The organism is Aliiglaciecola litoralis (assembly GCF_039523355.1).
GTDB classification, from domain to species: Bacteria; Pseudomonadota; Gammaproteobacteria; order Enterobacterales; family Alteromonadaceae; genus Aliiglaciecola; species Aliiglaciecola litoralis.
The window spans coordinates 57,672-173,014 of sequence record NZ_BAAAFD010000010.1; the positions used below are offsets into that span (position 1 = coordinate 57,672).

General features: G+C 44.3%; 100 protein-coding genes and 1 other RNA gene (2 of these 101 cut by a window edge). 54 read left to right on the top strand and 47 right to left on the bottom strand.

All coding sequences use genetic code 11. From position 1 onward, the window contains the following. From ABD036_RS15405 to ABD036_RS15425, 5 genes are all read right to left on the bottom strand, one after another. A protein-coding gene (locus ABD036_RS15405) for an ABC transporter transmembrane domain-containing protein (RefSeq protein WP_343861497.1) crosses the window boundary here: on the bottom strand, positions 1–1,422 show its 5' portion. It extends 336 nt beyond the left edge of the window; only the first 1,422 of its 1,758 coding nucleotides appear in the window; the start codon lies at positions 1,420–1,422; its stop codon lies beyond the left edge, outside the window. Between the two features lie 271 nt (positions 1,423–1,693). Then, on the bottom strand, positions 1,694–2,527 hold the full coding sequence (locus tag ABD036_RS15410; RefSeq protein WP_343861499.1) for a hypothetical protein: 834 nt from the start codon (positions 2,525–2,527) through the stop codon (positions 1,694–1,696). Positions 2,528–2,941: 414 nt separating this feature from the next. Continuing rightward, positions 2,942–4,117, bottom strand: coding sequence for a thiolase family protein (locus tag ABD036_RS15415; RefSeq protein WP_343861501.1), 1,176 nt, complete (start codon positions 4,115–4,117; stop codon positions 2,942–2,944). Between the two features lie 175 nt (positions 4,118–4,292). Further along, positions 4,293–4,763 (bottom strand): CreA family protein, encoded by a 471-nt coding sequence (locus ABD036_RS15420; protein ID WP_343861503.1) that lies wholly within the window; start codon positions 4,761–4,763, stop codon positions 4,293–4,295. An 11-nt stretch (positions 4,764–4,774) separates the two neighbouring features. After that, positions 4,775–5,449 carry a nitroreductase family protein gene (locus tag ABD036_RS15425; RefSeq protein WP_343861505.1) on the bottom strand — a complete coding sequence of 225 codons (675 nt, stop codon included), beginning with the start codon at positions 5,447–5,449 and terminating at the stop codon, positions 4,775–4,777. 426 nt (positions 5,450–5,875) lie between these two features. Here ABD036_RS15425 and ABD036_RS15430 point away from each other — a divergent pair, with 426 nt between their 5' ends. The 5 genes from ABD036_RS15430 to ABD036_RS15450 all read left to right on the top strand — a co-directional run bounded on the left by ABD036_RS15430 (position 5,876) and on the right by ABD036_RS15450 (position 9,747). Continuing rightward, the gene (locus tag ABD036_RS15430) at positions 5,876–6,163 is read left to right on the top strand and encodes a hypothetical protein (protein WP_343861507.1); all 288 of its coding nucleotides are present in this window, start codon (positions 5,876–5,878) and stop codon (positions 6,161–6,163) included. Positions 6,164–6,185: 22 nt separating this feature from the next. Continuing rightward, a complete protein-coding gene (locus ABD036_RS15435) occupies positions 6,186–6,479 on the top strand; it encodes a M14 family metallopeptidase (protein WP_343861509.1) in 294 nt (97 codons plus the stop codon). A 357-nt stretch (positions 6,480–6,836) separates the two neighbouring features. Further along, positions 6,837–7,571 carry an MBL fold metallo-hydrolase gene (locus ABD036_RS15440; protein WP_343861510.1) on the top strand — a complete coding sequence of 245 codons (735 nt, stop codon included), beginning with the start codon at positions 6,837–6,839 and terminating at the stop codon, positions 7,569–7,571. Then, positions 7,568–9,229, top strand: a complete 1,662-nt coding sequence (locus tag ABD036_RS15445) for a hypothetical protein (protein ID WP_343861511.1) — start codon at positions 7,568–7,570, stop codon at positions 9,227–9,229. Before ABD036_RS15440 ends, ABD036_RS15445 begins: the two co-directional genes overlap by 4 nt. After that, complete coding sequence (locus ABD036_RS15450) at positions 9,229–9,747, top strand: 2-amino-4-hydroxy-6-hydroxymethyldihydropteridine diphosphokinase (protein ID WP_343861512.1); 519 nt, start codon at positions 9,229–9,231, stop codon at positions 9,745–9,747. Before ABD036_RS15445 ends, ABD036_RS15450 begins: the two co-directional genes overlap by 1 nt. Here the strand turns inward: ABD036_RS15450 and ABD036_RS15455 are convergent. The 4 genes from ABD036_RS15455 to ABD036_RS15470 all read right to left on the bottom strand — a co-directional run bounded on the left by ABD036_RS15455 (position 9,634) and on the right by ABD036_RS15470 (position 12,967). Then, on the bottom strand, positions 9,634–10,356 hold the full coding sequence (locus tag ABD036_RS15455) for an SDR family NAD(P)-dependent oxidoreductase (protein WP_343861514.1): 723 nt from the start codon (positions 10,354–10,356) through the stop codon (positions 9,634–9,636). The genes ABD036_RS15450 and ABD036_RS15455 overlap by 114 nt on opposite strands. 197 nt (positions 10,357–10,553) lie before the next feature. Then, positions 10,554–11,537: a catalase family peroxidase gene (locus ABD036_RS15460; protein WP_343861516.1), complete on the bottom strand. Its 984-nt coding sequence runs from the start codon at positions 11,535–11,537 to the stop codon at positions 10,554–10,556. Positions 11,538–11,631: 94 nt separating this feature from the next. Then, positions 11,632–12,210 (bottom strand): DUF3750 domain-containing protein, encoded by a 579-nt coding sequence (locus ABD036_RS15465; protein WP_343861518.1) that lies wholly within the window; start codon positions 12,208–12,210, stop codon positions 11,632–11,634. A gap of 205 nt (positions 12,211–12,415) precedes the next feature. Continuing rightward, positions 12,416–12,967 carry a CC0125/CC1285 family lipoprotein gene (locus ABD036_RS15470; protein WP_343861520.1) on the bottom strand — a complete coding sequence of 184 codons (552 nt, stop codon included), beginning with the start codon at positions 12,965–12,967 and terminating at the stop codon, positions 12,416–12,418. Between the two features lie 260 nt (positions 12,968–13,227). Between ABD036_RS15470 and ABD036_RS15475 the strand changes: the two genes are divergently transcribed. Continuing rightward, on the top strand, positions 13,228–13,713 hold the full coding sequence (locus ABD036_RS15475; RefSeq protein ID WP_343861522.1) for a nuclear transport factor 2 family protein: 486 nt from the start codon (positions 13,228–13,230) through the stop codon (positions 13,711–13,713). Positions 13,714–13,815: 102 nt separating this feature from the next. On the opposite strand, the gene ABD036_RS15480 is transcribed toward ABD036_RS15475, so the two are convergent. The 3 genes from ABD036_RS15480 to ABD036_RS15490 all read right to left on the bottom strand — a co-directional run bounded on the left by ABD036_RS15480 (position 13,816) and on the right by ABD036_RS15490 (position 18,383). After that, positions 13,816–15,465 (bottom strand): amidase, encoded by a 1,650-nt coding sequence (locus tag ABD036_RS15480; protein ID WP_343861524.1) that lies wholly within the window; start codon positions 15,463–15,465, stop codon positions 13,816–13,818. 102 nt (positions 15,466–15,567) lie between these two features. Beyond that, positions 15,568–17,085 carry an Hsp70 family protein gene (locus ABD036_RS15485; RefSeq protein ID WP_343861526.1) on the bottom strand — a complete coding sequence of 506 codons (1,518 nt, stop codon included), beginning with the start codon at positions 17,083–17,085 and terminating at the stop codon, positions 15,568–15,570. A 317-nt stretch (positions 17,086–17,402) separates the two neighbouring features. Continuing rightward, the gene (locus tag ABD036_RS15490) at positions 17,403–18,383 is read right to left on the bottom strand and encodes a transposase (RefSeq protein ID WP_343861528.1); all 981 of its coding nucleotides are present in this window, start codon (positions 18,381–18,383) and stop codon (positions 17,403–17,405) included. 313 nt (positions 18,384–18,696) lie between these two features. Here ABD036_RS15490 and ABD036_RS15495 point away from each other — a divergent pair, with 313 nt between their 5' ends. Both ABD036_RS15495 and ABD036_RS15500 read left to right on the top strand, forming a co-directional pair. Further along, positions 18,697–19,446 (top strand): hypothetical protein, encoded by a 750-nt coding sequence (locus tag ABD036_RS15495; RefSeq protein ID WP_343861530.1) that lies wholly within the window; start codon positions 18,697–18,699, stop codon positions 19,444–19,446. 297 nt (positions 19,447–19,743) lie between these two features. After that, positions 19,744–20,022: a superinfection immunity protein gene (locus tag ABD036_RS15500; protein WP_343861532.1), complete on the top strand. Its 279-nt coding sequence runs from the start codon at positions 19,744–19,746 to the stop codon at positions 20,020–20,022. Between the two features lie 71 nt (positions 20,023–20,093). On the opposite strand, the gene ABD036_RS15505 is transcribed toward ABD036_RS15500, so the two are convergent. Further along, entirely contained in the window at positions 20,094–21,896 is a 1,803-nt protein-coding gene (locus ABD036_RS15505; RefSeq protein WP_343861533.1) for a DUF885 domain-containing protein, read from the bottom strand. A gap of 288 nt (positions 21,897–22,184) precedes the next feature. On the opposite strand from ABD036_RS15505, the gene ABD036_RS15510 reads away from it, so the two are divergent. The 8 genes from ABD036_RS15510 (at position 22,185) to mscL (ending at position 32,143) form a co-directional block, all read left to right on the top strand. Beyond that, positions 22,185–23,522 carry an NAD(P)-dependent oxidoreductase gene (locus ABD036_RS15510; protein ID WP_343861534.1) on the top strand — a complete coding sequence of 446 codons (1,338 nt, stop codon included), beginning with the start codon at positions 22,185–22,187 and terminating at the stop codon, positions 23,520–23,522. 1 nt (position 23,523) lies between these two features. Continuing rightward, a complete protein-coding gene (preA, locus tag ABD036_RS15515; protein WP_343861536.1) occupies positions 23,524–24,804 on the top strand; it encodes an NAD-dependent dihydropyrimidine dehydrogenase subunit PreA in 1,281 nt (426 codons plus the stop codon). Between the two features lie 18 nt (positions 24,805–24,822). Then, positions 24,823–26,151: an omega-aminotransferase AptA gene (gene aptA, locus ABD036_RS15520; protein WP_343861538.1), complete on the top strand. Its 1,329-nt coding sequence runs from the start codon at positions 24,823–24,825 to the stop codon at positions 26,149–26,151. 9 nt (positions 26,152–26,160) lie between these two features. Then, the gene (locus ABD036_RS15525) at positions 26,161–27,657 is read left to right on the top strand and encodes a CoA-acylating methylmalonate-semialdehyde dehydrogenase (protein ID WP_343861540.1); all 1,497 of its coding nucleotides are present in this window, start codon (positions 26,161–26,163) and stop codon (positions 27,655–27,657) included. 26 nt (positions 27,658–27,683) lie between these two features. Continuing rightward, a complete protein-coding gene (locus ABD036_RS15530) occupies positions 27,684–28,553 on the top strand; it encodes a nitrilase-related carbon-nitrogen hydrolase (protein WP_343861542.1) in 870 nt (289 codons plus the stop codon). 28 nt (positions 28,554–28,581) lie between these two features. Then, positions 28,582–30,063 (top strand): NCS1 family nucleobase:cation symporter-1, encoded by a 1,482-nt coding sequence (locus ABD036_RS15535; RefSeq protein WP_343861544.1) that lies wholly within the window; start codon positions 28,582–28,584, stop codon positions 30,061–30,063. Between the two features lies 1 nt (position 30,064). Further along, entirely contained in the window at positions 30,065–31,504 is a 1,440-nt protein-coding gene (gene hydA / locus ABD036_RS15540; RefSeq protein ID WP_343861546.1) for a dihydropyrimidinase, read from the top strand. A 222-nt stretch (positions 31,505–31,726) separates the two neighbouring features. Beyond that, positions 31,727–32,143: a large conductance mechanosensitive channel protein MscL gene (mscL, locus tag ABD036_RS15545; protein WP_343861548.1), complete on the top strand. Its 417-nt coding sequence runs from the start codon at positions 31,727–31,729 to the stop codon at positions 32,141–32,143. A 96-nt stretch (positions 32,144–32,239) separates the two neighbouring features. Here mscL and ABD036_RS15550 read toward each other — a convergent pair whose 3' ends face one another. From ABD036_RS15550 to ABD036_RS15585, 8 genes are all read right to left on the bottom strand, one after another. After that, positions 32,240–32,980 (bottom strand): MbnP family protein, encoded by a 741-nt coding sequence (locus tag ABD036_RS15550; RefSeq protein ID WP_343861550.1) that lies wholly within the window; start codon positions 32,978–32,980, stop codon positions 32,240–32,242. After that, entirely contained in the window at positions 32,977–34,086 is a 1,110-nt protein-coding gene (locus tag ABD036_RS15555) for a cytochrome-c peroxidase (protein ID WP_343861552.1), read from the bottom strand. The genes ABD036_RS15550 and ABD036_RS15555 overlap by 4 nt, the downstream gene beginning before the upstream one ends. A gap of 24 nt (positions 34,087–34,110) precedes the next feature. Further along, positions 34,111–35,460: a hypothetical protein gene (locus tag ABD036_RS15560; RefSeq protein WP_343861553.1), complete on the bottom strand. Its 1,350-nt coding sequence runs from the start codon at positions 35,458–35,460 to the stop codon at positions 34,111–34,113. 247 nt (positions 35,461–35,707) lie between these two features. Continuing rightward, positions 35,708–36,907, bottom strand: a complete 1,200-nt coding sequence (locus ABD036_RS15565; RefSeq protein ID WP_343861555.1) for a LamG domain-containing protein — start codon at positions 36,905–36,907, stop codon at positions 35,708–35,710. Positions 36,908–37,102: 195 nt separating this feature from the next. Beyond that, positions 37,103–39,073 (bottom strand): PAS domain-containing hybrid sensor histidine kinase/response regulator, encoded by a 1,971-nt coding sequence (locus tag ABD036_RS15570; protein WP_343861557.1) that lies wholly within the window; start codon positions 39,071–39,073, stop codon positions 37,103–37,105. Between the two features lie 13 nt (positions 39,074–39,086). Continuing rightward, on the bottom strand, positions 39,087–39,611 hold the full coding sequence (locus ABD036_RS15575) for a methanogen output domain 1-containing protein (protein ID WP_343861559.1): 525 nt from the start codon (positions 39,609–39,611) through the stop codon (positions 39,087–39,089). 480 nt (positions 39,612–40,091) lie between these two features. Continuing rightward, on the bottom strand, positions 40,092–40,892 hold the full coding sequence (locus ABD036_RS15580; protein ID WP_343861561.1) for a PEP-CTERM sorting domain-containing protein: 801 nt from the start codon (positions 40,890–40,892) through the stop codon (positions 40,092–40,094). A 258-nt stretch (positions 40,893–41,150) separates the two neighbouring features. After that, complete coding sequence (locus tag ABD036_RS15585; RefSeq protein WP_343861563.1) at positions 41,151–42,098, bottom strand: response regulator; 948 nt, start codon at positions 42,096–42,098, stop codon at positions 41,151–41,153. A gap of 360 nt (positions 42,099–42,458) precedes the next feature. Between ABD036_RS15585 and ABD036_RS15590 the strand changes: the two genes are divergently transcribed. Beyond that, complete coding sequence (locus ABD036_RS15590; RefSeq protein ID WP_343861565.1) at positions 42,459–43,004, top strand: GNAT family N-acetyltransferase; 546 nt, start codon at positions 42,459–42,461, stop codon at positions 43,002–43,004. A 13-nt stretch (positions 43,005–43,017) separates the two neighbouring features. On the opposite strand, the gene ABD036_RS15595 is transcribed toward ABD036_RS15590, so the two are convergent. After that, positions 43,018–44,388: an APC family permease gene (locus tag ABD036_RS15595; protein WP_343861567.1), complete on the bottom strand. Its 1,371-nt coding sequence runs from the start codon at positions 44,386–44,388 to the stop codon at positions 43,018–43,020. A 626-nt stretch (positions 44,389–45,014) separates the two neighbouring features. Between ABD036_RS15595 and ABD036_RS15600 the strand changes: the two genes are divergently transcribed. From ABD036_RS15600 to ABD036_RS15635, 8 genes are all read left to right on the top strand, one after another. After that, complete coding sequence (locus tag ABD036_RS15600; protein ID WP_343861569.1) at positions 45,015–45,377, top strand: hypothetical protein; 363 nt, start codon at positions 45,015–45,017, stop codon at positions 45,375–45,377. 135 nt (positions 45,378–45,512) lie between these two features. Continuing rightward, positions 45,513–46,226: a substrate-binding periplasmic protein gene (locus ABD036_RS15605; RefSeq protein WP_343861724.1), complete on the top strand. Its 714-nt coding sequence runs from the start codon at positions 45,513–45,515 to the stop codon at positions 46,224–46,226. 68 nt (positions 46,227–46,294) lie between these two features. Further along, a complete protein-coding gene (locus ABD036_RS15610) occupies positions 46,295–46,501 on the top strand; it encodes a lipopolysaccharide assembly protein LapA domain-containing protein (RefSeq protein ID WP_343861571.1) in 207 nt (68 codons plus the stop codon). 139 nt (positions 46,502–46,640) lie between these two features. Continuing rightward, positions 46,641–48,017, top strand: coding sequence for an alpha/beta fold hydrolase (locus ABD036_RS15615; RefSeq protein WP_343861573.1), 1,377 nt, complete (start codon positions 46,641–46,643; stop codon positions 48,015–48,017). 95 nt (positions 48,018–48,112) lie between these two features. Further along, the gene (locus ABD036_RS15620) at positions 48,113–48,691 is read left to right on the top strand and encodes an OsmC family protein (RefSeq protein ID WP_343861575.1); all 579 of its coding nucleotides are present in this window, start codon (positions 48,113–48,115) and stop codon (positions 48,689–48,691) included. A 40-nt stretch (positions 48,692–48,731) separates the two neighbouring features. Further along, positions 48,732–49,490 carry a methyltransferase family protein gene (locus ABD036_RS15625; RefSeq protein ID WP_343861577.1) on the top strand — a complete coding sequence of 253 codons (759 nt, stop codon included), beginning with the start codon at positions 48,732–48,734 and terminating at the stop codon, positions 49,488–49,490. 245 nt (positions 49,491–49,735) lie between these two features. After that, the gene (locus ABD036_RS15630; RefSeq protein ID WP_343861579.1) at positions 49,736–51,820 is read left to right on the top strand and encodes a S8 family serine peptidase; all 2,085 of its coding nucleotides are present in this window, start codon (positions 49,736–49,738) and stop codon (positions 51,818–51,820) included. A 752-nt stretch (positions 51,821–52,572) separates the two neighbouring features. Further along, complete coding sequence (locus ABD036_RS15635) at positions 52,573–53,253, top strand: hypothetical protein (RefSeq protein WP_343861581.1); 681 nt, start codon at positions 52,573–52,575, stop codon at positions 53,251–53,253. A 160-nt stretch (positions 53,254–53,413) separates the two neighbouring features. Here ABD036_RS15635 and ABD036_RS15640 read toward each other — a convergent pair whose 3' ends face one another. Then, on the bottom strand, positions 53,414–54,751 hold the full coding sequence (locus tag ABD036_RS15640; protein WP_343861583.1) for an extracellular catalytic domain type 2 short-chain-length polyhydroxyalkanoate depolymerase: 1,338 nt from the start codon (positions 54,749–54,751) through the stop codon (positions 53,414–53,416). Between the two features lie 252 nt (positions 54,752–55,003). Between ABD036_RS15640 and ABD036_RS15645 the strand changes: the two genes are divergently transcribed. After that, entirely contained in the window at positions 55,004–55,693 is a 690-nt protein-coding gene (locus tag ABD036_RS15645; protein ID WP_343861585.1) for an alpha/beta fold hydrolase, read from the top strand. Between the two features lie 239 nt (positions 55,694–55,932). Here ABD036_RS15645 and ABD036_RS15650 read toward each other — a convergent pair whose 3' ends face one another. Together ABD036_RS15650 and ABD036_RS15655 are read right to left on the bottom strand one after the other, a co-directional pair. After that, entirely contained in the window at positions 55,933–56,574 is a 642-nt protein-coding gene (locus tag ABD036_RS15650; RefSeq protein WP_343861587.1) for a hypothetical protein, read from the bottom strand. 452 nt (positions 56,575–57,026) lie between these two features. Then, entirely contained in the window at positions 57,027–57,923 is an 897-nt protein-coding gene (locus ABD036_RS15655; protein ID WP_343861589.1) for a LysR family transcriptional regulator ArgP, read from the bottom strand. Between the two features lie 187 nt (positions 57,924–58,110). On the opposite strand from ABD036_RS15655, the gene ABD036_RS15660 reads away from it, so the two are divergent. Further along, positions 58,111–58,743, top strand: coding sequence for a LysE/ArgO family amino acid transporter (locus tag ABD036_RS15660; protein ID WP_343861591.1), 633 nt, complete (start codon positions 58,111–58,113; stop codon positions 58,741–58,743). A 257-nt stretch (positions 58,744–59,000) separates the two neighbouring features. On the opposite strand, the gene gcvP is transcribed toward ABD036_RS15660, so the two are convergent. The 3 genes from gcvP to gcvT all read right to left on the bottom strand — a co-directional run bounded on the left by gcvP (position 59,001) and on the right by gcvT (position 63,626). Beyond that, positions 59,001–61,898 carry an aminomethyl-transferring glycine dehydrogenase gene (gene gcvP, locus ABD036_RS15665; RefSeq protein WP_343861592.1) on the bottom strand — a complete coding sequence of 966 codons (2,898 nt, stop codon included), beginning with the start codon at positions 61,896–61,898 and terminating at the stop codon, positions 59,001–59,003. 143 nt (positions 61,899–62,041) lie between these two features. Next, the gene (gcvH, locus tag ABD036_RS15670) at positions 62,042–62,431 is read right to left on the bottom strand and encodes a glycine cleavage system protein GcvH (RefSeq protein ID WP_343861594.1); all 390 of its coding nucleotides are present in this window, start codon (positions 62,429–62,431) and stop codon (positions 62,042–62,044) included. 115 nt (positions 62,432–62,546) lie between these two features. Then, positions 62,547–63,626: a glycine cleavage system aminomethyltransferase GcvT gene (gene gcvT, locus ABD036_RS15675; RefSeq protein WP_343861596.1), complete on the bottom strand. Its 1,080-nt coding sequence runs from the start codon at positions 63,624–63,626 to the stop codon at positions 62,547–62,549. 172 nt (positions 63,627–63,798) lie between these two features. Here gcvT and ABD036_RS15680 point away from each other — a divergent pair, with 172 nt between their 5' ends. The 4 genes from ABD036_RS15680 (at position 63,799) to ABD036_RS15695 (ending at position 70,486) form a co-directional block, all read left to right on the top strand. Further along, positions 63,799–64,653 carry a LysR family transcriptional regulator gene (locus ABD036_RS15680; protein ID WP_343861598.1) on the top strand — a complete coding sequence of 285 codons (855 nt, stop codon included), beginning with the start codon at positions 63,799–63,801 and terminating at the stop codon, positions 64,651–64,653. Between the two features lie 628 nt (positions 64,654–65,281). Continuing rightward, entirely contained in the window at positions 65,282–65,833 is a 552-nt protein-coding gene (locus tag ABD036_RS15685; RefSeq protein WP_343861601.1) for a hypothetical protein, read from the top strand. After that, a complete protein-coding gene (locus ABD036_RS15690; RefSeq protein ID WP_343861603.1) occupies positions 65,830–68,712 on the top strand; it encodes a prolyl oligopeptidase family serine peptidase in 2,883 nt (960 codons plus the stop codon). The genes ABD036_RS15685 and ABD036_RS15690 overlap by 4 nt, the downstream gene beginning before the upstream one ends. Before the next feature lie 208 nt (positions 68,713–68,920). Further along, positions 68,921–70,486 (top strand): amidohydrolase family protein, encoded by a 1,566-nt coding sequence (locus ABD036_RS15695; RefSeq protein WP_343861604.1) that lies wholly within the window; start codon positions 68,921–68,923, stop codon positions 70,484–70,486. Between the two features lie 48 nt (positions 70,487–70,534). On the opposite strand, the gene ABD036_RS15700 is transcribed toward ABD036_RS15695, so the two are convergent. From ABD036_RS15700 to ABD036_RS15715, 4 genes are read right to left on the bottom strand one after another with little or no spacing between them, the layout of a single operon-like run. Next, the gene (locus tag ABD036_RS15700; RefSeq protein WP_343861605.1) at positions 70,535–71,767 is read right to left on the bottom strand and encodes an FAD-dependent oxidoreductase; all 1,233 of its coding nucleotides are present in this window, start codon (positions 71,765–71,767) and stop codon (positions 70,535–70,537) included. Continuing rightward, positions 71,754–72,998 carry a 2-octaprenyl-6-methoxyphenyl hydroxylase gene (ubiH, locus tag ABD036_RS15705; RefSeq protein ID WP_343861607.1) on the bottom strand — a complete coding sequence of 415 codons (1,245 nt, stop codon included), beginning with the start codon at positions 72,996–72,998 and terminating at the stop codon, positions 71,754–71,756. The genes ABD036_RS15700 and ubiH overlap by 14 nt, the downstream gene beginning before the upstream one ends. Further along, a complete protein-coding gene (gene pepP, locus ABD036_RS15710; protein WP_343861609.1) occupies positions 72,998–74,317 on the bottom strand; it encodes a Xaa-Pro aminopeptidase in 1,320 nt (439 codons plus the stop codon). Before pepP ends, ubiH begins: the two co-directional genes overlap by 1 nt. After that, complete coding sequence (locus ABD036_RS15715) at positions 74,317–74,886, bottom strand: UPF0149 family protein (protein ID WP_343861611.1); 570 nt, start codon at positions 74,884–74,886, stop codon at positions 74,317–74,319. Before ABD036_RS15715 ends, pepP begins: the two co-directional genes overlap by 1 nt. 328 nt (positions 74,887–75,214) lie before the next feature. Between ABD036_RS15715 and ssrS the strand changes: the two genes are divergently transcribed. From ssrS to serA, 9 genes are all read left to right on the top strand, one after another. Continuing rightward, a non-coding RNA gene (gene ssrS / locus ABD036_RS15720) (6S RNA) lies at positions 75,215–75,396 on the top strand. Between the two features lie 154 nt (positions 75,397–75,550). Continuing rightward, on the top strand, positions 75,551–76,378 hold the full coding sequence (locus ABD036_RS15725) for a PEP-CTERM sorting domain-containing protein (protein WP_343861613.1): 828 nt from the start codon (positions 75,551–75,553) through the stop codon (positions 76,376–76,378). 88 nt (positions 76,379–76,466) lie between these two features. After that, positions 76,467–76,907, top strand: coding sequence for a hypothetical protein (locus ABD036_RS15730; protein ID WP_343861615.1), 441 nt, complete (start codon positions 76,467–76,469; stop codon positions 76,905–76,907). 156 nt (positions 76,908–77,063) lie between these two features. Then, complete coding sequence (locus ABD036_RS15735; protein ID WP_343861617.1) at positions 77,064–77,960, top strand: ribokinase; 897 nt, start codon at positions 77,064–77,066, stop codon at positions 77,958–77,960. A 27-nt stretch (positions 77,961–77,987) separates the two neighbouring features. After that, on the top strand, positions 77,988–78,929 hold the full coding sequence (locus ABD036_RS15740; RefSeq protein ID WP_343861619.1) for a nucleoside hydrolase: 942 nt from the start codon (positions 77,988–77,990) through the stop codon (positions 78,927–78,929). A gap of 62 nt (positions 78,930–78,991) precedes the next feature. Then, positions 78,992–80,614: a GAF domain-containing hybrid sensor histidine kinase/response regulator gene (locus ABD036_RS15745; RefSeq protein WP_343861621.1), complete on the top strand. Its 1,623-nt coding sequence runs from the start codon at positions 78,992–78,994 to the stop codon at positions 80,612–80,614. A gap of 8 nt (positions 80,615–80,622) precedes the next feature. Then, a complete protein-coding gene (locus ABD036_RS15750) occupies positions 80,623–81,237 on the top strand; it encodes a 5-formyltetrahydrofolate cyclo-ligase (RefSeq protein ID WP_343861623.1) in 615 nt (204 codons plus the stop codon). A 43-nt stretch (positions 81,238–81,280) separates the two neighbouring features. Further along, on the top strand, positions 81,281–81,937 hold the full coding sequence (gene rpiA, locus ABD036_RS15755) for a ribose-5-phosphate isomerase RpiA (RefSeq protein ID WP_343861625.1): 657 nt from the start codon (positions 81,281–81,283) through the stop codon (positions 81,935–81,937). A 120-nt stretch (positions 81,938–82,057) separates the two neighbouring features. Then, entirely contained in the window at positions 82,058–83,287 is a 1,230-nt protein-coding gene (gene serA, locus ABD036_RS15760; protein ID WP_343861627.1) for a phosphoglycerate dehydrogenase, read from the top strand. A gap of 83 nt (positions 83,288–83,370) precedes the next feature. Here the strand turns inward: serA and ABD036_RS15765 are convergent, their stop codons facing one another. The 3 genes from ABD036_RS15765 to ABD036_RS15775 form a co-directional block, all read right to left on the bottom strand. Continuing rightward, a complete protein-coding gene (locus ABD036_RS15765) occupies positions 83,371–84,108 on the bottom strand; it encodes a DUF481 domain-containing protein (protein ID WP_343861629.1) in 738 nt (245 codons plus the stop codon). Positions 84,109–84,300: 192 nt separating this feature from the next. Further along, positions 84,301–85,044, bottom strand: a complete 744-nt coding sequence (locus tag ABD036_RS15770) for a DUF481 domain-containing protein (RefSeq protein WP_343861631.1) — start codon at positions 85,042–85,044, stop codon at positions 84,301–84,303. A gap of 300 nt (positions 85,045–85,344) precedes the next feature. Then, positions 85,345–86,184, bottom strand: coding sequence for an HDOD domain-containing protein (locus ABD036_RS15775; protein ID WP_343861633.1), 840 nt, complete (start codon positions 86,182–86,184; stop codon positions 85,345–85,347). 267 nt (positions 86,185–86,451) lie between these two features. Here ABD036_RS15775 and ABD036_RS15780 point away from each other — a divergent pair, with 267 nt between their 5' ends. The 5 genes from ABD036_RS15780 (at position 86,452) to ABD036_RS15800 (ending at position 91,779) form a co-directional block, all read left to right on the top strand. Beyond that, entirely contained in the window at positions 86,452–87,906 is a 1,455-nt protein-coding gene (locus ABD036_RS15780; protein WP_343861635.1) for a WS/DGAT/MGAT family O-acyltransferase, read from the top strand. A 13-nt stretch (positions 87,907–87,919) separates the two neighbouring features. Beyond that, complete coding sequence (locus ABD036_RS15785; protein WP_343861637.1) at positions 87,920–88,723, top strand: hypothetical protein; 804 nt, start codon at positions 87,920–87,922, stop codon at positions 88,721–88,723. Positions 88,724–88,729: 6 nt separating this feature from the next. Beyond that, positions 88,730–89,650 carry an alpha/beta fold hydrolase gene (locus ABD036_RS15790; RefSeq protein WP_343861639.1) on the top strand — a complete coding sequence of 307 codons (921 nt, stop codon included), beginning with the start codon at positions 88,730–88,732 and terminating at the stop codon, positions 89,648–89,650. A 209-nt stretch (positions 89,651–89,859) separates the two neighbouring features. Continuing rightward, positions 89,860–90,687, top strand: a complete 828-nt coding sequence (locus ABD036_RS15795; protein WP_343861641.1) for a hypothetical protein — start codon at positions 89,860–89,862, stop codon at positions 90,685–90,687. Between the two features lie 531 nt (positions 90,688–91,218). Further along, positions 91,219–91,779: a PEP-CTERM sorting domain-containing protein gene (locus ABD036_RS15800; protein ID WP_343861643.1), complete on the top strand. Its 561-nt coding sequence runs from the start codon at positions 91,219–91,221 to the stop codon at positions 91,777–91,779. A 353-nt stretch (positions 91,780–92,132) separates the two neighbouring features. On the opposite strand, the gene ABD036_RS15805 is transcribed toward ABD036_RS15800, so the two are convergent. Continuing rightward, on the bottom strand, positions 92,133–92,384 hold the full coding sequence (locus tag ABD036_RS15805) for a DUF1289 domain-containing protein (protein ID WP_343861645.1): 252 nt from the start codon (positions 92,382–92,384) through the stop codon (positions 92,133–92,135). Between the two features lie 215 nt (positions 92,385–92,599). Between ABD036_RS15805 and ABD036_RS15810 the strand changes: the two genes are divergently transcribed. Continuing rightward, positions 92,600–93,307: a 2OG-Fe(II) oxygenase family protein gene (locus ABD036_RS15810; RefSeq protein WP_343861647.1), complete on the top strand. Its 708-nt coding sequence runs from the start codon at positions 92,600–92,602 to the stop codon at positions 93,305–93,307. A gap of 88 nt (positions 93,308–93,395) precedes the next feature. Here ABD036_RS15810 and lpdA read toward each other — a convergent pair whose 3' ends face one another. The 6 genes from lpdA to ampD all read right to left on the bottom strand — a co-directional run bounded on the left by lpdA (position 93,396) and on the right by ampD (position 102,243). Beyond that, positions 93,396–94,820, bottom strand: a complete 1,425-nt coding sequence (lpdA, locus tag ABD036_RS15815; RefSeq protein ID WP_343861649.1) for a dihydrolipoyl dehydrogenase — start codon at positions 94,818–94,820, stop codon at positions 93,396–93,398. Positions 94,821–94,969: 149 nt separating this feature from the next. After that, on the bottom strand, positions 94,970–96,997 hold the full coding sequence (aceF, locus tag ABD036_RS15820; protein ID WP_343861650.1) for a dihydrolipoyllysine-residue acetyltransferase: 2,028 nt from the start codon (positions 96,995–96,997) through the stop codon (positions 94,970–94,972). 15 nt (positions 96,998–97,012) lie between these two features. Then, positions 97,013–99,685: a pyruvate dehydrogenase (acetyl-transferring), homodimeric type gene (aceE, locus tag ABD036_RS15825; RefSeq protein ID WP_343861652.1), complete on the bottom strand. Its 2,673-nt coding sequence runs from the start codon at positions 99,683–99,685 to the stop codon at positions 97,013–97,015. Between the two features lie 129 nt (positions 99,686–99,814). Next, entirely contained in the window at positions 99,815–100,570 is a 756-nt protein-coding gene (pdhR, locus tag ABD036_RS15830; RefSeq protein WP_343861654.1) for a pyruvate dehydrogenase complex transcriptional repressor PdhR, read from the bottom strand. A 256-nt stretch (positions 100,571–100,826) separates the two neighbouring features. Continuing rightward, a complete protein-coding gene (gene ampE / locus ABD036_RS15835; RefSeq protein ID WP_343861656.1) occupies positions 100,827–101,651 on the bottom strand; it encodes a beta-lactamase regulator AmpE in 825 nt (274 codons plus the stop codon). A 49-nt stretch (positions 101,652–101,700) separates the two neighbouring features. Beyond that, positions 101,701–102,243, bottom strand: coding sequence for a 1,6-anhydro-N-acetylmuramyl-L-alanine amidase AmpD (gene ampD, locus ABD036_RS15840; RefSeq protein ID WP_343861658.1), 543 nt, complete (start codon positions 102,241–102,243; stop codon positions 101,701–101,703). Positions 102,244–102,337: 94 nt separating this feature from the next. On the opposite strand from ampD, the gene ABD036_RS15845 reads away from it, so the two are divergent. From ABD036_RS15845 to yacG, 8 genes are all read left to right on the top strand, one after another. After that, positions 102,338–102,862 carry a retropepsin-like aspartic protease family protein gene (locus ABD036_RS15845; RefSeq protein ID WP_343861660.1) on the top strand — a complete coding sequence of 175 codons (525 nt, stop codon included), beginning with the start codon at positions 102,338–102,340 and terminating at the stop codon, positions 102,860–102,862. A gap of 61 nt (positions 102,863–102,923) precedes the next feature. Then, a complete protein-coding gene (gene nadC, locus ABD036_RS15850; protein WP_343861726.1) occupies positions 102,924–103,766 on the top strand; it encodes a carboxylating nicotinate-nucleotide diphosphorylase in 843 nt (280 codons plus the stop codon). 218 nt (positions 103,767–103,984) lie between these two features. Next, entirely contained in the window at positions 103,985–104,383 is a 399-nt protein-coding gene (locus tag ABD036_RS15855) for a pilin (RefSeq protein WP_343861662.1), read from the top strand. 83 nt (positions 104,384–104,466) lie between these two features. Next, the gene (locus ABD036_RS15860) at positions 104,467–105,675 is read left to right on the top strand and encodes a type II secretion system F family protein (protein ID WP_343861664.1); all 1,209 of its coding nucleotides are present in this window, start codon (positions 104,467–104,469) and stop codon (positions 105,673–105,675) included. Positions 105,676–105,791: 116 nt separating this feature from the next. Next, positions 105,792–106,670 (top strand): prepilin peptidase, encoded by an 879-nt coding sequence (locus ABD036_RS15865; protein WP_343861666.1) that lies wholly within the window; start codon positions 105,792–105,794, stop codon positions 106,668–106,670. Then, the gene (gene coaE / locus ABD036_RS15870) at positions 106,667–107,275 is read left to right on the top strand and encodes a dephospho-CoA kinase (protein WP_343861668.1); all 609 of its coding nucleotides are present in this window, start codon (positions 106,667–106,669) and stop codon (positions 107,273–107,275) included. The genes ABD036_RS15865 and coaE overlap by 4 nt, the downstream gene beginning before the upstream one ends. Before the next feature lie 284 nt (positions 107,276–107,559). After that, positions 107,560–108,312 carry a cell division protein ZapD gene (zapD, locus tag ABD036_RS15875; RefSeq protein ID WP_343861670.1) on the top strand — a complete coding sequence of 251 codons (753 nt, stop codon included), beginning with the start codon at positions 107,560–107,562 and terminating at the stop codon, positions 108,310–108,312. A 56-nt stretch (positions 108,313–108,368) separates the two neighbouring features. Then, positions 108,369–108,599, top strand: coding sequence for a DNA gyrase inhibitor YacG (gene yacG / locus ABD036_RS15880; RefSeq protein ID WP_343861672.1), 231 nt, complete (start codon positions 108,369–108,371; stop codon positions 108,597–108,599). Positions 108,600–108,807: 208 nt separating this feature from the next. Here the strand turns inward: yacG and ABD036_RS15885 are convergent, their stop codons facing one another. The 5 genes from ABD036_RS15885 to xerD form a co-directional block, all read right to left on the bottom strand. Next, positions 108,808–110,760, bottom strand: coding sequence for a PAS domain-containing hybrid sensor histidine kinase/response regulator (locus ABD036_RS15885; protein WP_343861674.1), 1,953 nt, complete (start codon positions 110,758–110,760; stop codon positions 108,808–108,810). A gap of 12 nt (positions 110,761–110,772) precedes the next feature. Next, positions 110,773–111,573: an alpha/beta fold hydrolase gene (locus ABD036_RS15890; protein ID WP_343861676.1), complete on the bottom strand. Its 801-nt coding sequence runs from the start codon at positions 111,571–111,573 to the stop codon at positions 110,773–110,775. Between the two features lie 267 nt (positions 111,574–111,840). Continuing rightward, positions 111,841–113,577, bottom strand: coding sequence for a single-stranded-DNA-specific exonuclease RecJ (gene recJ, locus ABD036_RS15895; RefSeq protein WP_343861678.1), 1,737 nt, complete (start codon positions 113,575–113,577; stop codon positions 111,841–111,843). Between the two features lie 99 nt (positions 113,578–113,676). Continuing rightward, positions 113,677–114,402 carry a bifunctional protein-disulfide isomerase/oxidoreductase DsbC gene (gene dsbC / locus ABD036_RS15900; RefSeq protein WP_343861680.1) on the bottom strand — a complete coding sequence of 242 codons (726 nt, stop codon included), beginning with the start codon at positions 114,400–114,402 and terminating at the stop codon, positions 113,677–113,679. A 207-nt stretch (positions 114,403–114,609) separates the two neighbouring features. Continuing rightward, on the bottom strand, positions 114,610–115,343 hold the 3' portion of the coding sequence (xerD, locus tag ABD036_RS15905) for a site-specific tyrosine recombinase XerD (protein WP_343861682.1). Its footprint extends 169 nt past the window's final position; 734 of the gene's 903 nt are visible here — the last part of the coding sequence; its start codon lies off the right edge, out of view — the gene reads right to left on this strand; the stop codon is at positions 114,610–114,612.

The window sequence follows — 115,343 nt, forward strand, 5'->3', positions numbered from 1 at the left end:
TTGGTAACCATCGGGCAACAAGGCTAAAAACTCATCTGCCCGAGCAGCTTTAGCTGCTTGTTTTACATCGTCAAAACTGGCGTCAGGACGACCATAGCGAATATTTTCATACGCACTAGTGGCGAATATCACCGACTCTTGTGAGACCATTGCAAATTGCTGGCGCAAAGTATTGGTAGTGAGCTGTCGCGTATCGATGCCATCAATCAGTATTTGCCCTTGAGTACAGTCATAAAATCGCAGCAATAATTGAAACAAACTGGATTTCCCAGCGCCACTAGGCCCCACTAAAGCAATTCGCTCACCTGCCGTGATCTCAAGGTTAAAATCGGATAAGACCTTAGCCATTGGCGCACTGGGATAAGCAAACTCAACCCCTTGTAATGACAAGGCACCATCTACTTGAACAGGCATAGACATCGCAGATTCAGGCAATTTAACCAACGGTTTGGTGTTGAGAAGTTCAAGCAATCGTTCACTGGCACCGGCCGCTTTTTGGATTTCACCTATCACTTCGCTGATAGTGGCCACACTGCCCCCTGCCATGACGGCATAAAACATAAAAGCAGTGAGCTCTCCGGCGCTGATACCTGCGCTAAGAACTTCTCTGGCCCCGAGCCAAGCAACTATGGTGATCGCACTGATGCTGATCCCCATGATCAAAGCGATTAACATTGCCCGAAAGCGAATGCGGGAGCTCGCGGCAAGCATGACCGCCTCAATGCGTTGCGAGAATAAACGTCGGTCTACGTCCTCGTGGGTATAGGCCTGCACCGTTTGTATTTCGTGCAAACTTTCATCCACGTAAGCCCCCATATCCGCCACCCGATCCTGACTGTCTCTGGCATAACCACGTACTTTAGCGCCTAAAAATTTAATTGGCAGTAACACAACAGGCACCGCTATTAATACATAGATGGTTAGCATGGGACTGGTGATCAACATCAATACCAAGGCACCTACAAAGGTAATAGTGGCCCGTAGCGCCATCGATAACCCCATTCCCACCACCGTTTGCAGTACAGTGGTATCGGCAGTAAATCGGGAGATGACTTCTCCTGTTCGCGTGGCTTCAAAGAAACCAGGAGATAAAGTTAATAAGTGAGAGTAGACCTGCTTGCGAATATCGGCACTGACTCGCTCACCTAACCAAATCATCAAATAGAAACGCACAAACGCCGCTCCACTGCCAATCAAAGCTATCGCCAACACCACAAAAACCATTTGATTGAGCTTGTCGGCATTGTTGGCCACAAAACCATCATCGACGACAACTTTTACGCCTTGCCCCAATAGTAGCCAAGACAGCGCACCAACAATGAGTGCGGCAATAGCCAGAATAACCCGCCGTTTATAGGGTTTAAGTTGGCCGAAAATCCATCGCATCAGCGTTTGGGTAGTGACTTTTTGTTTATTTATCATAGGTTCCGACATGATTGGCGCGTTCATAATTTGACAAGGTAGGTGTTGTTGTTAGTCTACGCAGATGCTAACTTTTTGTATCATTAATTAACCTGAACTCTGGATAATTAGTGCCCCTCAATAACGCCCTTTTTACGATTATCTGCGACACCTAACATCTACTAAAAGCGCGGAATTGCATAGGAAGGACGTTTAAAGTTGACTAAATGACGTAAGTTTAGTCTGTTAATTTATCTCGTGTTCAGCCAATCTGTAACTGGGCTACAACGGATTAATTTTCAATCGCGCGTAAAAAATCTTCGAATCGACTACCTAGCGAGTTAGCCAAATCTTGAGATGCGACCACACCAAGCTCAGCAGTAGTAAAATCAAATCGAACGATCCACACTTTGCGATCCACTTTAGGGTAAAAGCTTTGTGAAATTGACACTTCAAGCTCAGGTGCAACAGGTAATTCCGCTAAATCTAATTCGACAGACTCAAACGCCTGTGTTGTGCGAAAGGCATCAAGCAAATCCACCACACCTTGGCGAGATAAAAAGGCAAACTGCTCTGAACTGAGCACGACATCATAAAATACGTGCCGACTTAATGATGCTGCGGGCACCCGATTTTCCCAGGAGCGTTCGATGACTTTCCAGGTCGTGGCTGCTAATAATGTTAAAGGCACTAACATAGCAGCAGCTAACAGCAATTTTCGTTTCTTCGAAAAATGGTTTAGACGCATGGCTCTCACGGCCAATAAAGACAGCGGTGGCATTAATGCAATGGCAATCCAAGCGCTAAACGTACTCAGCACTAAACACAACACCATTACGGCTAAGGGAACAAAAATAGCCAGCCTTGCTTTGGCGGAATGAACGGTGTTGAGGTTAAACTCTTCGCCATCTAAGTTCACACGGATAGCAGGATCTAGCCAAGGTAGCGAGATAGTAAGTTCTCGCTGCTTATCATTTGGATCATTAAAATGAAATGCATGTTTATTCGAAAACAACGGATGTACGGACTGCTCGTCGAGAAGCAGTCTAGGGGAAGTGAATAATCCAGGTATTTCAATCTGCAAAGCGTTTTCAGCAAATGCGTCATCTTGGATAGGATATTTCATTTTTGTTGCTATCTTTCCTTCATTGCGGTTAATTAACCATTGAAAGCAAAAAACGCTTCAAATAACGACCAAGCTAGGTGTTCTGTAATTATGCCGTTGAATATACTCAACCTAGGATAATACAGGTTTAGGTAAAATTCACATTTCGATACATAAGCACTATACGCTAACCCAACAAGAATCGAATCATTATATCGACAAGCAAGTTTGAATTATTAGTCCAGATAAGGCTTAGCACAGCTATCTATTGTTCTGATGTGATAACAAAAACCAGCAATGACAGGCGCTAGTGCTGCGCTAACGGATATTGAAATTGAGACACAATGCTTAGCTGACACCTGCTCACAATGATACCGCTAGTCACGATCAAACCGTTGCAGCAAGACCGTGACTAAGGTGTTCAAAAACTAAGATTTAAAGCATTTCCACAGCAATCGCAGTTGCTTCACCGCCACCAATACACAAAGAGGCGACACCTTTTTTACCATTACTTTGCTGCAGTGCGTGCAGTAAGGTCACCAAAATGCGGGCACCTGACGCACCAATGGGATGGCCTAATGCACAGGCGCCACCATTGACATTAACCTTAGCGCTGTCCAAGCCAAGCTTTTTAACCGCTAACATTGTTACCATTGCAAAGGCTTCGTTGATTTCAAATAAGTCTACATCTTGTGCGGTCCATCCGGCTTTGCTAAAGAGTTTTTCCATCGCGCCCACGGGCGCCACAGTGAAATCTTCAGGCTTGATAGAATTTGTGGTATGCGCAACTATTTTAGCTAAAGGTGCAAGTCCTAGCGCCTCTGCTTTACTTTGAGTCATGACCAATAAGGCTGCGGCACCATCAGAAATTGAACTGGAGTTAGCCGCGGTGACTGTACCGTCTTTTTTAAAAGCAGGACGTAAGCTAGGGATTTTTTCTGGCATTGCATTGCCAGGACCTTCGTCGGTATCGACAACCACATCACCTTTGCGAGTCGCAACGGTTACTGGCACAATTTCGTTATTAAAACGTCCTTTCTCAATAGCATTTTTAGCCCGAGTCAGAGACGTTAACGCGAACTCATCCATTTGTTCCCGGCCAATGCTTTCGCTATCGGCAGTGTCTTGAGCAAAACAACCCATCGCTTTTCCATCATAGGCGTTTTCAAGTCCATCTTGCATCATGTGGTCATTAACTTGGCCATGGCCCATACGATAACCACCACGAGCTTTTGGCAGCAAATATGGTGCATTGCTCATGCTTTCCATACCACCTGCCACAACCACATTTGCCGAGCCGGCCTTAATAAGGTCGTGTGCCATCATGACGGCTTTCATACCAGAGCCACAGACTTTATTGATTGTGGTGGCACCTGCGCTCAAAGGTAATCCTGCTTTGAGTGTTGCCTGGCGAGCAGGAGCTTGCCCTAATCCAGCAGGTAATACACAACCCATGATGACTTCATCGACCAGCGATGCATCAATACCGGCGGTGACAGATTGAATCGCGGTTGCACCTAAGTCGGTGGCAGGAACGGCAGCTAAACTGCCCATAAAGCCGCCCATTGGGGTGCGTTTTGCAGCGACAATGACGATAGTTTCGTTACTCATAATTTACTCCACATATATGCAAAGCGGTGATGTCAATCACGCTTGCCTTAATTTTCGATGGCAAGACGTTAGAGGATTGCGCTAAGCAAATCAACTTAGAAATGCACTTCATACGGGTGTTTGTGTAAAGTCCGCCACACAAAGTGATTTTTTGGCAAAATTTTAGACCTTGAAGCTAGTCAATTGGCTTTGCTTCTATCAAGTAGGCTTTGGTTCCCCAAAGCGGCACAGTGGATAAACTGTGTTTATAACTACCTGAGGTTTCTTTGGTCGAATAAGATAGGTACATCAAAGTTTGAGATTTAGGGTCATAAATACGGCGCACCTTCATATTTTTGAAAAAAATACTCTTCGATTTTTTAAATACCACTTCACCAGAGGCTGACTTGTCAATTTTTGCGATCATCTCAACCGTAATTTCGCCGGTCTGTCTGCACGCAATCGAACTGTCGGAAGGATCAGAAAAGTCCAAATTCGCTTCAATACTGGATATGTGACATGTGACGCCCGTCACTATAGGATCTTTTAGCGCATCCAGCTTAATGTCTTTGGTCGTAAATATGCCCAAAGATACATCTCCAACTTCATTATCACTACACGCACTAAGGCCTAAAGCGACAACCAGCGTAACTAGCACTTTTTTCATTAGATATATCCTCATAAAAAACTACAAATTTGATCGAATGGCTTTTTCGTTAATGCGTGTTTGGGAATACTCGCATCCTCTGCAGGATAGCCAGCAATTAGCAGCATATAAGGCCGCTCATCATCAGGACGATTGCATATTTTAGATAAGAACGACATAGGCTTAGGTGTGTGTGTCAAGGTCGCTAACCCGGCATTATGCAATGCCGTGATCAAAAAACCTGTGGCGATCCCAACAGACTCATGCACGTAATAGTTCGTTTGTTTTTCACCTTCTTTGATTCCGCCTTTTTTCTGGCTAAAAATAGCAATCAACCAAGGAGCATGCTCAAGGTAGGGTTTATCGGCATCGGTGCCAAGCGGCTTCAAAGCGTCTAACCACTCTTCACCTGCCCTGCCAGCGTAAAAACCTTGCTCATGCAATTCCGCTTGTTCTCGTACTTGTTTTTTTACTTCAGGAGAATGGATTGCGACAAAATGCCACGGCTGATGATTAGCACCGTTTGGAGCTGTACCGGCGGCTTTGATACAGTTTTCGATGATTTCCTTGGCAACCGGTCGATCGCTAAACTGGCGAATACTGTGACGGCGCTTGATATCTGCATAGAAGGCTTCTGATCTAGATAGCATGTCAGCTTCAGGATATTCAATGTAATCGGTTAATGCTACCGCGTCATGCTGTTTCATTCGTTACCTTGTCAATAAAAGCACAATACCGCCAGTATATCTTGATGGACAAGCATCGCAAATGTTCTGCCGTACCAAACAAAAATAGTGTGGACACCCACTCTTAAGAAAGAACTAACGTGAACACCCACTCTTAACCGAAAGTCCAAAATAATGTGGACACCCACTCTAAGCAAAGAAAAATAATGTGGACACCCACTCTAAGCAAAGAAAAAGGGAGTAATGAGGACATCCACTCTAAGCAAAATAACGGAAATAACGTGAACTAACGTGGACACCCACTCTTAACAGATTAAGCAACGGAACTAACGTGGACACCCACCCATAAGGAAAAAAACTGTACCTTTGCGACCTTGCTGATTTTTCTATTAGGTCAATAATTACTATTCAAGGGATTAACCTTGAATTATCAAAAGAAACTTAACTATGCAAAATGGAAATGCTTTAACGGTGCTAAATGCAGCACAATTGGGATTGGTTTCAGCCGGTCATGATGGAATCGCTAGTTTCGCCAGTGAAGGAGCTGGATGGGGAGCCTTAGGTGGTGCCATTCTGGGTGGTGGGCTAAACGGTTCAATTCGAGGTGGTGCACTTGGGGCTGTCGTTGGCGCTACATTTGGCGCATCCTATTCGATTGCGCGAGCGCTTGGTGCCGCTTCTTTAGGAACGGCAATAGGTAAAGAGCTTTATGATCAATTACATAAAGCAGATTAACAATTGAGACCAAGGGGAGCATATGACTCCTCTATTTAACGAACAAAAGGAAACTCGTATGCTTAGTTTTTACTCTCGTATTTACCAATCGTTATGTCTGCTGTCGATGGTGTTTTGCATTTATCAGCTTGCAAACGGTGAGATCCGCCAGGCTGTTGGCGCGTTAATTGGAACCCTTTTGATCCTTTGGTTTTGTCTAAATCCAGATATGCACAGAGTGTCAAAATGGCAGAATTTTGAATTCAAGAATACCCGATACAATGGTCTTTTGATTTTTAGCATAGCCGCTTTAGTCGCGTTTAATCTTTATCTTTAATAATACGTGCAACACTTATCACCTTGCTATTGATTGCACTAGCAACAGTATTAACGGCACTCACAACGCATTTTTACAGCGAGACAATCTAGGCTCGCTTATTCGCTCACCATACCCATAGTCGAATATCCTTTTTCGACCTTTCTATTTTTAGGTTTACTAAGTTCGCTTGAAATTTCAAACCTTAAATGACTATCAACTGTTCTAGGGTGATGCTAACTTTTCTACACTTTGTTATTGTTGGTTCCCACATTGACTGATGCGACAAACCTGAGATTAACCTGTTACGTTAGACCAATGGGCAATTTCAAGTTACACGATCGCATTTGACAGATTAACTTAGAGAGGTTTTTACAGATGTCAGACGTATCCTTTACAGTATTGGGTTGTGGCCACTCTGAGTCGCTTGAACACTTTAATAATAACGCCATGATCCGCAGTACGAACCACACCATGCTTATTGATTGTGGACACACGATTAAGCACGCATTAGCAGCGCAGAAATTGACGTTTGCAGACATTGATTCAGTATTTATTACGCATGTTCACGGAGACCATGTGTTTGGCCTTGAGCGTCTTGCTTATGAATCCAAATTCAAATACAACAAGAAAGTAACCCTGTATTTGCATGAGGAAATCAAACATGAGTTATGGGACCAAACCTTAGCAGGCTCACTAGGTAGAGACAGCGATGGCATTAATTCCATGGATGATTGGTTTGACGTGAAATTCGTTGAAAATGACACTATTTGCATTGATAAACTACGAATTAACACCTTTGAAGTCGCTCATACTCCAAGTAAAACGACCCATGGTATACTACTCAATAATCGTTTATTTTATTCGTCAGATACCACCAGCATCGCTGATGTCATAACCGACTTACAATTTGATATTGGCTTTCACGATGTCACATTGACAGACTGGAATCCGGTGCATGCAACCTTAGATTCACTTATTCAGGATTACCCTGAGTCTGTGCGCCGTAAACTCTTTTTAATGAGTTATGAGGATAATTGGCAAGCGCACTTGGAAAAAGTCGAAAAGTATTTCAAAGGATTCGCATATCAAGGACAAACGATTAATTTATGAAGCCGTTTCAAAATATCTATTTCGATAAAAAGAACCATCGTTTTTCAATATTCATAGACCCATCTGGCGCGCTTTCATTTGTATACTGGCATGTACTCAAGAAACACGGATTTAGAATGCTTGAAGCAGATCAATTTGTGCAAGCAGAGTTATCTCCACCTAATAAAGCGAAGATAAGGCGAGGCCTTGGTTTCGAGTCTTTAGCGCTGATGCCAGCGGCTTCATTTCAAGCCACGGAATTTACCATTTATCGACATCAATGCTTTGACCAAAAAGACCTTTTAGAACTTACCTCTAAGGCTAATCACAAGGCGGTTTTTATTGAGTGTGAATTTTCTGAAATTGAACTAGAAGGCCATGTATTCAAAGACTCTCTTGCTTTTTTAGATTGCACCTTTAAGCAAAATTTTCGTTTGTTGCACACTAAAATCTATGGTGATGTCTGGCTGCCCAATTGCACGTTTAAACAGCACTTTAGTTTAAAAGAGTCTTCGATATTAGGTGATGTTCATTTGGAATCATCCAATTTTACTGGTACAGGCGGAGCTTCATTTCGAGGGATCCACGCTCAAAATGTGTTTTTAGATCTGGGGGTAGCAGGAGGCCAGGATCTATTTTGGCTCAATGAAATGGTGATCGAAAATACCCTTTCTATCGGTGGCTCATTTCAAAACGAAATACAAATTTTGGGGCACCAGGACGCGGATGAAGAGTGCGGCGTCGAATCGACCATTGGTCATATTCAAATTGGTGTGGAATTATACGAGTTTGAAAACGCTAATCGAACTCACATTAGCTCACCGCTGCGATTAAATGGCTTTAAGACTCTCGGAACAATTCAAATACGCAACTTGAAAGCCGAACGCTTTGAGTGCATTGACCTTAGCGCAGAATTACTGAGCTTACACAATGTCAATGTCGAAACCGATATGGTGCTTCAAAGCAATGACGTTGGTCATACACCATGCGTTAACAGCGCTGGTATCCAATTGACAGACTGCAGCATTGGTCGACATCTGAAAATCCAAGATAATCAGTTTAGCGGCGCGCTTTCCTTAAATGGCTCCGCGGTAAGTGAAAACACCTATCTTGAAAACAACGATTATTGCCAGCACTCAAAGTTAGATATTCGTCGCTTTACCGCATCTCGCGTGCTGATTTCACCAGCTGATTTTCTGACTCGCTACGCCCCTTTTAGAATATTCAGCCCAAAAGAATTTAGTCTATTGCAACATAGCAATAAAGAGGAGTTGGGTGACCAATATTGCGCACTGAAAAACTGGTTAGCAGATTCTGGCCGAATGGAGTTGGAAGACATGGCGTATTTTCATATGCGTCAGTGTTATCAAAACAAAGTCGCCGTCCGAGCTTTATTCGGCGGAGCTTTTGGATGGGGGGTCAGACTGTCCAACATTGGTGTTTCGTGTGGCATATTAATTCTGCTTTTCGGTGCTATATTTAGTGTAATTGATGAAAAAATTATGATCTTAAAGGCACTGTCCCTCAGTACACAGAGTTTCATTAGTTCTTTCTTCGGAAAGTGGGACGATTATCAACCTGATGGACTCTTGTCCAATCTAGTTACCTTAGAATCAGTCATAGGGGTGATACTCATCACGGTATTCGTCGGCGCATACATACGGAAACTGCTCAGATAATGCTATATTTTTTGTCCCTCGGGACCAACATGAATCCCAAAGCCAATGCAGTTGCGATGGTCCGTTCGCTGATCATGGAATTTGGCACTATTCAGTTGTTTCCTTTTGTAGAAACTGCTCCAGTGGATATTAATAGTGGTAATCAATTTCTTAATTCTATTTGTGTTATCAATACCAGTTTGAGCCAAGCTCAGGTTAAGGCGATGACCAATCAGATTGAAATTAACATGGGCAGAGACAGAGCCGATCCTCTGTGCTCTAAAAAGGACCGGCCGGCGGATATCGATATTATGTTTAGCTCAGCAACCCCAGTGGAGTTAAGCACCTTACTGACTGACGAGCCTTATGTGAATTCTGTGGTATTTGGCAATCCCAAAAAACAGGTAACCTTATCGTCCTTCGGACTACCCTCGATTGATCGACCTACCACCATCGACCTTAATGCTGACACCGGTCAAATAGTGATTGTTGACGATGAATTCGATTGTGTCGATCAAGCATTCAAAACCGCCCTCTGAGGCTAATAGCGTTTCGCTGAGGACCTTTTTAATTGAGGCTTCGCTATGCGAAGGTAAGAACTTAACGGGTCCTGGTTGAACACTATTCACTCTCAATTGCGGCGCATATTTTTTAGCTAACGACTTGGTTAAGCTTTCAAGGCCCGCTTTAGTTGAACAATAGTGTGAACTGGCTTGTGACGGATTGTCAGCGAAAATATCGGTGATATTAATCACGTTTTTGGCACCCACCTCGCTTGAAAGTGCGTACTTTTGTCCAAACCACTCGTTTATTACGGTGGGGAAAAGCATGTGCACTTCAAAAAAGCGCTGAAATTTATCCGCGATTGCTCCCAATTGCCGTTCGTCGTCCTCGTACAGGGACGCATTATTGATCACAATATCGATGTCAGCATCAGCGATAGACTCAATGGTTTTCATACCGCCCGCGGCATTGTATTCACCACATTCAATCACCTTGAGCTTGTCAGGGTACTGCTGTCGCAGTTGGGCTAGTCCATCGTTAATCGTGCGCGTTACGGCAAATACGGTATCGCCTTTACTAAGATAGTTTTGTACCAAACCAAAGCCGAGGCGTCTGCCGCAACCTGTAATTAAAATTGTTTTCATGGATTAACCGTTGTCAGTGAATGTTGAGATTGAGTGTGTTTTCAGTTTTGAACCATACCGCGATGAAAGTTACCTAGATGCTTCATGAATTCAATACCAAGTTTACGGGCGATATTCAATCTGGATCAATCTTAGGCATTACAAATATGCGAGCCGTAGCTCACACCTCAGCAAAATACTCAGCGATCGCTAGTTCATTATTGATTACTTAAACGTTTACCAAATGAAATGGCATAAGCTGCCGATCGCATCTTTAATACGGGATCATCACTGGGTGTGAACCCGGACGAAAGCATATTGGGGTCAAAGTTAACATTCTTGCACGCCTCGCCACCAGCTTGAGTCACAGTGATAACACCTAGCGTGACTTGAGGGCGTTCTTTGGGCCACTGATTGGACGGGTCGATGTCGCTATCTTGTGGCTCTCCCAGTGTTGCTCGCAGTGTGTAACTGATGGTCTTCTCTGCCAATTGTTGACTAAATCGTGAATTTAGAAAATCTGCGGGCTTTTCCGCTACTCCTTCTTTGCTTAAGGTTTCAACGCCTAAGTTGGGCTCAAGATGCCAGCGAAATTTAGTCGGCTTATCTGTTTCTCTATCAAAGTAAAAAGTATGCAGCCCGAAGAATTCGGTATTGGCATATGATGCAGCCGTCTTAGCGGATTGCTGCCAAGCGATATGAGGCTGAATACTGGGATGTGATGCGATGTAAGTGGCGGTTTTCTGAGGATCTCGCTGGCCGTTTTCATCCGGCAATAAAGTGGATAAGAAACCATGAAAGACATCAGGATTTTTACCTGCAAATACCGGAAAGTTATTACCGGTAAACACATGCACACTGCCGTCGGGCAATTTTATTTGGATACCTGCACCTCGCGTTCCCGCAGTTCGCTCGTCGGCGTCCGGATTTCCTCCTCCTACTGAAAACCTTAAGGAAACAGGAAGTTCACCACTGGATAGTAATTTAGCACCTTTAAATGCATCGGGATTAGCCGGTGTAAATGTGCCTTGGGCACACAAACCGCGAGCATGGGCTTTTCGATGCCCCGGATATTTACCACTCAGCTTTTCAAACATATCGACCAAATCACTGGCTTGCACTGGCGTTTGTGCCAAAGTATGCGATGTAGGAAGTGTAGTTACTAAGCCAACAACTAGACCAAAAAACAAATGAGATTTCATAGTGTGTATCCTTGATGAGCCAATAGTACTAGCATAAACCTTCACAGAAAAAATTACCTGAATTTACTGTGCTGTTCGATTTGAAACAGTCTTCTCAATCTATGTTGGCCTGTGCACTTATGTCAGGCTCTTTATTTTTATCAGCATTGGCATAACCACTGCCGATAGCGCGAAACGGCAGATTTAGTTCTAGCTCCGGCACTTGCAATCCAACCCAAGCTGGAAAAGTATTGCTATTAGGCCCCGGAAAAACTCTGTACTCATTTGACCAAGGATATCGTGAAATTACTGCGGTTATTTTTGGGATGAGCTGATTGGCTTTATCTCCCGATATTGATAACACTTTTTCAGGTTTAGCTCCGTACCAATATGTATCTGGCGTATCCGTGGAATATTCTCTTAGCGCTGGCAGGCCCCGCTTTACGCGCCAACCAACCACTTCATAGACAGTATATTGCGCGGCATCCTGAGGTTTAACTGCCAACCACGAGTGTACAGCAAACCAGCCACGCCAGCTAAAGGCATCCGCAGCGTAGACCTCAATAACGGCGTCTTTGAATTTTGTCGGATCGACAGCGATTCCGGCTGGTTCGCGGCTGGAATTGCGCCAGTTATTGTTCGAGCATGCACTCAAAAATATCGTAGTGATGACGATAAGCGCTAACAACCTCATGCAACCTCCTGTAGTTTACTCAGACTTTCCAGCACAACATAATGCACTGCAGTAACGCAAAGTCTTTTGGTTAAATCAGCAGGTATATACGACAAAACGACCAAATTGATCGTTTTGTTAATTGACTATTTAAAGCGATTATCTTTGCCATACGTGCCGCTGACCATTGATATTACCTAGTCGCAACACAGGATGCTGAACACGTCTAGATTGACCGACTCAAGTTAGTTGATAACGCTTTGGCATCGAATACTTTATTGGGGTTTTCAGGATTATTTTTGCCCATTTTAATCAACAAAGTAGCCACAACTTTATCGGCCACTACTTGTGTGGTTGTTGTACTCCCTTGATAGGTACTGGCATTGCTGATGGTGCAGCCTAATAGGCCACAAGTGGAGGTGGTTTCTCTGGCAACTACCGGAGTTGGGCTTACTCTTGTCACTGTTTTCGTTTCTTGGTCGGCATCACTATCGATAATCTCAAACCAGGCGAAACCTTTTTCGAGGGTGAGATTGGCAGCATGCAACAGTGCGTAATCTTTGGCTTTTTGCACATCGGTATTATTGTTACCCGTAAAAATGACCTGATATTGATCATTCGATAACTTTTTGTTTGCGTAACCTAGTTTTCCATAGTCTTCGGCTTGAGAATAGGGTGTGGGGGCGACCGTTGCACAAGCTGTCATGATGATACTTAACATGATCATCAACAACGTTTTGAATACCGGTGAACTAATAAAGGTGTAAACAACTCGCATATTTTCTCCTTGCTACTTCATTCATGTTGTTGTCTCTACAACACATATCAAGTTCCATGCCAGCTTCTAAGCCACTAAATTCAATGGTTCACCCATTTTCTTAATAGATCTTAATTATCAAATTTACATCGTTGTGGGTAATTTATTCATAACTATGACGCTTTACGTGTCGCCCGTTTCAATTGGTTACATTTAAGCAGCAACATGAATTTCCAAAAGGCTTATTATGATTAACTCAGATAAAGATCAGGTGTTCCAAAATGATACGTTTTAACCAGCTTGTTTTTGGTCTTGGTTTCGTTTTTTCTTCCGCAATAATGGCCCAGGTGAGCGAGTCAGAGGTGCTATTTAAAGTACTCGAGCTAAAAGACCAAGCGCTGTTTAAGCAAGGATTCAATCAATGTGACTTGTCAATAACCGCGTCACTCATCAGTGATGATCTTGAGTTTTACCATGATCAAGGCGGGGTTGATAAGGGCAAAGCGGCTTTCTTGAATACGCTAAAAAATGGCTTGTGCCAAACAGGCCAAAATAAAATCGCCCGTCATTTAGTGAGTGGATCATTAAAGGTATTTCCCATGTACGATCAAGGTGAGCTATACGGTGCTATTCAGATCGGTGAGCATAATTTCGCGCCATCAGGAGAACCTGTAGTCGTTGAGCTTCCAGCGCGTTTCACCCATTTGTGGTTACTACAAGACGGAGAATGGCGTTTAGCCAGGGTGTTGAGTTATGATCACCACTAATAGCCAATCTCAGAATATCGTTTTAAAAATGTCTTAAAAAACTGACTTTAGATACCAATCGTTTTTCAATCCAAAGCTCAAGTCATGCTCGTTAATTAGCAATTAATGACTTTTTTGAGGCACTTCATACGGCGCCATGGCTCTGGCAACCGCAGGGATTGCCTCAGCGTTAGACAAGTACCTAGGTTCAAGTCTTCGTTGTGAGTGTTGCTCATAAGCGAAGGCGTAAGCTAAAATCTGCGCATCCGAATTTTGTGTACCAATAAAAGACATCCCCACTGACAAGTGATTAACGGCCCCCATAGGTACGGTTGCATGAGGGTATCCAGCACGCGCTGCGTGCGAGCCATACCCAGGCCAGCCATTTGGCCACACATCACCGTTAATAGGATCAATACGAGGAACGGTCAACCCCGAGGGTGCCACCAACACATCGACCTGGTATTGTTGCAGCAGTTTATCTATGCCATCTTGACGACTAGCACGCTGAACGACTTCAATTGCGCTTTGATATTCTTGGCTATCCAAAGTGCCCATTTTTTGTGATGCCTCCAGTATACTTTGGTCAAATAGCGCCAGCTCTATATCTTGATGAGCTTGATTGAAGGCGATTAATTGTTCGAGTGAGCGCGTTGTCACCATAGTTGGAGAAGTAGACGCAAGGTAGTTATTCAGGCCATCTTTGAACTCAAATTTTAAAATGTCGTAGGCCAGTTTGCCTAAGTTATCAGGCTGGGCAGGACGCTTTTCAATATGAACCAATATAGCGCCTGCTTTCTCTAAGTCCTCTAGTGCGGTTGTAAAGCGAGCCCGAATGCCTGCAGAATTTCCTTTGGCGAAATTCAATACGCCCACTCTAACGCCGGCCAACGCATCTAATGTCAGTCCAGCGGTATAGTCGATATCAGGCGTGGTAGTGGCCATGGCATTCATCATCAGCGCTGTGCCCATTACCGTTTTAGTCATCGGCCCAGCGGTATCCTGTGATGCCGAAATAGGAATAATATATTGCTGAGGCACTATGCCAACGGTTGGCTTAAAACCAACGACACCATTCGCATTGGCTGGACAGATTACTGAGCCGTTAGTTTCCGTTCCTACAGTTGCAGCGGCCAATGAGGCTGCGGTTGCGGCGCCTGAACCTGAGCTGGAGCCACAAGGGTTGCGATCAAGCATATGCGGGTTACGAACCTGCCCACCTAATACACTCCAACCGCTGAGTGAGTCTTCAGAACGAAAATTAGCCCATTGGCTGAGATTAGTTTTACCTAAAATGATGGCGCCTTGGTTTCTAAGACCTGCAACTAGCGGACTATCACGACCAGTGGCATTGTTTTTGAGCGCCAATGCGCCGGCCGTAGTCGGCATGTTGTCTTTGGATTCTATATTATCTTTGAGCAAAATAGGCACACCGTGCAATGGCCCTTTTACGTCACCTTTTAAACGTTGTTGATCGCTCAATTTTGCTTGGTTTAACGCGTCTGGATTGAGGGTTAGAATTGATTGCAGTTTTGGCCCATTCTTATCAATGTCTTGGATACGAGCCAAATAAAGTTGTACCAATTGCTCAGCGGTGATGTCTCCGTTTTGCAGCGCATTCACCACAACAGGCAAGGGTTGAGCGAGAATTCCTGTCGCGTGATGATCATTAAAATCTGCATCGGCTAGTTTGTTTATACTGTGTTTTGGCGCTGATGAGCAACCACTGATAATTAAGCCAGCAAGCAATGCGAGTAAGGTTGGAGACTTCATGTTAATCGGTTCTTAGCAAATAAGCGGTAAGCTCAAACTAATCAACTTAATGCCTATTTGCAAGTTACTACCAAAGAACACATGGTTGCCACATTTAACAGCTTAACTAGCTTTTTCTTTCGCCAACTTCGCCGCTTGAATGGCTAAACCTTCACATACAGAGTTAAACGCATCCCCTTCCATCACGGGTAAATGCGGCAGCATGACCTCTTGCAATTCTTGTTTTACTATAGGCGACAAACTCATACCTCCGGTAATAAATAACACCTCCGGTGGCTCAAGGCTTTTGTCCAGACACTCAGTGACTAAGCGTTTGACTTTACGCAACCAAGACTGCATTGAACGGTTCAAATCGTTAAGGGTGAGATTGACATCGTAATCAGCTTCTATGTAATGCAAAGGCAGCGTAATTTCGGTTTTAGAAGAGAGTAATTCCTTAGCTAAACGCGACGAATTAACTAACCTCGCAGAGAGTTTCTCTTCTTGTACAGTAAGTAAGCGCTTTAACAAGCTGGGATCTTTGACGATCGACATGGTTTGTAAAATATCGAGGCCATACTCTTCTGAGAAAAACCGATTTAATTTGGGGATATCGTCCACCGCACACATGTCTGAGAAATAAGTTGGCGGCACTGGTAAGCCATTTTGCATTAGCAAACCCTGCCCCATGGTTTCAGCAATCGATTTGACGATCAGATTTTTATCGCACTCCATGCCACCTAACCGCGCGCCCGTGACGGACAAAACATCTTGCTGACGATCCAGGTTTGCCAGTTTTTCAGGAGATAACTTAATACAACAAATATCGGTAGTGCCGCCCCCTATATCGACCACTAAAACATTGGTATGTTTAGTTAATTTTCGTTCAATTTTATAGGCTGCAGCAATCGGTTCCTCTAGAAACTCAACCTTATTGAAGCCTGCCATTTGGGCCGCTTGGGTCATAATTTCTACCGCTTGATTATTACCGGCTTCGCCTCGTGTACCGTGAAACTTAACCGGCCGACCAATCACTGCGATATCAACGTTTTGCTGCAGTTGTTTTTCGGCACTGAGGCGGAAAAACTCTAATTGCTTAGCAATCATGCCAACAAAGGCTTGTTGTTGACCTGCTACTAAGTTCGCGCCCAGAAAATTTTTCGGAGAGTATATTAAGCGGCCTTTATCAGGTGTTTTCAGATAACGCTTAAAGCCCTCTTCACCAAAGGCAAACTGACCTGTTTCAACTAATTGATGCAAAGGCAAATCTTGCACTGTCATATCTTTGAGCAACAATTGGATAGCTCGTCGCTGGAGTGCTGGGCGATTATGCAGCTCGCCTCTTAGCTCATCAATTCGGTCACTATACAGCCGTTGCTCTCGAGGATCTTGAGCGTCGTAATAGCCGTGCTTAGCTTTTTCAATTTGTTCAGTAATAGCACGTTGAATTTGTGCTACTTTAGCTTCAACCACTGGTGCAGGAGGCACAGGAAGATCGTCCTGATAATAGATAAAAACGGACGAGCGGATCTTATTCGCCCCATCTAGATCTGGGTCGAGTTTGATGTAGTGATGTTGCTGCCCATCAAAATAAACGACTTCGGAATTTGATGTCCCGTAGTCTATGCCAATTGCCGCCATTTAATTTGTCAGTTAGTTGAAAACAAGGCCGCGGATTGTAATGTAAAATACAGCCTATTTCATTAGCAAAATAGAGACACCCATATTTAAAAAAGAAACAAACAATATAAATAGAGACACTCATTTTTAAAATATTCTTGGATGTTAGCCAGCTTCATAAAAATTCGTGACTTTTTTTAGTCTCAAAACGCGATTAAATTGGCTGCTTTTGTATTTTGGTTGAGGTGTATGCTGAAAATCGGCTTATTTCTCAAATAACAGGCAGCCGGATTTAGCAACTTTGGGTTGATGAGGGTTTATTTGGGAGTGGATTGTTTCTAAGCGTGTTGCAATAAGGCTCTGGCCTTTACCATCCCTCGTATGCGTTGATGCTTTGTGTGCTGTTTGAATTGTTGAAGCATGTGTTCACTACCTACGGCGGTGTAAAAGTGTTGTTCAAACTCGGTCGTTAGGGTTAACCACTGCTCTGCATTAAGACCAAGACTGTTTAGAATGGAGCTGTGTTGCGGCTTGATATGACCGGCTTTATCCTGACGAATACACTTGCCCGTGCTCTCAATCAGCTCACAGTAATCAATTAGGCTATACGCGATACCTTTGGGCATGTCTTTTTTGTGGTTGCCTACAAAGCGCATTAATGTGCGGGGCTGTTCACCCTTGATAAGCGCATGGATACGCCTTTGAATACTGGTGTGTCTTGAGGTTTCAGGAGCGCTGTCCATGTTGGCTCGAATAGGGTTTAAGTCGACATAGGCCATACAGGCTATCAGCGCACTTTCATCTAACAAGGCTTGAGATTTAAAGCGTCCTTCCCAAAATCGCCCCGTACATTCATCTTCTTTGTTCGCCTCACGGGCGATGTGCTCGTTCAGATTGCGCATCAGCCAACTGATGTCATATAAACGTTGACGGTAAATAGTGACCGTTTGCTCCAGACTCACAAGCTCAGCGTCACTGAGCGGCTCGCCTTTGTGATATTGTTGACTCAACAAGGTGCCTTGATACAGCTGATGCCAACGCCTAATCACCTCAGTCATCGACCAGCTATCCGCGGAGTCTTTATCCACACACAGCACCACATGGGTATGATTACTCATCACCGCATACGCACAAATATCAATGGCGAACACTGACGCTAAAAATAACAAACGTTTCTCTACCCACCCCCGGCGATGTTCAAAGCTTTGTCCCGTGAAAGAATCTTCACCACACAAAAAAGAGCGACGAACACAGCGTGAAACACAGTGGTAGTAAGGGGTGTCAATTAAACTGATTTGGTTTTTACGTGGTTGGGGCATAACAGACCATCCTTGGTTGTTTGGTTACCCTAAACTTAGAACAAAATGGCCGTTTCGCCATTTTTAATGTGGGTGTCTCAGTAAAACTGGACTAGAGTTTTGCTATTTTTGAAGTGGGTGTCTTGATTACGTTCTATTTTTGAAGTGGGTGTCTTGATTACGTTGATTACGGTAAACATACGCAATTACTGTAATGTTCGACTAAACTGCTTACACCATGAATATGTGAGTTTAGTAATAGCTAGATTTTTGTCGCTTGGTTATTGGCGTATTAAACCCTTGTGGTTTTTAAAATACTTAAAAGGACATTAACATGAATAATAAGCAATTTAGCCGACTAATAATGCCTCTGCTCGCAAGTCTACTGTTAACCTCCCCTTTCGCGATGGCTGATAATCATTCTCCTCAGATGTTAGCTGAAATGTGGGTTATGACCGCCAAAGATGGACAGGCTCCAAGTTTAATGGAAGCGATGAAGAAATACGACGCAGACAGCCGTAAGCTCGACAATCCAAGAGACTGGCATATGTACACTCCTGTCTTTGGCAATCACTTAAACATGATAGCAGTGCGATCATTTGGATTTAGTTGGCCCGATATGGACTCATATCAAGCCTGGCGAACTGAGCACAACATGCAACAAAAATGGAACACCGATGTTCATCAATTTGTCGCTAACTACGGTCATTATCTGTCAGTGGTTGATACCGAAAACAGTCATTGGGGACCAGAAGTCAAATTTCGCTTTGTTGGGGTTACCAATTACAAAGTCAAAATGGGCCACTGGCAAGCAATGGAGAAGGACAAGAAAACCTTAAGTGATGCCGCCAAAGCTCAAAAATGGCCATTTAATTGGGAATGGGCAAAATCTGTCAGTGGAGAAAGTATGCTGATGCTGGCCGTTCCTTACGAAAACTGGGCTGCAATGGCCCCCCCAGAAACCACCTTTACGGATGTGATGACTAAGCATCTCGGTAGCGAAGAAGAGGCCAAAAAAGTCCTTGAACGCTGGACGTCTCATTTTGAAAAAACCAGTTATGACTTGTGGGCTCGTGTGGAATAAATGCAGGGTAGAGGGACCTATAATCAAATGATTATGAGCACTGGTCAGCGATTTCGACCAGTGTTCAATCGCTTGGTAACTGTTACAAAGAACTCGAAATTAAACCGCTAATTTTCACCTGCAACCAATCCCCCTCAAACTCGCAAAATGCAAAAGTCTCTGTCGTGTCCTTACCCTCAATCTAATACTCTGAAGTCATCACAAACTGACCTTATAAAAATAATTTGTAATAAACTCCAAGCTTCTGTGACTAATAAAAACAAGCAACTCATTACCAACAAAAAACAGGAGCACGTCATGGAAAATCTATTAAGCTATTTTGAGAATATGAATGTTTTACAGTGGATTATATTAGGCACCGCGTTATTTGCCGTTTGGTTTTTACCTGCAGCGCTGGCATTAATGTTTAATCGCAAACACTTTAAGCTAATCCTAGTTGCCTGTGTGCCCGCTGGCTTTTCTATTATTGCTTGGTCTGGACTGATGGTGTGGGCAACCACAGGCAATATGCTGGATAAATATAAAAACAAAGCACTGCTAGACGAGAAAGCTCAAAGTGATTCTCAGACTATTTAATTACACTCTGCAAGCCCCGTTTAGTTAACAACATAGAAAGCTACTCTGACGGTATCGTCAGAGCATCTCGCTTAGATTTTATTGGATTCAATGTAGCGATCCACTTGCTGTTCTAGTATCGGCAGGGGCATTGCGCCTTGGCCAATGATCACATCGTGGAATGCGCGGATATCAAAGGTATCACCGAGCGCATTCTCGGCTCGTTGACGTAACTCAAGGATCTTAGTCATACCCATTTTGTAACCTAAAGCCTGTCCTGGCAGCACGAAATAACGTTCAACTTCGGTTTCTATATCTTGTGGCGATAACGGCGTGTTTTTTACGAAGTAATCAATCGCTTGTTGGCGCGTCCATTTTTTAGCATGAATACCGGTGTCGGTTACCAGTCTCACTGAGCGCCAGATTTCGTCTTGCAGGCGACCAAAGTCTTGCATCGGATCTTGATAAAAACCCATTTCCTTAGCCAGTTTCTCGGCGTACAGCGCCCAGCCTTCAACAAAGGCATTGCCGCCGCCAAATTTACGGAAATTAGATAAGCCTTCGAGCTCTTGGGCAAGAGCAAGTTGGAAATGATGTCCCGGCACACCTTCATGATAGGTAATAGCAGTAAACACGTATTTTTGAACGCCGGTCATATCGGCCAAATTCGCATAGTAAATACCTGGACGTGTGCCATCCATTGACGGTCTATTGTAAAACGCAATGCTAGTTGAATTCTCACGCCATGCTTCGACTTTACGCACTTCTAACTCGGCTTTAGGCAGTTTGTTAAAGAATTTAGGAGCCACTTTGAAGATAGCGGCCGTTTGCGCACGCGCATCGGCGAGAAAGGCTTCTTGCCCTGCTTCACTATTGGGATAAAAGTTATTCGGATCGGTACGTACAAATTCAAAGAACGCTTGTAAGCTCCCTTTAAATCCGACTTTTTGCATGATTTGGCGCATCTCGGCATGGATACGCGCCACATCTGCTTTACCGAACTCGTGGATCTGATCTGCTGTCATATCTAGGTTGGTGTAATTTTTAATCCGGTTTTGATAGAAAGCTTCGCCCTCTGGTAATGCCCACACACCTTGAGTGGCTTTTTGTAGTTTAGCCAGTCTTTTCACCTCGTTGAGAAGTGCAATATATCCGCGTTTGAACGGACCTTCGATGGCTTTATTGGCGTTGTCGATCAGCCCCTTTTTTTCCGCAGCAGATATATTAAGCGCTGCCACTTTGTCGGCAAAATCGGCTTTGATCGGCACTTGTTCAATAATACTTTGAATGTCGGCGATCATAGCTGGGAAGGCAAATTGGGGAGCAATCACGCCATAATTGGCACGATCTTGAGATTGCTTAACCATCTCCGCTAAACGATCTTCTATGCCGATGATACGAGAAATATAGTCTTGCGCGTCTTGAACTGAATCTATTTTGTGATTGTTCTGCAGCAGTGTCAGTGAATAAGTGAATTGCCCCTGAAATTGGTCGAGTACGTATAAATGGCGCAAAAAACGCGCGTTTTCGATCGCTTGTTGCAGCTTAAACTTAAATATGTCGTAACTAAGCTGACTGTCTGGACTCAATTTAGCGTAATCAAATTCAGCTTCTAAACGGGCCAAATCCTGTTTCACCTCTTCGGTGCGAGCCTTACTGTAATCATCTGATATATCCGTCCACAGGCCTTGACGCTCAGTCTTTAACCCTAAGCTGGTTTGTCTGTCTGGGCTGTTAGCAATATTTCGCTGGAAAATATCCTCAAAAAATTGTGCCAAACGAGCATCTTGGCTCAGTATCGTTGCTTTAGCGGAACTGCCAGCAGCAAAGACTAAATTGGCCTTACTACCGCCAAGGATAATCATAAACGACAAAATATATATTCTGAGAACCATCGGACAACATCCTATTTCAAAACAAGAGAGACAGAGTAAGAGATAATTGGGGTTAGAGTAAACTTATCCGTGAATTAATTTTGTTAACTCAACGCGCTTTTTCTTTTGCACTTCATTTACATTTATGCAACATTGGTGAAACAAATGTTCCAGCAGCGTTTTCTCTGTAATAAAAATTTCTGCACCCATTCTGGGAGAGTGAGGTAATTACTATTTGAAAGACTGCTTCAAAACTGACATCAGACAGTTGTCTCACAGACAAGTGACTGTGTCCCAAAGGTGGTAAAAATGACATCTGGCGCGACTAAGATCAATCCAAATAAAAATGATAATTTTACAGACTTGCATAAACCCTTAAATCGACTTCAAGCCATCACTGAAGCTGCGCGTTGTACCTACTGTTACGATGCACCCTGCATAAAAGCCTGTCCAACAGGAATTGATATCCCTACTTTTATTCATCAAATTCGTACCGACAATATCACAGGTGCGGCCAAAACAATTCTGCAAGAAAATATCATGGGGGGGACTTGCGCCAGAGCCTGCCCCACCGAAGTGTTGTGTGAACGTGCGTGCGTGCGTAATCACGACCAAGGTAAGCCAGTCGAAATCGGTTTGTTACAACGGTTTGCAGTGGATGATTTAGTTTTATCTGATGAGCCGCACCCTTTCGTTCGAGCACCTGAAACAGACAAGCGCATTGCGGTTGTCGGTGCCGGTCCCGCCGGATTATCTTGTGCGCACCGTGCCGCGCTCATTGGTCATACTGTTACTGTTTTTGATGGCCGCGAAAAGGCCGGTGGGTTAAATGAATATGGCTTAGCTGCGTATAAAATGGTCGATGATTTTGCCCAGAAAGAAGTCGAGTTTTTACTCGGCATTGGTGGTATCGAAATGCGTCATCAACAGCGCCTAGGTCAAGAAATCCAATTAGCCGACTTACAACAACAATATGATGCGGTGTTTCTTGCCATTGGCCTGAGTAATTCCAATCAATTGGGTCTTGAAAATGAGTCATTAAATGGCGTAGTGGATGCCATTGACTTTATTGAAGATATTCGCCAAGCGAAAGACTTAAACCAGCTTGACGCCGGTGACAGTGTTGTGGTGATCGGGGGAGGCAACACAGCCATTGATGCTGCGGTGCAAGCCAAGCGTTTAGGCGCTGAGCAGGTCACCTTGGTCTATCGACGTGGTGAAGAGCACATGAGCGCTACCGACTGGGAAATAGAATTAGCGCGTAAAAATGGCGTCACTATTCAGTGCTGGGCAAAACCGATTCAGCTGCACGGTACGAATAAGGTGGAGACGATCACCTTTGAAGATACCCATCTAGAGCAAGGGCGATTGGTCGGCACGGGCGACACCTTTGAAATAGAGGTAGACCGAGTCTACAAAGCTATTGGTCAATCGATGAATACAGATGCCCTTACTGGGCTGACGTTAGCTAATGGCAAAATCGTCATTAACGAACATTTTCAAACCAACCTGAAAAACGTGTTTGCCGGTGGCGACTGCATCGCCAGTGGTGAAGATTTAACAGTACAGGCGGTCGAGGACGGCAAACGCGCTGCTCACGCTATGGGTCGTGTGTTATTTGGTATTGATGTAACGGAGATTTTTTAAGATGAGTAAACTAGCCTGCAACATTGCCGGGATCGACAGTATCAACCCATTTTGGCTGGCCTCTGCCCCTCCCACTGATAAATATTACAACGTTGTTAGAGCCTTCGAAGCCGGATGGGGCGGCGTGGTATGGAAAACCTTGGGTGAAGATCCACCGGTTATCAATGTGTCCAGTCGTTATGGTGTGCACCATGATCGTTCGCGTAACGTAGTGGGCATTAACAACATCGAGCTGATTTCCGATCGTCCACTGGAAACGAATTTAGAAGAAATAAGACGGTGTCGCAAGGAGTGGCCCGATAGAGTCATTATTGGCTCGATGATGGCCCCCATAGAAGAGCGCGCTTGGAAAGAATTAGCCATCAAGATAGCCGCCTCTGGTGTACATGGGATTGAGTTGAATCTTGGTTGTCCACACGGTATGTGTGAGCGTGGCATGGGCTCGGCCATTGGACAAGTTCCTGAAATGGTTGAACAAACCACGCGCTGGGTTCGTGAAGTGGTCGATATCCCCGTGTTTACCAAATTAACACCAAACATTACCAACATAGTGTGGGCGGCAGAAGCGGCAATGAAAGGCGGTGCCCATGCGGTATCTCTGATCAACACCGTTAACTCCATTGTGTCGGTAGATCTTGATCAAATGGCACCTAATCCTATCGTCGATGGCAAAGGCACTCACGGCGGCTATTGCGGTACTGCAGTAAAACCCATCGCCCTTAACATGGTAGCCGAAATCGCCCGTAATCCCGCCACCAAAGACTTGCATATCTCCGCCATCGGCGGGATTGAAACCTGGCGCGATGCGGCTGAATTTATCGCCCTTGGTGCCAATGCCGTTCAGGTGTGTACCGCTGCCATGCTGTATGGTTTCCGTATTGTCGATGACATGATCGCTGGCCTTGAGCAGTTTTTAGATGATAAGGGCTATGCGTCTTTAGAAGATTTTCGTGGTAAAGCGGTAGCCAATACCGTGGATTGGAATGCCCTTAATATGAACTTCGATACCAAAGCCTTCATCAAAGAAGACAAGTGTATTGAATGTGGTCGCTGTCATATCGCCTGTGAAGATACCTCACACCAAGCGATTAGTTTTGAAGTCAAAGAAGATGGTAGCCGTCGTTTCACTGTGATCGATGAAGACTGTGTTGGCTGTAATCTGTGCGCTCATGTGTGCCCAGTACCCGATTGCATCGACATGGTGCCGGTAGACAACAACCAGCCAGTGATGACTTGGCCAGAGCACCCCAAAAACCCATTGGGTAGTCACAATAGCAAATAAGTGAAGGAGTCAGCCGTTATGAGTAACAATGCCGGTTTAAGCGAACACGATATGCAAGCCTACTGGATGCCCTTTACTGCTAATCGTCAATTCAAGTCAAATCCGCGCTTAGTGGTGGGTGCGGACCGTATGCACTTTACCCTATCTGATGGCCGCCAATTGCTCGACGGCATTGCCGGCTTATGGTGTTGTAATGCTGGTCATAATCGACCGCGCATTGTCGAGGCGATTCAAAAGCAAGCCGCTGAATTGGATTACGCCCCGGCCTTTCAGATGGGCCATCCCAAGCAATTTGAGCTAGCCAGTCGTCTGGCCAAGATGATGCCAGGTAACTTGAACAAGGTGTTTTTTACCAACTCTGGTTCGGAGTCTTGTGAAACCGCGCTAAAAATGGCGATTGCCTATCATCGTGCCAGAGGCGAAGGGCATCGTACCCGTCTGATTGGACGTGAAAAGGGCTATCACGGCGTCAACTTTGGCGGTATGTCGGTAGGTGGTATGCCCGCCAATCGTAAAATGTTTGGTAATTTGGTAGCAGGCGTGGATCACCTGAGGCACACTCATGGCATCGAAGAAAACCGCTTTTCCAAAGGTCAGCCACAGCATGGCGAAGAATTGGCTGATGATTTAATCCGCATGTGTGAGCTGCACGACCCCTCTACTATCGCTGCGGTCATTGTCGAACCGCTGGCAGGTTCGGCAGGGGTAATACTGCCTCCAAAAGGCTATTTACAACGTCTACGCAAAATTTGTGACCAACACGGTATTTTGTTGATTTTTGATGAAGTGATCACCGGCTTTGGTCGTTTAGGGACACCTTTTGCATCTAACTATTTTGATGTAGAAGCCGACCTCGTCACCACCGCTAAAGCCCTTACCAACGGGGTCATTCCCATGGGCGCGGTGTTCGCCCAAGACAAAATTTATGATGCCTTTATGCAAGGCCCCGACAACATGGTGGAGTTCTTTCACGGATATACCTTTTCGGGTAATCCCATGGCATGCGCCACCGCGCTGGCGACCTTAGACACCTACGAAGAAGAAGGATTGTTAACCCGCGCCGCCGAGCTGGCCGATTATTGGCAAGATGCTGCCCATTCATTGGCGGATCTACCGCTGGTGAAAGACGTGCGCAATCTAGGATTGATCGCCGGCATCGAACTTGAGCCTATTGCCGGTGCGCCAACCAAACGGGCGTTCAGTGCCTTTATGCAAGCTTATGAAGCCGGACTTTTGATCCGCACCACAGGCGATACCATTGCGTTGTCGCCGCCTTTGATTATTGAAAAATCGCACATTGATTTTGCCTTTGGCACCTTACGCAAAATCATCCAAGCACTCGATTAGGAAAACCTCATGTCTAGGATCGAACATATTATTTCAGGTAAAGCCACCTCAGGCGCCAGTATCCAAACCACACCAGTGTATAACCCTGCAACAGGTGAACAACAAAGTGAGGTAGTAGTAGGAACACCAGCGGATGTCGATAGTGCAGTAGCTAGCGCTAAAGCGGCCTTTCAGAGCTGGTCAAAAACTCCAGCGAATAAACGTGCCGCGGTGATGTTTCGCCTGCGAGAGCTACTCGACCAGCGCCGCGATGAAGTGGCCATGACTATCTCCAAAGAACACGGTAAAACGCACGATGATGCCCTAGGTGAAGTCACTCGGGCATTAGATGTGGTGGAGTATGCCTGCGGAATATCCGAAAAACTCAAAGGCGATTTTAATCGCGATGCAGCCCAAGGTATCGATGTCTGTGGAGAGCGCCAAGCACTAGGTGTCGTGGCTGGTATCACGCCCTTTAACTTTCCAGCCATGGTGCCGCTGTGGATGATCCCCATGGCCATCGCTTGCGGTAATGCGTTTATTCTTAAGCCTTCGGAACGCGACCCATCTAGCGCCAATCTCATCCATGAATTGTTTCAACAAGCCGGACTACCTGATGGCGTGCTGAATGTGGTGCACGGTGGCAAAGTGGCAGTAGACGCCCTGCTCGATCACAAAGACATTGCTGCAATTAGCTTTGTTGGCTCGACCCCAATTGCAGAATACATTTATGCCAGAGGATGTGCCGCAGGTAAGCGAGTGCAAGCCTTAGGTGGCGCCAAAAATCACATGGTGATCATGCCGGATGCCGATTTAGACCAAGCCGCAGATGCACTCATGGGAGCTGGATTTGGCTCCGCGGGAGAGCGCTGTATGGCAATCAGTGTGGCTGTACCCATAGGTGAAAAAACCGCGGATCTGTTAGTCGAAAAACTGATCCCACGGATCCAAGCCATGAAAGTGGGACCATACACTCAAGCCGGAGCTGACATGGGACCGGTGATCACCGCTGAAGCCCAAAATCGTATCGTCGGTTTGATTAACCAAGGTGAATCTGAAGGCGCAGTGGTTAAAGTGGATGGTCGCGGCATAAAAGTCGATGGACACGAAAACGGATTTTGGGTTGGTGGCACCTTGCTAGACCATGTCACAGCTGATATGAGCGTGTATAAACAAGAGATTTTTGGGCCCGTATTATCAGTGCTGCGCGCCAAGAGTTATCAACAAGCAACAGATCTAATTAACGCCCATGAATACGGCAACGGCACAGCTATTTTTACTCGCGATGGTGATGCCGCCCGCGATTTTGCCGCGACCATAGAAGTGGGTATGGTGGGGATCAATGTGCCTATTCCAGTGCCAGTGGCATACCACAGCTTTGGTGGTTGGAAGCGCTCCATTTTCGGAGCTCATGGCATCTACGGGCCTGAAGCGATCCACTTCTATACACGCTTAAAAACCGTCACTACACGCTGGCCAACAGGTATTCGTGCCGGTGCAGAATTCAATTTTCCAAGTATGCAATAACAAATAACAAAAACACGGAGATTATTATGTCGACATTACGAGCCGGACTTATCCAAATGGGGCTAAAAGCATCTACCGATGAAGATCCCGAAACGATCCGTAAAGCCATGATCGAAGCCCATTTACCGCTTATCGACGAAGCCGGCAAACAAGGCGTGCAAGTATTAAGCTTTCAAGAAGTCTTTACCCAACCTTATTTTTGTCCCAGTCAAGATACGAAATGGTATGCCAGCGCAGAGCGCATTCCTGATGGGCCGACGGTAAAATTGATGCAAGAATATGCCAAGAAATATCAAATGGTCATAGTGGTGCCGATTTATGAACAAGATGATGTGACCGGCGTGTATTACAACACAGCGGCCGTCATCGATGCCGATGGCAGCTACTTAGGTAAATATCGCAAAACCCATATTCCTCAAGTATCTGGGTTCTGGGAAAAATTCTTCTTTAAACCGGGCGCTTCAAATTGGCCGGTATTTAATACCCAATACTGCAAACTGGGCGTGTATATTTGTTATGACCGTCACTTCCCCGAAGGCTGGCGTGCGCTGGCACTAAACGGCGCTGAATATATCGTCAACCCATCAGCGACAGTGGCAGGATTGTCAGAATATTTGTGGAAACTCGAACAGCCTGCGTCCGCTGCCGCCAATGGCTGTTGGATTGGTGCGATTAACCGTGTGGGTCGTGAAATGCCATGGAATATTGGCGAGTTTTACGGTCAAAGCTACTTTGTAAACCCGCGTGGCCAAATTGAAAAAGAAGCGAGTCGCGATCAAGATGAGTTAATCATCCACGATTTAGACATGGGCATGGTCCAAGAAGTACGTAATACATGGCAGTTCTTCCGTGATCGCCGCCCAAGTACCTATACATCATTAACGGACGGCGAATAACTAGAAGGTTGATAATTCGGGGGACACTATGACATCCAAGGTAGATACACAAACAGCACCATCGGCAGCTGATCAGCCATATGATGCTGATCTATGGAATGAAGATCTCGCCCCTACTACGGTGGCGAATCGCACATGGAACTGGCTACATTTCGCTGCCTTGTGGGTAGCCATGGTGGTCTGTGTGCCTACTTACATGCTCGCTGCCGGACTGGTGTCCGAAGGCATGAACTGGTGGCAGGCCATTTTGACTGTACTGCTTGGCAATATGATCGTGCTACTACCAATGATCTTAATTGGTCATGCCGGTACCAAGCACGGCGTACCCTTCCCCGTGTTATTACGCAGCGCCTTTGGAACCAAAGGTGCGCGAATTCCTGCGCTAGCCAGAGGATTAGTCGCCTGTGGTTGGTTTGGTATTCAAACGTGGGTGGGGGGCAGCGCCATTTATGTGATCATAAATAGCTTGTCTGATAATGCCTTTCAAGGCCAAGCCTTACCTTTACTGAGTATTGATATTGCTCAATTGTTGTGCTTTTTGGCTTTTTGGGCACTCCATCTTGTGTTCATAAAATTCGGTACCGAATCGATTCGAGCTTTAGAGAGTTATGCAGCGCCTTTTTTGATCCTAATGGGATTGGCACTGCTGTACTGGGCATACAGCGAAGCGGGCGGATTTGGCGCGATGTTATCCACGCCATCACAATTTGAGCCTGGTGGTGCCAAAGAAGGACAATTTGCCACGACTTTCATTGCGGGCTTAACGGCCATGGTGGGTTTCTGGGCAACCATGGCATTGAATATTCCCGATTTTACCCGTTTTGCTAAATCTCAACGTGATCAAATTATTGGTCAAGCAGTTGGACTGCCCATTCCCATGGCGTTATTTGCCTTTATCGGTGTGGCGGTGACCTCGGCAACGGTGACGATTTACGGTGAAGCCATTTGGGACCCTGTCGCGCTTGCTGCGCGCATGGGAGGATTCGGTGTTGTGGTTGCCCTTGCTGCGCTGGCACTGGCCACCTTGACCACCAATTTAGCGGCCAATGTGGTGGCGCCAGCCTATGGGTTTTCCAATTTAAGTCCGGCAAAAATCAGCTTTAAAATGGGCGGTTACATCACCGCAGGGATTGGTATTGCCATCTTCCCGTGGAAGTTGCTAGAAACCGCAGGTGGCTATCTATTTACTTGGTTGATTGGCTACTCTGCCCTACTCGGTCCAATTGCTGGCATATTGATTGCCGACTACTTCATTTTACGTAAATGCAAAATAAATACCGATGCCCTGTTTCGTCATGATGGCGAATACGGCGCCAACAACGGCTGGAATATGGCCGGACTCACGGCACTGGTAATTGGCATATTGCCCAATTTACCAGGCTTTTTATATGCTGCAGGTGTGCTTGATAGTGTGCCTGACATTTTCAATACGCTATATCATTACGCGTGGTTTGTTGGCTTATTCGTAGCCGCCGCGCTGTATTTAATATTAGCCAAAAAAGGAGATTAATATGTCAATCCTTATTCGTGGCGGTACGGTTGTAAACGCTGATAACAGCGAAAAAGCCGATGTACTGGTGCAAGATGGCAAAATTGTCGCCGTCGGCGCTGATCTTGAGCTGCCTACCGGCTGCGAGGTGTTAGATGCATCTGGTCAGTTAGTAATGCCCGGTGGCATCGACCCGCATACACACATGCAATTGCCTTTTATGGGCACGGTGGCCTCTGAAGACTTCTTTACCGGCACTGCTGCGGGGCTAGCAGGAGGCAATACTTCAATCATCGATTTTGTGATCCCTAGCCCTCAACAAAACATCATGGAGGCCTACAAAACCTGGCGTGAATGGTCACAAAAAGCCTGTGCAGACTACAGTTTTCATGTCGCCATAACCTGGTGGGACGAGAGCGTCAAAAAAGACATGGGCACCTTGGTTCGCGAAGAAGGAGTCAACAGTTTCAAACATTTCATGGCCTATAAAAATGCCATCATGGCCGAAGATGAAACCATGTACAAAAGCTTCTCTCGGGCCGTGGAGTTAGGCGCGATCACCACCGTGCATGCCGAGAATGGCGAGATAGTGTTTCAGTTACAGAAGAAATTGTTAGAGATGGGTATAACCGGTCCTGAAGCTCATCCATTATCACGCCCACCCGCAGCCGAAGGGGAAGCGGCAAGTCGCGCTATTCGATTAGCTGAAGTGATTGGTGTGCCCTTGTACTTAGTGCATGTTTCCACCCAAGACGCACTGGATGAAATCATCCGTGCTCGTAACGCCGGACAGCGGGTATTTGGCGAAGTGCTGGCGGGGCATCTAATGATTGACGAAAGCGTTTACCGTCATCCCGACTTTGAATATGCTGCCGCCCACGTAATGTCTCCACCGTTTCGTGAAAAGCACCATCAAGACGCGTTATGGAAGGGCTTGCAAAGTGGCAACATACAAACCACTGCCACTGATCACTGCTGCTTCTGTGCACCACAAAAAGCCGCGGGTAAAGACGATTTCACTCTTATACCTAACGGTACTGCTGGCGTCGAAGACCGCATGGCAGTGTTATGGACCCATGGTGTGAATACCGGACGATTAACCCATGAAGAGTTCGTTGCTGTCACCTCAGCCAATGCGGCTAAGATATTTAATATCTACCCGCGCAAAGGACGCATTGGTGTAGGCGCTGATGCTGATATCGTGTTGTGGGATCCAACGGCCACTAAAACCATTTCGGTCAAAACCCATCATCAAAATATTGATTTCAATATTTTCGAGGGCATGGAGATCACCGGTAAAGCAACCCACACTATTTCTAATGGAATTCTGAAATACGCTGATGGTGATTTACGGGTGGAAAAAGGCATGGGCAACTACATTAAACGCCCTGCGTTTCAACCCATGTTTCACGCCTTAGAAAAAGTCGCCAAGGCGAATAAGCCTAAGGCTGTAAAACGCTAATATACTCTAGCCATACCCTAACCATGCTAGGCGTGGTTAGGGTATATATCCGCAACATTAGAACGCTAGTCACTCCTCATTTAAGCAACTTTTACTAATCAATCCGCTCCCCCCGCTAATTGTTAACAAAAAGATCTGCGCATTTTTTAGTCAGCTAGGTTATTCTCATAAAACGATGACTAAAAAACACACAATTCCATTTATTTTCAGGAGATTAGAAGCATGCTAAAAGAATTCAAAGCCTTCCTCATAAAAGGCAACATGATCGACATGGCAGTAGGTATCATTATTGGTGCGGCATTCAGTACGGTCATTAAATCACTTGTAACTGATGTGATCATGCCACCCATAGGTCACATGATGGGCGGGGTTGATTTCACCGATTTATTTTACAATCTAGGCGAAGGCACCTATACGTCTTTGGCTGCCGCTAAGGAGGCGGGGGCACCCACAATTAATTATGGGGTTTTCATCAATAACTGTATCACCCTTGTGATAGTGGGTTTTGCGGTATTCATGCTGGTTAAGTCGGTGCAAAAAATGCAGAAAAAAGCCGAAGAAGCACCTGCCGCTCCGGCTAAGCCTTCGGAAGAAGTGCTACTTCTTACCGAAATACGTGATGCACTGAAAAAAGCGTGATCATTGTTAAGTAAAACCTTAGCGTAAACGCCACTTTCATTGGTTAGTGGCGCTTTCTCCGTAGTTGTCTTGAGCACTGAACGATTTAAACCGGTCTTAATCGCAACTGCCATCACACAACGACAGCAGTTCACTGAAGCCTGCGGCTAAAAACGCTGCGTCTGCTCGGTCAAATTTAACGGAAGACGTTTGTGCCATATCAAATGGCGTTTTTTGATCAAACAGCGCCATAAAGTCTAGGCTAAAATTGATCTTTGCTGGTGAACTTTGCAAAGCCTTTTTATCCAGAGGGATCTGTACGACTTGGTAGTTTTCGTCAAAGCCTACATGGTAGACCAGGGGAGAAAACTCTTCGCCGATCTTGATTGCACCTTCAAGCAGCAAAAACTTATAGCCCACATCCCAGCTCCATGCCATTCGGCCATTGGGATCAAGATCGCCGGCAATTTTAATCGTACCATTGGCTTGGGGATCGACCCCAATTCCCAGCTCAATGGCTGCCACATTGATATCAGCAGGATAGGTAATATCAATATCAAACCACCCCTCATTTAAATCAAACCTAAGTAAATGATAACTATCAGGCAACACAAAGCGGTTATCTTGACCCACTAAAGTGAGATTACTGACAAACAATTGCAGATCACGGATTTTGAACAGCCCGTCGCCACCGGGGTTAGCATAGCGATATTGATCAAACACCAGAGGTAACTCCCCTAGCTTAGGATGAAACCTCAAGGTTAGCTGCTGGTTATCTGTTGGGCGAGTTTGGCTATAAATCAACAGCATAAGGCCTGTCAAAACCACCACCAAGATAACCATCGTTCGACTATTCATGGAGCGTCCTTTTTCGCCGTAAAGGGATTAGAGAATCGTTCATCGGTCAGAAACTCCTTGTCTGTCAGTGTATGTAAAAAAGCAATAATCGCGCGTTCCTCCTGCTTGGTGAGATTAAGGCTTATTTTATCCTCTTGATGCTGGGCAACGTTGTCCGCTTCGAGGATCAGCGGGCTTAGCGTGCTGCTACGCTTTATGCCGCCATTATAGTGTGCCAATACCTCTTCTAAGGTGTTAAAGCGTCCATCATGCATGTAGGGCGCTGTAACGGCGATATTTCTTAAGGTAGGCGTTTTAAACATGCCTTTGTGCGCGTCGAGCCCGGTTACCTCAGCTAAACCTGCTGCAAGGGTGGCATCATCATCCAAGCCATTGTTGTTGAAACCATCAAATGCGGTGTTAAACCCACCCGTCAAGAACTGGCTATGACAATCGATACAATTTCCACCGCGCAAACTGACCTTAGTATCGGGGTGTGCCATAAACAACCTACGCCCCTGCTCCTCAAGCTCTGATAAATTCAGCTCCCCTCTTAGATATTGATCGTATTTAGAATTGGCAGAAACCAAAGTGCGTTGAAAGTTGGCAAGCGCCTTGGCAATGGCATCCAAGCTGACGTTGCCATAAGCCTCAGCAAACATCTTGTGGTAGACAGCATCACTAGCTAGCTCTTCTAGCAACAATGATAGATCTTGGGCCATCTCATCCACATGTTCGATGGGTTGCAATGCCTGCTCTTCTAACGAGGATGCTCGTCCATTCCAGAACAATAACTGTGGCCCCCACAATAGATTTGCCAAGCTCATACTATTGAAAGGTAACGGGTTTCCCGACACACCGATGGAATGTGGCAAACCGTCGGTAAATGCCAAGTGTTGCTTGTGACAAGTAGCACAGGAGACCTGATTATTACCCGACAACTTGGGGTCGTAAAATAGTCGCCGACCTAGTGCAATTGACTCAACCGTCAAGGGGTTGTCTTGCGGGATAATGAATCGACCGAACACAAAGGGCGCACTAAAACTAACCGGAGTGGTTGATGGTGTTTGCAAACGCAGCCACCAGCCTCCTAGCATCCCAGCGAGCACAACAGCAAAACACAGCATTGTGACCCATAAACGACTACTCATTTAATGGTGATGTACAAAACCTGAGCCGAACAAGGCTTCAATATTATCGATTCCCTTGTTGTACCGCTCTTTAATATTAATCTCACCCAATCTCTCGCCAGTGGCCAAGTCATGCACAGTAAGAGAGTGATGATTCAGTTTAGCGATAAAATCGACATCGGTTGGATCTTCATCGGCGGCGTTCCCCAAATTCAGCAAGTTATTCTGAATCGCAATGACGTCTTTACCGGAAGCCGTTTTGTAAAAAATCATATGATGCGCCCCCGCCTCCGCTTGGATATCAGCGCCACTGGAAACCAATTCTGGCAGGTCCGTAAGCGAATAGCGTTTAACCACCCCCGGTAAACCATGACTAATAAACAACTCGTTTTGATTGCCATAAAACTCCAGCGGGACACCGGTTCCGGCCGAGGCACCATCATACAGTTTTACTGGAGTACCAAAGGATTTGTCACTTTCGTTATAGGGGATTTTCCAAGTTTCAAAACCGAACATGGTGTTTACCAGTACCGCGGGTTCGACTCCTTCCACTATGCTGGGCCGAACAAACAGTACTTCAACAGGCGAAGAGGGATAGCCTACGGGTTTAGCATCTTCTGTGACAATATTTTCGATTGGCTCAAGGGTGTTGAGATCAATAACCGTAATGGCATTACCCACCCCATCGGTCAGATTAGGATGCACACTTGAGGTCACCACCATACGATCGCCAAAAGCAGAAATACCATGGGGATACATGATGTAAGGTTGTCCCTCGCCTACCATGCTTTTTCTGGCTTCGATGATTTTAATCAATTCATTTGACTGAGGGTCAAACACACCGACTGACCCAGCATCAACTTGATCCAAACCCGTTCCGCCCATAAAGGTCACGAACATATGCGGCTTACCATTGACCGTATGCCACATGATGTCCTCGCCAACACTTTGACCTTGAGTATCAAGGCAAGTCACGTCATTTATCGAGGGAGCACCTTGGGCATCGCGACTAAGCAGTACCTCTGCAAGGCTGCATTGGGTGCCCAGTCCGGTAGCGTAAAGGCGACCATTAGGGCTGTAATATAAATGATGCAAGGGGGCATCGTATTTGGGCAACTCATATTCATATAATATGTCGCCAAACTGAGGTGACTCGGGGTCCATTTCAAGGATGGCGATGCTGTCTTTGGTCCCCAGCGTAGGCAAACCGCTAAGTAACACTATCCCTTGGGTTTCTTCTGAATTAGAGGGACTTTTTGTTTGAGTGGTAACTGTTTCTGTCGTTTGTGTGACTTTGGAGCAGCCAATAAGGATAAACAACATCCCGACCGTAACGCTTGCCACCATGGCTTTGATTGATTTACTGGTCATTTTTTTCATTCCATAAATGTCGAGATTGACATTGAGAACAGTAGCAGTAGAACCGTGTATGCGCAAAGTATTGCTGTCTGTTTTTTATACTACCCTTTGTAGGTGGCCTTGGAATGAGTATGCAAGTGAAAAATAGAACCAAAGTGCCCTTTACCGAGCACAATGGTTATTTCTTTTGAATATTTCAACCTAGACTCTGGATAAAAGGTGTCGAGTTCAGGTTACTTAGCAAAACAAGTTCGGCAAGCTAAAGTTTTCGTACTGCTAAGTAATCAATCCGGATGTATTGCGAATCTATCAATTCGGCTCCTTGTTTGGCTATGTAGGCTTCGCAATTGGCTAACGAGCTTGCTGTGTCGTCAAACTCTGCGCCTGCCCATTTTCCGCACAGGGTAATATTGAAGATCATCTTTAAATTAGCCAGTTTTTTAGTCTCACTTGCTTGGCAGTTTTTGCATTGCCATGGCTGATGAATATCATCAATACAAACGTGTTCGGTGGGTAGCAGTTGCACTAGATTTTTTCTGTGCGTCGCTCGCCATTGCTCGGGGTCGGGCTTTTCGCTCAAAGGCCCACCCAGTTGGCGTACGTTTTGATCCATATCCCAATAGAAAAATTCGATACTATTTTGCGACCATAATGCCGCAAAGGTTCCCGCAGGCTCGGACACCTGATAAGGCGTTCCTGTGCATCCCGCGTTGGGATCAGTGCTCTTGCCATTAGCACAATTGGTTATCTGGTTGGTATTATTCCATGTTGAGTCGTACATCTGTGGACAAGTATGCAGGGTATTGTGGATCACCTTTTGACCATTGATGTTTTCAATGATATCGACCTCGCCCGCTGATGGCCAATCTGTCGAATTTACCGCCGAAGGAGTGTCATAGTAATTACCGACTCCTGAATAAGCATCTAATGACCCATCAGTGGCCTGTGACTGGCCATTATATATCCACTCATTCTGATAACTTCCGTTCAACCACCATGCTGGCCAGATCGCATTGCCCGACGGTAGCTTACCTTTGAATACAAACAAAAGTTGATTGGCTGAGCCTTCAACATTGTAAAAGGCTTTGGATGTGGCTCTGACTGAATCAAACATCAAGGGATCATTGGTCTGTTTAATAAACAATTGCAATGGCTTATTTTTAGCCTGTGAAAGCATGTTGTCGTTTGACCACTGTGCACGGTCGTAGATCACATTTCCTTCCGTGGGATCGCTGTGCGGAAAAGTAGTGAAAAAGTGTCGTTTGAAATCCGTAAGGGTTGCTTGGCCGTATTCAAAATCAAGCACGTAAATCCCTTCATCTGATGGGACTTCGAGTTCATTTTCAGTGTTCTGTGCGACACTGCAGGCAATCACAAATAGGGAGGCTAAAACGACCATAGTTAATTTAAATTGATTAAGTACAGCTGATGGAAAAGATCGACCAATCGCATTTTTCATTTTTATTCCTGTGTACGGCATCGGGATAGGGACAAACGCCTGATGAATAATTCAAAGGCTATAGAGATGAGATAAAAAGTAAAATTAAATGCGCTCAAGCGGATTTTTTAAGGGATAAATACTGTCAACTACCCAAGCTTGGTAAACGAGATTGGCTAACTATAGTGATGTGCCTTATTTTTTGTCACATCGAATTTAAGAACTTAGCTGAACTTGCTTTGGATTTCGAGTTAAACGCAACGCATCCTGAATATCTTTGAGGTTTGCGGGTTTAGTTATATGACGGTCGAACCCGGCCTCTTTTGCCCGATTCACGAATTCACTGTCACCATACCCAGTCAACGCGAGCATCGGGATCGACGCGGTTTGGACATTGTTACGTATATGCCGCGCCACACCAAAACCATCTAAGCCCGGCAGGCCAATATCACAAATGATCACCGACGGAAGCTGGATAATTGCTTGTTCAACACCTTCAATTCCAGAACTTGCCCAAAAGACCTCATGCCCCATTAGTTCAAGTAATTGGGTTAACATATTCGCGGTGTCATGATCATCTTCGATAACCAGAATACGATGCAATTGCGAAGATGGCTCTTCTATTGGGGTGATCTGCGGTTGCACTTGTTGCTGCGATAACGGTAAGTCAATGCAAAACGTCGTTCCCCGATTGAGGCCCTCACTACTTACTTTTATATTGCCGCCATGTAATTCAACTATCCCTTTGACTAACGACAAGCCTAACCCTAAACCTCCGGAGTGGCGTTCTAACGATTGCTCACCTTGCGTGAATGGTTCAAACAAATCGATCATGGCAGATTCTTCAATGCCTAAACCAGTATCACTGACTGTTAATGTCACACTGTTTTGGTTGCTCGATAACCCTAGCGTGATTGTGCCGCCCATGGGCGTGAACTTCAAAGAGTTATTAAACAAATTATGGACAACTTGAGTTATCCGATCTGCATCAGCTGTTATCCATAGACTGGACGTTTGCATATCGACATTGCAGGCAACCCCAAGTAGCTCAAATTGAGAGGCGTAATCGCAACAAATTGATTTCAATAAGCTGACCAAATCAAAGGGTCTTTTAACAATTTTCATTTTCCCAGAAGTGATGCGAGAGACATCTAACATCTCATCGAGCAATCGTTTGAGATGACCAACTTGTCGCTCAATCACTTGCAATGGTTCACACATTTCCGCCGAATTCTTTGCTTGTAACTTCAATAATTGGGTGGCATTGCTGATAGGTGATACAGGACTACGCAACTCATGGGCGAGCATAGTTAAGAATTGATTTTTACGCTGATTCATTAGCTCAAGACGATTGGCACGATCAAGCAATTGCCTTTCTAATGCGCGTTTTTCGGTGACATTATGAAATATTATAATCACCCCTTCAACAGTACCGTCAAGGGCAATGGGTGCGGCGGTGATATCAATATTTTTTTGTTCGCCGAATTTGTCTATCAATAAAGCTTCTACATTATTCTCAACGATCGCGCCTTCAAACATGGCTTTTTGGGCAATGTTATCAAGAGGAGCATTGGAATCCTCATTAACAAGGTTCAAAATGTCGGTCACTGGCTTATCCATTGCTTGATGCAATTGCCACCCCGTTAACATTTCTGCCACCGGATTTAAAAAGGTCACCTTGGCCTGCTCATCGGCAATGAGCACCCCATCTCCGATACTTGAGAGTGTGACTTGCAACCAATTCGATTGGTTTTTGAGCTCACGCTCGGCATGCAACCGCCGTGCTATTTCTCTATTGAGATCTTCAATTTGCTTTTGCAAAGATAAAAAACGAAAGCTGGAATCTTGTTTGGCCTTCAAACGCAATAATACGATTGCCTCATGATCTTTTGATCTAGGCTCTAATACTGCGCCATAACTGGTCAGCGTCAGAGGATTAGCTTGCGCGTTACAGCGTATTGAGCCTACCACAGGTTGGCGGTTGCGGGCACATAAGCGCAGATAGCTTTGAATTTCAGGATGTGTGTCATCGCTTAGCAAATCAAAAAGAGAATTTGATATGGATTCGAATCCTCCAAACAGGGTTGCCGCACCGGTATTATACGCTAGAATTTTTCCACTAGTGTCAACCAACAATGCCGCCTCGGGCAACAAAGTTAAGACACGTTGATAATGTTGAATTGACATAGAGGCTAATGACCTAAACGTGGTAGTACTCTCTTCCAACGCTCTTTTCTCCCTCGGTTGCCGGTTTCAAGTGGACCACAACTCGACATTCAGCGTCGCCATTTGCGATGGTTTTGTCTAACTCGACTCGGGAATAGCCTAGGTTTTGCGATGAGATGACGCCAAACACATTGGAAGTCATCATACACATTGCAGGGCGACCTAAAACCTTATCTTCAAAAGGGCATTGTCTATTGCCCAACACTATTTTCTCGTCGTCTTCTTCAATAATATAGAAGTCGCCAAGAATGCGCCGTTTTAAATCGACTAATACGTCACTAACTTGTTCTCTGCTCAGTGAATCAACGTGCAAAGCATTGCAATAAGCACTATTTATCTCTTCACCGACATGCTGACCTACGACACTGACAAAGCCAGACGCTTCTTCAAGTCCTACGACATCTTGCAAGGTACCTGACAAATGACGAATAAGATTACGCATAAAGACGTCTCTCTCAAGCGGTAACTCTAATACAGGAATGCGATCATCGTTGCTCATGAGACTCTCCACCGTTTTCAATTATTTTTTTGCCATATTAATACATGGCATTACCAAAAACCCGACTCAGACAAATATGCCAACCTTTATACCTAATTGCAAAGCCAGAAAGGCATTTTGTATCGAGCTGCTATTGCGAATTATAGTTTCTATTAACCGTTTTGTGTAATAGGCGAGCAGTATCGATCATTTTCAGTATAAAGAACAAACCGGCTTGCTGTTAAATAACACTAGAAACAGTAGAAAGGAATTGAGGCCACAAAAGCCAAGTAGCGTATTGGGTAAGAAAAACATGCCGAATAGAAATACGCAACATACCAACGACGTTGCACGTCACAAAATGACAATGGTGTAAGTATCTACCAAATCGAACTTATTGAGCGCTAGTATCTTCTGCACGTTTTGAGCATGCGCATTAAGTACCATAAAGCAGCGAGTACCTTTTTGAGGATACTCGCCTACTCGCCTCAGGTAATTGATTCAACCTGTGACTTTTTTACGCAAGATAAGTGACGTCAACCCTAAACCGAACAGTAACACTGTGCCAGGTTCTGGAATGTTATTTGGATCATCAGGATCGTCTGGGTCATCGGGAAAAATCTCTTCGGCCGTACCCTGAACCCCGACAGTAAAGCCGTTCCAAAATTCATTCGAAGCGCTATCCCACACTAAGGTGTCAAAGGCGCCAGTGAATTGGATTACGCCGTGGGGCTCGGTGCCGCCTACGTTAGAGCTATTCAGTTCATACAGAAAATCACCGCCACCAAGATCTACGATATTTTTGGTCACACCGCCACAGCCCCAATAGCCACAGGAATTGCCGTCTTCACCACCGACGCTAAGAATATTAAAGTCTTGATTAAGAAATGCATAGCCATTGCCATTGAGGCTCACAAACGCAAACACCGGGTTGGCGATCGCCTCAGAAAAAAACAGCGTTTGGGTTCCTGCACGGCTTAAGGCAACGATATCCGTTCCTGTGGGACTGTTATCCACTTCACTGCTTGTATAAGGTGAAACGCTGTCATCACGACCAGAACGCCCATTTTGATAATAGTCGGCACCACCTGAGGGCTGATAAAACCCTATACCGTTGGGATTGGTATAAGTGACATCTAATGTGCTGGTTAAAGTGGTGATTTCGCCTTGCCCAATAAAACCAGCATTGGGATCTTGATCGCCGCCAAGCCAGTCGGTCCAATAAATTGGCGCGGCCGATACCGCGCAGCTAAACAATATCAATAACAGACTTGAGAGAGTCGTAAATGTGGTTTTTTTCATGATGTTTTCTCCCTTTATGTACTCCATTTTGGTTACTAAAGTCGGTAATTTCAGCGACTTCTAGTATGTACAGCAAAGCAGAAATGTTACCGGCATGTTTTACAACAACAGGTAATATTGAGTTTAGCTCATATATGATTATTTACCTCTTTTTGATTGACAAAAAAACCAAAAAAGAGGGCGAGGTGATTTAAATAAAAAAGGAGAGTGATTTAGCCTATAAATCACTCTCCCTGGATACAGAGAATTTAGGGGGGATTAGGCGATTTTCAGATAATTTGCAATGATTTCGGCGCCTTTATCGGCTTGAATAGGTTTGAAGATAAACCCTGAGACACCATGCGATTCACATTGGTCGACTAATTTTTTGTCGGTTACAGATGATAGCATTACAACGGGTACGTTAGAGCCCATTTGGCGAATAGCCGCTAACGCTTCATTGCCATTCATTTCACCCATAACGACATCCATAAACATAAAGTCAGGCGCTTCGTTTTTCACTTTTTCAACGGCAACACTGCCATCATCAGCTTCGATAATATTATTGTAGCCCAATTGATTTAAATAGCGTTTGATGGCTTTACGGATCATTGAGCTGTCATCTACAAGCAGTACTTTTGCATCTTTAGGTAAAGGATTAGTGTGTACATTGGCAATACCTTTGCTTGCTTCTTCGCGCTTTGTACCAGCATTTTGATAGTCAACACTGCGGACCAACAGGTTAAAGTAATAACGGCCTACCCCTTCAACCGTAATAGGCACGGTTACGACTTCTTTAACACCGACTAAATACTTGTCCATGTCATCCATGTTTTGTACAAAGTAAGGCGCTGAAAAGTCGTAATCTAAATTATATCTTCCGTGCAAATCCGTTGAGCGGCCAACGATAGTGTTGCCCCACTCAGCCAACGCATGACTCAGGTCTTCATTAATTTCTTCTTGCGCGTAGGCTTCGCCGAACATGTTTTCACACACCGAATTACCGATTGCGATGGCGGTTTCTGGGTAGTGGTGCATCATGATCACCCCATCTAAACTGCCTTTAACGTCAGAGCAAACGGCATAACCTTTAAATCTGAAATCACTCACATTATCCATAAAGGCTTCGCCAGAGGTGCCACTTAAATTCGTCATGGCTTTTAAACTAGCGATGGATTCAGTGATAAAGGGATACAAAATTACTTTATATAGTGCTTCGACAGACATGGTGAGTTCCTGATTTATTTTTATTATGGGTTAAACTACTAAACCGCGTGAGACTTTACAAGATAGCATGGCATTGAAGCCTGAAATAAATTAACACGCGCGCGCTTATCAAAGCGCCATTGTAGTGCTGAACGCTAAAGAGCAATGCCCTCATATTGCGCAAGGCATGCGATTAAATGACGACCGGCCCCATATTTGCCAATGACACCTGAGTGCCCTAGTCGACAATTCCCAAACCTAGAATAGGGTTATTATTCAATAACAAGCACTTCGACTCTTGCAGGTAAAACATAACACTCAGTGAAATTTGTTATACGCTTATTTAAATGTTGCACAATTATAATCAGAAGAGCTGCCAAATTGACTAACTTTACTAACCGTGTTGCAACCCCTGACGATGTGCCACTCATCGGCGAACTGATGCGTGCTGCGATCCTAGAAAATATGAAATCATTTCTTAGCGCTGCTGAAATTGAAGCGGCTCAAGAAACTATGGGCGTTGATTTGACGCTGATACAGGATCAAACTTATTTTGTTATAGAAACGGTAAAGCATGATCAATCCATCATGGTTGGCTGTGGAGGTTGGGGTAAACGGAAAACGCTCTATGGCGGCGATCATACAGTGGGACGTGACGATTCCTTTTCTGATCCTAAGGTAGATGCCGCTCGCATCCGCGCCATGTACACTCACCCATCATGGACTCGCTGTGGGATTGGCACACTATTGCTTGAGCTAAGTGAAGCGGCGGCCCGCGAGGCGGGATTTAGTAAAATTGACTTAGGTGCCACTATTCCCGGTGAACCTTTCTATCTTGCTCGCGGGTACGTTGAAGTCAGTCGAGATACGCACATCACAGCCAATGGTGCCAACAGTGTTGTTATTAAGATGGAGAAAACGCTGTAAATTTAATCTACCGCTAATCAAAACCCTGCTTAGACTTTTTGTGCGAGTAAAAATACACAAGACTGCCACCGGCAAACCACAAAATAACCATTAGCCATTCCTGCGGCCAGACTAATGCAGCGGGCATTGTCGGGAAGTACAAGCTCATCATCATCAAACTTGCGCCTAAACCAAACCAGCCTAATAATTTTCCACCGGGCGCTTGAAATGGCCGTGTCATATCAGGCTCTTTGTATCTGAGGTATAAAAAAGAAGCACAAACAAATATATAGGCCACCATTAACCCTAAACTGCCCGCATCGACAAACCAGATAAGCGCCTGACGACCTAAAAAAGGTGACAAGGTACCTAACACTCCAATAAACAGAATCGCATTAACCGGTGTTTTATAGCGAGGATGCACTTTGGCAAAAAAGCGCGGCAACATGCCACTGGCGGCCATGGCGAATAAGGCTCGACTTCCCCCCAAAAGAAAACCGTTCCAACTGGTTAAAATCCCCGCGACGCCACCGAGCAATAAAATTAATGCGCCAGTACGCCCCCAAGCGGCTTGAGTTGCATCAACGGTGGCCAGCTCCGACGTACTGCGTTGCTCCTCGTTAAGTAACATCCCCACGGAAAGCTCAATTAATAAATACCAAACGATGGCCATGACAATGGACAACACCAAAAGTTGGCCAATTTTTTTGGCTGGTAAATCAATTTCTTCTGCAGCTTGGGGAATAATATCGAAGCCCACCATCATAAAAGGCACTAATGCCATGGCCGCAAGTATTCCGGTGCCGCCGCCCACAATCAATGGCGTTAAATTCACGGTGTCACCATGGGCGCCCAAGCCAACAAATAATGCTAACCCCGACAACACAATCACCGCCACCACAACACCTTGTATTATTGCCGCGATCCTAACCCCACGAATATTGATCCACGTAATAAGGATGGATACCAGCGCTCCAATCATCGCTTGATCTAAATAAACAATGGCACCGTTGACGCGCCACAGCTCACCATTCCCCATGTCAGGAAAGATATTGGTTAACACACTCGGCAGCGCGACCGCTTCAAAGGCGACGACAGAAATGTAGGCAAACACGATGGACCAAGTACAATAAAATGAGGCTGTTTTACCCATTGCCCGCAAACTATAAGCGTGCTCCCCGCCCACTTCTGGCATGGCAGCTGTTAGCTCAGCATAGATCATCCCTATTATGACGATTACGCCACCAGCCACTAACGTGGCGACAATCGCGCCAACACTGCCGGCTCTTTGCATCAGTTGCGAAATTAATACGACCCAAGACCAGCCAATCATTGCACCAAAAGACAAAACTAAAATATCAACCTGTCGCAGACTCTTACTTAAGCCGTGTTTACTGATAATCAAGGTTGAGCACTCCATTGGTGGCTGTTCGATGAATCATTGATTTCTATCATGATAGTTGCCGAAAAAAATAGCAACCCAGCTCCAACATATGAAAATTAAAATTATGGAGACACCCACCGTAAAAAATTATGTGGACACCCACTGTAAAAAATTATGGAGACACCCACCGTAAAAAACTACGAGGACACCCATTGAAAATTATGAGGACACGCACCGAAAAATTATGTGGACACCCATCGTAAAACTACGGGAAATTATGAGGACACCCACCGTAAAAAACTACGAGGACACCCATTGTTGCATTCGAGAAGGTTACATCTAGCCTCCGCGTATAGAACGTGATTTTTATCGTTGGAGGAAGTGTATCGGTATCTTCTAAAGATGGGTGTCTCGTTAATTGTCTCTTTAAAAAACTACGAGGACACCCATTGTTGCATTCGAGATGGTTACATCTAGCCTCCGCGAATAGAACGTGATTTTTATCGTTGGAGGAAGTGTATCGGTACCTTCTAAAGATGGGTGTCTCGTTAATTTCTAAAGATGGGTGTCTCGTTAATTTGACTTGTTAATTTGGACAAATTACCGGAAAGTTAACCAATCAGAGAAAATGAAAGATTGGAGATATCGTGAAAATTTTGAATCTGTTGCTAATAGGGCTTGTCGCTTTGCTGAGCGTCGCAGCGGGCATCGCCAAAGTCATTGAATCGCCTCAAGAAGTAGCCTTTTTGCAAGAATTTGGATTAAGTACAACACTAATAATTACCTACGGTATGATTCAAATACTCGGAGGCGTTTTAATGGCTTTATCTAGGACAAGGAAGTACGGCGCATTAATCACCATAGCAACATTTGCATTGTCTAGTGTTTTACTCTTTCTAGCAGATAATACTTCGTTTGGATTAGTGTCGCTTTTGCCTGTTGCTTTAACAGGGTTAATATATTGGCAAACAAGCAAAAAGCCTCAATATTCCACGTCTAAAGAACGATAACCTCTAACGTATCTCGTAAATACTGACTTAAAGCATTGTTTAATGCCAATCTCGAAAATATCAGGTAGAGTATTTATTCATCAACGTGAAAACTAGTAGTTATACAAGTTTGGTAAAGGTCACTTTTTGATATATATGTTTCGCACTTTGTCTATTTGCTTATTAGCTGTTGTGTCACTGAGCACATTGGCGGAATCTCAGCGCTTGCGGATCGTGACTGAACATTGGCCTCCCTACAACTATTTAGATACCGACGGCACATTACGCGGCGAAGCCACTGATAATGTACGCAGAATTTTAGCGCAGGCAAACTTAGACGCGAACATTGAGTTACTCTCTTGGAGCAAAGCGCTAGATTTGGCAAATCACCGCCCAAATACGCTTATTTTCTCGATACTAAGATCAGAAGAACGGGAAAACAGTTTTGATTGGTATTGCCCTTTATCTGACCCTATCGAAGTTGCATTGTATAAATTGCGCAAACGTGACGATATTAGGTTGACTGATCTCAACGATGCTAAGAAATATACCATTGGTGTTTTGCGTAATGATTATGCCCAACAATTTCTTAAATCAAAAGGATTTGACGATGGGACAAACTTGCAAGTGTCTACCAGTGATACCGCCAATCTGCGACTTTTAATTCAAGGCAGGATAGATTTGGTAATTCAAGTCAAGGCGGCGATACATTATCGTATGAAGCAGCTGGGGGCACCAATAGAAGAAGTAGAAATAGCACTTCCTGCCATAGACGGTAAATCATTAGAGACCTGTTTAGCGTTATCAAAAGGATCGGATAAAGCAATTAAAGTTGCACTTGACCGTGCCATAGAAGCTCTCACTCCATAACGGGTTATCGGTTAAGATTAACTAAGACAAATAAGGGCGACCTCGGTTGTACTTAGAGGAGAAAGATTATGCATAAATTGTCCAAATACTTCATCATCGCGCTGATTGCGCTGTGCGCTATTTTTGTATTACAGAACTTGCAAACCGTGACCGTGTCATTCTTATTTTGGGAATTCTCATTACCTCGAGCTGCTCTAGTATGCGTGATGTTATTGATTGGATTGATTATTGGTATGCTAGTCAATAGCAGTAGACGCATGCTGTTTAAGGAGTAAGGTGAGCAAAATAACTCATTGTCCCTATAAAATGAGTCACTGGCTGAACGATTAAAAGTAAGCGGGGTGCTCCCCCGATTCAGATCTAGCCAAAAGCTGCTACTATCTTAAAACCACTTCAAAAAAGATGACCCAATCGATGAGTCAGCACGCACCGATAATCAAGTTTTTCAGCAAAGGCGACGGCAGTAAGGTTGCCTATGCTATTCATGGCAATGGACCTGCGCTTATTGTGCCAGCTTGGTGGGTTAGCCATATCGATTTAGATTGGGATATCGACGCTTATAGGCAGTTTTTTAGTCGTTTAGGCGAATTTTTTACGGTAGTGCGTTATGACCGACCTGGTGTGGGCTTAAGTGACCGCAAACGCAGCCTTTTCACTCTGGAAGACGAAGTCGACACTTTAACTGAATTGGTGGAACACTTGGACTTTGCAACCTTCTCATTACTGGGTGTGTCGTGCGCTGGTCCTCCAAGCATCCTGTACGCTCAAGCACATCCTGAACGAGTCGAACACATTATTTTTATCGATTCCTACCTCAATGGCGAAGAGCTTGGCGAGCCGAAAGTACAAGGCGCCTTGTGTTCACTGATCGCCGCACATTGGGGGCTCGGCGCAAAAACGATCTTGGATTTGTTCGATCCAGATATGGACGCAGATACGAGGTCAACAATAAGCGAGATCCATCGACGCTCAACAACGCCAGAGATGGCCGCAGCCTTACTGAACTTATCCTTTAGTATGAATGCCACCCAAGCGGCTAATCAAGTGACTATGCCGACACTTATCATGCATCATTCAAAAGATAGAACCGTGCCCTTTAGTGCCGGTCGTAAATTAGCTGTCATGTTGCCTAATTCGCAATTTGTCAGTATTGAAGGTAAAGCTCACGTGCCATGGATGGGTGATAAAATCACCGAGATCCTTGAGCGAATTATCGATTTTACCGGTAACTCCTCCTCTCCTACTAACTTCCCCATCGAATACAATCAGTTTAAAAAAACCGGCAGTATTTGGGCTTTAACTTTTGCGGGCAAGACAGTACATATAAAGAACTCTCGCGGGTTAAATGATATCGCCCTGTTAATCCAACAAAAAAACAAAGAGGTATATGCTGCAGACCTAGTGACAGGCGAGTATTCGATGGCACAGGAATCAACCGTTGCGGTTTCTGATCAGGCGGCATTGCAACAATATAGGGGGCGATTAAACGAGCTAATCGAAGAGAAGTCGTTGGCCGCCGTAAATGCTGACGAAGCCCAATATGCAGCATTGGAAACAGAGGAAGAGCAGCTGATAAATGCGCTAAAACAAAGTGTTGGATTAGGAGGACGGGCTAGGACGTTTGATCACAATGCTGAAAAAGCGCGCAAAGCCGTGGCTGCACGTGTTCGAGTTACCTTGCATAAAATATCAACGGTAGCGCCTGAGCTAGGCGCTCACCTTACCACCAGCATTAAGACCGGCAAGTATTGCTGTTATTCCCCTTCTCCCGACATTTCATGGCTAACCTGAACTTCGCTGACCTATATGCTAGAAAAAAACTAGCAGCCGGTATGAAAAAAGTAGCGCCTTTAAAGTGAAAGCCACTCATTTTAAAGGATAGTATGATGAATAACACCACTGCAGCTGTGAGCTCTTCCCAATTAATCAAACCAAGTATTGTTAGCATGACCCAGAGGCACCATGGATTAGTCAAAAAATATGCTGATACTCCACAACTAGCTTGGGTCACCGATATGGCGGTAACCGGTCAAAGCAACACTGAGATTCACGACGCCTTGCATGTCGATGTCGAAGTCGCAGGTTTGAATATTTCACTAGGGGTTCACCCTGCAGTAGGCGGTGACGGTGACGCTCCTGTGCCGGGGGAGCTTTTATGCGCTGCATTAGCCAGTTGTTTAGACAGCACCATTCGCATTATCGCTAACCGTTTATCGGTTGAGTTGACCCATCTACAAGTTAGTGTCTCAGCTGAGATTGATGTACGTGGTACCTTGAAGTTTAACCCCGCAGTTCCGGTCGCCTTTCAGAAAATGCATGTGTCGGTTGAAATGCAAACTCTCGCTGGAACCAAGCCAGAATTAGAAAGCGCATTATTTAATGCCGCTGAAGCGAGCTGTGTGGTGATGCAAACCCTCAAGCATCCACCTCAGATCAGCACCCAATTTCACGCAGGTAGTGTTTAAAGGAACCTGCATTTAATATTTATTGATAAGGAATTTTGACATGTCATCTGCAACTAAATCGAATACCACAGCACGCCCAATTGTTCCGTTCCTATACTCACTGGTCTGCTACGCTGCGTCTTTGTTTTCACTGATCTACTTTATCGTGTTTGCTAGTGGTGTTTACGCCCCTATTTCAGTTAACTCTCAAAGTCTTGAACAGCCTTTGCTAACTGCATTAGTGTTTAATATTGCACTGATCGCTTTGTTTGGCCTGCAACATAGCATAATGGCGCGCAAACGCTTCAAACAATGGCTTTTCAACTACCTACCAGAATCTGCTGAACGAGCTACATTCTGCCTAGGTACTGCAATAGCGCTGGTTATCATGGTTTACTTTTGGCAGCCAATGAATGGCCAAGTTTGGCAGGTTACGGGTTCTCTCACGGGCTATGCTGTGCAAGCAATTGGTGCCGCTGGTTGGTTAATATTATTGATTGCCTCCTTTCAATTGGATCACTTCGAGCTATTTGGACTTCGTCAAACCTTTACGCCTTTACTAGGCAGGCCCATGCCCTCGTCACAATTTAGAACCCCGGGACTGTACAAAATAGTTCGTCATCCTATTCAACTCGGTGTGCTACTCGGGGTCTGGTTTGTGCCTGAGTCGACAGCCAATCATCTGCTGCTAGCTATCGGCATGACGCTCTATATCTTCATCGGTTTATATTTTGAAGAGAAGGCGTTAATCCAAGAATTTGGTAACAACTATCGAGACTATAAACAACGGGTGGCTAAACTGATCCCTTTTATTGGCTAGCGTTGAGCAGCTTTAAACATTCAATCTTGTTTAGAGCTGCTAATTACCAGAGAGTACAATTCGTTGCCATTGCTTCGATAATGTGCCGCAAAACCATTTTCAATCAAGCAAAGCGAGCCTATCGTCTTTTTATTAAAGTAAACAAATTTTTAACATCTAGGGGTAGTTCCCTATGTTTACCTGCCTTAAAGTTTGCGATGCTAATCCGGTGAAATAAATTCCCACACTTTATCGGAGAAATAATAATGAAAAGTCCTTTCGCAACATTGAGTGTTATAGCCGCAAGCATGTTGAGCGTCAACGCAGCACATGCCGATGCCCTAATTGGTCCCAAATTATCTGAACAATTACAAAGCCAAGTTGGCCCATTTAACGTGATCGTGTCCTTCGACAATCAGCAAAGCATTGATTCGGTCTTGCAGAACCTAAACGTGCCTTACCGTGCTTTGCAAACACTGCCAATGGCAGGGGTTACGCTGTCTAAATTACAACTGCAAACGCTGCAGGCAAATCCATCGGTAACGAGCGTCTACGCTAACGTTCCACTGGAATACAAAAACTATACCTCAGGTGAAATTACTGGCGGCCATTATGTGCAAGACAACTACAACGTTGATGGTAGTGGTGTCACGATCGCGGTGTTAGATTCAGGTGTCGATGCCACACATCCAGATTTAGAATTAGGTACTAAGACAGTTGAAAACGTTAAAATCGTCGGAGATTTAGACTTAGCAGGCGGTCGTAATGCCTTTATTGAAGGTGTGCCCAACAGCGACACAACGTCTGGACACGGCACGCACGTAGCGGGCACTGTCGGTGGAACAGGTGCTGCATCTGCCAATGATGAACGCCGTGCAAATTACCATGACGGTATAGCGCCTGGTGCTCGCCTAGTTGGCTTGGGTGCAGGCGAAGGTGTCTCAATCTTATATGCATTGTTAGGATTCGATTACGCCATTGCCAACCAAGAGCGTCTTGATATCGACATCATCACTAACAGCTGGGGTGGTGGTGATGGCGCGATGTTTGATCCAAACAACCCAATCAACCAAGCGTCTTTTAAGGCATATCAAAACGGCATGGTAGTCACGTTTGCCGCATCTAACTCCGGTCCAGCTGAAGACACCCTAAACCAATATGCTATTGCGCCTTGGGTAATCAATGTTGCCGCCGGTACTAGTGATAAACAACTGGCGGATTTTTCGAGCCGCGGTGTCGCAGGTGACGAATACAAGCTGCCAGATATTACCGCTCCTGGTAAAGATATTACGTCTACTCGCGCACCTAACACGGCAATTGGTGCATTGGGTCCGGTCGTTGATCCAGCCCACCCTGAATACTTTGCTTACTATCACACGATCAGTGGTACCTCGATGGCAACGCCTTTTGTGGCAGGTGTTGCGGCACTGCTGTTAGAAGTAAATCCGAATCTTTCACCTGATCAAATCGAAGAAATCATTAAAGTCACGGCCGATCCAATGGACTATGCCCCTCATGAAGTGGGTACTGGATACATTAATGTAAAGGCCGCGGTAGACATGGCGGGTCAAGTCGTTGGCCAGCGTAATGACTTCTTAGCAGGAAATACGCTATGGGCAAGTCAGGGAAAGTGGAGCACTGTTGATGATTCGGATCCGCGACTAAGTTACGACGGAAAGTGGTATCAAAAAGACGACGAAAAAGCATATCAAGGCGGTTACATGAAAGCCAAATATGCCGGTTCTGCTGTTGCTGCTGCGGTTCGTGGAGACAGAGTTCGTCTGCATTTTTATGTGAAAAATGCCAAGCCTACTTCCATTGAATTATTCTCTGACGGTCAATCAATGGGCGCAGCGACCATCTATCATGCTGATGCCAGCAAGAACGATCCTAAAAACGTAACGGTTTCGTTTGACGGTCTTGGCAATGGTGTCCATGACCTAGAAATTCGCATGCTAAGTAAATACGTGTACTTCGATGCCATGGACGTAGACGGTGAAGTGATTGAAAGTGATGTGACTTACACTGAAGTTACAGAAACCTACACAGGAACCATGGGCGTTTCTGCTGAGAACTTGGAAGTACAAGACTTCCCATTTGAAGTAGCGGCCAATGACATTAGCATTATGGCGTCTTTAGAATGGGCAACCGTTGCTGATCTAGACTTTGCATTAGTCAATCCTGAGGGTGTTGAAGTGGCCACAAGTGCCTCATTAGCTAACCCTGAAAGCTTGCAATTCTGGGTTGACCAAGCCGGTACCTATATCTTGCGGGTTAAAGGCTACATCAGTGTGGCAACACCATTCACAATTACCAATACCGTTACTAAAGCATCGAAAGCCAGTAACTAAAAAAGCAAACGTGTGAGTGTTTATTTAAGCGCCCTAGGGTAAACCTAGGGCGCTTTTTCATCTTTAGTAACCCTAAATGTCTAGATGAATCGATGGGTGTCTCGATAACGATGTGGCGCGTAATCCAGCAAATCCACCTTGAATTTTCCAAGTGACTGCTTTCCCTGAATTTATGAAGTGTGATGGGTGTCTCAATAACGGAATGAAAAGATGGGTGTCTCGATAACGATGGGTGTCTCGATAACGCTAGACGAACCGATGGGTGTCTCGATAACGATGTGGCGCGTAATCCAGCAAATCCATCTTGAATTTTCCAAGTGACTACTTTCCCTGAGTTTATGAAGTGTGATGGGTGTCTCAATAACGGAATGAAAAGATGGGTGTCTCGATAACGAATTTCTAGATAACAATGTGTCTCGTAACCCAGCAAATCCATCTTGAATTCTCCAAGTGACTACTTTCCCTGAATTTATGAAGTGTGATGGGTGTCTCAATAATGAAATGAAAAGATGGGTGTCTTCGTAATTCTTCGTAATTCCCCTGTCAGATTAATTTACATTTTTTTTACAAAATTGATTTTTGACTTTATAAAAAAGGATAGTTTCAAAAAGTTAAATATATAAAACAAGCCTTTACTACCACCCAACCCAATATGGATCAATTTTTGCCTTATGAAAAGTTGACATTTTTCGTTTAATAACTGAAATACTTTTAAATTGATAATTAGCGCTATATCTAAAAAAGGAATAATGATGAAATTTATAAGAAAGTTGTGTGTGGTATTGATATTTGGTTTTTCTTCCCATGCTTTATTAGCTGCAGAAATTCTAGTTAACGGCGGGTTTGAAACGGGTGACTTCACTGGTTGGAATTCAACACTTTCGGGTGGAGTTGATTGCTGGACTGATTGGACCATAGGGACCGCTGGTTCCGAAACCGGCTGTCTACCACTTAGCGCTCCAACTGAAGGAACTTATGCGGCGTACAATGCGTTCGATGGCTTTGCGTCAAGTTTCTACACACTTTCACAAGATGTTATCTTGCCAAACGGTAACTTGATGGCAGAGCTTAGCTTTGACATTACAGCTCAATGGTTTAATGGCGGCGCGCTTGCTCGTGTTTTTGACTTAAATATCGTGCATGATGGTGTTGATTTAGGGCCTATTTATCACTTTGAGGCGGCAGCTGGTAGTGACGGGGCATTTGATTGGACTAGCTTTAATTTTGATATCTCTGACTTATTAAGTGACTACAGTGGCAATGTCATTACGATAGAAGCCGATGTGTTTATCCCTGAACAATTTACAGGTCCAGGAGGTTTTGGGTTAGATAATGTGAGCTTAAACGTCTCTCAAGTATCTGAGCCTAGTGTATTTCTAATGTTTTTGATGTTCTTAGGGCTTATTAAAGCGAGTCGATTTAATAAATCTTAAAGCTAAATTGTTTGTTTAATTAAACGTACCTTTTGTATTAAACCGGCAAGGGACTCATTAGAGCTCCTTGCCGGTTATGTTACATATCTTATTAGAATTCCTCACCTGTGATGGGTGTCTTCGTAATTCTCGTAATCTCTCATCATAGGCCTCGACTCGTCTATATACCGGGTATAGAGATGGCCAGCTCTTTTGACGGTAAGCCTTCGCTGCCATCCGCTTCGACACTAAGTACCATATAGTAAGCTTGAGTCGCTGGCTGCTGGACAATAGCAAAACTGTTTTCTAGCACTACGTCGGCAGAAACAAGGTAATAAGGTCCGTCTTTTTCAGACGAGCGGTAAACCGCATAGCCAGCAACACCTTGCTGATGCTCCCAGCCCAATTGGACCTTGCCAAGTTGATCTATATTAATGGTTAATTTGCTCGGTGGAGCAGCGGGTGCGTTGTCCGTTGAATTAGCGGTGACCTGATCAACCATGGCCATAATTGCCGTGGTCTGGTTGCCGAATCGAGTGGCATATTCGTTATCGTCATACCCCCACCAATCCCAACACCCATTGCCATTACCTTGCTGTAATGTTGCCGTTGCCTGTGGATACAGAACTACAATTCGATTTCGCTCAGCCCAATCATTGTACCCTGCGTTTTCAACGAAAACGTTGCCAATACGATCCGCACTTTGTAAACAACCATGCAAGGCTATATGTAATTTACATTTTGATGCCTTGCCGTTTTCTTTGATGTCGCACGCCTCTGGAATATACGCATAGCCATATTGTGATAAACCATGCTGCGTCGGTTCAGGAAGAAAGTTTTCTTGATCAAATTGGATTAAACGACCAGCTGAAGCGGACGTCTTTGGACGTTTAATGTGCTTGTAGCTGTAAGCTAACAATTCGCCTGCGGTATCGTAACCACAGTTATTTATGAAATGGTCGTCAGGGTTACTGCTTTTACCCAGGTAATCACATGGATAACCAAAGCTATCTGTAGGCATCGAATGCTCACCACCAACGGATGAGACATAACGCATGTTTTTTGGTTGGATAAACTCAGCATAGTATGCATTCAGACTATCGCTTACAGCTTGTAGCACGACAGAGTCATCTGCACTCGAAAAAATCCATACCCGATCATTGTACAAATTATCGGTTGGTGCAATATCACCAAATGCATCGAAAGTCTCTGTAATTGACTTAAGGCGCGCTACATTAGGCTGGTTGTTAGGCTCGGGTTTCATGCAGCGCGTTAACGCCAGACCAATATTGTTTTCCGCACAATAAAACGGTCCACCAGCAATGATCGCGGCAGCAGAAAAGATATCACTGTAGGCTATGTGCATTTGCTGCGCCATGTAGCCGCCACTGGATATTCCCGATATAGTCACCTTGGAGGGTTCGATATTAAGCGCAGGGAGCGGCTCTAACGCATTGGCATTTATAGAGAAAATTGCTGAAACCAATGCTGGGACTAAGCTGATTTTGTGATGCTGCATAACAAACTCCTCGACCAGTTTATCCGTCAGTATCTTCGGTGTAGACTAAGAGTTAAATAACACTTTAGTACTACTGAATTACATATCTCTTAAAATCTCACAAAGGTATACAAGATAAGATTAATCAAGGTGATCAGTACTCCGGTAGCATTGTAATCTAGAGAACACCGCCCCCTACATACCAAAGTACTATATGACATGTTCAGTTTTTCACCTAAAGTTGTTAACGAAAAATTAACAAATGGGTTACTTATGAAAAACATTCTACTTAGTATTAGCTTATTTCTTTTTGTCTGTGCCGGCGTCAATGCTGCCTGCAAAGATAATGTGGTGTTAGTGCACGGCAATACCGCTTCACCTTCAAGTTGGAACAATACCTTGAACGAACTGTATGCTCGGGGATATTCCGCTAACGAAATATTCAATCCCAGCTGGGGATCTAAATCGTGTGCCACTTGTAATAATCACAGTGGTAGCGAAGAGACACCGGTACGCAATGCCATTGTGAATGCCATCAACAGCTCCTGTACTGGAAAAATAGATGTGATTGGCCATTCAATGGGCGTGACCCTTGCAGCTCAGCAAATTGATAAACTTGCTGCTTCATCTTACGTTGATACCTTTGTTGGTGTAGCAGGCGCCATGTTAGGGTTACGTAGTTGTGGGGTTTACCCATATAATGTTTGGAACAGCACCTGTGGCAGCGCGGGATTATCTATTAGTAGTCCATTCCTTGATGGGCTTTACGGCGCCCCATTAGGCAATAAGGTTTACTCGATAAAAAGCTTTAGTGACCAAATTATTTGCTCCACTGGAAATTGCTATGTTTATGGCATTCACAGCAGCCGCATCTGGAACGAGGATGCAACTTACACTTACAGCTTGGGGCATTTTGGATTGCAAACCAATACTGCTACTCAGCAAGTTAACTTAATTCAGTAAATTTAAAGCGCCAATGCAGATTGGCGCCGATCCTTTTAAAGAATAAAGCAATTTTGTGATGGTTTTCACTCTATATGCTGAATTACAAATCACCTAAACTGCCACGCTAAAATTTCAAACCCGTTTAAAAAACGGGGGCATACTTGTTTAGCGGGGCAGTTGAGTCGCGGGCTCGATTGCTCGCCACATCAATTATCATCGGAAACTAGTAAGTTTTCAGCTAGGACTTTAATTGCCGTTTACGCGATACGCCACCTGAAGAATACAACTAATCCGAGCGCTCCGAGTAGCGGCAGAATCACGCTCATTTCGAAAGTGAGTCCAAAATTTACGCCGATTCGCACTACTGCCATTACACCAATCGAGAATGCAAAAATAATTCGGGTCAAATGACGCTGAATCCAAAATTCTCGTGAACGCTGCCTGTTTACAAGAATTGCTAGATCCTGAACAAGCAAATAAATAAACAAACTTGCCAATAGTAACGGGCCAAAGAATATATCGAAATTGTTTGTTTTAATCGCCAAAAATACCCTTATTACCGGCAAAATTAATAACAACAATGGCACTACAGGCAGACACTTTTCAATCATCAGTGGCTCTGCAGTCTGATAGCGAACAGCAATGACGGCAGTAATGACTAGATATATAGTGGCCATCGCAAGAATCAAAGCAAGTGGACCAATCTCACTGAATTTATAAAATGTGGGGTAGAAACTGGTCACCGCTGAAAAGAGTATAAACCAAACAAATACCCGACCAGCTGTCTTGTGTCTAGCAGACCCCTTTACGCTCATTAAAGCACCCAATGCGCCTAGCAAAGCAATGCTGCCAATGATGGTGTGGACTAAATTATTTATATGATAAATACTTTCTGTCATAACCGCTCTCCTAGCAACGAAACCTCATTGTTATTATCAGCCCTGCTTAGGTGACTCAATACACGACAATAAAGCGATTCTAAAAGCAGAACGTTGATCCGTGATACGAATAATGTTTTTGCGAATTCCAACTTTAATTATTTATCCGTAAGAGAGATCATTTAATTGTGCAGTAAATATAATGTAGACCAATTACAGACAACTTTTTCCAGTTGAATGAAAAAATCTAATTATCAAGACCCCCTTGCTAGCTCAATTATTCTAGTTAGAGGTATCGAGCGAATAACCTTTGAAGCTTTACATCAACAATTAGTCGAAACTTTGAAATTAGCATGGGTGTCTGTCTTGGTAACTTTTTGAAATTAGTGATGGGTGTCTTGGTAATTTGATATCAGAAAGTAGCCATTGATTATTGATAATTCAACGTTGCTGAGGCCAACAATTTACGAAGGTTAACTTGCTAATTTCTGCTGGGCAGATTTTACTATATGTTGTGATATGTCTTTATTGACCCCTTTGACCAAAACCCAACTGTGCCAGTATAGCGTTTCAATTAACTCGTTCTCAGGTGATATATTGATTAGTTCTCCACTGGCCAATTCATTAGCAATTTGCAATTTAGGTAATAGGCAGTAAGCAACCCCTTGTTTGGCTAAGGCGACAAAAGCCTCCGATGAGCGAACGCTGTGACAATAATATTCGCTTGCAGCCAAATTAAAACGTTTTGCAATGAAACGAACATGCATATCATCTTTGTGATCATAACTAATCGCAGGGGCCATTTTTAAGGACTCTTTATTCACTCCATGTTTAAAATACTTGTCTTTAAACGCTTCGTTCGCCACTAGGCAATATTCCATTTTCCCTAACCGGAAAGATCGATAACCTTTTAGCGGTTTTTCGATAACACTTACCGCACCAATCGCTTCGCCTGTCCGCAACTTATCTAGCGTACGCTCTTCATGCTCAATCATTAAATTTAATTCTATACGATGGCTCTGCAAAACAGGCGTGATCGCTTGAATAAACCAAGTTGCAATACTGTCTGCATTGACCGCTAAAGAAACTTTCACCGGTTGTCGTGGTTTATCAGGTGACAAAACCGGCGCGAGTTCATTTTCAAGCTGCTTTACTTTTTTAAAGTGACTAACTAATTGTTCACCTGCTGTGGTTAACACTATCGGTTGACTGCGAATTAGCACGGGTTGGCCAATATACTCTTCTAAACTCTTGATTCGCTGAGATATTGCCGACTGAGATATAAACAACTTATTGGCGGCTAATTCAAAGCTTTGTAATTCAATCACCTCTGTCAAGGCAGAAAGTAATTTGTAGTCAAAATTAGCCATGTTATTCAATCCCCGTTTACTTCAGATTAATAAGTTTTACTAATGACACTTAAAATATATTAATTATATTTATATGCAAGGATACCTCAAACTAACCTCCGTTATTAGCTAAGTCACTCTTTAATTGTCGTCCATCAGTTGGTTTGTACTTATTTCCTTTACACCATTTATTTGCGAGAACAACACCATGAGTTTATTAATATTAGCCAAAGGCTTCACACTAACACTGAGCATGATTGCCCCTATTGGCACCCAAAATTCTATGCTGCTTACTCAAGGTATTCGTAAAAACCACCATAAAACGACGGCAGCATTGTTCATACTATATGACGTAATTTTAATTTCGATTGGGGTGTTGGGCGGAAGTTTAGTTTTATCGAGTAGTGATACCTTATTCACCCTATTGACTTGGGGCGGCATCCTATTTCTATTGGGGTACGGTGGGTTATCAATGAAATCGGCTTTTTGGCAAAAAGTAAACCAAGATGAGCATATAGCCAGTAAAAAATCAGTGAAACTATTATTAGCAACTTCGTTGGCGGTAACTTTTTTAAATCCACATGCCTATATAGATACCGTAATGGTGATAGGGAGTGTTGGAGGACAATATACCGGTAGCGCTAAATTATTTTTTCTAATTGGCGCTGTACTTGGATCTGTCGTATGGTTTTCGCTATTAGCGACTGGCGCAGTCAAATTATCAACATATTTAGGAAAACCAAAAGTAAAACGTGTTATCGATGTCCTTATCGCATTGGTTATGTGGGTTATCGCCTGGTCACTTTATAACGCATGGCTAGCAAGAGAATTAATTGCATAGCCTGAATTATGAAGACTTCTTTGAGTCCGGGTAAGTTAAGTGAACTGAGTGGATTCATTAGTTGGTGAATAAGAGAATTAACTAGTTTTGCTGTTGCTTAAAAATAGCGTGAATCAGTAAAGGTTCCTCTGCCATTGGATGACTAGTTCATTAACATAACTGCCACGTTAAAATTGAAAAACCCGCTTAAAAGCGGGTTTAAATTTGTTTAACTAAGTCTTTCCAGTCGCAGAGTTAATTGCTCGTCACAACAATCTTCACTCTTCAATATAACTCTCAATGCTAGGACAGCTGCAGATCAAGTTGCGGTCTCCATAGACATCGTCGATACGATTGACGCTAGGCCAGAATTTGTTTCTAGCCACAGCGGCAACGGGATAGGCTGCGGTTTGTCTGTCGTAGCTGCGATCCCAATTGCTGTCACAAATATCATCGAGTGTATGCGGTGCATTGTGTAGCGGGTTGTCAGTGGCGTCCCACTCGCCGCTTTCCACTTTGGCCATCTCTTCACGGATGCAAATCATGGCTTCGATGAAACGGTCGAGTTCGGCTTTGGCTTCAGACTCCGTTGGCTCAATCATCAACGTGCCTGCCACTGGGAAGCTCATGGTTGGTGCGTGGAAACCATAATCATTGAGGCGCTTGGCCACATCCATTTCGGTCACTCCAGAGCTTTCTTTAAGTGGACGCAAATCGATAATACATTCGTGTGCTACGCGGTTGTTACGGCCGCGGTAGAGTACTTCAAAATGACCATCGAGTTTATTGGCTACATAATTGGCATTGAGCATGGCCACTTCGGTGGCTTTTTTAAGTCCTGCACTGCCCATCATCTTGATGTACATGTAGCTGATAGGCAGGATAGATGCACTACCCCAAGGTGCGGCACTGACTGCGCCATTGCCTTTGGTTGTATTACCAGTGTCGATCACTTGGTGATTAGGCAAGAAGGGTTCAAGGTGCTTCTTGACGCCGATAGGTCCCATACCAGGACCACCACCACCGTGCGGAATACAGAAGGTTTTGTGTAAGTTTAAGTGTGACACATCACCACCAATTAGGCCGGGTGAGGTTACGCCCACTTGGGCGTTCATGTTGGCACCGTCCATGTACACTTGGCCACCAAATTCGTGCACGATATCACACATCTCTTTGATGGTTTCTTCGTAAACGCCGTGGGTAGAGGGATAGGTGATCATGGCGCACGATAATCTATCGCCTACTTCTTCTGCTTTCTTACGTAAATCAGCTAAATCAACGTTACCGTTTTTATCGCAATTCACTACCACCACTTTCAGGCTGACCATTTGAGCTGATGCGGGATTGGTGCCATGAGCAGAGCTAGGGATCAAGCACACGTCACGATGACCTTCACCACGGCTTTCGTGATATTGCTTGATCGCAATCAAGCCAGCGTATTCACCTTGCGCACCCGAGTTAGGCTGCATGGAAAGCGCGTCGTAACCGGTGATATTGATCAGCCAATCACTTAGCTCATCCATCATTTCCTTGTAGCCTTGGGCTTGTTCAACCGGTGCAAATGGGTGCAATTTACCAAATTCAGGCCAGGTTACTGGGATCATCTCCGCTGTCGCGTTTAACTTCATGGTGCACGAACCAAGGCTTATCATCGAATGATTCAGGGCTAAGTCTTTATCTTCGAGTGACTTGATGTAACGCAACATTTCAGTTTCTGAATGATACGAATTGAACACTGGGTGGCTCAAGATACTGTCATTTCTAAGCAAATCGGCTGGGATGGAGTGCGAGCCTTGGGTGGTCACTTCGGCGTCTAGCATGTCGATGCTAAAGCCGTGATCTGCGCCGCAAAGTAAATCGATCAGTGCCATTACGTCAGCACGTGTTGTGGTTTCATCAAAAGAGATCCCCACCGCGTTATCCAGATCAGCGCGCAGGTTCATTCCGGCTTTTTGCGCTGCTTCAATCATTGCAGCTTTGTCATCAACTAGCACGGTGATGGTATCAAACCAAGTTGAATGCTTAAGTGCATAACCATGTCGCGTTAGCGCGGTTGCGGCTATGTCGGCGAAACGATTGATCCGGGTTGCAATGGTTTTTAAACCTTCTGGACCGTGATAGACGGCATAAAATGACGCCATGTTGGCCAGTAGCACTTGCGCAGTACAAATGTTCGAGTTGGCTTTCTCACGACGAATATGTTGTTCACGGGTTTGCAGTGCCATGCGCAATGCGGGGCGACCACGGGTATCTTTTGAGACACCAATGATACGGCCAGGTAAGGAACGTTTGTACGCATCACGAGTAGCAAAGAAAGCGGCGTGAGGGCCACCATACCCCATAGGTACACCAAAGCGTTGTGCTGATCCTAATACCACATCAGCGCCCATGTCACCGGGCGACTTTAATAGCACTAAGCTCATAATATCTGCCGCAACAGCAACAATCGCCTTATTGTCGTGTAATGCTGCTATAACACTGGTGAGATCTTTCACTTCCCCTGTCGTGCCGGGATATTGTAGTAACGCACCGAAGACATCGTGCGTTGCAGCGTCAATGTCTTTGCCAACAATGACTTCAAAACCAAACATTTCGGCACGTGTTTGCACCACGTCAAGCGTTTGTGGATGCACATCTTCGGCAACAAAAAATGCGTTGGATTTTTTGTTTTTGGAAACGCGCTTAGCCAAGCCCATAGCTTCAGCAGCAGCGGTGGCTTCATCTAATAATGAAGCAGAAGCCAGCTCCATGCCGGTTAAGTCAATAGTGGCTTGTTGAAAATTAAGTAGCGCTTGCAAACGGCCTTGGGCAATTTCTGGCTGATAAGGCGTATAGGCGGTATACCAACCTGGATTTTCCAGTACGTTACGCAAAATCACATTAGGCGTAATAGTGTCGCTGTAGCCCATACCAATAAACGAACGATTGATTTGATTTTTTGCCGCCATGGTTTTGAGTTCAGCTAACGCCTGAGCTTCAGTTACGCTTTCACCAATGCTCAATGCTTCAGGTAAGCGAATACCGGCCGGTACGGTCTGTTTCATTAGATCATCCAGACTTTGAGCGCCAACAAATTCAAGCATTTCAGCCATTTCGGACTCACTAGGTCCAATATGACGGCGAACAAAATCTTCGGTTTGTTCAAGTTGAGCGAGAGAAAACGGAACCTTTGACATAATTTACTGCCTATTTGAAAACTTTTAACAAGCTCACCATCAGAAACTGGTAAGCCCAGAGCAATGCACAACACATTGCTCGGTTGCTGGAGACAACAAACAGATGTCTCCGTTATTTACAGCGCAAACGTGACTAAGAAAGTTTAGTCTTCGTCGATACTGTTGGCGTAACCTTCAGCATCAAGCAACGCTTCGAATTCGCTAGCGTCGTCCGCTTTAATGCGGAACATCCAACCGTCACCAAAGGCGTCGCTATTAACTAGCTCTGGTGAGTCTTCCAAGTCTTCGTTTACCGCTACGATTTCACCGCTTATAGGAGCATAAACGTCTGACGCAGCTTTCACCGATTCTGCAACCGCGACATCATCGCCGGCTATAACGGCGTCGCCTACGCCTGGCAATTCAACAAACACCATATCGCCAAGTAATTCTTGGGCATGCTCAGAAATACCTACCGTAAATGTACCGTCGCCTTCTGGACGTACCCATTCATGTGTAGAGGCATAACGTAATTCAGATGGAATGTTGCTCATAATCGTTCCTAATATTGATGTTTAAAAGGGGTCGGAGTGAATGTCCCCATATTGTTTTATGGTTTAACCGTTGGGGTTAGAAAATTCACTCCGCCCCCTTATTTTAATTTTTTGTTTATAGAACGCTTTTGCCGTTACGCACAAAGCTAGGTTTAACAATGTTGACTGTTATCCATTTTTTGCGCATTTCGACTTCAGCAGTAGTGTCTTTTGTTGCCGGTATGCGCGCCATGGCAATGCTGTGGCCCAAGGTAGGTGAGAAAGTACCCGAGGTGATCACACCCTCGCCTTCTGACACTTTGACTTTTTGACCACTGCGCAACACGCCTTTATCGGTCATCACTAAGCCCACAAGCTTATGGGTACCTTGTTCTTTTTGTTTCTCTAGTGCTTCTCGTCCCATAAAGATGCGGTCTTGTGGCTCCCATGTAATGGTCCACGCCATATTGGCCGCCAGTGGTGAAACAGTCTCGTCCATATCTTGGCCGTAAAGATTCATGCCAGCCTCAAGTCGAAGGGTGTCACGAGCGCCCAATCCGCAGGGTACAACACCCGCATCAAGCAATCGTTGCCAGAAATCAGATGCCATCTCGTTAGGCACCATAATTTCATAACCGCTTTCACCGGTGTAACCTGTGGTAGCAATAAATAAATCTTCCGCCTGCACACCAAAGAACGGCTTCATACCTTCGACCGCTTCTTTTTGTGCGTCAGAGAATAACTGCGCGGATTTTTGTTTCGCATTGGGACCTTGCACTGCGATCATTGAAAACTCTGGGCGCTCGATGATATTCACATCAAAACCAGAAGCCACACCATTGAGCCAATCCATGTCTTTTTCGCGAGTCGCTGAGTTAACCACTAAGCGATAATTGGTATCATCGAAATGGTAAACAATCAGATCATCAACCACACCACCTTCTTGGTTAAGCATTCCGCTGTATAGCGCCTTGCCTTTTTCCTGCAGCTTTTCGACGTCATTCGCTAGCAAAGTACGCAAATAGCCTTTGGCATTTACGCCCTTCACATCGACGATGGTCATGTGTGATACGTCAAACATACCTGCGTCTTTACGCACGGCATGGTGCTCTTCAATCTGTGAACCATAGTTAATCGGCATTTCCCAGCCGTGGAAGTCTACCATTTTGGCGCCAGCTTCAATGTGCTTAGCGTGCAGAGCTGTTTTATTGGTCATGAATGATTACCTTATATTCTGATGCCCGAAGTATAGAAAGCTGCCAGCTTTGGAACAAATTGATAATTCAAATGCTTACATAATTATTTTAAATGTATTAAATTAGTTAGATTAGTAATTTTTATACAAAAACATCCGCACCTCGCGGTGGTTAGGGGACGAAAGGCACATAATGAAACAACTCTCTTTGGATAATTTACGTACTTTCGTCACTGTGGTGGAGCAAGGTGGTTTTGCTAAAGCAGGCGACCTGTTGGGCCGCTCCCAACCTGCAGTGAGCTTGCAAATTAAAAAGCTCGAAGAACAATTAGGCCGACGTTTGTTTACCAAACTTGGCCAGCGACAGGTGGTCAATCAAGACGGTAAAACATTGCTCAATTACGCCAAGAAAATGCTCAACTTAAATGACGATGTGTTTCGGCAGTTTGAGCAATCTTCGTTACGAGGTCGTTTACGATTGGGTATCCCCAGCGAATTTGCTACGACGTTATTGCCCAGTATCATCGGAGAATTCAGCAAACAATATCCTGATGTCGCTTTGGAAGTCACCTCTGCACTAAGCCGAAATCTACTAGATGACAGCAAACGCAGTGATTTTGACTTGGTGCTGGCGTTAGTTCCGCCCTCGCAACCCACTGAAGGGGAATTGGTATTGGAAGATGATTTGGTTTGGGTCGGGGATCCAACTCGGCCGTTTTCGCGCACCAATGTATTCTTAGTATTGGCCCCCGATGGCTGTGTGTATCGCAGTCGCGTGATTGAAATGCTCAAGCAACAAACGATTGCGTGGCGAATTACCTATACCAACGCCGACTTATACGGCCTCATTGCTGCGATCCAACAAGGTTTAGGGGTTACTGCGCTGGCGCGCACCAGTGTTCCCAGTTCACTATCAATTATTCGTAATCCATCGTTACCAACATTGGGTAAAATTAAAATTTGTTTGTTTAACCAAGACACCCAACACCCACAGATCAGTGCCAAATTATCAGAGTTCATCATGGCAAGACTAAAAAACTCAGCATAACGAATCGCAGAATTACGTGGACACCCACTTTAAGTTGACGAATTACGTGGACACCCACTTTAAGTTGAAATATCTGGACACTCACTCTAAGGAATGAATTGTAGTTACTTGGACACCCACTCTAAGAATGAATAACGTGGACACCCACTTTAAGCATCTCTAGAGGAGTAAAGTGGACAGGCATGGTTAAAGAATTGCGTGGACACCCACTTTAAGGTTTGAATAAAGAATTACCGTGGACAGGTATGGTTATTTTTAAGTTTCACAAAGGTTCCAGTCATTCCTGAAAAGTTGGCAAACAATAAGTAAAAGATACGCATTCACCTTTATTTCAGTGAATATTGAATAAAACTTAGGTTTTGAAAGATTACGTGGACACCCACTCTAAGTTGCACGAAGGGGTTAGCGTGGACAGGCATGGTTATTTCCAATTATGTAAATATATGCACTCTCCACTTTTGGCTAAATTTCCAACACACCCAAGTTATTCATTGGATAGCAAGCAATTGAAAACAGGTTAAAAAACGAAAAGATAAGATTAGGTCTAAGCTTTATCTTAGAGGATATTGATTATAACTTAAGCTTTGGTATTCTTAGCGATAATGGAATGTAGTATTAAGGACTATGCATGAGGACCTTTCTTGTTTTACCCATTTTTTGTTGTCTAGTACTTCTGGGGTGCGCCTCCACGGTCTCGTCAATTAAAGAAGATGTAGATATCCCTTTAAGTGCCAACTCAGGCTATCTTCTCGTTGGCGTCGACTTAAACTATGCCGTTAATAATATTCAAATTGGCGGCCCTAAAGACGTGCTATTTACCCGCGATGATTTAGACCAATTCAATAATTACTTTTTAGTAGAGATGCCCGCAGGCAAATACAGCTTTGAGAAGATTAGATTACTAAATGGTTACTATTACACCCTGAAAAGCGGCTATTGGGATTTTGAAGTGAAGCCTAGTGAAATTAGTTATGTGGGTCATTTAAAAATAATGTCTCGCAACGGGTGGTTTTCTCGTTACAACATAACGTTAGAGAACAAGTCGACTGACGCTTTGGAGTATATGCAAGACAATTACAACAATATTCTTTCCGCTCGTCGTCTTCGCCATAGAGGGCCAGGCGATGATAAGTTCCTTGAATACGTAGATGTGGAATTGGCAAAGGAGGCCGAACAATGATAATCAGATCAATTGCTTTTTTACTTTTGAGTTTTTATTCGGCTTTATCATTAGCGAATCTTGTTCCTGCCGAAAAATTATTTATCGAAGCTAACGTTTCAATGCCAAAATTGTCTTTAGATGGCAAATACCTATCAAATTACGTCAATCACGAAGGAACATTATATTTCACCATTACGGATTTAGAAAAAGGTCAACAGTACATCGTTCGTGGTTTAGACAACGTCAAACGCGTTTTTGATTATCAATGGATTGATAATCAAACCTTACACCTTTCTGCATATCAAAAAGAATATTTCATTTCACTTGATTTCACTGATAACCAAATAAAATCAGAAATTAAATCGGTACGCTACGATGGCTACATTGTGCACATTTTCCCTAATTCAAAACAAGTATTGTTTGCAAAGCTTCGCCCTTGGGATGAGGGTGGGTTTAATTTGCACATAACCGACATCAAAACGCTAACTGGAGCTAAACTCAACGAGAAAAAACACCTTGCTCCACCAAGTAAAAATGTTTCCTTTTTTAGCTACGATACGAAAACTAAACGTATTGTCGCCAGCATGAAAGACGAAGAACAAAAAACCATATTATTTCAATATAGAACTCTCGACGATCCTAACTGGCAGCCAATGTTGGAACTGATAGATGCAGATTATGAATTTAAAGTTATCGGTTTTTTTGATGACAATACATTGGGTGTGCTGACCAATAAAGATTCAGACCGAGAATCGTTTTACAAATTCGATATGGCTAAAAAAGAAGTAACCGAATTAATTTATGAGCACCCAAGATTCGACCTAATCAAAGCTGAAATGTACCAATCAGACGACGGTGTCGAGCCTTTATCTGTTACTTACATTGATCACGGTCGATATAAAATTGAATACCTGCAAAAAAGCCAAGAAACAATCGCCCAAAAGTTAACCGAAGCGTTCGAAGGCAAACAATGGCGGATTTTGTCACATAGTGAAAAAACAAATCAGTACATTATATATGCCTTCGATTCAGATTATCCCGGTGCCTATTACTTGTTTACTCCAGCATTAAACAAAGCGGAGCTCTTGTTCGAACGTTACCCTGGACTGGAGAATTATAACTTTGCAAAAACGCAAGTTAAGAATCTAGCTATCGATTCCAATATTAACGTTGAGACCTATTTAACCAAAGCATCTGAACATCGCTTCAATACGTTACTTGTGATGCCTCATGGCGGACCTATTGGCGTTCGTGAAACTGCAGCGTTTAATAAAGAAGTTCAATATCTGGTCAGCCGCGGATTCGATGTTTTACAGGTTAACTTCAGAGGCTCAAAAGGTTTCGGAAAATCTTTTAAACAAAGTGGCATCGGTGAATTGGGTCGTGCCATTGAAAAGGACATAACTTTAGCGGTCAACGATGTGTTAAACAGCCATCAATATAAACATGTGTGTTCAATAGGCTCTAGTTATGGAGGATATTCGGCAATCATGTTGGCAATTCAACAACCAGATACTTACGACTGTATTGTGGCGCGTTTTGGCATCTATGATTTACCTTTATTGTACGACTCCAATAACGTTAGATTACATTTTGGTGAAACCATATTTGATGCCGTCCTCGGTGGTAACAGTGAAGAACTATATGATGTATCTCCGGTTTATCATGCTCAAAAGATTAAGGCGCCCGTTCTACTTACTGCGGGTAAGACTGACGAAATTGCTGTATTTGAACAATCTCGACGCATGGAATATGTACTAAAAGTTTTGCAAAAACCAGTTTCGTCTATTTTTTACGATCAAACCGGTCACGGCCATGGCTCTTGGTCTGGTGATATTCACGAAAACGTTTCTATCTACGATTTTTTAGTCGAAACACTCAACCTAACCATTCCAAATTCATTATCAACTGATGACAAAGAAATCCTTGCTCGTGAATATGAATTGGTTGCCGACGGGTACATCTTCACTGACACTGTACCAAATGACAAAGTTCGGGCTAAAAAATATTATCGAAAGTCTGCCGATTTAGGCAATGGCAAAGCGATGAACAATTATGCCTGGATGTTATCGCAATCAGATAAAAATGATCCTGATGCAGCAAATATGCTGTCGTGGTTTATTAAAGCTGAAGAGGCTGGTTTTGGACAAGCTAGTTATATCTTGGCAGAGCTTTATCAGGTCGGTAAATTCGTTGAGAAAGATTTAGAAAAAGCATATCAAAAATTTCTGAATGCCCAACGACTCGGATTTGGTGATAAAGCGAAATTTGAAATTGCGCGGGCGCAGTGCCTTGGTTTAGGAACCGCAAAAGATTTCGAATCCTGCTTAAGTGGACTCAAAGAGCGCGACATAGAAATTGCAAAAGAAAAAGAAAAACGTGAAAGAACTGGAAATAAGGAAAAAGAGGGATTTGAAAAGATTACAGCTGGAAATGATCTACTTCAAATCTATGGCAAATTATTTCTTGCTGGCCAATTAAGTAGCGACGAAATCAGTAGATTGAAACAGCAGTTTTTTTACGAATTTCAATTAGAAAACTCTAGGCTAGATTTGGATATTGAAGATTTTGGCGAATACAGTAATTTCAGACATTTACGAGAAACCACAAACATAAATTCTGATAAAGCGGATTTATTTGGCTTACGATTCAAATTGCGTTCTGCGGATCTGTTCAGCGGTACAAACGAAAATATAGCTTTTATGTATACATGGACAATCTTTGATGAAAATGGCTTAGAAATATCGAAAATAGAAAATACTTTTCGAGGAAGAAATGGCATTTGGACTATAACCTTACCAACGTCTGATGTTAAACAAACGCCATCCAAATATGTGATCAATATATACGATATCGATAAGACACCACTTTTCGAAGAAAGCTTTTACATCAAATAATACAATCTACTAAACTGCCAATTTTGGTTAATCTCGATTTGCAGCTGAGCAACGACAGACGCGTCACCTACCTGCCATTTACTTAACAAGTTCAAAAACCAATCAAAAGGGGAGACACCTCCCCTTTTACAAATTCCTTTGATTCCTTAGCGCACTGTCAGTAGGCTAGTGACTATCTCGTTTCTAACGTCATCATTAAGGTCGAAAAATGCACTTTATGTTACGAATTTTAGCCTGTCTAATACTTACATTGAGCTTATCTGTGTCAGCCAAGCCGGGGGTTTCTGCGCCTGACAAACGCGCTGATGAGGGCCAAGGTCCTTATAAGCGTTTGATTTTGCGCGGAGTAAATATGGTCAGTGGTTTAGGCGCACCAACTCGTGGGCCTGTGGATATCATCATCGAAAATGACCGTATCGCTAATATTGTCAACGTCGGTCATCCCGGTGTCCCCATTTTGGAGCAAGGCAGACCTAAAGCCGGTGCGGGGGATCAGGAAATGGATCTCACCGGTATGTATGTGCTGCCGGGTTTTATTGACATGCATGGACACATTGGCGGCTCTGCCGATAACATTCCGGCTGAGTACGTGTTCAAGTTATGGATGGCTCATGGCATTACCACCGTGCGCGAACCTGGCAGTTTTAATGGGCTGGATTGGGTGATGGACCATGTGAATCGCAGTGACAAGAATCAAATCGTGGCCCCGCGCATTATCCCTTATCTGGGCTTTGGCATGGGCAGTGATAAACCGATCTCGACCCCAGATCAAGCACGCAAATGGATAAAGGACGCGGCCAAACGCGGCGCCAAAGGCGTTAAATTTTTTGGCGCGACTCCAGATATTATGCAAGCGGCGCTGGATGAAGCGCAAAAGCGAGGGCTTGGCACCATGATGCACCACGCACAGCTCAACGTGATGAGCATGAATGCACTGGACTCTGCCCGCTTAGGACTGACCACCATGGAGCATTGGTATGGTCTACCTGAAGCGTTGTTCACCGACAGTGTCATCCAGAACTACCCTGCTGATTACAACTACAATGACGAGCAACATCGCTTTGCCGAAGCAGGCAAACTGTGGGAGCAAGCAGCCAAGCCCGGTAGTGAAAAATGGCAAGCGGTGAGAGATGAGCTTATTGCCTTGGATTTCACGATCAATCCAACCATGACAATCTATCAGGCAAGCCGAGATTTAATGCGCGAGCGCAATGCCGATTGGCATGACAAATACACCCTCCCTACCCTTTGGGATTTCTTCACTCCAAGTCGTTATGCCCATGGCTCGTACTGGTTTGATTGGACCACAGATAACGAAATTGCTTGGAAGCGAAACTTCGATTTATGGATGACATTCTTAAACGACTTTAAAAATCACGGTGGCCGCGTGACCACAGGCTCGGATGCTGGCTATATCTATAAAATATACGGTTTTGGCTTCATTCAAGAACTGGAGTTATTGCGTGAAGCGGGCTTCAACCCGTGGGAGGTGATTCAATCTGCTACGCTAAACGGAGCACAAGCCTTGGGTATGGAAGATCAAATTGGTTCGATTACCATAGGTAAAAAAGCGGATTTGGTGATCGTGGGGGAAAATCCGCTGCGCAACTTCAAAGTGTTATACGGCACTGGACATTATCGATTGGATGATAACAATCAACCTACTCGTTCTGGCGGTGTGGTTTACACGGTCAAAGACGGGATTGTGTATGATGCTAAAAAAATGCTTGAGGATGTCAGTAAGATGGTTGATGCGGCTAAAGCCTTTGACTAGATTACTCGCCTAAACTCAACACAATGACAATATAATAAAAGGCCATAGTTAATCACTATGGCCTTTTATTTGGGATGCCTGTTTAGCCAGTTCTGGAAGCTCTCCCTCTAATCCAGCAGCCAGCTTGATCATATCGCGTTTAACGGGGCCAGCCTGATTGGCGGCAGACAGTCCTATATCGCGGATCAGCTTCTTGACCGGATTACTTCCGGCAAACAGACGTTTGAAACCTTCCATTGAGACGATCATTTTCATCGCTTGAGCTTTGCGCCAGCGTTCTAACTTACGTAGGTTCTTGGCTAAGCCGATGTCTTTGCGGTTGGCTTGTAACTCACCTAAGGTTTGCGCCAATGCGGCTGCATCGGCAATGCCGAGGTTGGCACCTTGACCTGCTAACGGATGGATAGTGTGCGCAGCATCACCTATTACCATCACCCTATCTTTCACCCATTGACGACAATAGCGCATTGTAAGTGGGTAGCTAACCCGCTGACTTTGCAGCTCACATTTGCCTAACTTATTATCAAGTGTGACTTGTAGACGTTGATTAAATTCACGCTCCGGCAATGCCAGCAAGGTTTCTGCTTGTTGATTGCGCTGTGACCACACTATGGAACATAAATTGGGCTCAAATAACGGCAAAAATGCCAAGGGCCCATCAGCGGTGAATACTTGTCTGGCACAATTATCATGGGCAAGTTCGGTACGCACGGTGGCAACCAGTGCAATGTGGTCGTAATCCCAAAATGTAAAAGGTAAATTGGCAACCCGGCGTACGTAGGAGTTAGCACCATCAGCCCCCACCACTAATTTTGCGGTAAAGCTGTTACCATTCGATAAGGTCAGAAAACTTTCAGATTGGCCAAATACCAGATTCTCAATGCGCGCAGGCTCTGCCAACTCGATGTTGTTTATACCTTCTAAACCTTTAAGAAGAGCTAAGCGCAGAACCTGATTTTCAACAATTGAGCCTAAATGACTGCGCTGAATTTCCTGATGAGAAAAGCCAATATGAGCAAAGCTGTCTTGTTCCCACACTTGCATAGACTGATAGTCCTGCAAACGCTGTTCAACCACATGTTGCCAAATGCCAAGGCGTTGAAAAATGGTTTGGCTTGCTAAATTGATAGCACTCACTCGTAGCTCAGGCTGATCTGTTACCGGAGCATCAGCGGCCTGTGCATCAATCACTAAAACACTTAAGTCGGAATCTTTAAGGGCAAGCGCTGCGGTTAACCCAGTAATACCGGCTCCAACAATGACCACATCATAGTTTTGCATGGCGCTCTCCTGTTGTGCCCTTGAATCCCATTGCTGTGATGGCAAAGGACTGTTTTAACGCTGGGATATTGTCCAGTGCAGTAAGCGCCAAATTTCGCCCAATAACGAAAGGAAGATAGGAATTTGAAAAGGTACGCACTAAAGTGTCTGTGGCGAACGTTAAGCGTTGTTGATCCTGTTTGCGCTGGCGTTGGTAACGATGCAAAAGTGAATATTGACCAATATCTTCTTGCCGATGCGCAATCAACAGGTCAGCTAATTGCTTGACGTCTCTGAGCGCTAAATTCAGCCCTTGCCCAGCAATAGGATGCAAACTTTGACAAGCATTACCGATCAATACTGCGCGATGATGAATGTGTTGCTCAGCGTAGCGAAGCGTCAACGGAAACCCGCTGCGTCTGCCAACATTTTTTATCTCACCTAATCGAAAACCAAACTCGCGCTGTAGATCTGCGATAAATTCATGGTCATTCATTGCAATTAGCTGCTGATACCGAGGATGACTCAAGGTCCAAACAAGCGCACCGCGATGCTTATTATTTGCCTGCGACAAAGGCTTAAGCGGTAACAAAGCTAACGGACCTTGGGCGGTAAAACGTTCAAACGCCCAGTTTTGATGATCTGTTGCAAGCTCAACATTAGCGACCAGTGCGGTTTGTTGATAATCTTCAACTTCTGCCTCAATCCCCAGTTTTTCGCGGGTTTTTGATTGCCCACCTTCAGCCACTACCAATAATTGAGCGGATAAACATTCGCCTCCCGATAAGATAACAGTGACATCAGTTTGGGTACGAGTAAGGTCGGTAATTTCACTTTGGTAAAACACGTGAAGCCGGTTACCAGCGTCTTGAATTTGCTGGTGCAGTTGCGCCACCAGCGCAGGAAGTTCAACGACCTGCCCCAATACGGCCATATGATAATCTTCAGCACGCAACGTGCATTGCCCTAAATGCCCCTGATCAGAAACGTGAATAGTTGTGATTGGACAAGCTATTTCAGCCAAGGAGTCCAAACCTAACTCGCCAAGGATCTCACAAGATTGGGCTGATAACGCGATACTGCGCAATTCGAGAAAATCGGATTGGCGATGGTTAGTATCCGGCGGCGCGGCGGCTTCAATTAACCCAATGCGAAGTTCAGTATGCTTGAGTAACATGGCAACCAACGCCAAGCCGGTGGCTCCTCCACCTGCAATCAGTAGGTCAAATTCAGTCGGCGCTTTTTGACTCATTATCCTGCCATCAGTGATTCAATCTGCGCTATTGTTTTAGGCACACCTTGGGTCAACACCTCGTGCCCTTGCTCAGTAATGAGTATATTGTCTTCAATGCGGATACCAATGCCTCGCCATTTAGGGTCGACATCGGCTTCGCTAGAAATATACAAACCCGGCTCAATAGTCATCACCATACCGGGCTCAAAAGGGCGGTCTTGACCATTCATTTTATATTTACCCACATCATGGACATCCAAACCTAACCAATGTCCCAAACCGTGCATGAAAAACTGCCGATGTTGCTGCTCATCTATGTTTGTTTGAACATCACCGCTTAACAAACCCAAACGAATTAGTCCAGCGGTGAGCACTTCAATTGCAGTGGCATTGGCCGCCGCGAAATTACCACCGGGTTTGAAATGTGCTAGTGCTTGGGTTTGCGAGGCTAAAACCAGTTCATAAAGTTGTGCCTGAGCGTCACTGAAACGACCGTTAACAGGAAAGGTACGGGTAATATCGGCCGCATAACCGTGATACTCGGCACCCGCATCAATCAGTACTAGGTCGCCATCCACAAGTTCGCTGTTATTTTCAGTGTAATGCAATATGCAGGCGTTTGTGCCACTGCCAACAATGGTCTCATAAGCACTGTTTCTAGCACTTTGCATGGCAAAACTGTGATGAATTTGCGCGGCCAAGTGATATTCATTGCGCCCGGCTTTGCTATAGGTCATCGCCGCCTTATGTGCTTCGCACGATATACTAGCGGCCGCACGGATTAAATCCAGTTCGTCTGTACTTTTAAACAAACGCATTTCGTGCAGAATTTCGCGCACGTCTATTTGGCATGCCGGTGCTATTTTGGATTGCTTAGGGGCATTACGTAAAACATTAAGCGCTTCATCTATATGATGATCGATATCGGCATTTTCACCGCGGGCAAAATACAGGTTGTCGTGGCCGTCTAAATAACTCACCAAACCAACGTCCAAGTCATCGATAACGTGACACTGATCAAAGCCAAATTGTTGCATCGCCACGTCTGGACCAATTCGCCTGCCCTGCCATATCTCAGCTAGCGCATCTTTGGGTTGACAAAAAAGTGCGGCGTAGGCTTTATCAAACTGGGTTGAATTACTTAATATCAACACAGCTTCAGGCTCAGGAAAGCCAGTCAGATAATGAAAGTCACTGTTTTGTCGAAACGGGTATTCGGTATCGTTACTACGCGTCACTAGCTGAGCAGCGGAAATAATACAAATACTATTAGGCAGTAAATGCTCTGTTAACGTCTGGCGTCTTACTTGACATTGTTTTAGAAACTGCGAAAACATTAATGTACCGTCTTTGGTGTGGTTTGTGTTTGCGCTGCGGAATGACCTAGTTCGTTAAAACATAACATGCATGAAACGCGCACGTACTCAACCACTTCAAATAGCGCTTTTTCTGCTTCTTCATCTTCAGGCATAGACTCGTCCATTCTGGAAATTTCATAAAAGTCTTCCAGCGCTTCTTTCACATCAGGCGAGCAGGATGTGAGATCGGCTTGATGAAATCCAAAGCCAAGCATGAATCCTTGGATCCAATTAATCAGCGCATTACCACGCTCATTTATGGGTGCCGATTCATCAGGTAAACACAAGCTTAAGGTAAAATCAGTTTCGAGTAGTTGTTGGCAGGTTTGGTTATACATTGCCGTCAACTGCACTTCCACCGGCTGAGGGATGGGCTTTCCTTGATTGACCGAGTCTGCCAGTGGATCAAGCCAGTCTTGACTTTCAAGTGGCATTCCACCAGACAACATGCCACAGAAAATACCGTGTATTTCTGCCGCGTCGGTTAAAATTGAATGTTGCTCCAATAAAGTGGAGAGTTCTTCATAATGTGGGGCTGATTGCTTCAAAGTATATTCCTCTAGATATGCTGCAATGCTACCACTGTCAAATAGCTGTGCCTAGAGCGTTTGGCCTACCCAAGATCAACAATATTGCGATACCTGACGCGACATAAGCGCAACAATATGTGTCTAAAGATCGATTCAGCTAGGATTTAGTACCCACAACTTTGCCATACGAAGGTATTGATTTGCATACCTTAAATGCTGTTTTTGGCTAATAGGAAAAAGCCATTCGTGCTAAAGTACTGACTACATATTAACCAGCGCCACGATAAGTGAGATGGTTTGTTGTGAGTTTTCGATTTAATTTCTACCGCTATATGGTAAAATTAAATCTCTCCTGGGATGTTCGCCAGTTTAGATTTGTCCCTGGCCGATGCTATTTAACCTGGAAACTGATTCCACTGCTCTTGTGCAAGCTTGGCTCGTATCAAGAAGCCTGCGGCAGTGATGATGTCTCCGCCCTGAACTTTCGGTTCACGGGCCCATACTAAACAGCGGCATTCTGGGAGAACTTCATTTATACACTATGTAGTAAATTAACTGCTTGTGTTGATGAGTCTTCGCAACAAAAACTATCTCTTAGCTATACATAACTCTATTTACTTGGCTTATAAATCGCCTGTAATTGCTATGTCTGAATATCGTTGTTAATTAAGGACTAACTCTTATGGCTACTTTAAGTTTGAAAAAATGCCTCTCGGCTGCAGTTTTAGTAACCGTTTCTTCATGGGGTTATGCGGGTACGACTGTTATTACCTTTGATGAAGATACCATTGCCGGCAACGTTGTAGCATTACAACACGGTACGGTTATAAATAGTCAGTATGCCGCGCTTGGTGTGAATGTCAGCGTCAACAACAAATCTTCAGGTAATCATTATGGCGTGCTGTATAACACAGCTCCTGGCACAGCAAGCCCAGATAAGAATAATAATCGCGACAGCGATCTAACCGGACCTAGCTGGGGCAACAGTAATTTTAATTCACGGAACTTCAATGCTGGAAACGCATTAGTGATCCAAGAAAATGGCACTGGCTGCGGTGATGGCGTGTGTGACCAACCAGATGACCAAGCTGGGCGCAGGAGTGATGGCCTAGCGGGTTATGTAACCTTTAACTTAGATTTTACTATTGATGCATTAGGGTTTGACCTTATCGACTTTCAAACCAACGTAGGTGCAGGTGAAGTGGAAAAATCGGAAGTCATGCTTTTTGACAATGCACTTAAGGTGCAATCCTTTAAGTTTTCGGATTTTGTTAATAGACCCAATGGCGCCATGTTCGGTGAAAACTCGATAAACCGCATTTTCCTTGACTCTTTCGCCAGCACCAACGTGAATAAAGTGAAATTTAAAATCTTTGGATCAGGCGCTGTCGACAATTTACGCCTGACTTCTACCGATACCGGCAGTACCACCACGGTACCAGAACCAGGCACATTAGCTTTATTCGGTTTAACTTTGCTTGGAATGTTGCGTTTAAATCGTATAAAGTAATTCATGATGTTGATTAAAAGGCAGTGTTTACTGCCTTTTTTTATATCCAAATTAGTCAATAACAAAAACAATAATAAAATTAGATATCATGAACAATTCAAACACGTATGAAAAAGCGATTGCTGACGCCTGCGCGCCTTTTATAGAAGAGCTTGGTGATAAGATCCAGTGGCAATGGGACGAACACTTTAGTTGCTACTTGGCAGAGTTCTCAGTCGACCATGAAAATTTAGTTTATCTAGTCGCGCAAAAACATTTCCCCCATGTATGGGACAAAAAATCGATTAAAAAAGCGCCCCCGGCCTTTCGTCATAGAGCGGGGTTTTTTAATACACTTGAAAAAAATCAACAGCTGATGAGTAAAGATCGCAATGGCGAACACGACATTATGCTGTCTTGGTGGCCATGGGGACATGGCGCGACGGTTTCCGTGCGTTTATTTTATGCCAGCACCAAGCCTTATATAGAACCATCTGGCGTATTTGCGACATTCAGTAAATGGTGGAATCGGTCTGACAAAACGAGTTAACCTTAATTCTGGATAATCGTTGATGCGGCGTGCAAATTTGAAGTTGACAACCAAAGTGGACCAAAAGGTCAACTTTTTTGGTTCTTTTTATAGCTGACTTGTGGTACAAATCGCTTTTAAGCTCGTTATCTTTCTTTAATTTAAGCTGGAACCCTTATGGCAGTGATTAATTTTGGCTCAATCAATATTGACCATGTTTATCAGGTTGAGCATTTTGTTCAGCCTGGCGAAACCCTTTCTTCTAACCACTATCAACAACTTCTTGGTGGTAAAGGGGCGAATCAATCTATTGCCCTCGCTAAGGCAGGATCTGACGTAAGGCACGTAGGTAAAATCCACGAACATGATGCCCATTTTAAACAAGCCATGATCAAACAAGGAGTGGATTGTAAGTTCGTTCAATGCAGCGATACACCAACTGGCCACGCGATTATTCAGGTTGCACAAAATGGCGAAAATGCCATTGTATTGTTTGGCGGAGCCAATCGAGAGATTGATAATAAAGATATTTTGCGAGCCCTTGATGATGCAGCAGCCACCGATTGGGTGCTTACTCAAAATGAAACAAGTGGCATCGAAGAAGTACTAAAACAAGCCAAAGAGAAAGGCTTAAAAGTGGCATTCAATCCCGCACCTATGACAGAGTCAGTGAAACAATTACCTCACGATTGCATCGATCTGCTCATTGTTAATGAAGTTGAAGCGTCAGAAATTGCAGGTGTCACCGACATTGACGAGATCGAAAACTACTTCAGACGAGATTGGCCTCACGCGGAAGTGCTCATTACTCTAGGTAAACATGGCGTTCGCATGTTGTTAGCCGAAGAAACCGTAGATGTACCTGCATTTGTGGTAGAAACAGTTGACACGACTGCGGCCGGTGATACGTTTATTGGTTACTTTTTATCTGCCTATAGTAAGCGCCAAAAAGCACGTGATGCACTGACAAGAGCCTGCGCCGCCTCAGCGATAGCGGTAACGCGATGTGGTGCTGCTCAATCGATTCCAAATGCTGATGAAGTAGACCATTTTCTCAGTCAGAATCATCAATAACCCTATTCAAATCAAAGAGATTTTTAGATGACGCATAAAATTATACTCGATACAGATCCAGGCATCGATGATGCAATGGCGATTTTCTTTGCTTTTCAATCTCCGCACATTGAGGTGTTGGGATTGACCACGGTATTTGGAAACGTGCCGGTAACCATGTCGGCGCAAAATGCCCTTACCTTGTGTGAACTTGCCAAGCAAGATATCCCAGTGACAAAAGGTGTGGGTATGCCGTGGGTTGGACCTGAGTCTGGCTACGCGCATTTTGTGCACGGCGACGATGGCTTTGGCAATATCAACTTCCCAGCCTCTCAGCGTGAACTAGACCCTCGAAGCTCGGCGCAGTTTATTGTCGATATGGCACGCGAACAGCCAGGCGAAATTACCCTTGTTGCGATTGGTCCATTAGGTAATCTGGCGCTAGCACTGCGTTTAGAACCTGATTTACCTAAACTGGTTAAAGGGGTAGTCATTATGGGCGGTGCGGCCTTTGTAAGAGGTAATGTCACTCCGGTTGCTGAAGCCAATATTTGGAATGACGCGCACGCGGCAGAAATTGTTTTTGCGGCAGATTGGGATCTGAAAATGTTTGGTCTTGATGTCACTAACGATGTGCCATTTACACCAGACTTTCTTGATGGTCTGCAAGAGCGAAACGATACTTTGGGTGGTTTTGTCAATAAATCATCGCAATTTTATGCTGACTTTTACTCACAAAATAGGGAAGACCGAGTGTGTTTCTTCCATGATGCAATGCCGTTGGCATACTTGATTGACCCAAGTTTGTTTGAATTTACACGCGGTCATGCACGAGTTTCGACTGACCCTTTGAATCGAGGGCAAACATCCGTAGCGCCAATTGGCACAACTATGAGTCCATTTTGGCTTGAGGCTTCACAAATAGACGTGGCCACAAAAGTGGATCACGATCGTTTACGTAAACTCTACTTGGACACCTACGCACTCTAATGCTAGATTTATGTTTGGGCGGCGATGGGCGTCACCCAAACATACTTGAGTAGCCGCAAAATATGATCTCTGCCCCCATTCCAGACAACGAATCGAAAAGGCTGGATGCACTCTACAAATATCACATCCTTGATACCGAAGCTGAGAAAGTGTTTGATGATTTAACTCAGTTAGCCTCGGATATCTGTGATACCCCCATTGCGCTCATCAGTTTAATTGATCCCGATAGACAGTGGTTTAAATCAAAAGTAGGCTTAGATGCCGATCAGACAACAAGAGATATCGCGTTTTGCGCGCATGCCATTCATCAAAAACAAATTTTTGAAGTGCGAGACACCCATAATGATATTCGCTTCAAAGATAACCCACTGGTCACTGAGGCCCCTAATATCCGCTTTTACGCTGGCATGCCGTTACTCACGCCAGAGGGCCTTGCCATTGGTACCTTGTGTGCCATTAGCGACCAACCGCATGCTTTAAACGAACATCAACGTAACGCTTTGGAGATATTAGGCAGAGAAGTTATTACCCAGTTAGAGTTAAGACTTAAGATCCGGCAACTTGAGCTAGCCAACGAGCGAAAAGCGGACTTTTTATCCAGCTTGAGTCACGAGTTACGAACTCCGTTAAATGCCATTATTAGCCTCAGCCAACTGATGTTCAATGACAAACAACATCCGCCAGCGGCGAAACATTTAACCTACTTGCAGCATTTAGATTTTAGCGGAAAACGACTATTAGATTTAGTCAACTCAATACTGGATTTGAGCAAAATTGAATCGGGCAAGATAGAATTAAATCCCAGCCATGTGTCGATCACTTCATTCTTTGATTCAATAGAAGGACTTATTACCTCCATCGCTCAATCAGCCCAGGTCACTCTAGATTTTCAGGTATCCGCCAAGGAATATACCCATATTTTCATCGATGAAGCTCGATTGAGCCAGATTTTGCTGAATCTTGCATCCAATGCCGTTAAATTCTCCAGTCCCAAGCAAACCGTTAATATTAATGTCGTGCTCAGTGAAGACTTATTGACCTTTGCAGTGAAAGATTCAGGAGTAGGAATTGCAGAACAAGAACAGTCTCGACTGTTTGGCAAATTTGAACAGCTGCACACCGATAAGAAATTGGAAGGAACAGGCTTGGGATTGATGATCACTAAGAGTTTAGTGGAGTTGATGGGGGGCTCAATCAAACTAAACAGTGCATTGGGAATGGGCACTTTGGTTAAGGTCAGTATTCCCGTTAAGAACAGCAAAAAAGCCATTCGCCGCACAATAAGCAAAACCTCTATTCGCGATTTTGATCCTGACGCGGCGATATTGGTGGTTGAAGATAATGAAATTAATCAACAGGTTGCCATCGCGATATTTCAATCCTTTGGCCTTGATATTGATATTGCAGGCAGCGGCGAAGAGGCAGTACAGCAAGTGCAGCAGCGCGACTATGACTTGGTGTTTATGGATCTGCACTTGCCTGGCATTGATGGTAAGGAAGCCAGCAAGCAGATATCAGCCAAGATCCCCCACCTGCCCATTGTTGCATTAACTGCTGACGTTTATGTGCAGCCAAATAAGGAAATCGTGGATTCGGGGATATGTAGCGTGTTACATAAACCCATTGTCATGGGGCAGTTGATTGCGGCCTTAAATGAGTATTGCCCTAATTCCAATAAAAAGTAAGCACCTTGGTGAATTCGACAGAAAAATCTAAACAGCAGTTACGTAGCTACTACAGGCAAGCTAGACGTTCACTGAGCAACAGCGAGCAACAACAGGCAGAAGCAAAACTACTTGAGCAATTGCTATCCTCCGGCACCTTGGATAATCAACGGCACATTGCCGTATATTTGAGTCAAGACGGCGAAATTTCTTGCCAGGCTTTAATTAACTGGTGTTGGCACAATAAAGTTCACACCTATTTACCGGTTTTAAATCCGCATAAAGCGGGATATTTGTTGTTTCTTCCTTATACCAAGGAGACAAAAATGAAAAACAATCAATACCAAATCCTCGAGCCAGTATTTGACCCACAAAGTGCAATCGACCTTGACGCGCTGTCATTAATGTTAATGCCATTAGTTGCCTTTGACTTGGCCGGTAATCGATTAGGCATGGGCGGTGGATTCTACGATCGTACATTAAGTCAAAAACTGGCCAAAAATAGCCCGTCGACCCGGCCCTTTCCACTATTATGCGGAGTGGCCCATGATTGCCAACAAGCACAACGGATTGAAACGCAGAGCTGGGATGTTCCTGTGGATAAAATCATTACACCATCAACCGTTATAAATAATGCGCTATAAGGTATACTGATTATTCTCTTCTTTGTTGAGACGGAAATTAGTTATGAACCAAAATGATAAGAAAAAAGCAGCCGCTCAAGCTGCGATGAAATTCGTACACGCCGATAGCATTATCGGCGTTGGCACAGGCTCTACGGTAAACTACTTTATCGAAGCACTAGAAAGCGTCAAAAACACTATCCAAGGTGCGGTATCAAGTTCAGATGAGTCAACCAAACGACTTAAAGCCATGGGTATCGAAGTGTTTGATTTAAATTCGGTAAGCAGTTTTGATGTTTATATTGATGGCGCTGATGAAATAACCCAACACAAACATATGATCAAGGGCGGTGGCGCAGCGCTGACACGGGAAAAAATTGTTGCCGCAGTGGCCAAACAGTTCGTGTGTATTATCGACGACAGTAAGCAAGTACCGGTGCTAGGTAAATTCCCCTTGCCTGTTGAAGTTATTCCTATGGCGCGCTCTTATGTTGCCAGGGAGTTGGTTAAACTTGGCGGTGATCCCGAATACCGACAAGGTGTCGTAACAGACAATGGCAACGTTATTTTAGATGTGCATAACCTGACGATCCTTAATCCAGTAGAAATGGAAAGGAAAATAAATCAAATTGTCGGCGTGGTCACCAATGGCCTGTTTGCACACCGTGGCGCTGATATTGTACTTGTCGCTACAGACGACGGCGTGAAAGAAATAACTTAGCGCAAATTAATCCGACAAGTTGCTTTCTTAATGAAACTACTTCTGGTATTTTTCATTGGAATTAGACGTCCAGATGTCTTTAATTTTAACTCTTATTAACTCTCTAACGTGGAAGAATTCATGAGCAAAGTGTCGTTGCCAAAAGATAAAATAAAGATATTGTTACTAGAGGGATTACACCAAAGCGCAGTAGATACCTTGGTCGCCAACGGCTATAACAATATTGAATACATCAAGACATCATTGAGTGAAGAAGAGTTAATTAAGAAAATTTCAGAAGTGCACTTTATTGGGATCCGCTCACGAACCCAGATTACCGCGAAGGTAGTGGAAGCCGCACAGAAATTGGTAGCAATTGGATGCTTTTGTATCGGTACCAACCAAGTGGATTTGAAGGCCACCCAAAAACGCGGAATACCCGTGTTCAACGCTCCTTTCTCTAATACGCGCTCTGTTGCCGAATTAGCCCTTGGACAGATTATCTTATTGCTACGGGGAATTCCTAGTAAAAATGCCAAAGCACACCGCGGCGAGTGGGAAAAAAGTGCGGTAGGATCATACGAGGCAAGAGGGAAGACCTTAGGTATTATTGGCTATGGTCACATCGGCACGCAATTAAGTATTCTAGCCGAGCATTTAGGTATGCGAGTGCAGTTTTATGATATTGAAGACAAGTTAGTACTGGGTAATTCAACGCAAGTGAAAACCTTGAATCAGCTACTTAAAACCTCCGATGTGGTTAGTTTGCATGTACCTGAAACACCTGAAACACAGAATATGATAGGCGCAAAGCAATTAGACATGATGAAGGATGGCGCGATCATAATGAATGCGGCTAGAGGCACGGTAATTGATATTGAAGCCCTAACTAACGCAATTAAAAGCGGTAAATTAAACGGGGCAGCGATCGATGTATTCCCGGTAGAGCCAAAGTCCAACAACGAAGAGTTTGTATCGCCATTGCGTCAATTTGATAATGTGATCCTGACGCCTCATGTGGGTGGTAGCACCCAAGAAGCACAACAAAATATCGGTATAGAAGTGGCTGGAAAACTGGCTAAGTACAGTGACAACGGCTCAACACTCTCCGCAGTGAACTTTCCTGAAGTTTCACTACCCGAGCACACAGACCGTTCACGTTTACTGCATATTCACGTCAATGCACCAGGTGTACTAACTCAAATCAACCAAGCATTCGCGGCTCATAACATTAACATTGCCGCGCAATATTTGCAGACACTCGAAAATATCGGTTATGTAGTAATTGACGTTGAGACTGACGACGCAGATCAAGCCTTTCAGCAACTTGCTCTTATCGACGGGACGATTAAAACCCGAATATTACACTAGGCTGGTAAGCGCAGTTAGCGGCATGAAACAAAAAAGCTGGTCAATCGACCAGCTTTTTTTAGAAGGGACTTCGCCTTATGTGTTTAGAAAAAAGTATACACAATAGTGGCGGAGGTCACGGTATCTAGATTCTCATCGTTACCCTGCACATCTGAGTTGTGAGTCATGAGCACGGCAAATTTCATCGATAACGAGTCGTTCAATTTCGCCGATAAAGATGTTTCTGAAATAGACTTGGTATTGTCTTGACCTACCTCCGTACTTAACAGTTGTTTGAACGTGGCAGTGTCAGAGATTTTCCACTTATAGTCCAAAGCACCACGTACAATAAGACCATTTACTTTCCTACCATCCTTAAATTTTGCATAAGAATAACCAGGACCGACACTGTATTCGAATGAGCTGCTTTCGTCGTCCCACAATTTCTGGTTCCAACCAACAGCGATAGTCGATTGATATTGGTAACTGTTAAATCTATCGTCGACATAGGAGCCATAAATAAACAAGCGATGATCAGGATTCTCCAACTTATAATTCCCCTGACCTGAAACCAACCATTTTTGCGCGGTGGTCTTTTCTACTTCTGCGTCGTTTTCAGTGACTTGGTTCTTTTGATAAATAGCGTCGAAAATGAAGTCGTTGCTCCATTTTTCCAATTCTTGATGGGCCGACAACTTACCTTTAACAGAGGTCGTTTCTGTGTTGCCCGTTGTCACAATTAACCCGAACTCACCATCTAAGGTGAAAGGAGGGGTTTCTTTAGCGAACACATTTGTGCTTAGTGCGCAAAGTACAACTGAGCTTAATAGCGTTTTTTTCATAGCGTTTCCTGATTATTAGAATTAAAAATTATCAGCTGTTGTTGTTATTTTCGCTGGTAGTCAAATAAACATTTTGGTTAATTTGTTGGTACTTACGGTATGGTTTCATTTGTCGATCACATCTGATAACAAACATCGTTGTGGCAAGGAGTGGGGGCTTAGCCTTCACTCTCTGCCGTGGTCAGTATAATATCAAAAAAATTGATATACCAAAGTGACGGCAGTTTGCGTGTCTAATTCTTCGTCTATCACTTGGGGCGAGCGATTGTGCGTCATATTGAACGATAATTTCATTTTAAGCGAGCCGTTGATCCTCGCATCCACTGAGGTTTCTGAAATTGAGCGGGAAAACTCATCGTCGGTTTCGGCACTGACATACTGTCTGAAAGTAGCAAAATCATTGAGTTTAGTTTCGTATTCCATTGCTGCACGTAAAATGAGCCCGGTTTGACTGCGCGCATTTGTAGCCGGTTTGGCTATCGAACGTGCATAGCCCGGTCCAACGCTGTAAGTTAACTCGCTTTGTTCATCCGCCCATAACTCTTCAGTCCAGCCCACGGCTATCGAAGCTTGGTATTCATAGGCGTTAAATCTGTCGTCATCGTACTCGCCGAACATAAACAGGCGATGTGCAGGGTTGGCTAGCTTATAATCAGACTGCATTGACACAAGTACCCGCTGGGCAGTTGCTGTCAGCTGAGTTTCATTCTCTAGCTCTTGTTCACTTTGTTGATATAACACTCTGGCGGCGTAACGGTTATGCCATTGTTTTAAGTCTTGTTTGGCATTGATTTTACCGGTGAGTGTGGTTCCAGAGGTATTGCCATTGGCATAAATCACACCAAACTCACCATTAAACTGGAAACTGTCCGCATGCTCTTCATTGCCATCTACGTCGCCGTGAAAAGGTGCCTTAGATAAAAACAGAGTCCCCATAACATCTGTCCGAGCAGCGCTTTGAAAGGAAAATAAAAACAAAAGTGTGGCGCAAATTAACTTCATAACAATGCAGGACGGTCAGTGATTTTTCGAAATTTGCGCTATTGTATCGAAGTTTGTCTTCATTTTGCAGAGCAAAATGGAAGTAAAATCAATCAAATATGATTTTACTCTAGGTAAAATCACATTTTGCTAGTTGAATGTCTTTTTTTGGCGACTGAAGGTTCTATTCTGGTTTCGCTAAATCGAGGTTTTAGGCAAACTCAAGACTCTTTAAGTGCGTCTGCCTGTGCAATGTTAAGACGCTAAACCTGGATTAAAAATAGATAGCATTTTGTTAATTTCCTGGCGACTGAAATTAATCGCGTCTTGGACTATTTCAACTTCGATATCGGCACTTTTCAGCACGATTGGGTTGGTTAAGGAAATTGGATCCCCTTTGAATTTGGTTGCTAGCGCGTACCCTAGGCAGGTGGAAATAAACATAATCGCAATTTCTTTGTTCTCTAACGAGCGCTCCTCGTCATACACGTGCACTAATGGCATTGCAATCTGAGTGGGTAAATTCCACAGTTGCAAGATATTAGAGCTGCACTGGGCATAGGTGAACCCCAGTACCTTTTTTTGTAATACCCAAGGCATTGTCCGTTCATTTTCAGGAATACACTGTTTGGCTTTATCCGGTGACTCTTTGGTCACTACCAGTTCCGCCAGATTGTGTAATAAGCCCAGCAAGAAAAAGCGATCGCTGCCTCTGACGCGAGACAATTTAGCTAAGTGTTTGGCAATGAGACCGGTGTAAAGGCTTTGCTCCCAAAAGCGCTTCAAGTCTATGTTTTCGTCGCTAAAGTGAGCGAACGCATCTTTGGCGGTTTCAGCCATCACGAGGTTATATAGGGCTTCTCCACCTAGCACACTAACAGCTTTGGAAATGCTATCGACTTGTGAGCGAAATCTAAATAAGGGGCTATTGGCGAGTTTTAATAGTTTTGAAGCGAGTGAAGGATCCATACTCACTATCCTCGCGATGTCATCGACGTCAGAATTGTGATCATCGAGCATCTGCCTTATACGCAGGCAAATATCAGGTAAAACAAAGGAGGCGGTAGCTTTATTGGCGTAATCAATTGCTTGCATAACTATTTTTTTCAGTACCTTTTATGGAGTCTGCGCTCATTATAGCCATGCTGCCATAGAATTGTGGTATTTTTTTGTACTGTAGGATAACAACTCAGATACTTAATTAACCTAAGCTCAGATAGGTTAAGCTCGCCAAGCTAAAACCAGCAGTCCAATAATCAGCGAACGCCCCCCATTGTTCGCAGGGTTAAAGCAAAATATAAGTTGATATTTAACGGCTAATCAGTAACGTGGTTACTAATAACTTGTTTACAGGCTTGACTGATGGAAGAGCTCTCTGGTTTAGATGCATCCTTTTTATATTTAGAAACCGAAAAAATTCCCATGCATATCGGTGGCGTCGCTATTTTAGAAGGGTCAATGCAGTTCGATGACTTTTTTAGTTTTATTGAAAAACGAGTTCACCTGGTTGATAAACTGACGCAGAAACTGGTCAATGTGCCCATGAGCATAGACAAGCCATATTGGGTTGAAGATCCGAATTTCGACCTAAAGCAACATGTCAGACGCACATCTTTACCTGCTCCAGGTTCATGGAAAGAACTGAGATACCTTGCCTCGCAACACTTTTCCAATGTAATGGATCGCAATCGTCCCCTATGGGAATTTATTTTTGTTGAAGGATTAGACAACGTATCACAAGTACCTAAAGGTTCAGTCGCATTGATCAGCAAAGTACATCACGCCGGATTTGACGGCAAGTCAGGTGCTGACCTGATGGCAATGTTGTTTGATATTTCGCCTACACCACGGCCTGTCCCACCGCCAACACCTAAGGTTCGAGACGACGTGCCCGGTGCTTTGGGTTTAATGGCGAGAAGCGCATACAACCTCGCCACCAAACCAGGCAAATTGCCCGGACTACTGTGGGAATCAAGCAAGGCTACGTTTAAAGCAGGCTATCTGTCGCAGGTGCACGGAATTAAAATGCCAACCCTGCCCTTTAGCGCGCCAAGAACCCCCTTTAATGACATTGTTGAACAAGAGCGCAAATGGAATTCAGCACTGCTTGATTTACAACGAGTGAAGTCATTACGTTACATAGTCGCAGGCGCAACACTCAATGATGTAGTGTTAGCCATTTGTGCCGGTGCGTTGCGCCGCTATCTTTTGGAAAAAGACCAATTGCCAGATAAACCGCTGGTCGCCATGGTACCTGTTTCTACTCGTTCTGCAGAAGAAAAGAACGCTATGGGTAATCAAGTGTCAGCTATGTACATTCAGCTTGCTACTGACATTGAAGATCCGATCAAGCGCCTCGAAAAAATCCATATTAACACCTTGGTAGGTAAACTTTATCAAGACGCGATAGACGCAAAAAGCCTAATGGGTTTTGCGGAGCTGATCCCTTTTGGGCTCGCCGGAGCGGCATCGCGCTTATACTCACGAGCTGCGTTAGCCAAGCGTCATAAGCCTTTCTTTAATCTTGTGATTACCAATGTCCCCGGTCCCAATCTGCCCTTATACTTAGGAGGGCATAAACTATTAGCGAATATGGGAACCGCGCCTATCTTCGACGGCATGGGCCTGATCCTACCGGTATTGAGTTATAACGGCACCATCACTATTAGCCCCACCAGTGCCAAGAATTTAATGCCCGATTTAGATAACTTCACAAAATACTTGTTGGACTCCGCCAACGAATTAGAAGCTGCGGTACAAGAGAAAACTCAAGCTATGGCCGCATTTAACGCGCTTTTAAACGATAAAAGCGACTAACGGGATAATCTGTATGTCGACTAATCTTGCCAATATCACCCGTAACCGCCCGAAAATTAGGCACATGCTCAGCGAGAGCCGAGCGCTCATTGAATTCGGCACCACCAGCATGTTAATGCCGCTACTGTTGCAGGCTCCAAGAGGCGATAAACATCCCGTCATGGTCATCCCTGGTTTTCTTGCCAGTGACTTAAGCACTAAGCCCATTCGCTCTTTTTTAAAAATGAAAGGTTATACGCCATATGGCTGGGGCTTAAGAAGAAATCTGGGTACCCATATCACCGGTGGTCAGCATATCGTCAGTGACGCATTGCTAAATCGCGTCATTGAGCTGTGTGTTCGTCACGAACGAAAAGTGAGTTTAGTTGGCTGGAGCTTAGGAGGCATACTCGCCCGAGAAGTGGCAAGGGCAATTCCAGATTGTGTACGACAAGTGATATCTTTAGGGAGTCCATTCAATGGTCCACACGGCTCAGCTCCAATGGCGGCCAAAATGTTCGAACTGATCAATGGCGATTTAGCCAAGCGCGAGCCAGAGGCGATCACCCGCATCATTCCACCACCACAAGTGCCAAGCACAGCAATATTTTCTCGAAGTGACGGGGTGGCACATTGGAAAGCGTGTAAGAATAACGACGAACATTGCCACGAGCTGTCGGAGAATATTGAGGTTAAGGGCAGTCACATGGGATTGGGACACAATGCCCAAGTACTTTGGATAGTCGCCAATCGCCTTGCTCAAAAAGAAGGTTCATGGGCTCCGTTTAGAGAAAAAACGCTGCACAAACTTATTTTCCCCAACCCCGACCGAGCGTAAGAGTTAATGAATTTCCCTACCGATAACGAAAAACTTGCTGAGGTGAATGGCATTACGCTTTGCTACGAGTCCTTTGGTGATCCAAAGCACCCTGCGATGCTGTTGATAATGGGCTTAGCCACGCAAATGATCCATTGGGACGAGCGATTTTGTCAAAAGCTAGCAGATCGCGGCTTTTGGGTGATTCGTTTTGATAATCGAGATATAGGCAACAGCAGCAAAATTTCTCATGCTAAGGTACCTAGCCTGCCCTCAGTGTTCGCCAATCAATTGTTCGGCAGAAGACTTAAAGTGCCTTATCACTTGGAAAATATGGCAGAGGATGCATTGGCATTACTCGATTTCCTTAATATCGACCAATGCCATGTCACGGGCGTATCCATGGGCGGGATGATTGCGCAATGTATGGCGATTATAGCCCCTCATCGGCTGTTGAGTTTAACCTCAATCATGTCGACAACGGGCGATCCTAAGTTGCCAAAACCTAAGAAATCTGTGGTGTTAAAAGTAATGCAGCCCCCTCCCAAAGAAGAGCAGGCATACATCCAATACGCTCTGGGGTTATGGAAACTACTGCATCAAAATCATTTTGAATTTGATCATCAAAAAGTACGAAGTCTGCTGCTCAAAGCCAAACAGCGCAGCTATGATCCTGCCGGAATATGGCGCCAAACCTGTGCTATTTTGGCTGCCGAAGATCGCACCCAAAAACTCACCCAGTTAACCATGCCGTGTTTAGTGATACATGGTGACGCGGATCCTTTGGTACCCGTGGAATGCGGCATCGCAACGGCCAACGCTATTCCTAATGCGACCCTGAAGATTTTTACTGGCATGGGGCACACTTTGCCAGAGCCACTTTGGGATGAAATGATCGAGCAGATGGTTACCAATAGCCTAAGCGGTAGAAGCTCAAATCTGATCTGACATTCTATTGAGGTAGAATCAACGAGCGAGAACCAGACATTGATTTAACTATCAGCGTCGGTCTGCTTCAGATAATCTGCAGACATTCATTGAGTACTTTGTTACTCTGATTTGAAATGGCGCTTTCGCCACGTTCCGGCCTTCCATGGTCACTCTAAAACTAATTAAACATATGTGGAAGAAGGCGTTACTTTAGGAATTTTATAAGTTTGAAAAAAGCAATATTCTCCGTATTTTTGATATTGATAATTCTTGGAACTGTACTTACTGTTGGTTTCGACTTCCTTACTGGTGCAAGGATTGGAACGACAAGCACTGTTCTTTTCGATTTAACAAAATCGAGTCTGTTTAGTCAAGATTGCAAGAGGTCTGTCCAAGAATTATTGCCTACCTTAACTGAAGAAGAGATTGCACTATATACAGTGTCATACCCCAGTGGCATTGGGCGTTCCGATGAAGATACACTTCGACAAATGATAAAAAAATCCGAGTGTCAGAGATATACACCCGTATTAGTCACATTGGGAGAATTGTCTTTTAAGGTTCCAATGAATTTTATCACGCCTTGGGGAAACTATAAGGAGAAGCTCAGCACGGATCTTTTCGGTTTTTCTGTATTTATGCCGGACTATAACGGATACGACAGAAGAAACTTTATTGATAAATTCAACAGTTCAAAGGTCCAGGTCTCTGTTTACTCGGAATCAAACCCACCGGGACCGGAGCCAGAAGTAGGTATCAATAGACTTGTCAACTATGGATTATTGAGTCGAGCAACTGAATTGGACCAGTATGATTTAGAGTTGTATGAATCCAGTCTCAATGACCGAATTACGGCATTAGCAAACACTGATGCCGGACAACGCATTTACGTTACTTGCTCAACTACGACTCCCAATAAAATTTGTGTTATGGAGTATCATCACCAACCCAATGGTTATTGGTTAATCCTAGAATTTAGATACAAACATCTATCAAAATGGAAGGAGATAGATAGTAAAGTCAACGACCTTCTTACATACTGGAAAGTTCATTGAAACATTAGCTAAGAACTATCAAGTTCAGAGTCTCCTTTTAGCCGTTTCTTGCCACTGGGCGCCCTCAAAAAGCAACCGTCTGAAAAACGTACAAAGTGATCATTAAAACCATTCGATCTTGATGTCAGCAAATGGCACATAGCAGTAATCAAGAATCACAAGATTGAATGACCGCTTCTTGTCTGAAGCGGTAGCCTAATCTTTTAAAGATGAAGGTCTGCAATTCGCTCATTTCTGTCGTTTGGTTTTACACACCTGAACGGCGGCTTCACGTACTTTTCAGTCCCACTGGTTCTTTCGACTGGCACAAAAAGACAAGTAACGAACAGTTTGCTTATTGCTTTCAAATAACACCTAAGACCAAATATGGAACTTCAAGAGACAGGTTTGCTTTGAAACTATCAATTTACTTGCGTCCATAAATTTTACAATTGCATACTCTGTTATAGTTAACTATATGTTAATTATCATAAAATTTATTGGCGTAAAATTTGCTTTGATTTATTGATGCATTTTAAATTAGGAAAAAGTATGAAAACCATCAGTTCACTTCGAATTCTTTTATTAATCACTTTCTTGATACCTTTTAGTTCTAACGCTGGTTTAATTGTTAGTGGCGGACAATTAATTGGTGCGACAGATGTTGAAATAGACGGTACGCTTTTCGATGTAACCTTTTTTGAAGGTACGTGCGAAGATGCGTGGACAGGCTGTGATGAATCAGGTGATTTTCTATGGCAGTCTCAAGCGGATGCTGAACTAGCGGGTAATGCACTTATTGAACAAGTTTTTATTAATGGAGTAATGGGAAATTTTGGAACCCAACCAGAGTTAACGTTTGGTTGCGAAAACACTAGCTATTGCTGGATAGTTAATGCGTTTTGGAATGGAAGTGGAGTACTCAATATCGACGTAAATCTTAACACCAATGAGAACTCCCTAGCAGGCCCTTATTTCGACCCTTGCAGTGACTGTAGAGATGACCTGACTTATGCTATTTGGACTGAAGCAGTAAACGAGGTACCTGAACCCGCCACTCTTAGTTTATTCGCTCTAGCCCTTTTATTTCTGCACAGAATTAGAAAAGCATAATTTAAATTATGGCGTATTAAAGGCGATGAAAATCATCGCCTTTAATGCAAATTTTTTCTTTTTCCATGTAATAAGAAAGTGATTTTCCCTGAAGTAAAAGCTAGCATTGTCTTTTCTGACAAAGATCGATAGTTCTCTGTCCAATGAATTTTTTTGTTAGTCGACTACCCTTTGAGGTAAAAAATTCATTTCGCCAATATCAGGTTTACGTACTCAACTGCCGTTCAAACTTAACACTCAAATTTCCGCTTTTGGCACTCAGACGACTGTCAGATTTAATCAAGTTCGCATATGAAAAGTGCCAGATTGAGTTCAGACTAATTCATCTAAGCGATAACAATTAGCGCGCTATTTTATTCATCACCAAACAAACTGGCTTGGCTGGGTTGGTTTATCTCTTCGATACCAGAGACCTTACTTTTTGCTGCCAACTTTTTACGCCTATTGCAGGCTTTGACTATGATGCGCTTTGCGTAGGGAGAGGCTTGATGCCAATGCAAGCGTTCCTCTCGACTTCGATAACAGCCCGTGCAATAGCCAGCCTTACCTGCTTGGCATACGCCTATACAGGGGCTGGGAATCTCAAAGAACTCTAATTGATCCATCGCGATTATCAAAACAGCAAAAGGTTAACTGGTAAGACTAATTATGCCGTTTTTTAAGCGCAGATGATACTGAATCGCTAGGCGATAAAAGGTCGTTCGCCATGATAAAGGTAACGCTGCTCAAGCCGACTAAAATATTTTTTTAAATTAACCCTCAAAAACCACGACAGTTAAGTTAAAATCCTCCCATATTAATTAAAGAAGTACTCTTTGCTATGACAATTCAGTTCAACTCATCGGTAAATATAGCCAATGTGGCAAAACAATATAAATCAGACAAACGCACCCGCATACTGGAAGTATTGGATGATGAAATTGCGGCTAAATTGGCTGTCGATATCCACGACAACGTTCCTTTTGAGACTGCGTACGTTCTCGATGGTGAATATAAATCGTCGACCTATGAGGAACTACATAAATTGCCTCAAGAGCAGTTAAACAATCTTATGCATCGGATTTATGGCGAAGCGAGTAAAGGCATTGGATTTTATTATGGTCGCCATGTTCTTAGCCCTGATAAAGATTCCACCAGCTTAGTAAAACAAGCGTTTGAATTTCTAAATGCGCCATCGACCTTGGATGCCATTAAGAAGATATCGGGATTCGACGATATTGTTGCAGCCAGTGCCCAAGTGACTCGTTACTATCCCGGCAATTTTCTCACTCGGCATAATGATGTGCATGACACTGAACAAAGACGCGTGGCCTACGTTCTTAACCTTACCCCAGAGTGGCACCCTGACTGGGGTGGATTGTTGCAGTTTTATCAACAAGATGGCACCCCAAGAGATGCTTGGGCTCCGACGTTCAATTCATTGACTTTATTTGACGTTAATCATGTTCATGCGGTGACCTATGTGGCGCCTTATGCCCGCAAACCACGGTTGTCGATTACCGGATGGTTCCGCGCTAAGCCACTTTAGTTAACGAACGCTTAAATAACCTGAACTTGGGATAAATATGCAAAAAAAAGGCTGAATCAACATTCAGCCTTTTTCATTTTTGACGATATTATTTCTTTTTCTTAGCCTTAGGATTTGGCAAGTCAGTAATACTACCTTCGTACATTTCTGCTGCAAGACCGATAGACTCGTTCAAGGTTGGGTGAGCATGAACGGTTAATGCAACATCTTCTGCATCTGCGCCCATTTCAATAGCTAAGCCAATTTCGCCCAGCATCTCGCCTGCGTTAATACCTACTATTGCGCCACCGATAACTCGATGCGTGTCTTTCTCAAAAATCATTTTGGTCATGCCTTCGGTGCGACCTGACGCAATTGCACGACCTGAAGCAGCCCACGGGAAAGTCGCGGATTCGTAATTAATTCCCTGCTCTTTGGCTTCTTTTTCAGTGACACCGACCCAAGCGATTTCAGGATCGGTATAGGCTACCGAAGGAATACACTTAGGATCGAAGAAATGTTTCATGCCAGAAATGACTTCAGCTGCTACATGTCCTTCATGTACCGCTTTGTGAGCCAACATAGGTTGACCCACTAAATCTCCAATGGCGAAGATATTGCTAACATTAGTGCGCATTTGCTTGTCGACTTCGATAAAGCCACGATCAGTGACTTTCACACCGGCTTTCTCAGCATCCACTAAGCTGCCATTAGGGCGACGACCAACGGCAACCAACACTTTGTCATATTTAACCGGCTTGTCAGGTGCTTGTTTACCTTCAAAGGTCACGTATAAACCATCTTTTTTAGCGTCAACTGCGGTAACTTTCGTTTCGAGCATGACGTTAAATTTATCTTTCACATATTTTTGATAGATCTTGATAACGTCTTTATCAGCAGCTGGAATAAGTTGATCAAGAAACTCAACCACATCTACCTGTGAACCTAATGAACGATATACCGTCCCCATTTCCAGGCCAATAATACCGCCACCAAGAACCAGCATTTTTTCTGGAATATCTTTCATTTCCAGTGCGCCAGTCGAATCAATCACGCGCTCATCATCATGAGGGATAAACGGCAAGGTAACTGGCTCAGAGCCCGCGGCTATGATGGCATTGTCGAATTTAATCGTCGTTTTACCGTCTTTGCCGTCAACTTCCAGAGTATTAGAACCGGTGAATTTACCGTAACCCTGCACATGTTTAACTTTGCGCATTTTCGACATGCCAGACAGACCTTTGGTCAGCTGAGAAACCACGCTGTCTTTCCACTCACGTACTTTGTCGATGTCAATTTTAGGCTCGCCAAAAACGACACCGTGGTGGGCCATTTCTTTAGCATCATCAATTACTTTTGCCACGTGCAAAAGTGCTTTTGATGGGATACAACCTACATTCAAACACACGCCACCAAGGGTTTCACGTGCATCTACAATTACGGTTTCAATACCTAAATCGGCAGCTCTGAAAGCTGCAGAATATCCACCAGGTCCTGCCCCTAGCACGACCAGTTGCGTTTTTATTTCGCTCATTATGACCTCAAATTTCGAATTTTATTCTCGTTGACCTGTAAAATTCTACCTATGCACAGGTCGCTTAGCAAAGAAAAGCACCACTAAACACTTAAAAAACCTAAAAATGTGTGCAGCTTAGTTTTAACGCTGCACACATCGATTCGTTGTTACAGTAATATTTGACGCATATCTGCCAGTACCTGACTTAAATGTACGGCGAATCGGGCCGCTACCGCACCGTCGATTACGCGGTGATCATAAGACAGAGATAAGGGTAACATCAACCGCGGCTCAAACTCTTTGCCGTTCCATTTAGGTTTGATCTCACTTTTTGACACACCCAATATAGCCACATCGGGCGCATTAACAATAGGCGTAAACGCCGTACCACCAATACCGCCTAAGCTTGATATGGTAAAACAACTGCCCTGCATATCGGCCGCTTTCAGTTTGCCGTCTCGCGCTTTCACGCTGATCTCGGATAACTCTCGTGATATGTCTAGAATGCCTTTTTTATCGACATCCCTGACCACGGGGACTACAAGCCCTCCAGGAGTGTCTACTGCAATACCGATGTGATAATACTTTTTCTGGATCAAGCTTTCGCCAGACTCAGACAAAGAGGTATTGAATACCGGATATTTCTTCAGCGCATCGGCCACCGCTTTCATCATGAATACCAGTGGCGTGATCTTGACCCCTAACTTACGTTTTTCAGCAATGACATTCTGCTCTTTTCGGAAAGCTTCGATATCAGTGATATCAGCTTCTTCAAACTGAGTAACGTGGGGAATAGTCACCCAGTTACGATGCAGGTTAGGTCCTGAAATCTTTTGAATACGGGTCAGTGACACTTCTTCGACTTCACCAAATTTGGCAAAATCGACTTTCGGTGGCGGCAATACTTGCAGGCCACCCGAGCCACTTGCAACCGATGAGCCGGCTGTCATCTTCGGTCTGGACAATTCGTATTTGACGAACGATTGCACATCTTCCTTCAAAATACGCTTTTTAGGTCCCGTACCCGTTACCAAGGTTAAGTCGACACCGAACTCTCTGGCGACGCGTCGAACCGAAGGAGAAGCATGCACAATGCCACCGGGTTTCTTTTCACCCGCAGAGGGGTGATGAGGAACGGGTGGTGGTTTAGGGCTATCGGCTGGCTTACTGGCCGATTGACTTGAAGTAGATTGCGCAGCGCTTTGTTGCGCGGGCGAGTCTGACTTGCTATCAGTTTGACTTTGCGAGCCTTGTTCAGTCACTTCTAAGGTAATTACTAAACTGCCTTCGGAGACTTTGTCACCGACTTTAACCGCCACACTTTTGACCTTGCCACCTTGCGGGGCTGGCACATCCATGGTGGCTTTGTCGGTTTCCAAAGTGATCAGGCCTGCTTCGGCTTCAATTTCATCACCTTCGCTAACCAACACATCGATGATATCAACGTCAGTATCACCACCAATATCAGGCACAGTCACATCGATCACTGAGGTACTCGACGACGAGCCAGTCGTACCTTGTGCTTCAGGCTCACTGCGGTCCTGAGAATCATCAGCAGATTTCTCAGCCGTTGCCTGTGAGGATGTGGATGCAGATTCGGATTCGGATTCAAGTAATAACACCAAAGTGCCTTCTGACACTTTGTCGCCGACCTTAATCTTGAGCGACTTGACCACACCGGCCGCAGGAGAAGGTACATCCATCGTGGCTTTATCAGTTTCTAAAGTGATAAGACCGGTTTCTGCTTCGATCTTGTCACCTTCAGCCACTAACACTTCAATGACCTCGACATCGGTATCGCCACCAATATCGGGCACCGTCACTTCGATAGTTTGTGCTTGGCCACTAGATTGAGCCTGCTGTGTTTCTGCTTTTGGTGCTGGCGCAGATTCTTTAGGCTGCTCGGCTTTAGTTTCGCTAGGCTTGGCATCTGTATCACTCGCAGATGATGAAGCTCCGGCGGCTGATAATTTCATTATCAAGGTATCTTGGCTGACTTTGTCGCCAACGCTAACCAAGATCTCTGCCACTTCACCAGCAAAGGGAGCCGGAATATCCATACTCGCTTTGTCGCTTTCTACCGTTATCAGTGATGCTTCTGCATCAACTGAGTCGCCAACAGCGACACAAATTTCGATGATCTCAACCTCTTCACCGCCAACATCAGGTACCAATACATCTTTCATTTCGGACATTTTGATTCCTCCTTATTAAGCGTAAAGTGGATTAAGTTTATCGCCATCAATGCCAAACTCTTTGATGGCATCAACGAGCACTTTGTGTTCTACATCACCAGCTTTCACCAATTCATGCAATGCTGCCACGGCAATGAATTTAGCGTCTACTTCAAAGTGATTACGCAAATTAGCACGGCTATCTGAACGCCCAAAACCATCGGTTCCCAATACTTTATATTGACCGGGTACAAACGCGCGAACTTGATCGGCATAGTTCTTCACATAATCAGTAGCGGCAATGGTGGGACCATCAAATCCTTCTTCTAACACAGAGGTAATGTAAGGCACCTTGGCTTTTTTGGTAGGGTTGAGCATGTTGTAACGCTCACAATCTAGTCCATCACGAGCCAGCTCATTGAATGAAGGCACGCTGAAGACTTCACTGGCCACAGAGAACTTATCTTTTAGCAATTGCGCTGCTTCACGCACCTGCAATAAAATAGTACCTGAACCAAGCAACTTAACCTTCTTCTTACTCTTCGCAGTTCCGACTTTTTCAAGTGAATAAATTCCTTTGATAATGCCTTCTTCTGCGCCCTTTGGCATTTCAGGTTGTACGTAATTTTCGTTCATTACAGTAAGGTAATAGAATACATTCTCATGGTTTTCACCCATGCGACGGATACCTTCTTGGACAACCACAGCAACTTCATAACCGTAAGTTGGGTCGTAGGTTATACAGTTGGGGATCAATGCAGCTTGAACATGACTGTGGCCATCTTGGTGCTGCAAACCTTCACCGTTCAATGTGGTTCTGCCGGCTGTGCCACCCACAAGGAAGCCACGCGCTTGGCTATCACCTGCAGCCCATGCCATATCACCGACACGTTGGAAACCAAACATAGAGTAATAGATATACACGGGGATCATAGGCAGGTTATTGGTCGAGTAAGACGTACCCGCCGCTAACCATGATGCCATTGCACCTAATTCGTTGATCCCTTCTTGCAGTACCTGACCTTTGGTATCTTCACGGTAATAAGCAACTTGGTCAGCATCTTGGGGCACGTATTTTTGCCCTTGGCTAGAATAAATACCCACCTGTCTAAACAAGCCTTCCATACCGAAGGTTCTGGCTTCATCAGGAATGATTGGCACAATGCGACTACCAATTTGCTTGTCTTTGAGCATCACGGTTAACACGCGAACAAAGGCCATGGTAGTCGATATTTCACGCTCACCCGAGCCTTTAGTAATAGCTTCAAATGCTTTAAGTGGGATTGCGGGTAAATCTTCGTCACAGTCGGCTAAACGCACAGGCATGAAACCGTGTAATTTTTCGCGACGTTCTTTGAGGTATTTCAGCTCTGAGCTGTCTTCATCAAATTTGTAATACGGCAGGTTTTCCAACTCTTTATCAGAAACCGGGATATTAAAGCGATCGCGATATTGACGAACCGCGTCTATATCCATTTTCTTGACGTTGTGCGCAATGTTTTTACCTTCACCCGCAGCACCTAAACCATAACCCTTAACGGTTTTTGCCAGAATAACCTGTGGACGCCCTTTGGTTTCAGTGGCGCGTTTATACGCAGCATACACTTTAACCGGATCGTGGCCGCCACGATTCAAACGCCAGATATCTTCGTCTGACATATTCGAAACCATGTCGATTAGCTCTGGATATTTACCAAAGAAATGCTCACGGGTGTAGGCGCCCCCTTTGGCTTTGTAATTTTGATACTCACCATCAACGGTCTCGTTCATGACATCCAACAATTTGCCCGAGGTGTCTCGCGCCAACAATGGATCCCAATAACGTCCCCAAATAACTTTGAATACTTCCCATCCCGCACCACGGAAGGTGCCTTCGAGTTCTTGGATAATTTTACCATTACCACGAACAGGGCCGTCTAAGCGTTGCAAGTTACAGTTGATCACAAACGTCAGGTTGTCGAGACCTTCTCTTGAAGCCAGACCAATAGCGCCTAAGCTTTCTGGCTCATCGACTTCACCGTCACCCATAAAGCACCAAACCCGTTGTTCAGAGCAATCTTTCAAACCACGGTTGGTAAGGTATTTTAAGAAGCGCGCTAGATAGATCGCTTGCATTGGCCCTAAGCCCATGGATACCGTTGGGAACTGCCAGAAGTCGGGCATCAGCTTGGGGTGAGGATAGGAAGACAGTCCTTTACCTTCAGCTTCTTGTCTGAATCCGTCTAGTTGTTCCTCAGATAAGCGACCTTCGATGTAAGCGCGAGAATAAATACCCGGTGATACATGCCCTTGTACAAATAAGAAATCACCGCCATCTTTTTCATTCGGCGCTCTGAAGAAATGGTTAAAACCCACGTCATACAGCATGGCTGAAGAAGCAAAACTGGAGATATGACCGCCCAGTTCAAGATCTTTCTTGGAACCCCGTAATACCATCATCATCGCGTTCCAACGAATGGCGTTACGGATTTTTGCTTCAATTGTCTGATCGCCCGGCATGGTCGGCTCTTGACCGGCAGGAATAGTATTAATGTAAGCAGTAGTCGCGGTATAGGGTAAGTGAGCGCCACTGCGACGCGCTTTTTCTATCAAGCTTTCTAACAAGTAATGGGCGCGTTCTACGCCCTCTTCTTGCAATACCGCTTCAAGCGCTTCTATCCATTCCTGGGTTTCTTGTGGATCCACATCCGGATGCATCATATCAGTCATGGTGCTTTCCTTTAGTTAATTTAATAATGAATGTATTGGCCAAGCATAAGAATAGTGCAGTTCAGCAACTTTTCATTTCTTTTCCAATACGTTATTTACCATTGAGGCGACTTTGAGTTGCCTGCAAATCTATTTTTTAATTTCTATTCGTCTTAGTGCTCGCTGGATACGAGTATCCTGAGTATTAATTTCAAGCAATGTATCTTCAATAAAGGCCAGATGTTCATTACTAGCTTGGCGTGCCGTTTCTGGATCACGCGCAAGGATAGCGGCTACAATCGTCTTTCGTTGTGATTGTATTGTACCGGCCACGTCGTTACCGGTTGCCAGCACCTCTAGATTCGCTTTGATATTATCTTGCAACATCGTTTTGAGGCTACGCATAACATGCACCAACACTAAGTTGTGAGAGGCTTGGGCCATGGTCAAATAAAATTCCACTAACGCTTGTGATTCTTGGCTTTTATCTTCATTGGCACTCAAAGCTTCAATTTCTAACAACCATTGCTTTAATTTGACATGATCTTCGGGTTGCCCGCGCAGCGCAGCATAGTAGGCCGCCATTCCCTCGAGAGCGTGGCGAAACTCCAATAAATCAAATTGTGTTTCTGGCCGCTTGGCGATGAGATCCATCAAGGGGTCCGTCACCGAAGCAGTAAGGTTGCGTTTTATAAAAGTGCCACCGCCTTGTTTTCGCAGTAACAAGCCGCGCGCTTCTAAATTCTGAATAGCTTCGCGCAAAGAGGGCCTAGAAACCGCAAACTTTTCAGCTAACTCCCGTTCAGGTGGCAGTTTTTGACCAGCCAATAAACGACCGTCAATGATCATCGACTCAAGCTGTTCGGTGATCACATCGGATAATTTTCGGGACTGGATTCGCTGCATATGGTCGCTTTTTTCTCGTGCTTTGGTGCTACTTAGTATTTAGCTTGGTGTCTAAATCCAACGTGACAATCGTACAACAATATCAAATTGGTAAGACCATTTAACCTAATACTTTAGACTAGATCAGATTATAGGTAAACACCTGTCCCTAACAGCGAGTTCAAAGTGTGGGATTTTAAAGACTTTAACACAGTGAAAATAAGGGCAGCAGAGAATTCCACTGCCTGGTCTGACCATTAATCCAATACGCGTGAAATTAACGCAACCAACCCGATAATGATAAAATAGAAATCGCCACAACTAAAAACATCACATTACGTTTCGCTAACCGAACTAATGTACAAGGCTCTTCAGTGCAGTCTGTTTCGTCGGGCTCAACTTCCTCAGCAGCACGAGCAACGTCACAAAGTAGCGTTTTGGCGGGAGTATGAAGATTGCCAAAATGACTCAACCAAATTGGTAGTGCTTTTGAAAAGTGACCCACCAGTAAAAAGCCTAAAGCGGTAACCCGCACAGGGATCCAATCAAGTATATGTAGAACCTTTTCACTTATGGGATGAGAATCGTCATGCTGTTCAAGCGTGGTTTCATGCAGCGCACGTGTTAATACATACAGAACGCTTCCTGCCGGTCCGAGTAATGCAAACCAAATGATCACCGCAGCATAATGTTGATAATTGAGCCACACCAACATCTGTCCGAATGTTGCTGGACTGTCAACATCGTGACCTAACTGATCGGCATACATGCTCGAGGCTTGAAAATCGCCACGGTTGGCTGCTTGTAGATAGTTTTTGTAGGTTTCTCGCAATGCTGGACATCCGATGCAGACCATCAATATGGCGGTATCTAACACTAACCTCACAATGCTGCTGTCTATTTGCCCCAGTAAAATAAGCAGAAATACAGTAGGCAATCCAATGACAGCAATAAATGTGGCGCTTTGCATGCCTGGTTTGACAATATCTCGTCGTTGCAAGAAGGCAAATAAATGTGACGTATAGAAATTGGCTTGCCAGTACTTAGACTGATTGGCGACACGTTCTGCCAACAACACTACGATTAAACTGATCAGCGTCATGAATTACTCTCTATTTTGGTTTAGCTAATTATTAACTTATTAAACGTATCTAATTTAAGCGTTGGCGATAATAACACCAATCAAATGCGTGGCCTGGGTCGGTTTTTCTGCCAGGCGCAATATCATTATGTCCTACAATATTTGCCAATGTTATCGCAGGATAAGTCGCCATAATACACTTGGTTACTTTAATAAGCGCTTGATATTGTTCATTTGTATAGGCAACCTCATCCGTTCCTTCCATTTCAATCCCAATTGAATAGTCATTACAGCAGCTGCGCCCCTGAAAACTGGATAAACCGGCGTGCCATGCTCTTTGGTGAAACGGAACAAACTGCACAATGTTGCCATCTCGTCGAATTAATAAATGCGATGATACGCGCATTGCACAGATTTGTTGAAAAAAAGGATGGGCTTGGGGGTCGAGTTGACCTGCGAAAAAGTCTTGTATATGAGAACCGCCAAACATTCCAGGTGGCAATGAAATATTGTGGATCACCAGCAGACTGATATCATAGGTGTCTGGTCTACTATCAAAATGATCGCATGGTGACTGGTCAGCACAATCTAACCATCCATCATTAATTTGCATTTCGGCTCCATCGTGACATCAATGTAAATCGATATCTTTTTATAATCTGTAGATGAATAATATGAGCCTAAGCATAACAGGGGAACAAACGACAATGGAACAAAATCCGCAGCAAACCCAAGATCCAAGCAAATTTGGCAAATGGATGCTGATCGCATTTTGGCTCACTGGACTTGTGTTACTCACGTTATTCTTCCGTAATTCACTGGAAAAACAACGCAACCCAAATCAGTCTCCGGTGAGCACCGTAGATGGACACAGAGTAGAAGTAAAACTGAAACGCAATCGTATGGGTCATTATGTGGCGACCGGCCTAATAAATGGGCAACCCGTGACATTTTTACTTGATACCGGTGCTACCAACGTGTCTGTCCCAGCCCATTTAGCCGGCGATCTAGGGCTAGTCGCAGGCCAATCGTATACGGCGTCTACGGCCAACGGCAACGTAACCGTGTACCAGACCAAAATTCAGCGACTGGATTTAGGTTCAATCGCCTTAAATGATGTCAACGCGAGTATCAATCCGGGTATGCGCGATGACGAAGTGCTGTTGGGCATGAGCGTGCTTAAGCATTTAGAATTTACCCAAAGTGGTGACTGGCTCATTCTGCGTAATTAGTTTTAACCGACAATTTCGCCAACTTTAAATTTTTAATTATTTCGGACAATCCATGCAATCAATGACCTTACCCGCTAGCATCGCCAGCGATGTTGCTCGAGCTTTAGCCGAGGATCTTAACAATCAACGTCCTGAAGTCGGTGATATCACCGCCGCTTTGATACCATCAGATCATCAGGTTAAAGCGACTATTATCACGCGAGAAGACTGTATTTTATGCGGAACAGATTGGGCTCAAGCAACTTTTGAACAGGTAAATCCTGAACTAATCGTTAACTGGCAAGCGAATGATGGACAGCGCTGCGAAGCTAATTCGGTATTGTGCACTATTAGTGGCTCAGCCAGATCCATTTTAACCGCCGAACGCACCGCATTAAATTTTTTGCAGACCCTATCGGCTACCGCTACCACCACAGCCCATTATGTGAAATTACTTGAAGGCTCTGGCATTACACTGCTCGACACACGTAAAACAATACCTGGATTGCGGCTTGCGCAAAAGTATGCGGTGACGTGTGGCGGCGGTAAGAATCACCGAGTTGGTTTGTATGATGCTTTCCTTATTAAGGAAAATCATATTTTAGCCTGTGGTTCGATCCACAACGCTGTGGCCCAAGCTCGCGCTAACGTACCGGGAAAAACCATAGAAGTAGAAGTTGAGACATTAGACGAACTCGCTCAAGCGATTGACGCAAGAGCCGATATTGTGATGTTAGACAATTTCAACGACGAGATGCTAAGTCAAGCAATAAAGATCAATCAAAAAAAGGTCAAATTAGAAGTATCAGGTAACATTACTGACCGGAAATTAACTAAATTACGTGAATTTGGTATAGATTTCGTATCATCGGGAGCATTAACCAAGGATCTGCAATCTATTGATTTATCATTGAGAATCAAATAGTTAACTATTTTCAGAAGCTTGTTTTGTTTCAGTTCATACACTTAGGTATGCTCCTGCATACTTGTCAGTACCGAAACTCGTTCTATACTGATTATGAATTCAACGAGGACGCCATTTAACGCAAACAGGGTTTTGAATTTTTAGAAACTTAACTTTTATATTACAGTAACTTAATTGCACCATCGGTGCTGGAGATTGACAAGATGAAAATGACTCAGATGACAAACAATAAAGGCTTCACATTAATCGAACTAATGATCGTTGTTGCGATTATCGGTATCCTAGCTGCCATCGCACTTCCGGCTTACCAAGGCTTCACTGATAAGGCAAAATTTTCTGAAGTAACTAACTCGACTTCAGCAGCTAAGTCAGCAGTTGAAGTGTGTGCCAACATCAATGGTGCAGTTGCAGATTGTGACGCAGGTTCAAACGGCGTTCCAGCTAACGTAACAGTAGGTGCAGCAGTTCACGGTCTTACCACACTTGACGGTGTAATTACTGCAACTTACCAGAGCGATGGTTCTACTTTGGCAGGCGAGACTGTAACTATGACTCCTGCGATTGCTAACGGCCGTGTAGAGTGGACAGTGGTTTGTAGTGACACTACACTTTGTTAATCAGAGTCTGATTAGCTAAGTAAGCTTCGAAGCCCAGCTAAGTCTGGGCTTTTTTATTCTTCTAAAAAGGCTGGAAATCTTCCATGGCAAAAACTGCAGAGATATATGTATGGAGCGGCACTGATAAAAAAGGTCTGAGCCGCAAAGGCGAGATAAGTGCGACGACCATCAGTGAAGCTAAGAACATGCTGCGTCGCCAAGGTGTGTCCGCCACCAAAGTTAAAAAACTCGCTAAACCCTTGTTTGGCAAAAAAGACAAAATTAAAGCCCAAGATATCTGTGTGTTATCGCGACAAATCGCCACTATGCTAGGTGCGGGTGTCAGTTTAATCCAGACCATCGATATGATTGGCCAAGGCCATGCTAAATCGAGTATGCGCAAGATGCTGATGGAAATCACCGATGAAGTTAAAGCCGGTAATCCTCTTTCCAGTGCACTGCGTAAACACCCTGAACACTTTGAAGATTTGTATTGTGACCTGGTAGAAACAGGTGAGCAATCCGGTGCCCTTGAAACAATTTACGACCGTATTGCAACCTATAAAGAAAAAGCGGAAGCGCTTAAGTCAAAAATCAAGAAAGCCATGTTTTATCCGGTTGCCGTTATCGTGGTTGCCTTTATTGTTACCACTATTCTATTGATTTTTGTGGTGCCTCAGTTCCAAGAAATTTTTAGTAGCTTTGGTGCAGAGCTTCCCGCATTTACCCTATTTGTGTTGGGTATTTCCCAATTTGTTCAAGACTACGGCGTGTACATTGGCGCTGGACTTGTGGGTGCAGGCGTACTATTTGGACGTGCTCACAAAAAATCAAAAAAACTTCGCGATGCAGTAGATAAAAAGATCCTTAAAATTCCAGTGATTGGCGAGATCTTAAAAAAGGCCTCTATCGCCCGATTTACCCGAACCCTTTCCACTACCTTCGCTGCCGGTGTGCCGTTAATTGGCGCCTTGGATTCGGCTGCAGGCGCATCGGGTAATGCGGTATTTAGGGATGCCATCTTGTTTATCAAAAAAGAAGTCGCAGGGGGTATTCAAATGAACACCGCAATGCGCGCAACTGGTACTTTTCCAGACATGGTGACTCAAATGATCGCTATTGGTGAAGAGTCTGGCGCAGTGGATGATATGTTAAGCAAGATAGCGACTATTTATGAGGCCGAAGTGGACGACATGGTAGACGGTTTAACTAGCTTATTAGAGCCTATGATAATGGCGGTTCTAGGGGTCGTTATTGGTGGCTTGATTGTTGCCATGTACTTACCAATCTTCCAAATGGGTAATGTGGTATAAATTCATTCTACGATTTATCCGTTTATCCTTAGCCAGAAAGGTTCCGCACTGGACACTTTTCTGGCACTCTATCTGTCATTCTGCTATTAAATATCGACAATTAAGAAACCAACACTATGCCTGCCATATTCTATTTATTCGCTGAGTCGCCCCTGTTTTTTTTAAGTTTTGTGTTCATTATCAGTTTGCTGGTGGGCAGTTTCCTCAATGTTGTTATCTATCGCTTGCCGATAATGATGGAACGGGAATGGAAACAAATGTATCAAGACTACTTTAATCCGGAGCAGGCAAGCGCCAAACCCGTTGACACTTTTAATTTAGTTAAACCTGATTCTACCTGCCCCAAATGCCAGCATAAGATCCGTGCGTGGGAAAATATTCCGGTATTAAGTTGGTTGTTTCTTAAAGGCAAATGTAGTCAATGTAAAAACCCCATTTCGTTTCGCTATCCGGCAGTGGAATTTCTTACGGCCTTTGCCAGTACCATAATCGCCTGGCACTTCGGGTTCGGTTGGCAAGCTGCGATGGCAGTGGTATTAACCTGGTCATTGGTGGCGTTAATTTTTATCGACATTGACAAAATGTTGTTACCTGACCAAATTACCCTGCCCTTACTGTGGTTGGGTTTGTTGCTCAGTGTGTTCAATGTATTTGTTCCCGCCCATGACGCCATCATTGGTGCCGCCGCCGGTTACCTTAGCTTATGGAGTGTTTACTGGTTATTTAAACTGGCGACAGGCAAAGAAGGGATGGGCTTTGGCGACTTCAAATTACTCGCGGCACTTGGCGCTTGGATTGGCTGGCAGCACCTTGCGATCATTATTTTATTATCGTCATTTGTGGGCGCGATTATTGGTATCAGCATGTTATTAGTAAAAGGGAAAGATAAAGGGACTCATATCCCCTTTGGTCCCTATCTGGCGATTGCAGGTTGGTTAACCTTGATCATCGGTCAGGATATTGCCGATCTATACTGGCAATGGGCTTTTGCATGAGTGACTTCATTGTTGGTATCACAGGTGGTATTGGCAGCGGAAAGACAGCGGTCTCTGATCGCTTTGCTAAACTGGGTATTGATATTGTCGATGCCGATATCGTCGCCAGAGAAGTGGTGGCACCCGACAGTCAAGCTGTGGCGGAGATAGCGGCTCATTTTGGTCCTAATGCGCTACTTTCGGATGGAAACTTAGACCGAATGTACCTAAGACAAGCGGTATTTTCTTCGCCGAGTGACAAAACTTGGCTGGATAACTTACTCCATCCACTTATCCGTCAACAGATGTTAACGCAAGTAAAGCAGGCGACCTCTGCGTATTGCATTCTATCCGTGCCACTATTAATCGAAAATCAGCTGACGTCGATGGTTGATCGTACTTTGGTTGTTGACGTTGATGAAGCGACTCAACTCGCTCGAGCCAGCAGTCGAGATCTGCAAACTGAAACACAAATTAAGAACATTATGGCTCACCAAGCCAGTCGAGCTGAACGTTTAAGCCATGCTGATGATGTCATTGACAATAGTGGGCCTGAAGATCAACTTGACCCACAAGTGCAAAAGTTACATCAGTTATATCTCAAATTAAGTCAAGTGCAGCACTAGAACCTGGGGTTTAAATCGACTTTGTGATTTATCACGTCCAGTGTTTACAATCTACATTCTGCCAATTAGCGCTTAGTTATCTGCGTGTATGCTCTATAATGAAATCCACACAGGGGTTGAAATTTTAGCTGATATGCGTTGTAGTTCACCCCATCGCGCTTGATGAACTATTAGATCATGTAACTGTCTGATTTGATGTAATTCCTTGAGCACTCATTCCAAGCTGGATCTTGATTTATCTACATCATAGTAGAGGTTAAAGCTCAGTATGAATAGGAAACCCAATGTCACTTGCTGTTTATGAATTTCCGTTAAACGAAAAAGTCAGGACCTATTTGCGTCTAGAACAGCTGTTTTTGCAACTCCGCCAAAGCGCAGAAGCTCAACAAGACTGGCAGTTTATGAGTTTTTTTGAAGCTTTATTTACGCTTCTGGATTTACTCGAACGTTTGGATTTGCGAAACGATATATTGAAAGATATCGAAGTCCATGAAAAAAATTTAGTCTATTGGTCTCAACATCCCAAAATTGATTCCGAGGCATTGCAAGCCGCACTGCAGAAAATTCTTCGACTTCGCGACCAGCTAAAGCATTCAAAGAAAGTGGGTGCTAACTTAAAAGAAGATAAATTTCTGTCATCTATTCGACAGAGGTTTTCTATTCCAGGTGGTACCTGCAGTTTTGATCTGCCGAATTTACATTACTGGATCAAGCAGCCCCTTGAGTCAATCCGAACAGACATTGCCACTTGGCTAAAAGAGTTTGATTTAATTCAAGAGGCCATCGAAATCACCTTGTCATTCTTGCGTGAACGTGGGCGCTTTGCGCCAATCACTGCGCCAAATGGATTTTATCAAGGAGTCGCCGAAGATAAAAACGAACTCATTCGGGTACAAAGTGAAACAGACAAAGGCTTCTACCCTATGTTAAGCGGCAATAAATACCGGTATGCTATCCGCTTTATGCGCTTTGTGCCCGACGATAATGGCAGCAGCCAAGTCAACGAAGCTGTTGAATTTCAATTGGCCAGTTGTTAATCAGGCCACAAAATCACCGTCAAATTTAGTTAATTACCAAACGTTAGAGAGTATCCATGGAAGTAAATTGTCCCACCTGCAAAAAAACAGTTACTTGGGGTGAGCAAAGCCCCTTTCGTCCATTTTGTAGTAAACGCTGTCAACTCATTGATTTAGGCGAATGGTCGAACGAGCAAATGGCCATTTCTGGCGAGAGTAATCAGCCCAAAGGCAAACCTAGCAGTGCGGATATTGAAGAGATCGAAGCTATGCTCGCGCAACAAAGCACCGATTTTTTCAAACAGTAAAACGCTAACAACCCTGTGAACGGCGCGTAAACCGAATGTATTCGGCAAAATAGATAATGTTGTTAGCTGAGGGAAATAAGTGATTTTTTCTTAGCTGCAACTCGCTGAATTGATTACGCATCCTCTTGTTTTATTGCAAAGGGGAGCGCTTAGAGCAAACGAAGCAGGGAGTAGCAGCGACGATTTAACTAACCTGGACTCTGGATAACTAATCTATTTTTTGCAATAACGCATTTAATTCTTGAAAGTTAATTGGCTTGGTAAGATGGTAATCAAACCCTGCTTTCTTGGCTAAATCTTTATCTTTGTCTTGCCCCCACCCGGTGGCGGCGATGAGAAACAGACCTTTCCCCCATGTTTGTTGCCGTATTTGTTGCGCGACTTGATACCCATTGATATCGGGCAAGCCAATATCCATTAAAATGACATCTGGCGCAAATTCCTCCGCCATCGTAATACCGCTCTTGCCATCATGTGCACTTTGAGTTGTGTGTCCACTTATTTGCAACAACATTGTTAAACTTTCAGCCGCGTCGATATTATCTTCTATCACTAGAATGCGTTTGCTGTTGACCACAACAGCAACAGTTTCATCGGCAGCGGGAGATGAGTCAACGGCTTTGTCGGAGATAGGTAGGCGTACAATAAATTCACTCCCTTTACCCACTCCTTCGCTTTGCGCGACAATAGAGCCGTTATGTAATCGAACTAATCCATGTACCAGCGCAAGGCCAATACCTAAGCCTCCTTGAGAGCGCTCAATCGCTGGCGCGAGCTGTGAGAACATATTAAAAACCGTAGATAACTGGGTGGCGGGTATACCGATCCCCGAATCTTGGACAGACACCACAACCTCTGTTCCTGCTTGGAAAACCCGCAATTGTATAATCCCACCTTTAGGCGTGTATTTAGCAGCGTTAGTCAATAGATTAGATACTATTTGAATAAAGCGAGTGGAGTCTGCGTCTATAAAAATCGGACTATCTGGCAGTTCAACGGTGAATTTGTGATTAAACTTTTGCATGATTTCTTGTGATGACTCGACGGCGCATTGAATTAATTCGAGTATGTTGACATGCTCTTTTCGAAGCACGATGCGGCCATGCGTAATCCGCGACGTTTCCATCAAATCATCCACTAAATGAGTCATTTGCGTTACATGGCGTTCAATCATGTCCCGCGACCATTGCAAAAACGAATTTTCCGGTTCTTTGAGCCGCATGACTTCCAGTACATTGCGTATCGGCGCCAATGGATTACGAAGCTCATGACCCAGTGTTGCCAAAAACTCGTCTTTTCGACGATCTGCAACCGATAATTGATCATTCAATTCGCGTAACTGCTCTTCTGCCGCTTTGCGCTCGGAAATATCGATAAAAATACCGAAAATTGAAATGGCCTGATCATTATCTGAATAGGTGGCATGCCCCCGCCCCTCCATTGACAGCCAATGGCCATCCCGGTGCATCATGCGAAATTGTATATCGTAGTCACTCTTGGTATTGATCGACTTCTGCAGCTCGTCAATAACCTCTTGACGATCATCTGGGTGAACTAAATCGTAAAACTCTGCTGAAGCCCCCCAATATTCTGTATCACCTAGTCCAGCTAATTGCTGAAGCTCTTGACTCCACCACATCTGACCGGTTTTTATATCTTGTGACCAAACCCCCATGCGAGCAATGCGAATTGCGATACTCATAAAGTCACGACTTTCCTGTAACTTTTTTTGCGTACTGCGTAATGTTGTTAAGGCATCTTCGGCTGATCGACGGGCAGAGAGTAATTCACGTTCGTACTTTTTTCGGTCCTCGGCAACGAAAAAAGCCAATTGATCATAGCTAGTGTCGCCAAATTGCTGTCGTACCACATTAATCAACATAGGCACGGTTTGGCCATCACGTCCCACTAAATCCATTTGCACTTCAGCCACGGAGCCTTGTAACTGTAATAGAGGCGCCCAGTGAGTGTGATGAAAAAAACGGCCACCCACAGTAAAAAGCTCTTGGATTTTTTTCTTCTCAAGCAATTCATCTACGTCAAAGCCTAACCACTTACAGAAAGTTTGATTCGCTCTGACGATGGTCCCTGTTGTCTCAGTGGTGACTAAGCCACAAGCTGCCTGTTCAAACGACACTGCCAGATCAGGAACCTTATTCATAGTCACTGGAGATTAGCAATATTTCAAAAGGTAGTTCTCTATAGCCAGCGTACTGGCATCAGGGGAACTTAAGTGAGGACAATGACCGACGTTTTCAATAATGCATAATTCAGCGTCAGGCATGGTTTTATGCATGTACTCCCCGACTGAACAAGGGGCGATAAAATCATCACTACATTGCAATATCAAAGCAGGTGTTTTGGAGTTCGGAAGTGCATCACGATGATCGGATAAAAACGTCACCCGCGCAAAATGTTTGGCAATTTCAGGATCGGTTCTGCAAAAGCTATTGGTAAGTTCAACGCCCAGCTCGGGTTGTTCAGGAGCTCCCATGATTGCCGGTGCCATGGTACTTGACCACCCAAGATAGTTGCTGTCGATAGTGTCACAAAGTTCTTCAACATCGGCGCGTGTAAAACCGCCAACATAATCACCGTCGTTAATATAACAAGGCGAAGGACCAATCATGATTTGACAAAGAAATTTATCAGGCGCCTCAACTGAAGCAATCAAACCGATAGTGGCGCTCACGGAATGGCCAACAAAGATAACGGGTTTATCTGTCACTGCATCAATAATTTCAATTAAATCAGCGGCGAAGCCATCAAGAGAAGCGTATTTTTCGAAATCATAAGCGGATAAATCGGATTTGCCGCTACCAACTAAATCAAAGAGAACAAGCGTGAATCGGTCTTGAAAAGCGGGCGTAAGATAGCGCCACATATTCTGATCACAGCCAAACCCATGGGCAAATACAATAGCGGTAGGCCCATGACCACTAACCTTAATATTATTTCTAGTAAAAACGCTCATATTTGACGTCCTTATCTTCAGGTTACTAAAATATTACTGATTTACCATAGAGCAAAATTGATTATAACCGACACCTTTGCAGTTGCCGTTCTAGTAAGAGGAAATAGTGTTAATATCAGCGTCTTTTATACAGATTATATTGCGCTTTGGCAATCTAATTAGGCTAAGAAAATCAGCTCTATAGGGCTAATTTCCTATGGCTTGGCGCCCGTTTACTTGAGTTTATCCCTCCCCCATCTTGGCTAAAAGAGAACCTGTTTTTTTGGTTTATGACGCCAAAGAGACAGGTTGAATAGCGTCGACCATCAATTGCAGCGAAATACGACCTCGAAACTCATTAATATCCAGCTTATAAGCCAATTTTACTTTCTTAACCTGAGCGTTGGGCCAGTGAGTTTCATCGATATTGAATGCAATCGCATCGAGTAGCAATCCGGTTGGATGACGAACCATCATTTTGAGATGTTTCCCCCCCAATAACCGCTGTTCCATTAGATCAAATTCACCATCAAAAATCGGCTCTGGGAAACTTTGGCCCCATGGCCCTGCGTCTTTAATTTGCTGAGCAAAGTCCAAACTAAGATCTTGTTGAAACAATTCACCGTCGGTCATTATCTGATGGCTGAGTTCAATATCCGCCAATAACTCCGAACTGACTTGTTCAAATGCAGCAATAAACGCCGACAAATTGTTCGACTCTATCGATAGTCCAGCTGCCATTGCGTGACCGCCAAACTTGTTGATCAACTGTGGATAGCGGCTATTTATCTCCTCTAACAAATCGCGAATATGCAGTCCTTGAATGGATCGGGCAGAACCTTTTAAAATCTGCTCATCTTGATGGGCAAAAGCTATGGTCGGCCGATTAAATTGTTCTTTAATTTTGCCTGCCACAATACCAATCACGCCTTGATGGAAGTCTTCTTTGTATACAACAATGCCGTGCTTGACTTGCATCAAATCCGACTCGATGGTTGCCAGCGCTTTGAGCGCTTCATCTTGCATAGATTGTTGGATCTCTCGGCGTTCTCGATTTAGTGAATCCAGCTCAAAGGCCATACGCCTTGCCGTATTAGGGTCTTCAGCTAACAAACATTCAATACCTAAAGACATATCGTCTAATCGTCCAGCGGCATTCAATCTCGGCCCTAGTACAAACCCTAAATCGGTGGACATCATTCGTTGCGCTTGTTTACCGGCAACATCGATTAAAGCACTGATCCCGGGACGGCACTTACCCGTTCGAATACGTTGTAAGCCCTGATGCACCAACACGCGATTGTTATTGTCCAATGGCACAACGTCAGCGACTGTACCCAAGGCGACTATGTCAAGAAAGGCAGCCAGATTAGGCTCTTGAAGCTTATGTTCAGTAAACCATCCAATTTGTTTTAAATGGCTTCTCAATGCCAACATCAGGTAGAAGGCGACACCGACACCGGCCAAATTTTTCGACAAAAATTCGCACCCGGGTTGATTGGGGTTTACGATAGCATCAGCATTTGGCAGTGTATCAGCGGCCAGGTGATGATCGGTGATCACGACTTTGATCCCCAATTCCTTGGCTCTATTCACGCCGTCAAAACAACTGATACCATTGTCGACAGTGATAATTAAATTGGCACCTTGTTGCGCCGCCACATCGACAATTTCAGGCGACAATCCATACCCAAAGTCGAAGCGATTCGGCACTAAATAACTGAGGTGTTTTGCGCCCATACGGGTTAAGCACAACATCATTAGCGCCGTGCTAGTCGCACCGTCAGCATCAAAATCACCGACAATTACAATATTAGTTTTCTGCGCTAATGCCTCCGCCAGCACAGCTACAGCAGCATCAATGCCTTTTAAGGTTTTATAGTGAGCCAAGGCCGCAACACGTCTATCTAACATTTCCACATTTTTAATGCCGCGGTTGGCATATATCTGGCGGATAACAGGGTGTGGAATCGATGCAAGGTGTGAGTCAGATACTTTGTTTTTTCGTTTAATGGTTACAGACATGGCGTCTTAATTTATCCAGTAAAAGGCTTGGGGATGATGCACAACGAACAAAGATAGTCCGACCAAGGGAAGTACACGACAGCCCTTGGCCAGATTGGATTAAATTTGATCTAAGGCGTTACGAAGGTCTCTGGCAGGCTGATATCCAGGGATCATAGCACCGTTTGGTAACACGATATTTGGCGTACCCGTTACCCCAACTTGTTGTCCAAATTCATACTGCTGCGCAACAGCGTTGGCACAATTGCTTTTCTCTACAGTACCGCCGGTTTTGGCAATAGTCATTGCATGTTGCTGATCATCAGCACACCACACCGACACCATATCTCGATAAGACTTGCTGTTTACTCCGCCTCTTGGGAAAGCAAAGTATCTAACGGTGATCCCGTTAGCCATGTATTCATCCATCTCACGGTGAAGTTTACGGCAATAACCACAAGTAATATCGGTAAAGACATTAACAATGTATTTCTCTTCTGGCGCAGTAAATTCGATGTAAGTGTCCTTGAATTCACCCAGCCCCTCAATTCGCATTTTAGCTAACGAGGATTCAGTTTCATCGCGCATGCCTTTTTCAACATTGAAGATTTTGCCACTGACTAAAAACTTACCGTCGTCACTGGTATAAAATAACCCACGATTGGTGGAGACTTGAACTAATCCATCAATGGGTGAATCACCAATAGACAGCACTTGAAAGCCCAACACGTTCTGTATTTTTTGTTTAACTGCTTCATATTTAGTATTTTTCTCGACGGCAAAGCTTGCTGCCATAAATCCGCTTGCAACCAAACCCAGCGCCAGCATTTTTAACCCATATTTCATGTTTATTCCTGATAATGACCTGTACATATAGACCTGCGACAGTCTGAAAAAATTGCATTTTGATTGAGGTTAATTAAATAACCTGAACTGTGAATATTAAGTTCCCTCGTCAACTATGTGCAAGTGTATACCGATCCGCGACACATTCAAACCACTGCTATCTATACATAGGAATAGTCTTTTTGGCTCAATCACCCAAAACGCCACTTATCCGCGGGGATGATGTTGATCCACCAGCTTCTGTAAACGTTCGTTGGCGACATGAGTATAAATTTGCGTAGTGGACAGATCACTGTGCCCCAGCAACATCTGAACAACCCGTAAATCAGCGCCATGATTTAGCAAGTGAGTAGCAAAAGCATGGCGAAGTGTGTGAGGAGATAGATGAGATTGTATGTCGGCTTTTTTAGCGTGGTACTTTATCCGATGCCAAAATGTCTGACGGGTCATCATCACCCCACGATTACTAGGAAAAAGGATATCTGATTCAGTTTTCAACAGCAGCATTCTGGCTTGTTTAATATACAACAATAGCCACTCAATGGACTCTTCTCCTAGCGGCACCAAGCGTTCTTTATTACCTTTGCCCACCACTCTTATCACGCCTTGTTGCAAGCCCAATTGTTCCATTCGCAATGACACCAGTTCGGTCACCCGCAAGCCAGTGGCATAAAGAACTTCCAGCATCGCTTTATCGCGCAGTTCAATAGCATCTTCGATGTCAGGGGCGTCGAGTAAATCATCGACTTCTTGCTCGCTTAAGGTTTTGGGCAATGACTGTCGTAATTTGGGATTACGAAACTGGCTCATGGGATCATCCTTGCGCACCCCAGTTTGCAGCAAATATCGGCTAAACATACGCAAGCTACTCAAGAATCGCGACACGCTGCGCTCTGAAAAACCGCTGTCATAGCGGCTAGTCACAAATTGTTCTAAGTCTT

What these genes read in the sequence shown, in the direction of transcription:
- ABD036_RS15410 (WP_343861499.1), bottom strand. Translation starts at nt 2,527, where the DNA reads ATGAAATATCCTATCCAAGATGACGCATTTGCTGAAAACGCTTTGCAG.
- ABD036_RS15415 (WP_343861501.1), bottom strand. Translation starts at nt 4,117, where the DNA reads ATGAGTAACGAAACTATCGTCATTGTCGCTGCAAAACGCACCCCAATG.
- ABD036_RS15420 (WP_343861503.1), bottom strand. Translation starts at nt 4,763, where the DNA reads ATGAAAAAAGTGCTAGTTACGCTGGTTGTCGCTTTAGGCCTTAGTGCG.
- ABD036_RS15425 (WP_343861505.1), bottom strand. Translation starts at nt 5,449, where the DNA reads ATGAAACAGCATGACGCGGTAGCATTAACCGATTACATTGAATATCCT.
- ABD036_RS15430 (WP_343861507.1), top strand. Translation starts at nt 5,876, where the DNA reads ATGCAAAATGGAAATGCTTTAACGGTGCTAAATGCAGCACAATTGGGA.
- ABD036_RS15435 (WP_343861509.1), top strand. Translation starts at nt 6,186, where the DNA reads ATGACTCCTCTATTTAACGAACAAAAGGAAACTCGTATGCTTAGTTTT.
- ABD036_RS15440 (WP_343861510.1), top strand. Translation starts at nt 6,837, where the DNA reads ATGTCAGACGTATCCTTTACAGTATTGGGTTGTGGCCACTCTGAGTCG.
- ABD036_RS15445 (WP_343861511.1), top strand. Translation starts at nt 7,568, where the DNA reads ATGAAGCCGTTTCAAAATATCTATTTCGATAAAAAGAACCATCGTTTT.
- ABD036_RS15450 (WP_343861512.1), top strand. Translation starts at nt 9,229, where the DNA reads ATGCTATATTTTTTGTCCCTCGGGACCAACATGAATCCCAAAGCCAAT.
- ABD036_RS15455 (WP_343861514.1), bottom strand. Translation starts at nt 10,356, where the DNA reads ATGAAAACAATTTTAATTACAGGTTGCGGCAGACGCCTCGGCTTTGGT.
- ABD036_RS15460 (WP_343861516.1), bottom strand. Translation starts at nt 11,537, where the DNA reads ATGAAATCTCATTTGTTTTTTGGTCTAGTTGTTGGCTTAGTAACTACA.
- ABD036_RS15465 (WP_343861518.1), bottom strand. Translation starts at nt 12,210, where the DNA reads ATGAGGTTGTTAGCGCTTATCGTCATCACTACGATATTTTTGAGTGCA.
- ABD036_RS15470 (WP_343861520.1), bottom strand. Translation starts at nt 12,967, where the DNA reads ATGCGAGTTGTTTACACCTTTATTAGTTCACCGGTATTCAAAACGTTG.
- ABD036_RS15475 (WP_343861522.1), top strand. Translation starts at nt 13,228, where the DNA reads ATGATACGTTTTAACCAGCTTGTTTTTGGTCTTGGTTTCGTTTTTTCT.
- ABD036_RS15480 (WP_343861524.1), bottom strand. Translation starts at nt 15,465, where the DNA reads ATGAAGTCTCCAACCTTACTCGCATTGCTTGCTGGCTTAATTATCAGT.
- ABD036_RS15485 (WP_343861526.1), bottom strand. Translation starts at nt 17,085, where the DNA reads ATGGCGGCAATTGGCATAGACTACGGGACATCAAATTCCGAAGTCGTT.
- ABD036_RS15490 (WP_343861528.1), bottom strand. Translation starts at nt 18,383, where the DNA reads ATGCCCCAACCACGTAAAAACCAAATCAGTTTAATTGACACCCCTTAC.
- ABD036_RS15495 (WP_343861530.1), top strand. Translation starts at nt 18,697, where the DNA reads ATGAATAATAAGCAATTTAGCCGACTAATAATGCCTCTGCTCGCAAGT.
- ABD036_RS15500 (WP_343861532.1), top strand. Translation starts at nt 19,744, where the DNA reads ATGGAAAATCTATTAAGCTATTTTGAGAATATGAATGTTTTACAGTGG.
- ABD036_RS15505 (WP_343861533.1), bottom strand. Translation starts at nt 21,896, where the DNA reads ATGGTTCTCAGAATATATATTTTGTCGTTTATGATTATCCTTGGCGGT.
- ABD036_RS15510 (WP_343861534.1), top strand. Translation starts at nt 22,185, where the DNA reads ATGACATCTGGCGCGACTAAGATCAATCCAAATAAAAATGATAATTTT.
- preA (WP_343861536.1), top strand. Translation starts at nt 23,524, where the DNA reads ATGAGTAAACTAGCCTGCAACATTGCCGGGATCGACAGTATCAACCCA.
- aptA (WP_343861538.1), top strand. Translation starts at nt 24,823, where the DNA reads ATGAGTAACAATGCCGGTTTAAGCGAACACGATATGCAAGCCTACTGG.
- ABD036_RS15525 (WP_343861540.1), top strand. Translation starts at nt 26,161, where the DNA reads ATGTCTAGGATCGAACATATTATTTCAGGTAAAGCCACCTCAGGCGCC.
- ABD036_RS15530 (WP_343861542.1), top strand. Translation starts at nt 27,684, where the DNA reads ATGTCGACATTACGAGCCGGACTTATCCAAATGGGGCTAAAAGCATCT.
- ABD036_RS15535 (WP_343861544.1), top strand. Translation starts at nt 28,582, where the DNA reads ATGACATCCAAGGTAGATACACAAACAGCACCATCGGCAGCTGATCAG.
- hydA (WP_343861546.1), top strand. Translation starts at nt 30,065, where the DNA reads ATGTCAATCCTTATTCGTGGCGGTACGGTTGTAAACGCTGATAACAGC.
- mscL (WP_343861548.1), top strand. Translation starts at nt 31,727, where the DNA reads ATGCTAAAAGAATTCAAAGCCTTCCTCATAAAAGGCAACATGATCGAC.
- ABD036_RS15550 (WP_343861550.1), bottom strand. Translation starts at nt 32,980, where the DNA reads ATGAATAGTCGAACGATGGTTATCTTGGTGGTGGTTTTGACAGGCCTT.
- ABD036_RS15555 (WP_343861552.1), bottom strand. Translation starts at nt 34,086, where the DNA reads ATGCTGTGTTTTGCTGTTGTGCTCGCTGGGATGCTAGGAGGCTGGTGG.
- ABD036_RS15560 (WP_343861553.1), bottom strand. Translation starts at nt 35,460, where the DNA reads ATGACCAGTAAATCAATCAAAGCCATGGTGGCAAGCGTTACGGTCGGG.
- ABD036_RS15565 (WP_343861555.1), bottom strand. Translation starts at nt 36,907, where the DNA reads ATGAAAAATGCGATTGGTCGATCTTTTCCATCAGCTGTACTTAATCAA.
- ABD036_RS15570 (WP_343861557.1), bottom strand. Translation starts at nt 39,073, where the DNA reads ATGTCAATTCAACATTATCAACGTGTCTTAACTTTGTTGCCCGAGGCG.
- ABD036_RS15575 (WP_343861559.1), bottom strand. Translation starts at nt 39,611, where the DNA reads ATGAGCAACGATGATCGCATTCCTGTATTAGAGTTACCGCTTGAGAGA.
- ABD036_RS15580 (WP_343861561.1), bottom strand. Translation starts at nt 40,892, where the DNA reads ATGAAAAAAACCACATTTACGACTCTCTCAAGTCTGTTATTGATATTG.
- ABD036_RS15585 (WP_343861563.1), bottom strand. Translation starts at nt 42,098, where the DNA reads ATGTCTGTCGAAGCACTATATAAAGTAATTTTGTATCCCTTTATCACT.
- ABD036_RS15605 (WP_343861724.1), top strand. Translation starts at nt 45,513, where the DNA reads ATGTTTCGCACTTTGTCTATTTGCTTATTAGCTGTTGTGTCACTGAGC.
- ABD036_RS15610 (WP_343861571.1), top strand. Translation starts at nt 46,295, where the DNA reads ATGCATAAATTGTCCAAATACTTCATCATCGCGCTGATTGCGCTGTGC.
- ABD036_RS15615 (WP_343861573.1), top strand. Translation starts at nt 46,641, where the DNA reads ATGAGTCAGCACGCACCGATAATCAAGTTTTTCAGCAAAGGCGACGGC.
- ABD036_RS15620 (WP_343861575.1), top strand. Translation starts at nt 48,113, where the DNA reads ATGAATAACACCACTGCAGCTGTGAGCTCTTCCCAATTAATCAAACCA.
- ABD036_RS15625 (WP_343861577.1), top strand. Translation starts at nt 48,732, where the DNA reads ATGTCATCTGCAACTAAATCGAATACCACAGCACGCCCAATTGTTCCG.
- ABD036_RS15630 (WP_343861579.1), top strand. Translation starts at nt 49,736, where the DNA reads ATGAAAAGTCCTTTCGCAACATTGAGTGTTATAGCCGCAAGCATGTTG.
- ABD036_RS15635 (WP_343861581.1), top strand. Translation starts at nt 52,573, where the DNA reads ATGAAATTTATAAGAAAGTTGTGTGTGGTATTGATATTTGGTTTTTCT.
- ABD036_RS15640 (WP_343861583.1), bottom strand. Translation starts at nt 54,751, where the DNA reads ATGCAGCATCACAAAATCAGCTTAGTCCCAGCATTGGTTTCAGCAATT.
- ABD036_RS15645 (WP_343861585.1), top strand. Translation starts at nt 55,004, where the DNA reads ATGAAAAACATTCTACTTAGTATTAGCTTATTTCTTTTTGTCTGTGCC.
- ABD036_RS15650 (WP_343861587.1), bottom strand. Translation starts at nt 56,574, where the DNA reads ATGACAGAAAGTATTTATCATATAAATAATTTAGTCCACACCATCATT.
- ABD036_RS15655 (WP_343861589.1), bottom strand. Translation starts at nt 57,923, where the DNA reads ATGGCTAATTTTGACTACAAATTACTTTCTGCCTTGACAGAGGTGATT.
- ABD036_RS15660 (WP_343861591.1), top strand. Translation starts at nt 58,111, where the DNA reads ATGAGTTTATTAATATTAGCCAAAGGCTTCACACTAACACTGAGCATG.
- gcvP (WP_343861592.1), bottom strand. Translation starts at nt 61,898, where the DNA reads ATGTCAAAGGTTCCGTTTTCTCTCGCTCAACTTGAACAAACCGAAGAT.
- gcvH (WP_343861594.1), bottom strand. Translation starts at nt 62,431, where the DNA reads ATGAGCAACATTCCATCTGAATTACGTTATGCCTCTACACATGAATGG.
- gcvT (WP_343861596.1), bottom strand. Translation starts at nt 63,626, where the DNA reads ATGACCAATAAAACAGCTCTGCACGCTAAGCACATTGAAGCTGGCGCC.
- ABD036_RS15680 (WP_343861598.1), top strand. Translation starts at nt 63,799, where the DNA reads ATGAAACAACTCTCTTTGGATAATTTACGTACTTTCGTCACTGTGGTG.
- ABD036_RS15685 (WP_343861601.1), top strand. Translation starts at nt 65,282, where the DNA reads ATGAGGACCTTTCTTGTTTTACCCATTTTTTGTTGTCTAGTACTTCTG.
- ABD036_RS15690 (WP_343861603.1), top strand. Translation starts at nt 65,830, where the DNA reads ATGATAATCAGATCAATTGCTTTTTTACTTTTGAGTTTTTATTCGGCT.
- ABD036_RS15695 (WP_343861604.1), top strand. Translation starts at nt 68,921, where the DNA reads ATGCACTTTATGTTACGAATTTTAGCCTGTCTAATACTTACATTGAGC.
- ABD036_RS15700 (WP_343861605.1), bottom strand. Translation starts at nt 71,767, where the DNA reads ATGCAAAACTATGATGTGGTCATTGTTGGAGCCGGTATTACTGGGTTA.
- ubiH (WP_343861607.1), bottom strand. Translation starts at nt 72,998, where the DNA reads ATGAGTCAAAAAGCGCCGACTGAATTTGACCTACTGATTGCAGGTGGA.
- pepP (WP_343861609.1), bottom strand. Translation starts at nt 74,317, where the DNA reads ATGTTTTCGCAGTTTCTAAAACAATGTCAAGTAAGACGCCAGACGTTA.
- ABD036_RS15725 (WP_343861613.1), top strand. Translation starts at nt 75,551, where the DNA reads ATGGCTACTTTAAGTTTGAAAAAATGCCTCTCGGCTGCAGTTTTAGTA.
- ABD036_RS15730 (WP_343861615.1), top strand. Translation starts at nt 76,467, where the DNA reads ATGAACAATTCAAACACGTATGAAAAAGCGATTGCTGACGCCTGCGCG.
- ABD036_RS15735 (WP_343861617.1), top strand. Translation starts at nt 77,064, where the DNA reads ATGGCAGTGATTAATTTTGGCTCAATCAATATTGACCATGTTTATCAG.
- ABD036_RS15740 (WP_343861619.1), top strand. Translation starts at nt 77,988, where the DNA reads ATGACGCATAAAATTATACTCGATACAGATCCAGGCATCGATGATGCA.
- ABD036_RS15745 (WP_343861621.1), top strand. Translation starts at nt 78,992, where the DNA reads ATGATCTCTGCCCCCATTCCAGACAACGAATCGAAAAGGCTGGATGCA.
- rpiA (WP_343861625.1), top strand. Translation starts at nt 81,281, where the DNA reads ATGAACCAAAATGATAAGAAAAAAGCAGCCGCTCAAGCTGCGATGAAA.
- serA (WP_343861627.1), top strand. Translation starts at nt 82,058, where the DNA reads ATGAGCAAAGTGTCGTTGCCAAAAGATAAAATAAAGATATTGTTACTA.
- ABD036_RS15765 (WP_343861629.1), bottom strand. Translation starts at nt 84,108, where the DNA reads ATGAAAAAAACGCTATTAAGCTCAGTTGTACTTTGCGCACTAAGCACA.
- ABD036_RS15770 (WP_343861631.1), bottom strand. Translation starts at nt 85,044, where the DNA reads ATGGGGACTCTGTTTTTATCTAAGGCACCTTTTCACGGCGACGTAGAT.
- ABD036_RS15775 (WP_343861633.1), bottom strand. Translation starts at nt 86,184, where the DNA reads ATGCAAGCAATTGATTACGCCAATAAAGCTACCGCCTCCTTTGTTTTA.
- ABD036_RS15780 (WP_343861635.1), top strand. Translation starts at nt 86,452, where the DNA reads ATGGAAGAGCTCTCTGGTTTAGATGCATCCTTTTTATATTTAGAAACC.
- ABD036_RS15785 (WP_343861637.1), top strand. Translation starts at nt 87,920, where the DNA reads ATGTCGACTAATCTTGCCAATATCACCCGTAACCGCCCGAAAATTAGG.
- ABD036_RS15790 (WP_343861639.1), top strand. Translation starts at nt 88,730, where the DNA reads ATGAATTTCCCTACCGATAACGAAAAACTTGCTGAGGTGAATGGCATT.
- ABD036_RS15800 (WP_343861643.1), top strand. Translation starts at nt 91,219, where the DNA reads ATGAAAACCATCAGTTCACTTCGAATTCTTTTATTAATCACTTTCTTG.
- ABD036_RS15805 (WP_343861645.1), bottom strand. Translation starts at nt 92,384, where the DNA reads ATGGATCAATTAGAGTTCTTTGAGATTCCCAGCCCCTGTATAGGCGTA.
- ABD036_RS15810 (WP_343861647.1), top strand. Translation starts at nt 92,600, where the DNA reads ATGACAATTCAGTTCAACTCATCGGTAAATATAGCCAATGTGGCAAAA.
- lpdA (WP_343861649.1), bottom strand. Translation starts at nt 94,820, where the DNA reads ATGAGCGAAATAAAAACGCAACTGGTCGTGCTAGGGGCAGGACCTGGT.
- aceF (WP_343861650.1), bottom strand. Translation starts at nt 96,997, where the DNA reads ATGTCCGAAATGAAAGATGTATTGGTACCTGATGTTGGCGGTGAAGAG.
- aceE (WP_343861652.1), bottom strand. Translation starts at nt 99,685, where the DNA reads ATGACTGATATGATGCATCCGGATGTGGATCCACAAGAAACCCAGGAA.
- pdhR (WP_343861654.1), bottom strand. Translation starts at nt 100,570, where the DNA reads ATGCAGCGAATCCAGTCCCGAAAATTATCCGATGTGATCACCGAACAG.
- ampE (WP_343861656.1), bottom strand. Translation starts at nt 101,651, where the DNA reads ATGACGCTGATCAGTTTAATCGTAGTGTTGTTGGCAGAACGTGTCGCC.
- ampD (WP_343861658.1), bottom strand. Translation starts at nt 102,243, where the DNA reads ATGCAAATTAATGATGGATGGTTAGATTGTGCTGACCAGTCACCATGC.
- ABD036_RS15845 (WP_343861660.1), top strand. Translation starts at nt 102,338, where the DNA reads ATGGAACAAAATCCGCAGCAAACCCAAGATCCAAGCAAATTTGGCAAA.
- nadC (WP_343861726.1), top strand. Translation starts at nt 102,924, where the DNA reads ATGACCTTACCCGCTAGCATCGCCAGCGATGTTGCTCGAGCTTTAGCC.
- ABD036_RS15855 (WP_343861662.1), top strand. Translation starts at nt 103,985, where the DNA reads ATGACAAACAATAAAGGCTTCACATTAATCGAACTAATGATCGTTGTT.
- ABD036_RS15860 (WP_343861664.1), top strand. Translation starts at nt 104,467, where the DNA reads ATGGCAAAAACTGCAGAGATATATGTATGGAGCGGCACTGATAAAAAA.
- ABD036_RS15865 (WP_343861666.1), top strand. Translation starts at nt 105,792, where the DNA reads ATGCCTGCCATATTCTATTTATTCGCTGAGTCGCCCCTGTTTTTTTTA.
- coaE (WP_343861668.1), top strand. Translation starts at nt 106,667, where the DNA reads ATGAGTGACTTCATTGTTGGTATCACAGGTGGTATTGGCAGCGGAAAG.
- zapD (WP_343861670.1), top strand. Translation starts at nt 107,560, where the DNA reads ATGTCACTTGCTGTTTATGAATTTCCGTTAAACGAAAAAGTCAGGACC.
- yacG (WP_343861672.1), top strand. Translation starts at nt 108,369, where the DNA reads ATGGAAGTAAATTGTCCCACCTGCAAAAAAACAGTTACTTGGGGTGAG.
- ABD036_RS15885 (WP_343861674.1), bottom strand. Translation starts at nt 110,760, where the DNA reads ATGAATAAGGTTCCTGATCTGGCAGTGTCGTTTGAACAGGCAGCTTGT.
- ABD036_RS15890 (WP_343861676.1), bottom strand. Translation starts at nt 111,573, where the DNA reads ATGAGCGTTTTTACTAGAAATAATATTAAGGTTAGTGGTCATGGGCCT.
- recJ (WP_343861678.1), bottom strand. Translation starts at nt 113,577, where the DNA reads ATGTCTGTAACCATTAAACGAAAAAACAAAGTATCTGACTCACACCTT.
- dsbC (WP_343861680.1), bottom strand. Translation starts at nt 114,402, where the DNA reads ATGAAATATGGGTTAAAAATGCTGGCGCTGGGTTTGGTTGCAAGCGGA.